102 protein-coding genes (2 of these 102 only partly in view) are annotated in these 113,060 nt (G+C 71.9%); 37 read left to right on the forward strand and 65 right to left on the reverse strand.

The genetic code is table 11. From position 1 onward, the window contains the following. From IEZ08_RS06435 to IEZ08_RS06445, 3 genes are all read right to left on the reverse strand, one after another. Positions 1-351 carry the 5' portion of a hypothetical protein gene (locus tag IEZ08_RS06435; protein ID WP_068924012.1) on the reverse strand. Its footprint begins 87 nt before the window's first position, so 351 of the gene's 438 nt are visible here — the first part of the coding sequence; its start codon is at positions 349-351; its stop codon lies off the left edge, out of view. A gap of 13 nt (positions 352-364) precedes the next feature. After that, on the reverse strand, positions 365-1,900 hold the full coding sequence (locus tag IEZ08_RS06440; RefSeq protein ID WP_068924013.1) for a hypothetical protein: 1,536 nt from the start codon (positions 1,898-1,900) through the stop codon (positions 365-367). A gap of 172 nt (positions 1,901-2,072) precedes the next feature. Next, the gene (locus IEZ08_RS06445; RefSeq protein ID WP_141704417.1) at positions 2,073-3,164 is read right to left on the reverse strand and encodes a site-2 protease family protein; all 1,092 of its coding nucleotides are present in this window, start codon (positions 3,162-3,164) and stop codon (positions 2,073-2,075) included. 217 nt (positions 3,165-3,381) lie between these two features. Between IEZ08_RS06445 and IEZ08_RS06450 the strand changes: the two genes are divergently transcribed. The 5 genes from IEZ08_RS06450 to IEZ08_RS06470 all read left to right on the forward strand — a co-directional run bounded on the left by IEZ08_RS06450 (position 3,382) and on the right by IEZ08_RS06470 (position 9,064). Then, the gene (locus IEZ08_RS06450) at positions 3,382-4,251 is read left to right on the forward strand and encodes a RecB family exonuclease (protein ID WP_068924015.1); all 870 of its coding nucleotides are present in this window, start codon (positions 3,382-3,384) and stop codon (positions 4,249-4,251) included. A 92-nt stretch (positions 4,252-4,343) separates the two neighbouring features. Continuing rightward, on the forward strand, positions 4,344-5,624 hold the full coding sequence (locus IEZ08_RS06455; RefSeq protein WP_084780216.1) for a sensor histidine kinase: 1,281 nt from the start codon (positions 4,344-4,346) through the stop codon (positions 5,622-5,624). A 4-nt stretch (positions 5,625-5,628) separates the two neighbouring features. Next, positions 5,629-6,312: a response regulator gene (locus IEZ08_RS06460; RefSeq protein WP_068924016.1), complete on the forward strand. Its 684-nt coding sequence runs from the start codon at positions 5,629-5,631 to the stop codon at positions 6,310-6,312. Between the two features lie 140 nt (positions 6,313-6,452). Continuing rightward, complete coding sequence (locus IEZ08_RS06465) at positions 6,453-7,274, forward strand: GNAT family N-acetyltransferase (protein ID WP_189241835.1); 822 nt, start codon at positions 6,453-6,455, stop codon at positions 7,272-7,274. A 233-nt stretch (positions 7,275-7,507) separates the two neighbouring features. Beyond that, positions 7,508-9,064 carry a GGDEF domain-containing protein gene (locus IEZ08_RS06470; protein WP_068924018.1) on the forward strand — a complete coding sequence of 519 codons (1,557 nt, stop codon included), beginning with the start codon at positions 7,508-7,510 and terminating at the stop codon, positions 9,062-9,064. A 126-nt stretch (positions 9,065-9,190) separates the two neighbouring features. On the opposite strand, the gene IEZ08_RS06475 is transcribed toward IEZ08_RS06470, so the two are convergent. From IEZ08_RS06475 to IEZ08_RS06535, 13 genes are all read right to left on the reverse strand, one after another. After that, positions 9,191-10,231, reverse strand: a complete 1,041-nt coding sequence (locus tag IEZ08_RS06475; protein WP_068928883.1) for an ABC transporter ATP-binding protein — start codon at positions 10,229-10,231, stop codon at positions 9,191-9,193. Positions 10,232-10,320: 89 nt separating this feature from the next. After that, positions 10,321-11,325: an ABC transporter ATP-binding protein gene (locus tag IEZ08_RS06480; RefSeq protein ID WP_068924019.1), complete on the reverse strand. Its 1,005-nt coding sequence runs from the start codon at positions 11,323-11,325 to the stop codon at positions 10,321-10,323. A gap of 12 nt (positions 11,326-11,337) precedes the next feature. Next, positions 11,338-12,240 carry an ABC transporter permease gene (locus IEZ08_RS06485; protein ID WP_068924020.1) on the reverse strand — a complete coding sequence of 301 codons (903 nt, stop codon included), beginning with the start codon at positions 12,238-12,240 and terminating at the stop codon, positions 11,338-11,340. A 49-nt stretch (positions 12,241-12,289) separates the two neighbouring features. Further along, on the reverse strand, positions 12,290-13,294 hold the full coding sequence (locus IEZ08_RS06490) for an ABC transporter permease (protein ID WP_068924021.1): 1,005 nt from the start codon (positions 13,292-13,294) through the stop codon (positions 12,290-12,292). 3 nt (positions 13,295-13,297) lie between these two features. Further along, positions 13,298-14,977, reverse strand: a complete 1,680-nt coding sequence (locus IEZ08_RS06495; protein ID WP_189241836.1) for an ABC transporter substrate-binding protein — start codon at positions 14,975-14,977, stop codon at positions 13,298-13,300. A 252-nt stretch (positions 14,978-15,229) separates the two neighbouring features. After that, on the reverse strand, positions 15,230-16,294 hold the full coding sequence (locus IEZ08_RS06500) for an ABC transporter ATP-binding protein (RefSeq protein WP_176728531.1): 1,065 nt from the start codon (positions 16,292-16,294) through the stop codon (positions 15,230-15,232). A 29-nt stretch (positions 16,295-16,323) separates the two neighbouring features. Further along, entirely contained in the window at positions 16,324-17,379 is a 1,056-nt protein-coding gene (locus tag IEZ08_RS06505; RefSeq protein ID WP_068924024.1) for an ABC transporter ATP-binding protein, read from the reverse strand. Then, positions 17,376-18,389, reverse strand: coding sequence for an ABC transporter permease (locus tag IEZ08_RS06510; protein ID WP_068924025.1), 1,014 nt, complete (start codon positions 18,387-18,389; stop codon positions 17,376-17,378). The genes IEZ08_RS06505 and IEZ08_RS06510 overlap by 4 nt, the downstream gene beginning before the upstream one ends. Positions 18,390-18,469: 80 nt before the next feature. Beyond that, positions 18,470-20,248 (reverse strand): ABC transporter substrate-binding protein, encoded by a 1,779-nt coding sequence (locus tag IEZ08_RS06515; protein ID WP_068924026.1) that lies wholly within the window; start codon positions 20,246-20,248, stop codon positions 18,470-18,472. Between the two features lie 59 nt (positions 20,249-20,307). Continuing rightward, entirely contained in the window at positions 20,308-21,318 is a 1,011-nt protein-coding gene (locus IEZ08_RS06520; protein ID WP_068924027.1) for an ABC transporter permease, read from the reverse strand. Positions 21,319-21,652: 334 nt separating this feature from the next. After that, the gene (locus IEZ08_RS06525) at positions 21,653-22,195 is read right to left on the reverse strand and encodes a cellulose synthase (RefSeq protein WP_189241837.1); all 543 of its coding nucleotides are present in this window, start codon (positions 22,193-22,195) and stop codon (positions 21,653-21,655) included. Positions 22,196-22,283: 88 nt separating this feature from the next. Further along, the gene (locus tag IEZ08_RS06530; protein WP_189241838.1) at positions 22,284-23,051 is read right to left on the reverse strand and encodes a response regulator; all 768 of its coding nucleotides are present in this window, start codon (positions 23,049-23,051) and stop codon (positions 22,284-22,286) included. A 28-nt stretch (positions 23,052-23,079) separates the two neighbouring features. Beyond that, positions 23,080-24,186: a sensor histidine kinase gene (locus tag IEZ08_RS06535; protein WP_229802955.1), complete on the reverse strand. Its 1,107-nt coding sequence runs from the start codon at positions 24,184-24,186 to the stop codon at positions 23,080-23,082. A gap of 110 nt (positions 24,187-24,296) precedes the next feature. On the opposite strand from IEZ08_RS06535, the gene IEZ08_RS06540 reads away from it, so the two are divergent. After that, the gene (locus IEZ08_RS06540; protein WP_189241839.1) at positions 24,297-25,391 is read left to right on the forward strand and encodes a DUF418 domain-containing protein; all 1,095 of its coding nucleotides are present in this window, start codon (positions 24,297-24,299) and stop codon (positions 25,389-25,391) included. A gap of 187 nt (positions 25,392-25,578) precedes the next feature. Here IEZ08_RS06540 and IEZ08_RS06545 read toward each other — a convergent pair whose 3' ends face one another. Both IEZ08_RS06545 and metH read right to left on the reverse strand, forming a co-directional pair. After that, positions 25,579-26,232: an HAD family hydrolase gene (locus IEZ08_RS06545; RefSeq protein WP_189241840.1), complete on the reverse strand. Its 654-nt coding sequence runs from the start codon at positions 26,230-26,232 to the stop codon at positions 25,579-25,581. 134 nt (positions 26,233-26,366) lie between these two features. Beyond that, the gene (gene metH, locus IEZ08_RS06550; RefSeq protein WP_189241841.1) at positions 26,367-29,831 is read right to left on the reverse strand and encodes a methionine synthase; all 3,465 of its coding nucleotides are present in this window, start codon (positions 29,829-29,831) and stop codon (positions 26,367-26,369) included. Between the two features lie 113 nt (positions 29,832-29,944). Between metH and IEZ08_RS06555 the strand changes: the two genes are divergently transcribed. The 3 genes from IEZ08_RS06555 (at position 29,945) to IEZ08_RS06565 (ending at position 32,198) form a co-directional block, all read left to right on the forward strand. Beyond that, positions 29,945-30,403 (forward strand): universal stress protein, encoded by a 459-nt coding sequence (locus IEZ08_RS06555; RefSeq protein WP_068924032.1) that lies wholly within the window; start codon positions 29,945-29,947, stop codon positions 30,401-30,403. 65 nt (positions 30,404-30,468) lie between these two features. Continuing rightward, positions 30,469-31,323, forward strand: coding sequence for a PAC2 family protein (locus IEZ08_RS06560; protein ID WP_068924033.1), 855 nt, complete (start codon positions 30,469-30,471; stop codon positions 31,321-31,323). Between the two features lie 257 nt (positions 31,324-31,580). Continuing rightward, positions 31,581-32,198 carry a hypothetical protein gene (locus IEZ08_RS06565; protein WP_141704095.1) on the forward strand — a complete coding sequence of 206 codons (618 nt, stop codon included), beginning with the start codon at positions 31,581-31,583 and terminating at the stop codon, positions 32,196-32,198. Here IEZ08_RS06565 and IEZ08_RS06570 read toward each other — a convergent pair. The 6 genes from IEZ08_RS06570 to IEZ08_RS06595 form a co-directional block, all read right to left on the reverse strand. Continuing rightward, on the reverse strand, positions 32,143-33,333 hold the full coding sequence (locus IEZ08_RS06570) for a uroporphyrinogen-III synthase (protein WP_229802956.1): 1,191 nt from the start codon (positions 33,331-33,333) through the stop codon (positions 32,143-32,145). The genes IEZ08_RS06565 and IEZ08_RS06570 overlap by 56 nt on opposite strands. A gap of 55 nt (positions 33,334-33,388) precedes the next feature. Continuing rightward, a complete protein-coding gene (gene nirD / locus IEZ08_RS06575; RefSeq protein WP_068924035.1) occupies positions 33,389-33,754 on the reverse strand; it encodes a nitrite reductase small subunit NirD in 366 nt (121 codons plus the stop codon). Between the two features lie 121 nt (positions 33,755-33,875). Further along, positions 33,876-36,323, reverse strand: coding sequence for a nitrite reductase large subunit NirB (gene nirB / locus IEZ08_RS06580; RefSeq protein WP_068924036.1), 2,448 nt, complete (start codon positions 36,321-36,323; stop codon positions 33,876-33,878). Between the two features lie 23 nt (positions 36,324-36,346). Next, a complete protein-coding gene (locus IEZ08_RS06585) occupies positions 36,347-37,759 on the reverse strand; it encodes an FAD-dependent oxidoreductase (protein ID WP_068924037.1) in 1,413 nt (470 codons plus the stop codon). After that, positions 37,756-39,930 carry a molybdopterin oxidoreductase family protein gene (locus IEZ08_RS06590; RefSeq protein ID WP_189241842.1) on the reverse strand — a complete coding sequence of 725 codons (2,175 nt, stop codon included), beginning with the start codon at positions 39,928-39,930 and terminating at the stop codon, positions 37,756-37,758. Before IEZ08_RS06590 ends, IEZ08_RS06585 begins: the two co-directional genes overlap by 4 nt. Before the next feature lie 117 nt (positions 39,931-40,047). Continuing rightward, positions 40,048-41,370 carry an MFS transporter gene (locus IEZ08_RS06595; RefSeq protein ID WP_068924039.1) on the reverse strand — a complete coding sequence of 441 codons (1,323 nt, stop codon included), beginning with the start codon at positions 41,368-41,370 and terminating at the stop codon, positions 40,048-40,050. Between the two features lie 232 nt (positions 41,371-41,602). On the opposite strand from IEZ08_RS06595, the gene IEZ08_RS06600 reads away from it, so the two are divergent. Next, positions 41,603-42,118 carry a peptide deformylase gene (locus tag IEZ08_RS06600; protein ID WP_068924040.1) on the forward strand — a complete coding sequence of 172 codons (516 nt, stop codon included), beginning with the start codon at positions 41,603-41,605 and terminating at the stop codon, positions 42,116-42,118. Between the two features lie 198 nt (positions 42,119-42,316). Next, on the forward strand, positions 42,317-42,520 hold the full coding sequence (locus IEZ08_RS06605; protein ID WP_068924041.1) for a cold-shock protein: 204 nt from the start codon (positions 42,317-42,319) through the stop codon (positions 42,518-42,520). A gap of 173 nt (positions 42,521-42,693) precedes the next feature. Here the strand turns inward: IEZ08_RS06605 and mshC are convergent, their stop codons facing one another. From mshC to IEZ08_RS06630, 5 genes are all read right to left on the reverse strand, one after another. Continuing rightward, positions 42,694-43,917: a cysteine--1-D-myo-inosityl 2-amino-2-deoxy-alpha-D-glucopyranoside ligase gene (gene mshC, locus IEZ08_RS06610; protein ID WP_068924042.1), complete on the reverse strand. Its 1,224-nt coding sequence runs from the start codon at positions 43,915-43,917 to the stop codon at positions 42,694-42,696. Positions 43,918-44,007: 90 nt separating this feature from the next. Continuing rightward, positions 44,008-44,730 (reverse strand): NRDE family protein, encoded by a 723-nt coding sequence (locus IEZ08_RS06615; RefSeq protein ID WP_068924043.1) that lies wholly within the window; start codon positions 44,728-44,730, stop codon positions 44,008-44,010. A gap of 131 nt (positions 44,731-44,861) precedes the next feature. Beyond that, positions 44,862-45,623, reverse strand: a complete 762-nt coding sequence (locus tag IEZ08_RS06620; protein ID WP_068924044.1) for an SCO1664 family protein — start codon at positions 45,621-45,623, stop codon at positions 44,862-44,864. Next, positions 45,620-46,189, reverse strand: coding sequence for a DUF3090 domain-containing protein (locus tag IEZ08_RS06625; RefSeq protein ID WP_068924045.1), 570 nt, complete (start codon positions 46,187-46,189; stop codon positions 45,620-45,622). The genes IEZ08_RS06620 and IEZ08_RS06625 overlap by 4 nt, the downstream gene beginning before the upstream one ends. Positions 46,190-46,198: 9 nt before the next feature. Further along, positions 46,199-46,897 (reverse strand): MSMEG_4193 family putative phosphomutase, encoded by a 699-nt coding sequence (locus IEZ08_RS06630; protein WP_068924046.1) that lies wholly within the window; start codon positions 46,895-46,897, stop codon positions 46,199-46,201. Positions 46,898-46,962: 65 nt separating this feature from the next. Between IEZ08_RS06630 and IEZ08_RS06635 the strand changes: the two genes are divergently transcribed. Further along, positions 46,963-47,907 carry an aldo/keto reductase gene (locus IEZ08_RS06635; protein WP_068924047.1) on the forward strand — a complete coding sequence of 315 codons (945 nt, stop codon included), beginning with the start codon at positions 46,963-46,965 and terminating at the stop codon, positions 47,905-47,907. Between the two features lie 236 nt (positions 47,908-48,143). After that, positions 48,144-49,025: a hypothetical protein gene (locus IEZ08_RS06640; RefSeq protein ID WP_141704096.1), complete on the forward strand. Its 882-nt coding sequence runs from the start codon at positions 48,144-48,146 to the stop codon at positions 49,023-49,025. A 101-nt stretch (positions 49,026-49,126) separates the two neighbouring features. On the opposite strand, the gene fabI is transcribed toward IEZ08_RS06640, so the two are convergent. Next, positions 49,127-49,891, reverse strand: coding sequence for an enoyl-ACP reductase FabI (gene fabI, locus IEZ08_RS06645; protein ID WP_068924049.1), 765 nt, complete (start codon positions 49,889-49,891; stop codon positions 49,127-49,129). Positions 49,892-49,952: 61 nt separating this feature from the next. Then, complete coding sequence (locus tag IEZ08_RS06650) at positions 49,953-50,657, reverse strand: beta-ketoacyl-ACP reductase (protein WP_068924050.1); 705 nt, start codon at positions 50,655-50,657, stop codon at positions 49,953-49,955. Between the two features lie 77 nt (positions 50,658-50,734). Here IEZ08_RS06650 and IEZ08_RS06655 point away from each other — a divergent pair, with 77 nt between their 5' ends. The 3 genes from IEZ08_RS06655 to eat all read left to right on the forward strand — a co-directional run bounded on the left by IEZ08_RS06655 (position 50,735) and on the right by eat (position 55,359). Beyond that, complete coding sequence (locus IEZ08_RS06655; protein WP_068924051.1) at positions 50,735-52,234, forward strand: TldD/PmbA family protein; 1,500 nt, start codon at positions 50,735-50,737, stop codon at positions 52,232-52,234. Between the two features lie 71 nt (positions 52,235-52,305). Continuing rightward, complete coding sequence (locus IEZ08_RS06660) at positions 52,306-53,673, forward strand: metallopeptidase TldD-related protein (RefSeq protein WP_068924052.1); 1,368 nt, start codon at positions 52,306-52,308, stop codon at positions 53,671-53,673. A 237-nt stretch (positions 53,674-53,910) separates the two neighbouring features. Next, positions 53,911-55,359 carry an ethanolamine permease gene (gene eat, locus IEZ08_RS06665; RefSeq protein WP_068928886.1) on the forward strand — a complete coding sequence of 483 codons (1,449 nt, stop codon included), beginning with the start codon at positions 53,911-53,913 and terminating at the stop codon, positions 55,357-55,359. A gap of 6 nt (positions 55,360-55,365) precedes the next feature. Here the strand turns inward: eat and IEZ08_RS06670 are convergent, their stop codons facing one another. After that, entirely contained in the window at positions 55,366-56,433 is a 1,068-nt protein-coding gene (locus IEZ08_RS06670; protein ID WP_068924053.1) for a linear amide C-N hydrolase, read from the reverse strand. Positions 56,434-56,511: 78 nt separating this feature from the next. Continuing rightward, the gene (locus IEZ08_RS06675; protein ID WP_068924054.1) at positions 56,512-56,727 is read right to left on the reverse strand and encodes a dodecin; all 216 of its coding nucleotides are present in this window, start codon (positions 56,725-56,727) and stop codon (positions 56,512-56,514) included. 74 nt (positions 56,728-56,801) lie between these two features. Between IEZ08_RS06675 and IEZ08_RS06680 the strand changes: the two genes are divergently transcribed. Next, positions 56,802-57,113 carry a DUF3099 domain-containing protein gene (locus tag IEZ08_RS06680; RefSeq protein ID WP_068924055.1) on the forward strand — a complete coding sequence of 104 codons (312 nt, stop codon included), beginning with the start codon at positions 56,802-56,804 and terminating at the stop codon, positions 57,111-57,113. A 224-nt stretch (positions 57,114-57,337) separates the two neighbouring features. Here the strand turns inward: IEZ08_RS06680 and IEZ08_RS06685 are convergent, their stop codons facing one another. The 3 genes from IEZ08_RS06685 to IEZ08_RS06695 are packed head-to-tail and all read right to left on the reverse strand — an operon-like array spanning position 57,338 to position 58,670. Next, positions 57,338-57,589 (reverse strand): DUF6457 domain-containing protein, encoded by a 252-nt coding sequence (locus IEZ08_RS06685; protein ID WP_307815320.1) that lies wholly within the window; start codon positions 57,587-57,589, stop codon positions 57,338-57,340. Positions 57,590-57,591: 2 nt separating this feature from the next. Then, positions 57,592-58,218 carry a molybdenum cofactor guanylyltransferase gene (gene mobA / locus IEZ08_RS06690; RefSeq protein ID WP_068924057.1) on the reverse strand — a complete coding sequence of 209 codons (627 nt, stop codon included), beginning with the start codon at positions 58,216-58,218 and terminating at the stop codon, positions 57,592-57,594. Positions 58,219-58,271: 53 nt separating this feature from the next. Then, positions 58,272-58,670 carry an STAS domain-containing protein gene (locus IEZ08_RS06695; protein ID WP_189241844.1) on the reverse strand — a complete coding sequence of 133 codons (399 nt, stop codon included), beginning with the start codon at positions 58,668-58,670 and terminating at the stop codon, positions 58,272-58,274. Between the two features lie 236 nt (positions 58,671-58,906). On the opposite strand from IEZ08_RS06695, the gene IEZ08_RS06700 reads away from it, so the two are divergent. After that, complete coding sequence (locus IEZ08_RS06700; protein WP_068924059.1) at positions 58,907-59,266, forward strand: helix-turn-helix transcriptional regulator; 360 nt, start codon at positions 58,907-58,909, stop codon at positions 59,264-59,266. Between the two features lie 57 nt (positions 59,267-59,323). Here IEZ08_RS06700 and moaA read toward each other — a convergent pair whose 3' ends face one another. The 10 genes from moaA to IEZ08_RS06750 form a co-directional block, all read right to left on the reverse strand. Further along, on the reverse strand, positions 59,324-60,313 hold the full coding sequence (gene moaA / locus IEZ08_RS06705) for a GTP 3',8-cyclase MoaA (protein ID WP_068924060.1): 990 nt from the start codon (positions 60,311-60,313) through the stop codon (positions 59,324-59,326). 190 nt (positions 60,314-60,503) lie between these two features. Next, positions 60,504-61,841 (reverse strand): lanthionine synthetase LanC family protein, encoded by a 1,338-nt coding sequence (locus tag IEZ08_RS06710; RefSeq protein ID WP_189241845.1) that lies wholly within the window; start codon positions 61,839-61,841, stop codon positions 60,504-60,506. A gap of 291 nt (positions 61,842-62,132) precedes the next feature. Then, the gene (locus IEZ08_RS06715; RefSeq protein ID WP_068924062.1) at positions 62,133-63,395 is read right to left on the reverse strand and encodes a glycosyltransferase family 4 protein; all 1,263 of its coding nucleotides are present in this window, start codon (positions 63,393-63,395) and stop codon (positions 62,133-62,135) included. Then, on the reverse strand, positions 63,392-64,660 hold the full coding sequence (locus IEZ08_RS06720) for a lipopolysaccharide biosynthesis protein (RefSeq protein WP_229802957.1): 1,269 nt from the start codon (positions 64,658-64,660) through the stop codon (positions 63,392-63,394). The genes IEZ08_RS06715 and IEZ08_RS06720 overlap by 4 nt, the downstream gene beginning before the upstream one ends. 35 nt (positions 64,661-64,695) lie before the next feature. Continuing rightward, positions 64,696-66,084 carry a glycosyltransferase family 4 protein gene (locus IEZ08_RS06725; RefSeq protein ID WP_068924064.1) on the reverse strand — a complete coding sequence of 463 codons (1,389 nt, stop codon included), beginning with the start codon at positions 66,082-66,084 and terminating at the stop codon, positions 64,696-64,698. Next, positions 66,072-66,854 carry an NTP transferase domain-containing protein gene (locus IEZ08_RS06730; RefSeq protein WP_068924065.1) on the reverse strand — a complete coding sequence of 261 codons (783 nt, stop codon included), beginning with the start codon at positions 66,852-66,854 and terminating at the stop codon, positions 66,072-66,074. Before IEZ08_RS06730 ends, IEZ08_RS06725 begins: the two co-directional genes overlap by 13 nt. Beyond that, positions 66,847-67,638, reverse strand: a complete 792-nt coding sequence (locus IEZ08_RS06735; protein ID WP_068924066.1) for an HAD family hydrolase — start codon at positions 67,636-67,638, stop codon at positions 66,847-66,849. The genes IEZ08_RS06730 and IEZ08_RS06735 overlap by 8 nt, the downstream gene beginning before the upstream one ends. Continuing rightward, complete coding sequence (locus IEZ08_RS06740; protein ID WP_189241846.1) at positions 67,635-68,879, reverse strand: 2-phospho-L-lactate transferase CofD family protein; 1,245 nt, start codon at positions 68,877-68,879, stop codon at positions 67,635-67,637. The genes IEZ08_RS06735 and IEZ08_RS06740 overlap by 4 nt, the downstream gene beginning before the upstream one ends. Next, positions 68,876-69,682 (reverse strand): glycosyltransferase family 2 protein, encoded by an 807-nt coding sequence (locus IEZ08_RS06745; protein ID WP_068924068.1) that lies wholly within the window; start codon positions 69,680-69,682, stop codon positions 68,876-68,878. The genes IEZ08_RS06740 and IEZ08_RS06745 overlap by 4 nt, the downstream gene beginning before the upstream one ends. Before the next feature lie 17 nt (positions 69,683-69,699). Beyond that, positions 69,700-70,446 (reverse strand): hypothetical protein, encoded by a 747-nt coding sequence (locus tag IEZ08_RS06750; protein ID WP_229802958.1) that lies wholly within the window; start codon positions 70,444-70,446, stop codon positions 69,700-69,702. Between the two features lie 494 nt (positions 70,447-70,940). Here IEZ08_RS06750 and IEZ08_RS06755 point away from each other — a divergent pair, with 494 nt between their 5' ends. Next, entirely contained in the window at positions 70,941-71,993 is a 1,053-nt protein-coding gene (locus IEZ08_RS06755; RefSeq protein ID WP_068924070.1) for a LacI family DNA-binding transcriptional regulator, read from the forward strand. Positions 71,994-72,096: 103 nt separating this feature from the next. Here the strand turns inward: IEZ08_RS06755 and IEZ08_RS06760 are convergent, their stop codons facing one another. Continuing rightward, positions 72,097-72,588: a nuclear transport factor 2 family protein gene (locus IEZ08_RS06760; protein WP_068924071.1), complete on the reverse strand. Its 492-nt coding sequence runs from the start codon at positions 72,586-72,588 to the stop codon at positions 72,097-72,099. A 68-nt stretch (positions 72,589-72,656) separates the two neighbouring features. Here IEZ08_RS06760 and IEZ08_RS06765 point away from each other — a divergent pair, with 68 nt between their 5' ends. Together IEZ08_RS06765 and IEZ08_RS06770 are read left to right on the forward strand one after the other, a co-directional pair. Then, the gene (locus tag IEZ08_RS06765; RefSeq protein ID WP_068924072.1) at positions 72,657-73,136 is read left to right on the forward strand and encodes a winged helix-turn-helix transcriptional regulator; all 480 of its coding nucleotides are present in this window, start codon (positions 72,657-72,659) and stop codon (positions 73,134-73,136) included. A gap of 341 nt (positions 73,137-73,477) precedes the next feature. Then, positions 73,478-74,839 carry an MFS transporter gene (locus IEZ08_RS06770; RefSeq protein WP_141704097.1) on the forward strand — a complete coding sequence of 454 codons (1,362 nt, stop codon included), beginning with the start codon at positions 73,478-73,480 and terminating at the stop codon, positions 74,837-74,839. 30 nt (positions 74,840-74,869) lie between these two features. Here the strand turns inward: IEZ08_RS06770 and IEZ08_RS06775 are convergent, their stop codons facing one another. Further along, the gene (locus IEZ08_RS06775; RefSeq protein WP_141704098.1) at positions 74,870-75,841 is read right to left on the reverse strand and encodes a phosphotransferase enzyme family protein; all 972 of its coding nucleotides are present in this window, start codon (positions 75,839-75,841) and stop codon (positions 74,870-74,872) included. 743 nt (positions 75,842-76,584) lie between these two features. Here IEZ08_RS06775 and IEZ08_RS06780 point away from each other — a divergent pair. After that, on the forward strand, positions 76,585-77,319 hold the full coding sequence (locus IEZ08_RS06780) for a DUF6193 family natural product biosynthesis protein (protein WP_189241847.1): 735 nt from the start codon (positions 76,585-76,587) through the stop codon (positions 77,317-77,319). A gap of 229 nt (positions 77,320-77,548) precedes the next feature. On the opposite strand, the gene IEZ08_RS06785 is transcribed toward IEZ08_RS06780, so the two are convergent. The 4 genes from IEZ08_RS06785 to IEZ08_RS06800 all read right to left on the reverse strand — a co-directional run bounded on the left by IEZ08_RS06785 (position 77,549) and on the right by IEZ08_RS06800 (position 82,319). Next, complete coding sequence (locus IEZ08_RS06785) at positions 77,549-78,736, reverse strand: RtcB family protein (RefSeq protein WP_068924076.1); 1,188 nt, start codon at positions 78,734-78,736, stop codon at positions 77,549-77,551. A 179-nt stretch (positions 78,737-78,915) separates the two neighbouring features. Continuing rightward, a complete protein-coding gene (locus IEZ08_RS06790; RefSeq protein WP_068924077.1) occupies positions 78,916-79,407 on the reverse strand; it encodes a GNAT family N-acetyltransferase in 492 nt (163 codons plus the stop codon). A gap of 197 nt (positions 79,408-79,604) precedes the next feature. Continuing rightward, positions 79,605-81,194 (reverse strand): FG-GAP repeat protein, encoded by a 1,590-nt coding sequence (locus IEZ08_RS06795; protein WP_189241848.1) that lies wholly within the window; start codon positions 81,192-81,194, stop codon positions 79,605-79,607. Between the two features lie 258 nt (positions 81,195-81,452). Beyond that, a complete protein-coding gene (locus tag IEZ08_RS06800) occupies positions 81,453-82,319 on the reverse strand; it encodes a UbiA family prenyltransferase (RefSeq protein ID WP_229802959.1) in 867 nt (288 codons plus the stop codon). 176 nt (positions 82,320-82,495) lie between these two features. On the opposite strand from IEZ08_RS06800, the gene IEZ08_RS06805 reads away from it, so the two are divergent. Genes IEZ08_RS06805 through IEZ08_RS06815 form a run of 3 tightly spaced genes read left to right on the forward strand, consistent with a single transcriptional unit; the run spans position 82,496 to position 85,227 of the window. Then, entirely contained in the window at positions 82,496-83,569 is a 1,074-nt protein-coding gene (locus tag IEZ08_RS06805) for a type III polyketide synthase (RefSeq protein ID WP_189241849.1), read from the forward strand. 9 nt (positions 83,570-83,578) lie between these two features. Beyond that, entirely contained in the window at positions 83,579-84,217 is a 639-nt protein-coding gene (locus IEZ08_RS06810; RefSeq protein ID WP_084780236.1) for an isoprenylcysteine carboxyl methyltransferase family protein, read from the forward strand. Next, complete coding sequence (locus IEZ08_RS06815; protein ID WP_189241850.1) at positions 84,214-85,227, forward strand: NAD(P)/FAD-dependent oxidoreductase; 1,014 nt, start codon at positions 84,214-84,216, stop codon at positions 85,225-85,227. The genes IEZ08_RS06810 and IEZ08_RS06815 overlap by 4 nt, the downstream gene beginning before the upstream one ends. Positions 85,228-85,333: 106 nt before the next feature. Here IEZ08_RS06815 and IEZ08_RS06820 read toward each other — a convergent pair whose 3' ends face one another. Both IEZ08_RS06820 and IEZ08_RS06825 read right to left on the reverse strand, forming a co-directional pair. Next, positions 85,334-86,473: a hypothetical protein gene (locus tag IEZ08_RS06820; RefSeq protein WP_141704099.1), complete on the reverse strand. Its 1,140-nt coding sequence runs from the start codon at positions 86,471-86,473 to the stop codon at positions 85,334-85,336. 142 nt (positions 86,474-86,615) lie between these two features. After that, positions 86,616-88,451 carry an AMP-dependent synthetase/ligase gene (locus IEZ08_RS06825; protein ID WP_068924083.1) on the reverse strand — a complete coding sequence of 612 codons (1,836 nt, stop codon included), beginning with the start codon at positions 88,449-88,451 and terminating at the stop codon, positions 86,616-86,618. 213 nt (positions 88,452-88,664) lie between these two features. Here IEZ08_RS06825 and IEZ08_RS06830 point away from each other — a divergent pair, with 213 nt between their 5' ends. Further along, positions 88,665-89,279 (forward strand): trimeric intracellular cation channel family protein, encoded by a 615-nt coding sequence (locus IEZ08_RS06830; RefSeq protein WP_068924084.1) that lies wholly within the window; start codon positions 88,665-88,667, stop codon positions 89,277-89,279. 31 nt (positions 89,280-89,310) lie between these two features. Here the strand turns inward: IEZ08_RS06830 and yczR are convergent, their stop codons facing one another. Next, complete coding sequence (gene yczR / locus IEZ08_RS06835; protein ID WP_189241851.1) at positions 89,311-90,747, reverse strand: MocR-like transcription factor YczR; 1,437 nt, start codon at positions 90,745-90,747, stop codon at positions 89,311-89,313. A gap of 74 nt (positions 90,748-90,821) precedes the next feature. On the opposite strand from yczR, the gene yczE reads away from it, so the two are divergent. Together yczE and IEZ08_RS06845 are read left to right on the forward strand one after the other, a co-directional pair. Next, on the forward strand, positions 90,822-91,472 hold the full coding sequence (yczE, locus tag IEZ08_RS06840; protein WP_068924085.1) for a membrane protein YczE: 651 nt from the start codon (positions 90,822-90,824) through the stop codon (positions 91,470-91,472). A 31-nt stretch (positions 91,473-91,503) separates the two neighbouring features. Continuing rightward, positions 91,504-93,264, forward strand: coding sequence for a glycoside hydrolase family 15 protein (locus IEZ08_RS06845; RefSeq protein ID WP_189241852.1), 1,761 nt, complete (start codon positions 91,504-91,506; stop codon positions 93,262-93,264). A gap of 69 nt (positions 93,265-93,333) precedes the next feature. Here the strand turns inward: IEZ08_RS06845 and IEZ08_RS06850 are convergent, their stop codons facing one another. Continuing rightward, a complete protein-coding gene (locus tag IEZ08_RS06850) occupies positions 93,334-93,471 on the reverse strand; it encodes a hypothetical protein (protein ID WP_176728532.1) in 138 nt (45 codons plus the stop codon). Positions 93,472-93,751: 280 nt separating this feature from the next. Between IEZ08_RS06850 and IEZ08_RS06855 the strand changes: the two genes are divergently transcribed. From IEZ08_RS06855 to grpE, 3 genes are all read left to right on the forward strand, one after another. Further along, positions 93,752-94,243: a DUF1579 family protein gene (locus IEZ08_RS06855; RefSeq protein ID WP_189241853.1), complete on the forward strand. Its 492-nt coding sequence runs from the start codon at positions 93,752-93,754 to the stop codon at positions 94,241-94,243. 139 nt (positions 94,244-94,382) lie between these two features. Then, positions 94,383-94,637: a hypothetical protein gene (locus IEZ08_RS06860; protein ID WP_068924087.1), complete on the forward strand. Its 255-nt coding sequence runs from the start codon at positions 94,383-94,385 to the stop codon at positions 94,635-94,637. 85 nt (positions 94,638-94,722) lie between these two features. Continuing rightward, positions 94,723-95,955: a nucleotide exchange factor GrpE gene (grpE, locus tag IEZ08_RS06865; RefSeq protein ID WP_189241854.1), complete on the forward strand. Its 1,233-nt coding sequence runs from the start codon at positions 94,723-94,725 to the stop codon at positions 95,953-95,955. 56 nt (positions 95,956-96,011) lie between these two features. Here grpE and IEZ08_RS06870 read toward each other — a convergent pair whose 3' ends face one another. Next, positions 96,012-96,569, reverse strand: coding sequence for an RNA polymerase sigma factor (locus IEZ08_RS06870; protein WP_068924089.1), 558 nt, complete (start codon positions 96,567-96,569; stop codon positions 96,012-96,014). A 201-nt stretch (positions 96,570-96,770) separates the two neighbouring features. Here IEZ08_RS06870 and IEZ08_RS06875 point away from each other — a divergent pair, with 201 nt between their 5' ends. The 3 genes from IEZ08_RS06875 (at position 96,771) to IEZ08_RS06885 (ending at position 100,894) form a co-directional block, all read left to right on the forward strand. After that, positions 96,771-97,070 (forward strand): hypothetical protein, encoded by a 300-nt coding sequence (locus IEZ08_RS06875; RefSeq protein ID WP_189241855.1) that lies wholly within the window; start codon positions 96,771-96,773, stop codon positions 97,068-97,070. Then, positions 97,067-98,914 (forward strand): dynamin family protein, encoded by a 1,848-nt coding sequence (locus IEZ08_RS06880; protein WP_189241856.1) that lies wholly within the window; start codon positions 97,067-97,069, stop codon positions 98,912-98,914. The genes IEZ08_RS06875 and IEZ08_RS06880 overlap by 4 nt, the downstream gene beginning before the upstream one ends. A 78-nt stretch (positions 98,915-98,992) precedes the next feature. After that, positions 98,993-100,894: a dynamin family protein gene (locus tag IEZ08_RS06885; protein ID WP_189241857.1), complete on the forward strand. Its 1,902-nt coding sequence runs from the start codon at positions 98,993-98,995 to the stop codon at positions 100,892-100,894. 126 nt (positions 100,895-101,020) lie between these two features. Here IEZ08_RS06885 and IEZ08_RS06890 read toward each other — a convergent pair whose 3' ends face one another. Further along, positions 101,021-101,524, reverse strand: a complete 504-nt coding sequence (locus tag IEZ08_RS06890; RefSeq protein WP_068924093.1) for a winged helix-turn-helix transcriptional regulator — start codon at positions 101,522-101,524, stop codon at positions 101,021-101,023. A gap of 76 nt (positions 101,525-101,600) precedes the next feature. On the opposite strand from IEZ08_RS06890, the gene IEZ08_RS06895 reads away from it, so the two are divergent. Further along, positions 101,601-102,197 carry a dihydrofolate reductase family protein gene (locus IEZ08_RS06895; RefSeq protein ID WP_068924094.1) on the forward strand — a complete coding sequence of 199 codons (597 nt, stop codon included), beginning with the start codon at positions 101,601-101,603 and terminating at the stop codon, positions 102,195-102,197. Beyond that, positions 102,191-103,024, forward strand: coding sequence for an MBL fold metallo-hydrolase (locus tag IEZ08_RS06900; RefSeq protein ID WP_189241858.1), 834 nt, complete (start codon positions 102,191-102,193; stop codon positions 103,022-103,024). Before IEZ08_RS06895 ends, IEZ08_RS06900 begins: the two co-directional genes overlap by 7 nt. A gap of 46 nt (positions 103,025-103,070) precedes the next feature. On the opposite strand, the gene IEZ08_RS06905 is transcribed toward IEZ08_RS06900, so the two are convergent. The 3 genes from IEZ08_RS06905 to IEZ08_RS06915 all read right to left on the reverse strand — a co-directional run bounded on the left by IEZ08_RS06905 (position 103,071) and on the right by IEZ08_RS06915 (position 107,661). Then, the gene (locus IEZ08_RS06905) at positions 103,071-105,569 is read right to left on the reverse strand and encodes an Hsp70 family protein (RefSeq protein ID WP_189241859.1); all 2,499 of its coding nucleotides are present in this window, start codon (positions 105,567-105,569) and stop codon (positions 103,071-103,073) included. A gap of 186 nt (positions 105,570-105,755) precedes the next feature. After that, a complete protein-coding gene (locus IEZ08_RS06910; RefSeq protein ID WP_068924097.1) occupies positions 105,756-106,688 on the reverse strand; it encodes a hypothetical protein in 933 nt (310 codons plus the stop codon). Positions 106,689-106,728: 40 nt separating this feature from the next. Further along, the gene (locus IEZ08_RS06915) at positions 106,729-107,661 is read right to left on the reverse strand and encodes a S66 peptidase family protein (protein ID WP_068924098.1); all 933 of its coding nucleotides are present in this window, start codon (positions 107,659-107,661) and stop codon (positions 106,729-106,731) included. A 31-nt stretch (positions 107,662-107,692) separates the two neighbouring features. On the opposite strand from IEZ08_RS06915, the gene IEZ08_RS06920 reads away from it, so the two are divergent. Further along, the gene (locus tag IEZ08_RS06920; RefSeq protein ID WP_068924099.1) at positions 107,693-108,574 is read left to right on the forward strand and encodes a sulfotransferase family protein; all 882 of its coding nucleotides are present in this window, start codon (positions 107,693-107,695) and stop codon (positions 108,572-108,574) included. Positions 108,575-108,626: 52 nt separating this feature from the next. Here the strand turns inward: IEZ08_RS06920 and IEZ08_RS06925 are convergent, their stop codons facing one another. From IEZ08_RS06925 to IEZ08_RS06940, 4 genes are all read right to left on the reverse strand, one after another. Beyond that, positions 108,627-110,501 (reverse strand): ABC transporter ATP-binding protein, encoded by a 1,875-nt coding sequence (locus IEZ08_RS06925; RefSeq protein WP_068924100.1) that lies wholly within the window; start codon positions 110,499-110,501, stop codon positions 108,627-108,629. A gap of 51 nt (positions 110,502-110,552) precedes the next feature. After that, positions 110,553-111,362 (reverse strand): enoyl-CoA hydratase/isomerase family protein, encoded by an 810-nt coding sequence (locus IEZ08_RS06930; protein ID WP_068924101.1) that lies wholly within the window; start codon positions 111,360-111,362, stop codon positions 110,553-110,555. Positions 111,363-111,487: 125 nt separating this feature from the next. Beyond that, the gene (locus IEZ08_RS06935) at positions 111,488-111,703 is read right to left on the reverse strand and encodes a helix-turn-helix domain-containing protein (protein WP_068924102.1); all 216 of its coding nucleotides are present in this window, start codon (positions 111,701-111,703) and stop codon (positions 111,488-111,490) included. A gap of 113 nt (positions 111,704-111,816) precedes the next feature. Then, positions 111,817-113,060, reverse strand: the 3' portion of a protein-coding gene (locus IEZ08_RS06940) for an ABC-F family ATP-binding cassette domain-containing protein (protein ID WP_068924103.1). Its footprint extends 355 nt past the window's final position; 1,244 of the gene's 1,599 nt are visible here — the last part of the coding sequence; its start codon lies beyond the right edge, outside the window — the gene reads right to left on this strand; its stop codon occupies positions 111,817-111,819.

The following is a 113,060-nucleotide window of genomic DNA, read 5'->3' on the forward strand; positions in this document are numbered from 1 at the left end:
GACGGTGAAGTGCGTCCAGAAAGTGGCCGGTGAGATCGGATCGATGAAATCAACCGCACCGGACCGTAGCAAAAAGTACAGCAGAAGGCCTTCAGGAACGAGCGTCAGCAAACCGAACGAAGTCGGCCAGTCCTTCTCCCACCGGAACTGCATGAGGAAGTGGTAGAGCAGCTCCCAGCCGATTCCCAGCGCCCCCACCGCCACCAGGACCAGCAGGCCGGTGACGTAGCGGTCGCCGAGGGGCGCGCCGGTTCCCGGCACGAGGGGCATGACCAGCAGGGTCATGACCACGCCGACGGTGGCGAGCAGGAACAGCCGCGTCTGGATACGCCCGATCAGGGTCGGAACCATGGGAACGAACTCCTTACACCGGCGAGTTGAAGGCCCACTTGAACCACTGCGCGGTCGAGCGCAGCGGCCCCATCTTCCGTACGAACCCGCGCCTGGCCAGGTCGTCGGCGATCTCCTGGGCCGCGATCTGCAGTCCGAGGAAGGTGTCGACGCCCGGGAAGTAGCCGCCCAGGGTGGCCGAGCCGGAGGCGTAGAGCGCGCCGTCGCCGCTGGCGGTGCCCTTCACCTCGAAGTGGCGCTCCACCTCCAGCCGGCCGACCGGGTTGCGGTAGGCTCCGCCGTGCTGGAGCAGGTCCGCGAAGACGCGGTGCTCGGCGATGTCCGCCTCCAGCCCCGTGCAGTCGATGATGTAGTCGGCGACCGGCTCCCGTACGATGCCGTCGTTGCTGCGCACGTAACTGACCAGCCGCCCGTCGGGAGTGGGCTCCACCCGGTCCACCGTGCCCTGGACGGCGTGGTAGTAGCCGCCCGCGCGCCCGGCGCGCATCTGCTCCTGCCAGCGCCGCCGCTTGGGGGTGTTGGTGCCCCCCATCTCCTTGTACTTGGCCGCCCGCTCGGCGCCCTCCAGCTTGCGCATCTCCGCCTTCAGCTGGCCGCCCCAGACCGACTTGGGGTAGTTGAAGCCCTGGTAGGCCCAGCCGTCGCCGCCCTTGCGCCGGGCCCAGATGTGGGGGCCGTGGGAGCCTGTCACGAAGGTCCGGAAGATGTGGATGATCTGCGTCTTCAGCCCGTACTTCTCCCGGTCGTCGAACAGGCGCTGCAGCACCCGGGAGGCCACGATGCCGCCGCCCCGGATGACCACCGTGCCGGGCCGGGTCTTGAGGAACTCGTAGACCTGCTCGTGCGGCTCGTAGGCGTTGACGACGTGCTGGTAGTCAGAGTATTTCGTACGGAACTCCTGCAGGTCGGGCAGGAACTTCAGGCCCGGGTAGCCGACCGCGATGTGCACGAACCGGGAGCGGAAGACGATGCGCTTGGTGGGCGCGGCGCCCTCCGGCGGGGTGACCACGGTGAAGTAGCCGCCGCCGTTCCTCTTGCGCACCATCCGGACCTGGCCCTTGACCAGCATGTCCCAGTAGCGGATGCGCTTGGCCTCGCGCTCCAGGTTCTCGAAGACCGTCCCGGCCCGCGGCGTCCAGTAGTCGTTCAGGATCGGCTCGGTGAACAGCTGCCACAGGTAGACGGGGTTCTTGTCCTTCCACGCCTCTTCGAGGGCGTAGGAGGGGAAGCCCCAGATGTTGTCGGGACGGGAGGAGGAGTCGGAGCGGATCCGTTCCGAGCGGGGGATCTGCGAGCACCGGGTGAGGAACTCGTAGGTCTGCCAGGGGTGGTCGATGTTGGAGACGACCTTCATCTGCTCGGTGGGGACCCCGTATATCCTCAGGTAGTCGAGGGTCACGAAGGATCCGATGCCCCCTCCCACGGTGAGGAAGGGCACGTCGTACATGGGGATCCCGGCTGCGGCGACCATCTGGTCCGTCCACTGCGGGGTCCCGAGGAGTTCGGGTGTGAGATCGCCGGTCTCGACCGGCTTTCGGGGGGCTGCCACTGTTGATGAGTCCCTAACTGCAGGGCCAACCGGTTCGGTTGACCAGAACACTAGTCTCAAGAACGCCCCGGAGACGAGGGGGCGGACCGCATGGCCTTCCCCCCGTGCACCGGCGCGTCCCCGTCACTTCCCGTGCACCCGTTGAGACGCCCGAGAGCCCCGCCTGGTTCGCTCACACTCCGGTGAACAGCCGGTTCACATCCGCGGTGGCGAGCACGCCGAAGATCTCCCCCCCGCGCTCGACGAGGAGGTACTCCCCGGCGGGGGCCTCGCGCATGGCGTCGATCAGCGGCTCCCCCCTCAGGTCGGCGGCGAGCACCAGGGACGGTTCGAGGCTGCGCGCCAGCGAGCCGACCGCCACCCAGGGACGGCGTCCCTCGGGGGTGGCCTCCACCGCGATCTCGTTGACGATCCCGGTCGGGCGGCCCTCGTGGTCCACCACGACCACGGCCCCCGCCTGCGCCTCGTCCTTCCGGCGCAGCGCCTCGGCCAGCGGCACGTCGGCGGTGACCACGATGGCCCTGCGTGCCAGGGCCCGCGCGTCCACCTGGGGGATGCGGGCCCGCACCCGGGCCACGCGCAACGCCTGCGTGGCGCCGAACCAGATGAACGAGGCCAGCAGCATCGACCAGATGAGCGTCTCCCAGCTCGGATCCTGCCCGCTCATCAGCGCCAGCACGAGGGGCCAGGCGACCAGCAGGACGGCCAGGCCGCGGCCCGTCCAAGCCGCCGCGACCGTCCCGGATCCGGGGTTGCGGGTGAGCTTCCACACACCGGCGCGGAGCATGCGCCCGCCGTCGAGCGGCAGGCCGGGCAGCAGGTTGAAGATCCCGACGATCAGGTTGGCCAGCCAGAGCTGGAGGGTCAGGACACCCACGATGGTGTACGGGTCCATGAGCTGGTAGACCCCGAAACCGGCGCCGGCCAGCCCGAGGGAGAGCAGCGGCCCGACGAAGGCCACCATGAACTCCCGGCCCGGCGTGTCCGGCTCGCGCTCGATCTCCGAGACGCCCCCGAGCAGGTAGAGCGTGATGCGGCGGACCGGCAGGCCGTACATCTTCGCGACCACGCAGTGGGCCAGCTCGTGCAGGAGCACCGAGGCGTACAGCAGCACGGCGAAGGCGAGCGCCACGAGATACGACAGCGGCACGCTCAGCCCGGGCAGCTGGGAGGCGACCACGCGCTGGAAGGTGAAGGTGATGAACGCCGCCACGATGAACCAGGTCGGCGAGACGTAGACCGGGATGCCGAACGGCCGCCCCATGCGCAGGCCCGGATTGTCCCGGCGCGGGCTCTCGCTGCTCACCGCTGGCTCACCACTCCTCGACATGCTCGGCTTACCGGCCTCCGGGCCCTGAAGTCCTTCAGATCCCGGATCTCCGTCTTCCCGATCCCGATGCTACGCGCCCCCGTACCGGCTCGGCTGCGTCGTGCGGCCACTCCGGGCGCGAACTGTCGCCGGGGTGACCTACAGTGCGGACATGTCACTGACCGAGCCCACGATCATCGGAGCGCTGTCGCCGTCCCGCGCCGGTGACTTCATGACGTGCCCGCTGCTCTACCGGTTCCGGGTGATCGACCGGCTCCCCGAGCCGCCGTCGCCCGCCGCCGTGCGCGGCACGGTGGTCCACTCGGTCCTGGAGCGCCTCTACGACCTGCCCGCCCCGGCGCGCACCGTGGCCGCGGCCCTCGACCTGCTGGAACCCCAGTGGAACCGGCTCCTGGAGGAGGAGCCGGCCTACCGCGACATGTTCACCGGGGAGGAGGACCAGGCCGCGTGGCTGGCCCAGGCCCGCGGCATGCTGGAGCGCTACTTCATGCTGGAGGACCCCAGCCGCCTGGAGCCCGCCGAACGGGAGCTGTACGTCGAGGCGGTGCTCGACAGCGGCCTGATGCTGCGGGGCTACATCGACCGGCTGGACGTCGCGCCCACCGGCGAGGTCCGCGTGGTCGACTACAAGACCGGCAGCGCGCCCGGGCCCTCGTTCGAGGCCAAGGCCCTGTTCCAGATGAAGTTCTACGCGCTCGTGCTGTGGCGGCTGCGCGGTACGGTGCCCCGCCTGCTCCAGCTGATGTACCTCGGCGGCGGCGGCGAGATCCTCCGCTACGCCCCCGACGAGGCGGACCTGCGCGCCACCGAGCGCAAGGTGCAGGCCCTGTGGCGGGCCATCGAGCGCGCGCTGGACACCGGTGAGTGGGTGGCCCGCCCCAGCCGCCTGTGCGACTGGTGCAACTACAAGGAGCTGTGCCCGGAGTTCGGCGGCACGCCCCCGCCGCTGCCGGAGCGGCAGCCGGGCGACACGGTGCGCAGCACCCGGCGCACCCCCCGGGCCGCCACCGACGAGATCTGAGCCCCGGTCCGCCGCGGGGTCATCCCCCGGGAGGAGGAGGATTTCCCCCTTCAGCAGGGTGGTGCCGAGTACCGGACGCCTAAATTGATTGTGTGCGCAACACCCTCGGCGGCCTGCGACCCCGGCTCCGCGACCGTCCCATGATCACGGACGCGGTCCTCGCGACGCTGCTGACGGCCGCCGCGGTCCTGTTCGCCCACGGATCCGCCCCCGCCGGGGCCCCGCCGGGGCCGGGCGGGCCCACCGGGACGGCCCTGGCCCTGATCACGGCCGGGTGCCTGGCGACGGCGCTGCGCCGCCTCCGCCCGTTCCTCGTCCTGTGCCTCGTCGTCCTCCTCGACGTGGCGCTGGCCGGCCTGTCGCACAGCGGCTCGCTCTGGCTCGCCACCCTGCCGCTGATCTACACGACCGCCGCCCACCGCGGCCTCGCCCTCAGTCTGTGCGCGCTCGCGGTGACCTTCTGCGGGCGGATCGTCTCCGCGATGGTCAGAGGCGACCTCGGCGACTGGACCGCCCACCTGCTCATGGCCGCGCTCACCGTGACGCTGTGGTCGATCGGCCGGAGCCTGCGCCTGCGCAGGGCCTACCTGTCGGAACTGCGCGACCGCGCCGAGCGCATGGACCGGGCCCGCGAGGCCGACACCCGCGCGGCCAGGGCCGAGGAGCGCTCCCGCATCGCCCGGGAACTGCACGACGTGGTCGCCCACCACGTGAGCGTGATGACCGTCCAGGCCGCCGCGGCCCGGCGGGTGCTGGCCAGCAACCCCGACGGGGCCCGCGAGGCGCTGTCGGCCATCGAGGAGACCGGCCGGGCCGCGATGGCCGAGATGCGCAACATCGTGGGCGTGCTCCGGACCGGCCCCGCCGTACCCGCCGAGCGGGGGCCGCAGCCCGGCCTGCGGGAGATCGCGTCGCTGGCCGAGCAGATGCGCGAGGCGGGCCTGCCCACGTGCCTGCGGTTCGAGGGCGGCGGGAGCGCCGAGGCGACCCCGGACGGGGTTCCGCCGCTCCCGCCGGGCGTGGACCTGGCCGTCTACCGGCTGGTCCAGGAGGCGCTCACCAACAGCCTGCGGCACGCCGGGGAGGGCGCCAGCGCCTGGGTGACCGTACGGCACGAGCCCGGCGAGCTGACCGTCCACATCGAGGACGACGGCCGGGGCCCCCGTGCGGCCCGGGCCGCGGCGGCCCGGAACGAGGCCGTCCAGGGCGAGGCCGGCGGCGCCGCCGACCGCGGCCGGGCCGCCGCCGAACGGATCGGTCACGGATTGGTCGGCATTCGCGAACGGGTCGCCCTCTATGGTGGAATCCTGAGGATCGGCCCGCGTCCCGAGGGCGGATTCGAGGTAAAGGCCCGGTTCCCTCTCAAGGACTGACGCGATGACGATCAGAGTGCTGCTGGTGGACGACCAGCCACTGCTGCGCACCGGTTTCCGCCTCATCCTGGAGGCCGAGCCGGATATCACCGTGGTCGGCGAGGCCGGTGACGGCAAGGCCGCGCAGGACCAGTCCCGGGCGCTCCTCCCCGACGTGGTGCTGATGGACATCCGGATGCCCGGGGTGGACGGCATCGAGGCGACCCGCCGGATCGCGCGCGAGGCCGCCGCCGGCGCCCACGTGCCCCGCGTGCTGGTCCTGACGACCTTCGATCTGGACGAGTACATCGTCGAGGCCCTCCGCGCCGGGGCCAGCGGCTTCCTGCTGAAGGACGTCCCGCCGGACGAGCTGGTCCAGGCCATCCGGGTGGTCGCCGCGGGGGACGCCATCGTCGCCCCGAGCGTCACCCGGCGGCTGCTGGACAGGTTCAGCACCCGCCTGCCCGCGGCCAGCCCGCAGTCCGCCCCCGCCCGCCTGGACCGGCTCACCGAGCGCGAGCTGGAGGTGCTGCGGCTGATCGCCCGCGGCATGTCCAATGCGGAGATCGCCGCCGAGCTGGTGGTGAGCGAGACGACGGTCAAGACCCACGTGGGCAACGTGCTCACCAAGCTGGGCCTGCGCGACCGCGTCCAGGCCGTGGTCCTCGCCTACGAGACCGGCCTGATCACCCCCGGCGCCATCCCGTGACCCCGTTCCGGCGCGCCTGCGGCGCGTCGGCGCCGGATCCGGCACGGGCGCAAACCGTTGGCGCGGGGAGCGGACGGTCATCGAGAATCTCCGCACGGCGGAACCGCCGGAACGCTGATGACCTTTGGAGAACCGCGACGATGACGATCCGTGAGCTGACCCTTGACGACCTGGACGCCTGCCTGGACCTGGCGGGCGGTCGCGGTTGGGGACGGGAGGAGCGCAAGTGGCGGTTCCTGCTGGAGGGCGGGGAGGGCTACGGGATCACCGATCCCGCGGGCGGGCTGGCGGCCACGGTGATCCTGACCCGGTACGGCTCCGGTGCGGCGGCCATCAGCATGGTGCTGGTGTCCGAGCGGTACGGCAGGCAGGGGCTGGGCGGGCGGATCGTGCAGCACGCGGTGGAGCGGGCCGGCGGGGCGACCGTGTTCCTGAACGCGACCTCGATGGGGCGCCCGCTCTACGAGCGGCTCGGTTTCCGGGTGACGGGCGCGGCGGCCATGCACCTGGGCGTCTTCACCGGGCGGGCGGCCGGGGCCTCCCGCGTGGCCGTACCCGGGGATCTGAAGGAGATCATCGCTCTCGACGCGGAGGTCACGGGCGCGGACCGGTCGGAGACCCTGGCGAGGTACGCGGACTTCGCCGCGGAGATCCGGGTGATCGGCGACGGCCGTGAGATCACCGGCTACGCCGGGATGTGGCACAACCTCACCAACACGGTCATCGGACCGGTGATCGCCCCGGACACCGCCGCGGCCCGGGCGCTGATCTCCGATCTCGCGTCCCAGGTGGACCGCCCGGTCCGGGTGGAGGTCGGGGAGGACCGCCCGGAACTGGCGGCGTGGCTGGACGGCCACGGCGTGACGGCGGGCATGCGGACCTCGGACATGGTCCTGGGCGGCGGGCCGCTCCCGGGTGACCGGGGCCGCTTCTTCGCCCCGATCATGTCGGCGCTGGGCTGAAGACTCACACGATCGGCACCGGCGCCGGGCCGATGCGCGTGCGATCACAGCGGTATCCGCCGCGCGCACGCGGTCGCGCCGGTGCCGGGCTGAGACATACCGGCCGCGGGCAACCGTTCCGCAACCGTTCCGCTACCGGCTGTGCCACCCGCGGGTGATCCCATGGACCTCCCGTCGTACGAGTGCCCCGGCCTTCACAGCCGGTGGTCGCGGCACCGCCTGGACACGAGGCCATGAACCCTTCACTCACCCCACCCGCGCCCGCGCCCGTACCCGCGCGGGCACGTGCGCGACGACGCCGGCCTCCCGCATGGGTCTCCTGGCTCCTCATCGGCTCCGCCCTGTCCGGGCTGCACTTCGCGCTGCCGGCGCTGGGCGCGTCCAGCGTGTCGCAGGCGGTGGTGTACTGCCTGGCCAGCGCGGGCGGCGGGATCGCCATAGCGATCGGGATCCGGCTGTGGAGACCCCAGGCGGCCTCCGCCTGGTGGTTGTTCGCGGCGAGCCAGGCGATGTTCACCGGCGGCGACGTCTCCTACTACACGCTCACGCTGCTCGGCGAGGAAGCCGACTACTCACTGCTGCCCAACGTCCTCTATCTCCTGCAGTACCCCCTGCTGGGACTGGCCCTGATGGTGTTCTCCAGAAGGCGCACCCCCGGGCGCGACATCCCCGCCGTGATCGACGCGTCGATCATCACGGTCAGCGCCACCCTGCTGTACTGGATGTTCCTGATCGGCCCCATGATGTCCACCTCGGACATGCTCCCGATGGAACGGCTCGCCACGGTGGCGTTCCCGGTGATGGACCTGCTGGTGCTGACGGTGGCGCTGCGCCTGATGTTCGGCGGGGGCTCGCGCGGCTGCTCGTACTATCTGCTGCTCGGCTTCCTCTGGCTGGTCCTGCTGGCCGACAGCTTCTACGGGATGCAGACGCTGGTCGGCGACTACATCCCCGGCAGCTGGGTGGACGCGATCTGGCTGGCGGGCTACATATTGCTCGGCGCCGCCGGCCTGCACCCGTCGATGGCGCGGCTGGGTGAGCGGCCGCAGCGGCACCGGCCGGCGGACGCCACCGGTTACCGGCTGGTCCTCCTGGCGAGCGCGACCCTCGTGGCCCCCATGGTCCTGGTCGTGCAGTACTTCCAGCGGGGCGATCTGAACCTGCTGGTGGTGGCCTGCGCCTCGGCCGTCCTGTTCCTGCTGGTGGTGGCCCGCATGGCGGGGCTGCTGGCCGCCCAGCGGCGGCTGGCCGCGACCGACGTGGTCACCGGCCTGAGCACACGGCGCTCGTTGCAGGAACGGATGACGCGCGAGGCGTCCCGGATGTGCCGCCGCGGCGCCGCGCTGGGACTCCTGCTCGTCGACGTGGATCACTTCAAGCGGGTCAACGACACCTACGGGCATCCGGCTGGTGACGAGGTCCTCGCCGAGACGGCCCGGCGCATCAGTGCCTCCTGCCGCTCCCAGGACCTGCCGGCCCGTTTCGGCGGCGAGGAGTTCGCGGTCCTGGTCCCGCAGATCACGACCGAGGAGCTGGCCCGGCTCGCCGAGCGCATCCGCGCCGCGGTGGCGGCCGAGCCGGTGACCGTCGAGGGAGCCCTCCACGTGTCCGTCACCGTCTCCGTGGGCGGCGCGACCATGCCGCTGCACGCCCGGACGGTGGAGGGTCTCGTCCAGACGGCGGACGGCGCGCTGTACGCGGCCAAGCACTCGGGCCGGAACCGGGTCCTGATCGGCCACGTCACCGGTGGGACCGGTTCCGCGGACCGCCGGTTCCATCCGGCGGCCTGAGCCGTCCCGAACCACCTGAACCGGCCCGAACCACCTGAACCGGCCCGAGCCATCCCGAACCACCTGAACCGGCCTGAAATCGCCGGGGTATCCGGGAGCCCCGGGGCGACGGGTCCTCGGGACAGGTCAGGACGAGGGGGTGCCCACCTCGGTGGCGGTGGGGTCGTGGGCGCTCGCGGCGGCCCGGATGGTGCCCGCCGCGATCTCCTCTGCCCAGTGGCAGGCGACCTTGCGGCCGGGCCGCATCTCCCGCAGGTCGGGCGACTCCTCGGCGCACCGGGTGGGCTGGCGGAACGGGCAGCGGGTGTGGAAGCGGCAGCCGGGCGGGACGTCGACCGGGGACGGCAGGTCGCCGGTGAGCAGGATCCGCCGTCTGCGCTCCTCCACCTCGGGGTCCGGGATGGGGATCGCGGACATCAGCGCGATCGTGTACGGGTGCAGCGGCTGGGCGTACAGCTCGTCGGAGGGGGCCTCCTCCACCAGCGCGCCCAGGTACATCACCCCGATGACGTCGCTGACGTGCCGGACGACGGCCAGGTCGTGGGCCACGACGACGTAGGTGAGGCCGAGCTGGTCCTGCAGGTCCTCCAGGAGGTTGACGATCTGCGCCTGGATCGAGACGTCCAGCGCGGAGACGGGCTCGTCGGCGATGATCAGTTCGGGGTTGAGGGCGATCGCCCTGGCGATGCCGACACGCTGGCGCTGCCCTCCGGAGAACTCGTGCGGGTAACGGGCGGCCGCCCCGGCGGGCAGCCCCACCAGGTCGAGCAGTTCCCGCACCCGCCGGGAGCGGTTCCCGGCGAAGCCGTGGGTGCGCAGCGGCTCGGAGAGCACCGACTCCACGCTCTGGCGGGGGTTGAGGCTGGCGAGCGGATCCTGGAAGATCATCTGCATGTGCCGCCGGAGACGGCGCATGCTCTCCGGACTCTGCCCGCCGACGTCGGCGCCGTTGAACCGGACGGTACCGGCGGTGGGCTCCACCAGGCGCAGCACGGCCTTGCCGAGCGTGCTCTTGCCGCAGCCCGACTCCCCCACCAGGCCGTAGGTCATGCCGCGTCCCACGTCGAGATCGACGCCGTCCACGGCGCGCACGTGGCCGATGACGCGCTGGAGCAGCACTCCCTTGCGGATCGGGAAGTGCACCTTGAGCCCGCGGACGGACAGCAGCGGCTCGCCGGAAACCCCGGACCCGTCCGGGAAGGCCCCGGCGGAGGCCGTCTTCGGGGAGTCCGCCACGGCAGGGTCGGTCGGAGTGCTCACCGGGGTACCGCCTTCGTTTCCGGCCGGTCGGATCGGAGCGGGTTGACGCAGCGCAGGCCGTGGCGGTCACCCAGGAGGTCGGGGGCGACGGGGGTGCACTCCTCGATCCGGTTGGGGCAGCGGGGGGCGAACGCGCAGCCCGACGTCCACGGGATGGTGTCGCGCGGTGATCCCTCGATGGGCTCCAGGCGCGCCCCGCGCGGCTGGTCCAGACGGGGCACCGAGGCGAGCAGGCCGCCGGTGTAGGGGTGGCGGGGGTCGGCGAAGAGCTCGTGCCGGGGTGCCCGCTCGACGATCCGGCCGGCGTACATGACGTGGACGGTGTCGCACATTCCGGCGACCACTCCCAGGTCGTGGGTGATCAGGATGAGGGCGGTCCCCGACTCCGCCACCAGGGTCTTGAGCAGTTCCAGGATCTGCGCCTGGATGGTGACGTCCAGTGCCGTGGTGGGCTCGTCGGCGATGAGCAGCCGGGGCCGGCAGGCCAGCGCGGTGGCGATGAGCGCGCGCTGGCGCATGCCTCCGGAGAGCTGGTGGGGGTACTCTCTCAGCCGCCGGGACGGGTCCGGGATGCCGACCCGGCGCAGCAGGTCCGCGGCCTCCTCGCGGGCCTCGCCGTTGCCCAGGCCCCGGTGGCGTGTCAGCACCTCGGTCACCTGCGTCCCGATGGGGACCACGGGGTTGAGCGAGGTCATCGGATCCTGGAAGACGATGGCCAGGTCCCGGCCGCGCAGCAGGCGCAGCTTGTCGGCGGGCAGGGCCGGCAGTTCCGTGCCGTCGAAGGTGATCCTGCCCTCCACCCGCACTCCGCGTTTCGGGAGCAGACCCATGATCGCCAGGGAGGTGACGGACTTGCCGCAGCCCGACTCCCCCACCAGGCCGATGGTCTCGCCGGGGGAGACGGAGAAGCTGACGCCGTCGACGGCGCGCACGTCGGCGCGGCCCCGTTGCCGGAAGACGACGCTCAGGTCCTCGACGTCGAGGAGGCTCTCCCTTGTCATGGGGTTCACTGGTCACCGCCGGTACTTGGGGTCGAGGGCCTCGCGCAGCGACTCGCCCAGCAGCGTGAAGCCGAGCGCGGCGATGACGATGGCCAGGCCGGGGAAGACCGCCAGCAGCGGCGCGCTGGACAGGTAGCGCTGGGTGTCGGCGAGCATCCGGCCCCACTCGGGGATGCTGGGGTCGTTGCTGGACAGGCCGAGGAAGGCCAGCCCCGCCGCGTCCACGATCGCGGTGGCCAGGGTGAGGGTGCCCTGCACGATGACCGGGGTCAGCGAGTTGGGCAGGATGTGGCCGAACACGATCCGCCGCCGCCGTACCCCCACCGAGGTGGCGGCCAGCACGTAGTCGGAGCGGCGCTGGGCCAGCATCTGGCCGCGGAGCAGCCGGGCGAAGATCGGCACGTTCACCACCGCGATGGCGATCATCACCGCGTCCAGACCGGAGCCGAGCATCGCGGCGATGCCGATGGCGAACAGCAGGCCGGGTACCGAGAGCACCATGTCGACCAGGCGCATCACGACGCTGTCCACCCAGCCGCCGAAGGCCCCGGCGAGCAGGCCCAGCAGGAATCCGCCGGCCATGCCGAGCAGGAGCGACACCACCCCGATGATCAGCGACCAGCGGGCCCCCCACAACACCCGGGTGAACTCGTCGCGGCCCAGGTCGTCCAGGCCGAACCAGTGCTCGGCCGACGGCCCGGGGATGGAGGTGGGGGTGACCTGGCCGACGGGCTTGTCCGGCGGGTACGGCGCCAGCCAGGGAGCCAGCAGCGCCAGCGCGACGAACAGGACGACCAGTATCGCGCCCGCGATCGCGACCGGGTTGCGGCGCAGCCGCCGCCACGCCTCCCTGCCGAGGCTTCCCCCGGTCTCCTCCGGGACGACCGCGACCGTCTCCGCCTGGGACAGGCTCATGCGCCGCTCCTTCCCCGGCGGTCCTCCCGGCGACCCCGCCGGCAGCCGCTCACGCCGTCCTCACCCTCGGGTCGATGAGCCCGTAGGCGATGTCCACCAGCAGGTTGACCAGTACGAAGATCACCGCGGTGAACAGGATGAAGCCCTGCAGCACCGCGTAGTCCCTGGCCATGATCGAGTCGGCCATGAACTTGCCGAAGCCGGGGAAGGCGAAGACGGTCTCGGTCAGCACCGCCCCGCCCAGCAGCAGGCCGACCTGGAGCCCGATGATCGTGACCACCGGGAGCAGGGCGTTGCGCAGCACGTGCCGCCCGCGGATCGTGGCCGGGCGCAGGCCCTTGGCCTCGGCGGTGCGCACGTAGTCCTCGTGGAGCACGTCCAGGACCGACGCCCGGGTGATGCGGACCACGATCGCCAGCGGGATCGTGCCCAGCGCGACCCCGGGCAGGACCAGGTGCGTCAGCGCGTCCCAGGCGGCCTCCGGATTCCCGGTCACCAGGCCGTCCAGCACGTAGAAGCCGGTGGGGTGCTCGGCGTCCATCAGCGGGTCCTGACGCCCGTCGGTGGGCAGGATCCCCAGTTTCTCGGCGAAGACGAACTTGAGCATGTAGCCCAGGAAGAAGACCGGGATCGTGATGCCGAACAGCGAGCCGGCGACCGAGAGGTGGTCGAGCCAGGTGCCGTGGCGGCGGGCCGCGAAGTAGCCGAGCGGCACGCCCACCCCCACCGCGAAGATCATCGCGGTGAGGGCGAGCTCCACCGTGGCGGGGAAGGTGCGCAGCAGCTCCTCCAGGACCGGGTGCTGCGTCCTGCTGGAGACCCCGAGGTCGCCCCGGAAGACGTTCCCCACCCAGGTGAGGTACTGCTCGTACCAGGGGCGGTCGAGGCCGTAGAGCCTCTTGACCCGCGCCACGGCCTCGGGGGTGGCCCGCTCCCCGAGCAGGGCCTCGGCGGGCCCGCCCGGCAGTGCCCTGACCCACAGGAACAGCAGGATGGACAGCCCCACCAGGATCGGTACGAGCAGCGCCAGCCGCCTGACGACGAACCTCAGCATCGATCAGTTCAGCGAGATCGAGGCGAACTTGTCGTTGAGCACCGGGCTCGGCACCCAGCCCTGGACGTTCTTGGCCGCGGCCGAGAACGACGGGCTCTGCGCGTACGGCACACCCGGCACGAAGTCGGCGATCAGGGCGTTGGCCTGCTTGTACAACGCCTCCCGCTTGGCCTGGTCCGGTTCCTTCTCCGCGTCGCTCAGCGTCTTGAAGATCTCTTCGTTCCGGAACGACCACTGGTTGGAGAAGGACTGGAAGAACGTGCCGAGGAAGTTGTCCGGGTCACCGAAGTCGCCGTTCCAGCCAAGCAGGAAGAGCGGGCAGTCACCGGCCTGGGCGGTGTTGAGGTAGTCCGGGCTCCACGGCGAGGTCTTCGGCGTGACCTTGAAGCCCGCCGCCTCCAGATCGGCCTTCATCAGCTGGAAGTTGCCCGCCGGGTCGACCATGTAGGCACGGCTGACGCCGCTGGGGTAGCAGAACTCCAGCGTCGGGTTCGACACGCCGGACTCGGCGATGAGCTGCTTGGCCTTCTCGACGTTGTAGTCGTACTTGGCGAAGTCCTCGCTGTAGCTCCACAGGCTGTCCGGCATGAACGCGTTGGCGACCTTGGCGCCCGTGGCGTACTTGGTCTTCACGACGTTCTCGCGGTTGATCGCGTGGGCGATCGCCTGGCGGATCTTCTGGTTCTTCATGATCTCGGTCCTCTGGCTGAAGCCGAGGTAGCCCATGTTGAACGGCGCCCGCTCCAGGATCTGCACCCCGGCGCTCCTGAGCGGCTCGAGGTCGGCCGGGTCGGCGTAGTCGAAGGCGTGGACGGTGCCGGCGCGCAGCGCCTGGGCACGGTCGGCGGCCTTCTCGATGGGCCGGAATATGATCTTGCTGAGCTTGGCCTTCTCGCCCCAGTAGTCGTCGTTGCGGACGAGTTCCAGCTTGTCGCCGCGCGTCCAGCTGCCGAACTTGAACGGCCCGGTGCCGATCGGGTGCTCGGTGCCGAAGGTCCCGGTGAACTGCGGCGACTCGGCGGTCCCGCTCACCTCGTCGGCCTTGTAGTCCTTGAGCGCCTTCGGGCTGGCGATGCTGAAGGAGGACAACGTCAGCGCCGACAGCACCACGGCGGACGAGTCGGTGAGCTTCAGCTCGACCGTGCTGTCGTCCTTGGCCGTGCAGCCGCCGTACAGGCTCTCGCCGAGGGTGTCGGCCTCGTTCTTGGCGAAGCCCCGGAAGACCGTCACCCAGTAGTAGGAGACCGAGTCGGCCTGCGCCAGGCCGGTGAAGTTGTACCAGCGCTCGAAGTTGGCGCACACGGCCGCCGCGTTGAACGGCTCTCCGTCGTGGAACCTCACCCCCCGGCGGAGCTTGAAGGTGTAGGTCTTGGCGTCCTCGCTGACCTCCCAGCTCTCCGCCAGGCCGGGGGCGACGCCGGTGCCGCCCTCCTCGGTGGCCACGAGCGTCTCGAAGATCTGGTTGGTCACCCGGGAGGACTCGCCGTCGCTGTGGAAGGCCGGGTCGAGGATGGCCGGGTCCGCCGAGGAGGCGAAGATGAAGGTCGAGTCTCTCGCCGCCTCCGTCCCGCCGCCGGTCCCCGGGCTCTCCTCGTCTCCGCCACAGGCCGCCGCGGACAGGAGCAGGACAAGGCCCGCCGTCACCGCCGCCGTCCTGCGCAGGGGCATACCGTATCGTCGCATGCTGCACCTCATCGCCGTCTTACGGCCGGGTCCCGGCCGCCGTGCGGACCCCCCGTGATCGCAGGATCTACGGGGACGGCAGCGCTGACCACCCCCGGCGTGAGGCTGTGGCGCAAATGTGACAGTCGGTTGACCAGAACGGTAAACAGGCGTTTCAGACCGGTACGGCGCGCGCCGGTGAACCGGCGCGCGCCGTCGGGAAGGCGCGGGGCCCGGCGGACGCGCGGGGCGCCCCGCCGGGGCGTCGGCCGATCAGGCGACCGGCTTCTTCGGGTGCAGGGCGTCCTCCACGTTCTGCGCGATCTTCGCCGCGGCCGGGGCCGTCACCTTGTCCGCGTTCTCCGGGAAGTGGCAGGCGACCTGGTGGCCGGGGGCCAGCTCCGCCAGCGGCGGCTCCTCCGTCTTGCAGATCGCCTGGGCCTTCCAGCACCGGGTGTGGAAGCGGCAGGCGGGCGGCGGGTTGAGCGGGCTGGGCACGTCGCCCTGGAGGCGGATGCGCTCGCGGTCCTTGCGCCGGGCCGGGTCCGGGATCGGCACGGCCGACATCAGCGCGTTGGTGTACGGGTGCATGGGCGACTCGTACAGGCCCTTCCGGTCCGCCAGCTCGACGATCTTGCCGAGGTACATGACCGCGACCCGGTCGCTGATGTGCCGGATGACCGACAGGTCGTGCGCGACGATGACGTAGGTCAGGCCGAGCTCGTTCTGCAGGTCCTCCAGGAGGTTGACCACCTGGGCCTGGATCGACACGTCGAGCGCGGAGACGGGCTCGTCCGCGATGATCATCTTCGGCTTGAGCGCGAGCGTGCGGGCGATGCCGATGCGCTGGCGCTGACCGCCGGAGAACTCGTGCGGGTAGCGGTTGTAGTGCTCGGGGTTGAGGCCGACCAGCTCCAGGAGCTCCTGGACCGCCTTCTTGGTCCCCTGCTCGGTCTGGACGCCCTGGATGCGGAAGGGCGCGCCGACGATGGCGCCGACCGTGTGGCGCGGGTTCAGCGACGAGTAGGGGTCCTGGAAGATCATCTGGATGTCGCGGCGCAGCGGCCTGATCTTCGACTGCGACATGTGGGTGATGTCGTGGCCCTCGAAGAAGATCTTCCCACCGGTCGGCTCCATCAGGCGGGTGACCAGGCGGCCCGTGGTGCTCTTGCCGCAGCCGGACTCGCCCACCAGGCCGAGCGTCTCGCCCTTGCGCACGTCGAAGCTGACCCCGTCGACCGCCCTGACCGCGCCGACCTGACGCTTGAGCAGGCCCTTGGTCACCGGGAAGTGCTTTTGCAGGTTCTGGACGGACAGCAGCGCCTCGGGGGCGCTCACGCCCGCTCCCCCCTCGTCAGCCCTGTGACTCACTGCCCCTCCATCATCGGCTTGATCTCGTTCTCCCAGATGGCCCGCCGCTCCTCGCGCGGCATGTGGCAGCGGACCAGATGCCCGCCCTCGGTCTCCAGGAGCTGCGGCACCTCGGTGGTGGCCTTGCCACCGGTACGGTCCCGGTAGGGGCACCGCGGGTTGAAGGCGCAACCGGACGGCACGTTGATCAGCGAGGGCGGGGTGCCCTTGATCGGCAGCAGCCGCTCGGTGGGCTCGCGGTCCAGGCGCGGCATCGATCCCAGTAGACCCCACGTGTAGGGGTGCTCGGGACGGTAGAAGATGTCGTCCGCCGAGCCGTACTCGATGCACTTGCCGCCGTACATCACCAGGATGTCGTCCGACAGCTCGGCGACCACGCCGAGGTCGTGGGTGATGACGATCAGCGCGGAGTTGAACTCGCGCTGCAGGTCCAGCATGAGGTCCAGGATCTGCGCCTGGACCGTCACGTCGAGCGCGGTGGTCGGCTCGTCGGCGATCAGCAGCTCGGGGTCGCACGACAGGGCCATGGCGATCATGGCGCGCTGGCGCATGCCGCCGGAGAACTCGTGCGGGTAGCTGTCGACGCGCTTGTCGGGTTGGGGGATGCCGACCCGGCCGAGCATGTCGATCGCGTGCTTGCGGGCGACCGCCTTGCTGACGTCGTGGTGGATCCGGTACGCCTCGACGATCTGGGCGCCGACCGTGTAGAACGGGTGCATCGACGAGAGCGGATCCTGGAAGATCATCGCCATCTTCTTGCCGCGCAGCGTCCGCACGTGGTCCGGGCTGGCGCCGACGAGTTCCTCGCCGTCCAGCCAGATCTCGCCGGAGATCTTCGCCCGGCCGCCCTTGTGCAGGCCCAGGATGCCGAGGCTGGTCACGCTCTTGCCGGAGCCCGACTCGCCCACGATGCCCAGGGTCTTGCCCCGGTCCAGTTTGAAGGAGAGACCGTCGACGGACTTGACCAGTCCGTCCTCGGTGGGGAAGTGGATGCGCAGGTCGCGCAGTTCCAGGAAGGAGCTGGGCGCAGGAGAAGCGGACCCAGTGGTCATGAGAGCCTCACCCTCGGGTCGACCACCGCGTACAGGATGTCCACGATGAGGTTGGCCAGGACGATGAAGAACGCCGCGAACAGGGTGACGCCCAGCACGACGGGCAGGTCGTTGCCCCGGATCGCGTCGATGACCAGCTTGCCGATGCCGGGGATGGAGAAGGTGCTCTCGGTGAGCACCGCGCCGCCCAGCAGCAGGCCGAGGTCGAGGCCGAAGATGGTGAGGATGGGGGTGAGCGTGGCGCGCAGGGCGTGCTTGGTGACGACCGTGCGCTCCTTGAGGCCCTTGGCGCGGGCCGTGCGGATGTAGTCCTCGCCCATGGTCTCCAGCATGCCCGCCCGGGTGAGCCGGGCGTACAGGGCGGCGTAGAGGAAGGCCAGGGTGATCCAGGGCAGCACCAGCGCCTGGAACCACATCACCGGGTTCGTGGTGATGGGTGTGTAGCTGCCGCCGCCCGGGAAGATGCCCAGCGTGTAGGCGAACAGGGCGAGCGAGACCAGGCCGGTGAAGTAGATCGGCAGCGAGACTCCGGCGAGCGCCACCGTCATCGCCGCCCGGTCGAGCGCGCTGCCGCGTTTCAGCGCGGAGATGACGCCGATGGAGACGCCGGCCACGACCCAGATGACCGCCGCGCCTATGGCCAGCGAGATGGTCGCGGGGAGCCGGTCGAGCAGGGTGGGCCAGACCGGCTGGTTGTTGTTGAAGGAGAAGCCGAAGCAGGGCGCCGGGCACTCGGCCTTCCGCGGCCCGAGCGAGTAGTCCTGGCCCGCCACGATGCCCTTGGCGAACCGCCCGTACTGCACGATGAGCGGGTCGTCCAGGTGGAGCCGCTTGACGGCGCCCTGGATCGCCTCCGGCGTGGCGTCCCGCCCGACGTAACGCGACGCCATGCCCTCGGGGGTCTGTCCCAGGGCGCGCGGGATGAGGAAGAAGATCGCGAAGGTCGCCACACTGACGATGACGAGCATCAGCACGGCGGCGATCACGCGGCGGACGATGAAAGCGACCACGATCGTTCGGCCGGGGCGCCCGGGAGGATCGCTCCCGGGCGCCCTAGGCCTTCACCTGCCTTTGGCTAGCTAGAGAAGGACTACTGCTGGACGCCGAGCCACGTGTAGTCGTACATGCCGTAGGCCGGGTGCACGTACACGTTGGTCAGGCTGGACGGACGGAAGATGAGAGTCTTCTCGTAGACGAACGGCAGGAACGCCGCCGACTCCATGACCTTCTTGTCGACCTCGGCCCAGATCTTGTTGCGCTCCGCGGGGTCGGTGGTCTGGATGCCCTTGTCGAGCAGGTCGTTCACCGCCGGGTCGTTGAGCTCCATCATGTTGTAGTTGCCGGAGGGCTTGATGAAGCGACCGTCGACGATCTGCGACAGGAAGCCGAAGCCCGAGGGCCAGTCGGCGCCCCAGCCGGCGATCATGATGCCCAGCTTGTTCTGGTGCACGAAGTCCGGCTTGCCGGCGTACTGCGCGCTCCAGTCACCCGAGGGGTACTTCTTGATCGTGGCCTTGATGCCGACCCGGTCCAGCGAGGCCTGCAGGGCCTCGGCGACCTGGACCTCCTTGACCCGGTCACCGCGGACCGCGATGTTGGTCTCGAAGCCGTTCGGCTGGCCGCAGGCCGCCAGGTGCTCCTTGGCCTTGGCCAGGTCGCCCTTGTTGTCGGCGCCGTTCGGGAACAGGTCGTACTGCTGGTAGCCGACCGTGGTCGGGGTCATCAGGGTGCTGCCGATGTCACCGCCGAGCGGGCCGCCCCACGGCGCCTGGGTGGCGACCTGGTCGGTGGCGTACTGCACGGCCTTGCGGCAGTCGATGTTGTCGAACGGGGCGACCTTGGTCGACATCATCGCGTAGCGGTTGAAGGGGGTGTACGGGTTGTCCGTCGAGTCCTTCAGCTTGGGGTCCGCGACGATCTTCGCGCGGGCGGCCGGCTGCACGCCGGTGCCGCCGAGGTCGACGTGGACCTGGCCGGCCAGCAGACGCTGGTCGATGTCCTCGCCGCTCTGCTTCATCTGGACCTCGATGCGGTCCGGCAGCTGCTTGCGCGTGGTGTCGGTGGCCGGGTCCCAGTTCTCGTTCTTCACGAGGTTGAACTGCTTGCCGACCTCGTAGCTCTCGATCTTGTAGGGACCGGTCGAGGCGACGGTCTTCTCGTACTCCAGGCCGGTGTCCTTGGCCTGCGGCACCGGGGCCGACTGCGGGTTGGCGACCAGGAAGTCGAACTCGGAGAACGGCTTCTTCAGCTTGAAGACGACGGTGTAGTCGTCCGGGGTCTCGACGCCCTTGAAGTTGTCGAGGTTCTTGTCCTTGTAGGGACCCTTGTAGTCACCGGCGTCGAGGTACTCGGCGAAGTACTTCGGACCGTCGGTGAGCTCCTCGGTGAAGTTGCTCCGGGCGATGGCGTACTTGACGTCCGCCGCCTTGACCTCGGTGCCGTCGTCGTACTTGATGCCCTTCTTGATCTTGTACGTCCAGGTGAGGCCGTCCTCGCTGGCCTCGCCGAGACCCTCCGCCAGGTCCGGGACCAGCTTCAGGCCCGCCTCGCCCGGGGCGGCGGCGTAGGTCAGCAGCGGCCGGGCGTACAGACGCGTGAAGTTCCAGTTGAACGCGTAGTAGGTGTTGCCCGGGTCCATCGAGTCGGGCTCGTCGGAGTAGGCGAACTTGAGCGTTCCGCCCTTGGCGTCGGAGGGGTTGACGACCTTGGTGTATCCGTCGTTGTGCTTGGCGGCGGAGGTCCCGGTACCAGCAGTGTTGCCCGCCCCGGTGTTGTTGCCGCCGCCACCGGCGGTGCCGCCGCAGGCGGCGAGACCCATGGTGAGCGCAGTGCCCAGCGCGGCGAGCGCGAGGGCTTTGGTCTTCCTCATCGTGGTTGTACACCCCTTGTCATGAGTGACGGTGATATCGAGGGACGGAAGCGTTGCCGCTAACGGGCCCGGGGGTCGAGGGCGTCCCGGAGCCCGTCGCCCAGCAGGTTGAAGGCCATCACGGTGATGAAGATCGCAAGGCCCGGGACGAGCATGAAGTGCGGTGCGATCTGGTAGTAGTCCACCGCGCGGGTGAGCATGCCTCCCCAGGACGCCTGCGGCTCCGCCACACCCACGCCGAGGAACGACAGCGCGGCCTCGAAGAGGATGTTCGTGGGGATGAGCAGCGTGGAGTAGACCAGGATCGGCGCCGCGAGGTTGGGGAAGACCTCGCGGAAGATGATGTAGCGGTTGCCCGCGCCCAGCGACTTGGCGGCGTCGACGAACTCGCGCTCGCGCAGCGACAGGGTCTGGCCGCGCACGATACGCGCGATGTACGGCCAGTTGAAGAACCCGATGATGAACACGATCACCGCGACCCGCAGCGCGTTGCCCTTGAGGCCGAGTGCCTCGTCGGGGACCGCGCCGACGATGGCGATCGCGAACAGCAGCAGCGGGAAGGCGAGGAAGACGTCCATCAGGCGGCTGATGAGCGTGTCGACCCAGCCGCCGAAGTAACCCGCGACCACTCCCATCAGGGAGCCGATCACCACCGAGAGCAGCGTGGCGAGGAAGGCCACCAGCAGCGAGATCTGCGCGCCGGACAGGATGCGGGCGAACAGGTCACGACCGTTGACCGGTTCGAGACCGAGGGGGTGCTCCAGGCTGATACCGCCCCACGCGCCGATCGGCGCGCTGGTCATGGGATCGACGAGGTCGTTGTTGGGCACGTTCGGCGAGTCGCCGAAGAGCGCGATCAGCCCGCCGAACGGACGCTCGGCGAAGATGGCGATCAGCGTCAGGAACAGCACGACATAGAAGCCGATAAAGGCGGCCTTGTCGCGTTTCAGCCTCATCCATGCGATCTGACCGAGCGAACGGCCTTCGATGGCCTTTCCGCCCGCCCCTTCAAGCACGGCCTCCGGCTGGGCCTCCATGGCCTGCCCGGAGACATCGAGCGGTGCGGTCATACAGAAGCCCCCTGGATCCCAGACGACGTTGTCCGATGGACGCGTCCCCGGGTGGGGTGGCGCGCCCTGAGTCTACGGCCCTGTTTTCTCAGTTCCGTTCCGCAGAATCTATGGGCTGAACTGCACTTACCAGACCTTTGAGACCTTATGTGGCTTAACTGTGATTCACGTGAAATTCATTCGTTTTGATCTTGATCAGAATGTACCCACCAGGTTCCGCTTCTGTCTTGATTTTGTGACACAACCGTCACAGCCCCGGAGATCGGTCCGGTCCCGGCGTGTTGAGGAGCTCGCAGGGCGGCCCGATCCCGCGGCGCGCCGACGACCCCGCAGGTCACCCGATCCCGCGGCGCTTGAGGATCGCCTCGATGTCGGAGAAGTCGTCGTCGTCCGCGGGCTTCCTGGCCCCCGGCTTGAGCGCCCCCGGCTTGGGCGCGGCCCCGGGCGTGCGCTGCGGCAGCGGCTGGGTGACCGTGGTGCCCGCGCCCTGTCCGGCGGCTCCCCGTGCCGCGGGAGCCGTGGGGGCCGCCGGGGCCGTCGGTGCCGCCGAGGTCACGGCCCGGGCCGACGCCAGACGGCGGGCCCGCAGCACCCCCGAGACCAGGAACAGCACCACCGACAGGCCGGCCACCGCCACACCCGCCCACACCTTCGGATTGAACACCAGACCGGCGACGAAACCGGTGACCGCCGTGCCGATGTCCCACAGTGTCGGCAGCGCGTCCGTCAGATAGGCCGCCGTCGGCAGCAGCGACCACGCCGCCATCCGCAGCCCGGCCGCGGCCCCCCGGCGTCGTAGCATCAGGAAGCTCAGGACCAGTCCCACCCCGGTCAAACCGGCGCAGAGCGCCAGCCACGGGATGTCGGCGAACGTCATGCTGGAAACCCCCTCGTATCGATTGCCTGTTCTCCATCCTGGCACGCCGATTCGCGGATGTTCCTCCTCCTTTGGGAGGGGCGACCCCCTAAGGGCTCCGGGAGGGAGTGGAGTTGCCCCGGTTCGGTAGACCCCTCGATGTAGGCGAACACCGCCCGCTCGGCTTCCGACCCGGTACGGAAGCGCCCGGCCCTGATGCCGCCGACCGTCTTCCCGAGTCCATCATGCGGCTCTCCCAAGCCCAGGCCACGATGCCGACCCGGTTGCGGACGCCCAGCTTGGTCATGACGCCCGACACATACCCCTTGACCGTGCTCAGTGAAAGGAACAGTTCATCGGAGATCTCCTGGTTGGTCCGTCCCCGGGCGACCGCCTGGACGATCTCTACCTCCCGCGCGGTCAGGGGCTGCGCGGGTCGTCCGGCCTCGGCCCGGCCACCGCGGTCGACGAGGCCGCGCAGCAACCGCAGCGTGATCGCCGGTGATATGAGCGCGTCTCCTGCGTACGCGGCCCGTACGGCCTCGACCAGCAGGTGCGGGCCCGCGTCCTTCAGCACGAATCCGGCCGCGCCGCAGCGCAGCGCGCCATGGACGTACTCGTCCAGGTCGAACGTGGTGACCATGACCACCCGGGGCGGGGCCGCGGCCAGCGCGCGGGCGACCTCGATCCCGTCGAGGCGGGGCATCTGGACATCCACCAGGCACACGTCCGGGTTCGTCCTGCGGGCCTGCTCGATCGCCTCGACACCGTCGCCCGCCTCGGCGACCACGGTGATGTCGGGCTGATCCTCGAGGATGATCCGCAGGCTGGTCCGGATCATCGCCTGGTCGTCGGCGAGCAGCACCCGGATGGTCATCGTCCCTCCCCGGCGGGCACAGGCGGCGTCATCGGTGCTCCCCGGTGGGGATGACGGCGCGGACGGACCAGCCGTAGCCGGGGCGGGGACCGGCGGTCAGGGTGCCGCCGAGGGTGTCGAGGCGTTCGCGCATCCCGGTCAGGCCGTACCCGGCGCGTCGGTGGTGGCGGACGGGTGTCCGCGGGGCGTCGTCCTCGACCTCGACCGTGACCGCCCTCTCGTCCTGGGTGATACCGACGGTGACCGCGCGGGCCTGCGGGGCGTGCCGGGAGACGTTGGTCAGCGCCTCCCGCACGACCCGGTACACGGTGCCGCTCACGTGAGGTGGCCAACCGGACGGCTCGGCGTCCAGCCGCAGGTGCGCTCGGCGGCCGTGGCTCTCGAAACCCTCGATGAGCTCGCCGAGCCGTTCGCAGCCTTCGGCGGCGGGGGCGGCGTCGCGCAGGAGGCCGACCACGCGGCGGGTGGCGGCCAGGGCCCGCGCGCCGGCGGTCTCGATGTCGGCGAGGGACCCGGCTGTCCGCTCCGGATGCCTGGCGGTGACGAGCTGGGCGGCCTGAGCCTGCAGCACGATGCTGGTGATGTGGTGGGCGACGACGTCGTGCAGTTCCCTGGCCAGTTCGAGTCGTTCGGCATGCCGTACCCGCTCGGCGGCGGCACGGCGGCGGGCGGCCAGCAGCCGGGAGCCGAACCCGAGGGACAGGCCGGCGAGCCAGGCCAGACCGCCCAGCACCGGCACGGCCGAGCCGGGGGCGGTGAGGAGGCCGCCCGCCACCACGGCGGGCCCCGAGGCGGCCACGGCGCAGGCCGTACGGGCGGGCAGCGTCCTGACCGCGGAGGCGGTGAGCACCGCCAGGCCCAGGGACGCGGCGGGGCTGGGTTCGGCGGGCAGGTGGAGGAAGCGGGCGGCGGGGATGGCGAGCGCGGTCACGGCCAGGCCCGCGACGGCGGTCCCCAGCGGAGCGCGGCGACGCGCCAGGGCGAGCAGGCAGATCGAGGCCGCGACCACCGCGCCGAACGGCCAGTGACCGGCGCCCCAGCTGACGGCCACCTGGTACGCCTGGAAGGCCACGGCCGCCGCGAGCATGGCGCCGAGCCCGGCCTCGGCTGCCTCGACCCGATCGGGAACACGCACGGCGTTCAGCCTAGGAGAGGGATCCCGTCGGCCTGCACCGGCCGAAAGTACGGTCCCTGCCCTGCTTTCAGTTGATATGGAAGCGGGCCGGGGTTCGCAGGATCAGACCCATGTCACATGAAACGCTTCCCCCGGTGCCGGAAGCCGCCGGACCGGGACGACCCGAGACGACCTCTTCCGGCCGCCCGCGTCTGGCCGCCCTCGACGTGCTGTGCGGGTTCGCCCTGTGCGGGATCCTGATCGCGAACGTCAAGCCGATCGCCCACCTGGGCGGCACCGCACCGGTCACGCAGTCGGTGGTGGCCGGTCATGACGACGCCTGGCTGGGGCTCCTCGTCGACCAGCGCTTCTTCCCGATCTTCTCCCTGCTGTTCGGCGTCGGTTTCTCACTGCTGCTGGACTCCGCGGGACGCCGGGTCCCCGGACCGCGGGTGCTGCTGCTGCGCCGGCTCCTGGTCCTGCTCGCCGTGGGCCTGGGGCACATGTTCCTGCTGTGGCGGGGTGACATCCTGACCATCTACGCCATCGTCGGCCTGCTGGTGCTACTGCCTTCGACCTGGCTGCCGCGCCGGGCCGTCGCGGGACTCGCCGCGGTCCTCATCGCGGCGCCGCTGATCCTCGGCGGCAACGGAGTGCCGCTGGTGCCCGGACTGTTCCTGCTGGGCTCGGCGCTGACCCGGTACGGCGTGGTCGACCGGCTGGAGCACTCCGTCCGCGTCCCCGCCGTACTGGGCCTGATCCTCACGGCGGGGGCGGTGCCCGCCCTCTGGCTGCAGACCGGGACGCGGATCGGAGAGGGGGCCTTCAATCTCTGGTTCGCTCTGGCGGGGCTGCTGATCGCGGGCAGCTACGTGTGCGCCCTGCTGCTCCTGCTCAAGACGCCGCTCCGGCCGGTGCTGCAGACGGTCTTCGCACCGCTGGGCCGGATGGCGCTGACCAACTACCTGTCCGCCACAGTCCTGGTCCTGATGGTTACCCGCCTCGTCGGCGGCTCACCGGACGGCTGGTCCTCAGCGACGGTGCTCCTGGTCGCCGGGGCCGTCCTCATCCCCCAGTGGTTGGTGTCCACGCTCTGGCTGCGTCGCTACCGCCAGGGCCCGCTGGAATGGCTCTGGCGCTGGGCCACCTGGGCCCACCGCCCACCCTTGCGCCGTACTCCCGACGCGGAAGCAGGGGGCCCCGCCCCCGATGTGCGGACACCTTGAGTACCGGATGATGGAGATCCGGAGACAAAAAGTCCCACGCTGCGACGACCGCCAAGGCTCACCGGAGCGACCCGACCCCCACCCGGCCGGCCACCGTTCTCGCACTTCGCACGTCAGGACCCGCGCTGGGCCTCACCCTGATCCGAACCTCGAACAGCTCCTAAGGGCCTCCCCGGGAGCGCGGCCCCTACAACTCCCGCGCCGACAGTTCCCGCAGCGTCTCGACGCCGACCTCGCGCAGGGAGGACACGACGAGGCGGCCGGGGGCGTGCGGGATCGGCAGCAGGCTCGGCACCGCCACCACCCGGCAGCCCGCCGCGGTGGCCGCCGTCACCCCGTTCGGGGAGTCCTCCAGCGCCACGCAGCGGGCCGGGTCCACACCCAGCAGGGCGGCGGCCGTCAGGTAGGGCTCCGGGTCGGGCTTGGTCCGCGCCACGTCGTCGCCGGTCACCACGTGGTCGAAGTTGTGCCGGCCGATGACCCCCGACAGGCACGCCTCGGCGATCTCGCGGACCGAGGAGGTGACCAGGGCGGTGGGCAGGCCCGCCTGCCGTACGGCCGCCAGCAGCTCGGCGGCGCCCGGCATCATCTCCACCCCGTCGGAGAGCCTGGCGATCATGCCCTCCAGCATCCAGGCCGTCACGTCGGCCGGATCGGCGGGCGCCCCGGAGACCCGGAGCATGTAGGCCACGGTGGCCGGCATGGAGCCGCCCACCAGGTGCTCCTGGTCCTGCGGGCCCCAGTCGCCGCCGAGCCGCTCCATCACCTCGGTCTCGACCTGGAACCAGATCTTCTCGCTGTCCACGAGCAGCCCGTCCATGTCGAAGAGGACCGCGTCCATCCCCCGGAGATCCTCTCCCGGTCACGCGCCGGAGCAGTCACCGGACGCCGCGCCGTATCAGCCGTACACGAAGTACACAAAGTAGACGAAACAGAGAAAGAAGGCGAAGCAGCGGCAGTCAGGCGGTGGAGGGCTCAGACGTTGAAGTACTTGGCCTCGGGGTGGTGGACGATCAGGGCGGAGGTCGACTGCTCGGGGTGGAGCTGGAACTCCTCCGACAGCTTCACGCCGATCCGCTCCGGGCCGAGCAGCCCCATCAGCTGGACCTGGTCCTCCAGGTTGGGGCAGGCGGGGTAGCCGAAGGAGTAGCGGCAGCCGGCGATGTTGACCTTGAGCATGTCCTCCAGCGACTCGTCGCCGCCGATCCCCAGCTCGGAGCGGACGCGGGCGTGCCAGTACTCGGCCAGCGCCTCGGTGAGCTGCACCGACAGGCCGTGCAGCTCCAGGTAGTCGCGGTAGGCGTCCTTGGCGAACAGCTCGGCCGCGGCCTCGGAGACCTTGTTGCCCATCGTGACGACCTGGAAGGCGACCACGTCGACCTCGCCGGAGTCCTTCGAGCGGAAGAAGTCGGACAGGCACAGGTGCCGGTCGCGACGCTGGCGCGGGAAGGTGAACCGGGTGCGCTCGCCGCCCGCCTCGTCGAGGATGATCAGCGAGTCGCCGTCGCTGACGCACGGGAAGTATCCGTAGGCGACGGCCGCCTCCAGCAGGCCCTCGGTCTGCATGCGCTCCAGCCACATGCGCAGCCGCGGGCGGCCCTCGGTCTCGACCAGTTCCTCGCAGGAGGGCCCCTCGCCGCGGCGCGCGGCCTTCAGGCCCCACTGGCCCATGAAGGTCGCCCGCTCGTCCAGGAAGGCGGCGTAGTCGGCGAGCGGGACGCCCTTGATCACACGGTCGCCGAGGAAGGGCGCCACCGGGACCGGGTTGTCGGCGGCGACGTCGGAGCGGGCGGGCAGGTCCTCCACGGCGGTGCGCTCCAGGACCGCGCCGGTCGTGACCCGGCGCCGGCGCAGCGGCGGCAGGGAGGCGCCCTCCTCGCCGCGCTTGACCGCCATGAACGCGTCCATCAGGCGCAGTCCCTCGAAGGCGTCGCGGGCGTAGCGGACCTCGCCCCGGAACAGCTCGGCGAGGTCCTGCTCGACGTAGGCGCGGGTCAGCGCGGCCCCGCCGAGCAGCACGGGGAACCGGTCGGCGACGCCCCGGGCGTTCATCTCCTCCAGGTTCTCCTTCATGATCACCGTGGACTTGACGAGCAGCCCGGACATGCCGATGACGTCGGCCCGGTGCTCCTCGGCGGCGTCCAGGATCGCCGAGACCGGCTGCTTGATGCCGAGGTTGACGACCTCGTAGCCGTTGTTGGACAGGATGATGTCCACCAGGTTCTTGCCGATGTCGTGCACGTCGCCCTTGACGGTCGCCAGCACGATGCGGCCCTTGGTCTCGCCCTCGACCCGCTCCATGTGCGGCTCCAGGTAGGCCACGGCGGCCTTCATCACCTCGGCCGACTGGAGCACGAACGGCAGCTGCATCTCGCCGGAGCCGAACAGCTCGCCGACGGTCTTCATGCCGTCCAGCAGCACGTCGTTGACGATCTCCAGGGCGGGGCGCCGGGCGAGCGCCTCGTCCAGGTCGGCCTCCAGCCCCTTGCGCTCGCCGTCGATGATGCGGCGCTTGAGCCGCTCCCACAGCGGCAGCGCGGCCAGTTCCTCGGCCCTGCCGGCCTTCATCGCAGCCGCGTCGACGCCCTCGAACAGCTCCATGAACCGCTGCAGCGGGTCGTAGCCCTCGCGCCGCCGGTCATAGACCATGTCCAGGGCGACCTGGCGCTGCTCGTCGGGGATGCGCGCCATCGGCAGGATCTTGGAGGCGTGCGCGATCGCCGAGTCCAGCCCCGCGTTGACGCACTCGTTGAGGAACACGCTGTTGAGCACCATGCGGGCGGCCGGGTTGAGGCCGAAGGAGATGTTGGACAGCCCGAGCGTGGTCTGCACCGCCGGGTAACGGCGCTTGATCTCGGCGATGGCCTCGATCGTCTCCAGTCCGTCGCGCCGGGTCTCCTCCTGGCCGGTGGCGATCGGGAAGGTCAGGCAGTCGACGACGATGTCCTCGACCCGCATCCCCCAGTTCCTGGTCAGGTCCTCGATGAGGCGGGTGGCGATGCGGACCTTGTGCTCGGCGGTGCGCGCCTGGCCCTCCTCGTCGATGGTCAGCGCGACCACGGCGGCGCCGTGCTCCCGGACCAGCTTCATGATCTTGGTGAAGCGGGAGTCGGGGCCGTCGCCGTCCTCGTAGTTGACCGAGTTGACGATCGCGCGACCGCCGATCATCTCCAGGCCGGCCTCCAGCACCGCGGGCTCGGTGGAGTCGAGCATGATCGGCAGCGTGGAGGCGGTGGCGAAGCGGAACGCCAGTTCCCGCATGTCGCCCGCGCCGTCCCGGCCGACGTAGTCGACGCACAGGTCGAGCATGTGGGCGCCGTCGCGGGCCTGGGCCCGGGCGATCTCCACGCACTCCTCCCAGTTCCCGGCGAGCATGGCCTCGCGGAACGCCTTGGAGCCGTTGGCGTTGGTCCGCTCGCCGATGGCGAGGTAGGAGGTGTCCTGGCGGAAGGGCACGTGCTGGTAGAGCGAGGCGGCCCCGGCCTCGGGGCGGGGCCGGCGCGCGGCGACCTCCTGGCCGCGGACGCGCTCGACGACCTCGCGCAGGTGCTCGGGGGTGGTGCCGCAGCAGCCGCCGACGATCGACAGGCCGTAGTCGCGGGCGAAGGTCTCGTGCGCGTCGGCCAGCTCGCCCGGGCCGAGCGGGTAGTAGGCGCCGTCGGAGGTCAGCACGGGCAGGCCGGCGTTGGGCATGCAGGACAGCCGGACCCGCGCGTGACGGGCCAGGTAGCGCAGGTGCTCGCTCATCTCGGCCGGGCCGGTGGCGCAGTTGAGCCCGATGACGTCGACGCCGAGCGGCTCGATCGCGGTGAGCGCCGCGCCGATCTCCGAGCCGAGCAGCATCGCGCCGTTGGTCTCGATGGTGACCTGGGCGATGATCGGCACGTCGCGGCCCGCGTCGGCGATCGCCCGGCGCGCGCCGACGACCGCGGCCTTGACCTGGAGCAGGTCCTGGCAGGTCTCGATGATCAGTGCGTCGGCGCCGCCGGAGATCAGCCCGGCCGCGTTGTCGTAGTAGGCGTCGCGCAGCTCGGCGTACGGCTTGTGCCCGAGGGTGGGCAGCTTGGTCCCGGGTCCCATGGAGCCCAGCACGAAGCGGGGCCGCTCGGGAGTGGCCCAGTGGTCGGCCGCCTCGCGGGCGACCCGGGCGCCGGCCTCGGAGTAGGCGAAGACGCGGTCGGAGATGTCGTACTCGCCGAGCGCCGCGAGGTTGGCGCCGAAGGTGTTGGTCTCCACGCAGTCGACGCCGACCTCGAAGTAGGCGTCGTGCACGGCCCGCACGATGTCGGGGCGGGTGACGTTGAGGACCTCGTTGCAGCCCTCGTGCCCCTCGAAGTCGTCGAGGCTGACGTCGTGGGCCTGGAGCATCGTCCCCATGGCCCCGTCGGCGACCAGAACGCGCTCGGCCAGGACGTCACGGAAAGACGGTGCGTTTGTCATGGGGGGAATCTTACTGGGAACGGCCCGGGCGCTATCGTTCATGGTGTTAATTGCACTCCGGGTCCAATTAGCCTCGCGAGTGCCCCGTGCCCGACTCCCCTGCGAGGTTCCCGATGGCGTCCTACCGCACCGTCCTCGTCGGCACCGACGGCTCCGCCTCCTCCTTCCGCGCGGTCACGGCCGCCGCCTCCCTCGCCGCGGCGACCGGCGCCACCCTGGTCCTCGCCTGCGCCTATCTCCCCATGCGTGAGCGCGACCGCAGCGCCGCCGCCGACGTCCTGGGCGAGCTGTCCTACAAGGTGAGCGGATCCACCCCGGCCGACGACGCGCTGCGCGCCGCCCGGGAGCACGCGGTCGCCGCGGGCGCCCGGAAGATCGAGCTGGCCGCCGCGGAGGGGGACGCGGTCGACGCGCTGGTCTCCCTGGCCGCCGAGCACGGCGCCGATCTGCTGGTCGTCGGCAACCGGGGGCTCAACAGCCTCGCCGGGCGGCTGCTCGGCTCGGTGCCGTCGGCCGTCTCCCATCGCGCGGGCTGCGACGTGCTGATCGTTCACACCACTTCCGGGAGGTGACGCGAGAGCCCTCCGAACGCATAGGCTTAGCCGAAGGCGGAGCGAGGCGAATAGGGAGGTTGCGCGTGATCGAACTCGAAGGTCTACCCGAGCTCGTCGACCCCGTGCTGATCGCCGCGTTCGAGGGGTGGAACGACGCAGGCGAGGCCTCGAGCGGCGTGATCGCGCACCTCGAAGCCGAGTGGAAGGCCACCGAACTGGCCTCCTTCGACCCCGAGGAGTACTACGACTTCCAGGTCACCCGGCCGATCATCGAGATGGGCGAGGGCCTGACCCGGTCGATCATCTGGCCCACCACGAGGCTCCTGGTGGCCCGGCCCCCGGGCGCCGGGCGCGATGTGGTCCTGCTGCGCGGCATCGAGCCCAACATGCGCTGGCGCTCGTTCTGCGCGGAGATCGTCGCGCTCTGCCGGAAGCTGGGCGTGGAGATGGCGGTGCTGCTGGGCGCGCTGCTCAACGACTCCCCCCACACCCGGCCGGTGCCGATCGTCGGCTCGGCGACCGACGAGAACCTCGCCCAGGCGATCAACCTGGAGCTGAGCCGCTACGAGGGCCAGACCGGCATCGTCGGCGTGCTGCAGCAGGCCTTCGCCGCGGCGGACATCCCGGCGGTCTCGCTGTGGGCGTCGGTGCCGCACTACGTGGCCCAGCCGCCCAGCCCCAAGGCGACGCTGGCCCTGCTGCGGCGGCTGGACGACCTGCTCAAGATCCACATGCCGCTGGGCGAGCTGGCCGAGGAGTCCAGGGCCTGGGAGCACGGCGTGGACGAGCTGGCCGCCCAGGACAGCGAGGTGGCCGACTACGTCAGGGAGCTGGAGGAGCGCAAGGACGCCACCGAGCTTCCGGAGGCGAGCGGCGACGCCATCGCCGCGGAGTTCGAGCGCTACCTGCGCCGCCGCGACCACGACGGGGACAACTGACCCACGGCGGGCGGGACGGCCGGGCCCGTCACGGAGACGGGCGAAACACACAGCGCATAGTTACCATCATTTACCCCATTTCTCCTGCGTTTCGGGTAATAATCGGTCTCTCACCCGTTCCGACCCGATCGCACCGAGTTGGAACCCCCGCTGGCAACAGTTCCATCATCAGGAGAAAAACGGCTCGGTAAACATCACTGAATGGCGCCATCACCACGCCGACCCTTGTCCATGTGACTGCGCACGTAAGGGCAACCATGGCGACTCCCCAGCTCGACCCGTACCAGAAAGCACAGGAGACGCGACGCCGCGTTCTTGAGATGGCCGTATTCATGAAACGTCAGGACGGCGAGGCCGTCCCCTATTCGGGCCTGCGGGGGCCGACGACCCCGGGACAGGCCGTCGACATGTTCCTCGCCCTGCTCCAGGACAGGCTCCCGCTCTGGCTGAAGATCCTGGACGACCTCATGCACCTGGTCGGCAAGGGCCGGGTCAGCGACAACCTGCTGCCCATCGCCCGGGCGGGCATCGACTACTACGCGGAGGTGCAGTCCGCGGCACTGCCGGCCTTCACCTCCCCCTCGGTCACGGTCCGCTTCCGCGAGGCCATGAAGGACACCGAGCTCGGCCCGACGTCGGAGGTCGTCCCGCTGACCGAGTACCTGGCGGCCGAGCAGCGGGAGGGACGCGTCTCCCCCCTGGTGGACCCGGTCGCCAGTGCCCGGCTGCTGCTCGCGGGGTGCTTCCGGCACGCCTACTACGAGCTGTTCGTCGGCACCGACTTCGTCCCCTCCCGGGACGAGAGCGCCGAGGAGATCGTCAGAGAGCTGCGGCTGGAACCTCCCGCTCGCACGCCAGGCGGTAGCCCCGTTTGACGACCGTCTCGACGATGCCCGCCGGCCCGAGGGCGCGGCGCAGCCGGGTGATCGCCATCTCGACCGCGTGCTCGGCCGGGTCGCGGGACGGGCCGCCGGGCAGGACGGTCCGCAGCTCGGAGCGGGCCACCACGTGGCCCGGCTTGTCGGCCAGGCGCTTGAGCACCGCCATCGGGGCGGGCGGCAGCGGCTTGAGCTCGCCGTCCACGACGGCGGCGTGCCCGCGGATCTCCAGCTCGTGGCCGCCCGCGACCAGGCGGGTGACGCCGTGGGCGGGCAGGTGCCGGGCGATGGTCCGGGCCAGTGCGCCGAGCCGGGAGCGTTCCGGCTGCACGACCGGCACGCCGCGCTCCTGAAGGGGCGCGGCGGTGACCGGGCCCACGCACGCCGCGACGACCGGGCCCGCGAAGGCCGCCAGCAACGCCTCCTCCAGGCCCTCCGCGCGGGCCGCGTTCAGCATCGCCAGGACCGCCGGGGCGCTGGTGAACGCCACCGCGTCCACACCCCCGGAGACCGCCTGGCTGATCAGGCGGCGCAGCGGCGAGGGATCGCGGTAGGGCAGCCACCGGTAGACCGGCACCTCGATGACCTCCGCGCCGGCCTCGCGCAGCGCGGCCACGAAGCCGGTCAGCGGCTCCCCGTGCAGCTGCACCGCGATCCGGCGGCCCCGCAGGTCCTGGGCGAGCAGGTACTGCTTGACCTCCTCGCACGACTCGGTCGCCGGGGTCCAGTGGTCGTTCAGCCCGGCCGCCCTGACCGCGCCTCGCGCCTTGGGGCCCCGGGTCAGCAGCCGGGCGGCGGTCAGGTGCCGCATCAGATCCGCGGACAGGCCCCACCCCTCGGCCGCTGCCACCCAGCCCCGGAAGCCCACCCCGGTGGTGACCACCACGTCGTCGACCGGGCCCGCCAGGGCCTCCCTGGTCGCGGCCAGCAGGTCGGCGTCCTCGGCCAGCGGCACCAGCCGGATCGCCGGGGCCCGCACCACCCGCGCGCCCCGCCGCTCCAGCAGGGCGCAGAACTCCTCACGCCGCCGGGTCGCGGTGACACCGATCGTGAACCCCGCCAGCGCGTCGGGCGCCGTCTCGGGGCTCTCCCGCAAGCCCGCAGGGAGAGCCCCGGAGGTGACAGAACTCACGCGCCCTCCTCCGCCGGCCGCGTCCAGCGCGCCGCCGCGTCCATGACCCGCCCGCTCACGCGAGGCTCACCTCCACCGCGCCGCCGGCGACGCGGACCCGGTAGGTCGGCACGGACACCCCGGGATCGTCCAGGCACACGCCGGTCACCAGCGAGAAGACCTCCTTGTGCATGGGCGAGGCCACGGTCGGCTCCTCTGCCCGAGTGCCCACGATACCCCGCGAGAGAACGTAGGCCCCGCTGAAGGGGTCGCGGTTGCCGATCGCGTACAGGCCGCCGTCGAAGGTGCGGAACACCGCGATCTGGTGCCCGTCCACCAGGGCGCAGACACCGCGCTCGGGCATCAGGTCGGCGTAGGCGCAGACCCGGGTCCAGCCGGTCTCCTCCAGTCCTGCGCTCAGGTCTTCGCTCAGCACTGTCATGGGGCAGAGCCCTCCTTTTCAGGTCGGATCGGATCGGTTACGTCAGATCGGGACGGGGCCGGTCGGGAGCCGCCGGGGCGGGGCGGCTCCGTCCGGGGCGGGGCGGCTCGGTCCGGGGCGGTCAGGACCGCACCGCCTCCAGCGGGATCAGGACCGGCTTGACCTGGTCGCGCTCGGGCTCGAAGGCGATCGACGGGTCCGGGGTGCCGGGGGCGTTGACGAAGGAGACGAAGCGCCGCAGCCGGTCCTGGTCCTCCAGGACCGCGCGCCACTCGTCGGCGTACCCGGCGACGTGCCGCTCCATCTGCGCCTCCAGCTCGGCGCAGATGCCCAGGGAGTCCTCCAGGACGACTTCCTTGACGTAGTCCAGGCCCTGGTTCTCCAGCCACACCGAGGTACGCTGGAGCCGGTCGGCCGTACGGATGTAGAACATCAGGAACCGGTCGATGGTCCGGATCAGCTCGTCGGTGGACAGGTCGGAGGCGAACAGGTCGGCGTGCCGGGGGGTGAAGCCTCCGTTGCCGCCCACGTAGAGGTTCCAGCCCTGCTCGGTGGCGATGATCCCGAAGTCCTTGCCGCGGGCCTCGGCGCACTCGCGGGCGCAGCCGGAGACGGCCGACTTCAGCTTGTGCGGCGAGCGCAGGCCCCGGTAGCGCAGCTCCAGCGCGACCGCCAGGCCCACCGAGTCCTGCACGCCGTAGCGGCACCAGGTCGAGCCGACACAGGACTTCACCGTGCGCAGCGCCTTGCCGTACGCGTGCCCGGACTCGAAGCCCGCGTCGACCAGGCGCTTCCAGATCAGCGGGAGCTGCTCCACCCGCGCCCCGAACAGGTCGATCCGCTGCCCGCCGGTGATCTTCGTGTAGAGGCCGAAGTCGCGGGCGACCTCGCCGATCACGATGAGCTTGTCGGGGGTGATCTCCCCGCCGGGGATGCGCGGGACCACCGAGTAGGTGCCGTTGCGCTGGATGTTGGCCAGGAAGTGGTCGTTGGTGTCCTGCAGGGCGGCCTGCTCGCCGTCCAGGATGTGGCCGTTGCCGAGGGAGGCCAGGATCGAGGCGACGGTGGGCTTGCACACGTCGCAGCCGCGCCCGGTGCCGTGCTCGGTGATGAGCTGGGAGAAGGTCGTGATGCCCCGGACCCGGACGATGTCGAACAGCTCGGCCCGGCTGTGGGCGAAGTGCTCGCACAGAGCCTTGGACACCTCGACGCCGGACTTGATCAGGATCTGCTTGAGCATCGGCACGCAGCTGCCGCAGGCGGTTCCCGCGCGGGTGCACGCCTTGATCCCCGCGACGTCGGTGAGGCCCTTGTCCGCGATGGCCGAGCAGATCTGGCCCTTGGTCACGTTGTTGCAGGAGCAGACCTGCGCGTCGTCGGGCAGTTCCATGTTCGACGGGCCGCCGGTGAACAGCAGCTCGCTCGGCGCGCCCGGCAGCTCGCGGCCGACGAAGGGCTTGAGCGTGTTGTACGGCGTGGCGTCGCCGACGCAGATCCCGCCGAGCAGCGTCCGGGCGTCGTCGCTGACGAACAGTTTCTGGTAGACGCCGGTGACCGGGTCCATGAAGGTCACGTCCAGGGCGCCGTCCATCGCGCCGAACTGCGCCACCTCCACGCCCAGCAGCTTGAGCTTGGTGGACATGTCCGCGCGGGCGAAGGCCCCCTCGCCGCCGAGGATGCGGTCGGCGGCGACCTCGGCCATGGTGAAGCACGGCCCGACGAGGCCGTACACCATGCCGTCGTGCAGGACGCACTCGCCGATCGCGTAGATCGCCGGGTCGCTGGTGCGCATGCCGTCGTCCACGACGATGCCGCCGCGCTCGCCGACCGCCAGCCCGCTGGACCTGGCCAGCTCGTCGCGGGGCCGCACGCCCGCGGAGAAGACGACGACCTGCGCCTCGATCGTCTCCCCGTCCGGCTTGACCAGGCCGGTCACCCGGCCCTGCGGCCCGGCGACGATCTCCTTGACCCCGGCGCCGGTGTGCACGCCCAGGCCCAGCGCCTCGATGTGGCCGCGCAGCACCGCTCCGCCGCCCTCGTCGACCTGCCGGGGCATGAGCCAGCCGCCCATCTCCACCACGTGCGTCTGCAGGCCGAGGCCGCGCAGCGCATCGGCCGCCTCCAGGCCGAGCAGCCCGCCGCCGATGACCACGCCGGCGGTGGCGCCCCGCGAGGCCTCCCGGATCGCGTCCAGGTCGTCGATGGTCCGGTAGACGAAGCATCCGTCGAGGTCCTTGCCCGGCACCGGCGGAACGAACGGGCTCGACCCGGTGGCCAGCACGAGGACGTCGTACGGCTCGGTGTGCCCGTCGGCCGTCGTGACGACCCTGCTCTCCCGGTCGATCCCGGTCACCCGGGCGTTCAGGCGCAGCGTGATGCCGTCGGGCACCGGATAGGTCAGGTCCTCGGCGCTCTTGCCGGTCAGGTAGGAGGTCAGCGCCACCCGGTCGTACGCGGCCCGGGGCTCCTCCCCCAGCACCGTGATGCTCCCGCCGAAGCCCCGGTCCACCAGGGTCTCGATCAGCCGGTAGGCCGTCGGCCCGTGCCCCACCACAACCAGCCGTGCCATAGTCGCGCCCACGTTTCCTTCACTCACGCCGAGACACCTTCCTGTTCGCAGAGCCAGCCGACGATGCCCTCGACCGCGTCGAGGCAGCCGCCGCAGCCGGTGGTGGCCCGGGTCGCCGCGGCCACGGCCGCCACGTCGCGGGCCCCGGACTCCCAGCAGGCCCGGATCTGCCCCTTGGTCACGTTGTTGCACTGGCAGACCTTCGCCGCGTCCGGCATCCGGACCGGGCTGTCGGCGACCGCCGCCCCGGCCAGGCCGGGGAAGAGCAGGCCCGCCCGGTCGCCGGGCACCGGCCCGCCGCGGTCGAACAGCTGGGTGACCGTGCCCACCGCCGCCGTCTCGCCGAGCAGGATGGCGCCGACCAGGCGGCCGTCGCGGATCACGAGCTTGCGGTAGGTCCCGCGGGCCCGGTGGCTGAAGCGCACCACCTCGGCCGAGGCGTCGGACGCCTCGTCCACGTGGGTCTCGCCCATCGCCGCCAGTTCCACGCTCTTGGCCTTCAACCGGGTCACCAGCCGCGACCCGTGGTAGCGCGCCTCCTTGTCGGCCCCGGTCAGCAGGTCGGCGACCACGGTGGCCTGCTCCCAGGCGGGGGCGACCAGGCCGTAGACGGTGCCCCGGTGCTCGGCGCACTCGCCGATCGCGTAGACGGCCGGGTCACTCGTGCGCATCTCGTCGTCGACGACGATCCCGCGCGCCACCTCCAGCCCCGTCTCGCGGGCCAGGCCGGTCACCGGGCGGACGCCGCAGGCGAGCACCACCAGGTCGGCCTCGACCGTCTCGCCGCCCGCCAGCCGTACCCCGCCGTCCGTGATCTCCTCGACCACGACGCCGGTCCGGGTCTGCACGCCCAGCCCCGCCAGGGTCTCCCCCAGCACCACGCCCGCCTCGGGATCGAGCTGGCGCTCCATCAGGTGACCGGCCAGGTGCAGCAGGGTCACCGGGAGCCCGCGTCCGGCCAGCCCGCGCGCCGCCTCGATGCCGAGCAGCCCGCCGCCGACCACCACCGCGCGCCGCGCCGTACCGGCCGCCTCCAGGATCGCCTGGCAGTCGTCCAGCGTCCGGAACGCGATGGCCCGCTCCGCGCCCGCCACCGGCGGCACGACGGCCTCGCTCCCGGTCGCCAGCACGAGCACGTCGTACGGCTCCCGCTCGCCGTCGGCCGTGACCACGGCCTGCGCCCGGCGGTCGATCGCCGTCACCGCGACGCCCGGCCTGGCCGTCACCCCGTGGTCGGCGTACCAGGAGGGGTCCAGCAACCGCACCTGGTCGGGCAGCATGGTCCCGGCCACCACGTTCGACAGGAGCACCCTGTTGTACGGCTGCCACGTCTCGGCGCCGAACACGGTGATCTCGATGTCCTTGTCACGGGCACGGACCTCGTTCACCAGGCGGGCGCCCGCCATACCGTTGCCCACCACAACCAGCCGGGTCATCCCACACGCTCCAGTCTCACGGCGCACACCTTGAACTCCGGCATCCTCGACACCGGATCGAGCTCGGGATTGGTCAGCAGGTTCGCCCCGGCCCAGTGGAACGGCATGAACACCGTGTCCGCCCGGATCGCCGGGTTGACCCTGGCCACGCCCTCGGTCCGGCCTCTGCGGCTGACCACCCGCAGCGTCTCCCCCGCCGACACCTCCAGCCGCTCGGCCAGGTCCGGATGGAGCTCCACGAAGGTCTCGGCGACCACCGCGTTGAGGGCGTCGATCCTGCGGGTCTGGGCACCGCTCTGGTAGTGGGCCAGGACCCGGCCGGTCGTCAGGTACAGCGGGTACTCCTCGTCGACGTCCTCGCCCGGCGGGCGGTGCTCGACGGGGACGAACCGGGCCCGGCCGTCGGGGGTGGCGAAGCGGTCCAGGAAGGGCCGGGGGGTGCCGGGGTGACCGGTGTCCGGGCAGGGCCAGAAGACGCCGGTCTCGGCGGCGATGCGCTCGTAGGTGATGCCCGCGTAGTCGGCGACGCCCCCGGCGCTCGCCCGGCGCAGCTCGTCGAAGACCTCGCGCGGCTCGGTGGGGAAGGCCCGCACCATGTCCGGCCCGCCGGGGGCGGTGCTCCCGGGGGCGGTGCTCCCGGGGGTGGCGCCGCCGTCCCCGGCGGGGGCCGGTTCGCGCAGCCGCACGGCCAGCGCCTGGAGGATCTCCAGATCGCTCCGGACCCCGGACGGCGGGGTCAGTGCCCGGCGGCGCAGCAGGACCCGGCCCTCGAGGTTGGTCATCGTGCCCTGCTCCTCGGCCCACTGGGTGGACGGGAGGACGACGTCGGCCAGGGCCGCGGTCTCCGAGAGCACGAAGTCGGAGACCACCAGCAGGTCCAGGGAGCGCAGCCGCTCGGCCACGTGGCCGGCGCGGGGCGCGGAGATCACCGGGTTGGAGCCGAACAGCAGCAGCCCGCGCGGCCCGGCGTCGGTGCCGAGGACGTCGAGCAGCTCGTAGGCCGAGCGCCCGGGACCCGGGATGTCGTCCGGGTCGATCCCCCAGACCCGCGCGACGTGCTCGCGCGCGGCGGGGTCGTCGATCTTCCGGTATCCCGGGAGCTGGTCGGCCTTCTGGCCGTGCTCGCGCCCGCCCTGACCGTTGCCCTGGCCGGTGATGCACCCGTAACCGGATCCCGGGCGGCCGGGCAGTCCCAGGGCGAGCGCCAGGTTGATGAACGCGGTCACCGTGTCGGTGCCCTTGGCGTGCTGCTCGACGCCGCGCCCGGTGAGGACCGCCGCCCGCCGCGCGTTGCCGAGGATCGCCACGGCCCGGCGCATCTGGGAGACCGGGACCCCGGTGATCCGCTCCACCCTCTCGGGCCACCAGGCCGCCACCGAGGTGCGGACCGCGTCGAAGCCGTTCGTGCGCCCGGCCACGTAGGCCTCGTCCACGTATCCCTCGGCGATGGCCAGGTGGAGCAGGCCGAGGGCGAGCGCCAGGTCCGTGCCGGGGGTCGGCTGCAGGTGCAGGTCGGCCTGGCGGGCGGTGGCGGTGAGGCGGGGGTCGGCGACGATGAGGCTGCCGCCGTTCTGGCGCATCGCGGTCAGGTGGCGGACGAAGGGGGGCATGGTCTCGGCCACGTTCCCGCCCGCCAGGAGCACCGCGTCCGCCGCGGCGAGGTCGGTGATCGGGAAGGGCAGGCCGCGGTCCATGCCGAAGGCCCGGTTGCTCGCGGCGGCGGCCGACGACATGCAGAACCGGCCGTTGTAGTCGATCTGGCTGGTCCGCAGGACCATCCGGGCGAACTTGCCCAGCAGGTAGGCCTTCTCGTTGGTGAGCCCGCCCCCACCGAACACGGCCACGCCGTCGGGGCCGTGTTCCGCCTGCAGGGCGCGGACCCGGGCCGCGACGAAGCCGAGTGCCTCGTCCCAGCTCGCGGGCTCACCGTGCAGAAGCGGGGTGGTGAGCCGGTGCCCGCCGGTGAGCAGCTCACCGGCGGTCCAGCCCTTCTGGCAGAGGCCGCCGGCGTTGGCCGGGACGTCCTCCCGCGGAGTGATCGTCACCATCCCGTCCGCGCCCTCCTCCGTGACCCCCGCGGCGACGTTCATGCCGCACTGCAGAGCGCAGTACGGGCAGTGCGTCGCCGCCGGCGCCTTCACAGGCGTGGGAGCGGAAAGTGAGATCGGCATGCGTCCGATGGTGCTTTCAAGCGGTTTCACCGCTGGGTCCCTTCTGTTACCGCTGTGCTACAAGCAGCCAACCGGGTTCACATTCGCCGTCAGACTGCGGTGAACCCGATGGCGGGCTCAGACCCGGGCGGCGGCCAGGCTCGGCGCCGAGCCGACCGTCCGCAGGTAGCAGGCCCAGGTCAGCACCGCGCACAGCGCGTAGAAGGCGCCGAAGGCGGCCAGCGCGGCGCCCGCTCCCCCGGTCGCCGCGATGGAGCTGCCGAACCCGCGGTTGATGAAGAACCCGCCGAAGGCACCGACCGCGGAGATGATCCCGACCGCGGCGGAGGCGTCGCGCTTGCCGACGGCCAGAGCCTGCTCGTAGGCCGGGGTGCCGGGGGCGATCCCGGCCGTGGCCTTGGCACGGAAGATCGCTGGGACCATCCGGTAGGTCGAGCCGTTGCCGATGCCGGTCGTGGCGATCAGCAGCATGTAGGCGCAGAAGAACAGGGCGAAGGAGTGCTGGGCCAGGCCCTGCCAGACCAGCGCCGCCGCGCCCGCCATCGCGCCGAAGTTGACGAGCGTCACCCGCGCCCCGCCGACCCGGTCGGCGAACCAGCCGCCGACCGGGCGGATCAGCGAGCCGACGAGCGGGCCGAGGAAGGCGAGGGTGACCAGCGACGCCTGCTCGGGGAACTGGCTCTTGATGAGCAGCGGGAAGGCGGTGGAGTAGCCGATGAAGGAGCCGAAGGTGCCGATGTACAGCACCGCCATGATCCAGGTCTGGGCCCGTCCGGCGATCTTCAGCTGCTCCCGGGGGTTGGCCCGGGCCACGGTCAGGTTGTCCATGAAGCAGTAGGCGCCGACGGCGGCGGCCAGGATGAACGGGATCCAGAACAGGCCGGCGGCGGCCAGCCCGAACGCGCCGATGACCAGCGGCATGACCAGCTGGACGGAGCTGACGCCGATGTTGCCGCCCGCGGCGTTGAGGCCGAGCGCGGAGCCCTGCTTGGCCTGCGGGTAGAAGTAGGTGATGTTGGCCATGCTGGAGGCGAAGTTCCCCCCGCCCAGGCCCGCGGTGGCCGCGATCACGAGGAACACCCAGTACGGCGTCGCCGGGTCGCTGACCGCCACCGCCAGCAGCACGGCCGGGACCAGCAGCATCAGGGCGCTGAACACCGTGAAGTTCCGGCCGCCGAACTTGGCCGGGCCGAACGTGTACGGAATGCGCAGGGCCGAGCCGATCAGGTTGGGCAGGGACACGATCCAGAAGAGCTGGTCGGTGGAGAACTTGTAGTCGCCCATCTTGACGGTCACGATGCTCCACACCGTCCAGAGCGTGAACCCGAGGTGCTCCGCGAAGATCGAGAAGATCAGGTTCCGCCGGGCGACCTTCCTGCCCTCGCTCTCCCAGAAGCCGGCGTCATCGGGTCGCCACTCGCTGATCCAGCGCTTCGCCATCGTTCCTCCTGCAACGGTTTCCGGGGGTCGTCCGGAAATCTAGGAGTCAGGCGTTACGCACGTTCACGCATAGTGATGGTGCGGGGTTACGTGGGCCTAACCGCTGTAATGAGCGCTGCACACGTCGCACAGGCGCAACATGACGGAAACATGACCGAATACCAAGGCGGGGTTGACGAGGGACGATAACGGGAATCATGCGCACACCATTACGTCACCTCGGGGAGTGCGCGTGACCGTGCAGACGATCCGCCCGTTCGACGATCCTTCGCTACGCACCGTAGCCGAGCCCGTGACCGCCTTCGACCGCGACCTGCGGAGGCTGGTCAAGTCGCTGCAGATCACGATGCGGGCCGGCATCGGCCGCGCGGGGCTCGCGGCCCCTCAGATCGGCGTCCCTCTGCGGGTCGTCGTCTACGAGTTCGACGGCAAGTCCGGCCACCTGGTCAACCCCCGGCTCGAACTGTCCGAGCGCAGGGTCGTGGCCGACGAGGCCTGCCTGTCCGCCCCGGGCCTGTGGTGGCCGCTGGAGCGTTCGTACATGGTGACCGCCCGGGGCCGCGACATGTTCGGCAAGCCCGTCACCGTCCGCGCCCTCGGCACCCTGGCCCGGATCCTGCAGCACGAGGCCGATCACCTCGACGGCGTGCTGCTCTCCGACCGCCTCCCCGAGGAGGAACGCGAGCGGTTCCTGCGGGAGGCCGCGCCAGAGGCACTGGATTCGCCATACCGCTCATACAGCGGGTAGGATGGTAGGGCTGCCGCTGCAGGGCCGGGAAAGACCTGAGCGTCTCCGTGATGCGGGACACCCGCGCCACGGGGCACCGCGGCAGCGGACGTTACGATTTTCTTCGGTTGGTTCCGCGGATGCGTAGTAGTGTCCGCAGTGCAGCCCCGCATCGCCGACCTGGCGGTGCGGTGAGGCTCCCAATGAGGAGAAAAAGTCTTGTCTGAAGGCACCGTCAAGTGGTTCAACGCCGAAAAGGGCTTCGGGTTCATCGCTCCGGATGACGGCAGTGCCGACGTGTTCGTGCACTTCTCGGCCATCAACTCCAGCGGCTACCGCAGCCTGGAGGAGAACCAGCGGGTCAGCTTCGTCACCACCCAGGGTCAGAAGGGTCCGCAGGCCGAGCAGGTCCAGCCCCTCTGACACCCCGTTAGAGGCGTCATCCGATAGAGGCGTCATCTGAGCCCGCACCGCTCCGGCGGTGCGGGCTCAGCCCTTTCCCGAGGTCCCCGGCTCTTTCCCGGGCGCGCCTCAGTTCCTCCCGATCCCCGGGCCGTTCCCGGAGCGCCCCGGGCCGTTCCGGGGCGCCCTTCCGGTCAGAGCCCGACGCCGAGCAGCGCGTCGGCGATGTCCTTGACCAGGGCGGGCGCCTGCGGATCGGTGCCGCCCGACGACAGCGCCCGCTCAGCCCAGGCGTCGACGACGGCCAGGGCCCCGGGGGCGTCCAGGTCGTCGGACATCCGGGCGCGGACCTCCCGCAGGACGGCCTCCGCGTCGGGGCCGGTCTGCAGGCCGGTCGCCGAGCGCCAGCGGGCCAGCCGTACCTCGGCGGAGGCCAGTTGGTCCGGGGTCCACTCCCAGTCGGTCCGGTAGTGGTGCGCGAGCAGGGCCAGCCGGATGGCCATGGGGTCGGCCTCCCGGCGGAGCCGGGAGACGAAGACCAGGTTGCCCTTGGACTTCGACATCTTCTCCCCGTCGAGGGCGACCATGCCGGCATGGACGTAGGCCTTCGCGAAGGGCCACTCACCGGTGGCGACGTGCCCCTCGTGGGCACCGCACTCGTGGTGCGGGAAGATCAGGTCGGAACCGCCGCCGGCGACGTCCAACCCGCTGCCGAGGTTGGCCAGCGCGATCGCGGTGCACTCGACGTGCCAGCCGGGCCGGCCCGATCCGAACGGCGAGGGCCAGGACGGCTCGCCGGGGCGCTCGGCGCGCCAGAGCAGCCAGTCGAGCGGGTGCTTCTTGCCCGCCCTGCCGGGGTCGCCGCCGCGCTCGCCGAACAGGGCGAGCATCCGCTCCTCGGGGTATCCGGAGACGGCGCCGAACTTGGGAGCGGCGGTGACGTCGAAGTAGACGTCGCCGTCGAGATCGTAGGTGGCGCCCTTGTCGCGCAGCCGCTCGATCAGCGCGGCGACCTGATCGACCACCTCGGTGACGCCGACGTACTCGCGCGGCGGGAGGATCCGCAACGCCTCCATGTCGGTACGGAAGAGCTCGATCTCGCGCTCGGCGAGTTCCCGCCAGTCCTGCCCGGTCTGCTCGGCCCGTTCCAGCAGCGGGTCGTCGACGTCCGTGGCGTTCTGCGTGAAGTGCACCTCGTGGCCGGCGTCCCGCCAGGCGCGGCCGACCAGGTCGAAGGCGAGGTAGGTGTTGGCGTGGCCCAGGTGGGTGGCGTCGTAGGGGGTGATGCCGCAGACGTACAGCCGCGCGGTGGGGCCGGGCTGGGTGGGGACGACCCCTCCGGCGGCGGTGTCGAACAGCCGCAGCGGAGTACCGGCACCGGGGAGCCGAGGGACCTTCGGCGCAGACCACGATCTCATGTGACGAGCCTATCCAGCAGACAGACCGCTCGGATCATCCCGGGGCGGTCGATAGAGGGGCATTCACCACAACCTCCGGGTCGGTCCCGGTCATTCCTGCGGGAGCGGGACGCGCTGGAACGCCTGCGGATCGCGGGGGTCGCCGGTGAAGTCGTAGCGGATCCCGGCCGGCGTCAGGGCGAGCAGGGTGACCGACAGGGAGGCGAAGACCCTGCCGTCGGGGAGTTCCCGGCGGATGACCATCGCCCGGGGATCCTCGGGCGGCAGGCCCGCGCCGGTGGCGAGGAAGGCCCACTCCCCCCAGGGTCCCTCGGTCGTCCGGGGGCGTGCGGCCTTGGCGAACAGGGGGCGGAAGAACGCCACCCGCTCGTTCTCCTCGCCTTCCTCCCAGCCGCTGTTGACCACCATGTGGGTGCCGGGCGGGAACTCCACCGTCCGCGGTTCGACGCCGTCCCAGCTCCACATGCGCGCTCCCCCGGGGTCGCCCAGGATGAGGTGGAAGGGGTCGTAGCGGCTCAGGTCCAGATCGGGCAGGCGCCCCTGGGACGCCGCCAGCAGCGGCAGGTCGCCCCGGGACCGGCGGCGTTCCTCCCCGGCGGGTACGCCGTGGCCGTTGAGCAGTGCCCCGGCCCGTCCGGAGGCCGGGTCGACCGCCAGCCAGGTCCCGCCCGCCCGCAGATCGCGCCCGCCGACCAGGCCGGGCCAGTGCTCGGCCGGGGGGACCCACGGGCGGCCGGTGAACTCGTCGCGGACTCCGACCATGATCAGGGGGATCGCGGCGTCCGGCTCGATGCTGAGGGCAACCGTGCACATGCCCGGCAGGGTACGCCCGGCCGGCGGGCGCGCCGGAGGAGGGGTCCCGGCAACGCGGGAGGACGGGGAGGGGGACGGCGGGAAGGAGGGGGCCGGGGAGCGGGCGGGGACGGGACCGGGCGGGGACGGGGTCAGATGGGGGGCCAGGGGATGGCGGGCCAGTCCTGGGAGGGACGGGGGTGCAGGCCGGTGTCGAGGAGCCGGCGGACCCGTGCCCAGGTCGCCTCGACCTCGGCCAGGGTGACGAGCTCCCGCAGGCGGCGGCCGAGGCGGCCGTTCTCGAGTTCGCGTTCGAGGCGGGCCAGGACGTTCATGGCCTCCCGGGGCAGGGGCTTGCCCCGCCACTGCCACAACACGGTGCGGAGCTTGTCCTCGGCGGAGAAGCAGACGCCGTGGTCCACCCCGTAGACGTGGCCGTCGGCGAGCGGGAGGAGGTGGCCGCCCTTGCGGTCGGCGTTGTTGACCACGGCGTCGAAGACGGCCATCCGCCGCAGCGCGGGCTGCCGGCTGCGGATCAGGGCCATCAGGTCGGCCTCGGGATCGGCCTCGACCCACAACTGGCACATCCCCGGGCCGAAGGGGCCGTCCCGGTAGACCGTCGGGGGGACGATCCGCCAGCCGGTCGCGACCGAGACCTCGAAGGCGGCCACCTCGCGGGCGGCGAGGGTGCCGTCGGGGAAGTCCCAGAGCGGGCGTTCCCCCCGTACCGGCTTGTAGACGCAGGCGGCCGCGAGCCCGCCCAGCCGGATCGAGCAGTAGAGGGTCATGTTCGTCGCCTCGACCAGCCGGCCCGCGACCTCGATGTGGCCCTCGCGGAGCAGACGCAGGGCAGTCTCGTCATCCAGTCCCACCGTGGGGACCGCACTCAGCGTCGGATCGCTTTCCGCGCTCATTCGCCTCCTTCAGCAGATGAAGCGCTTCTACCCCGGTAACCGTTGAGCCGCACACAGATATGCCCCTCGGCGTCGAGCGGTTGCCCGCACAGCGGGCACGGAGGGCGCCCGGCGGCGACGAGGGCCAGGGCACGCCTGCTGAAGGCCCTGGCCGCGGCGGGGCTGATGCGGACCCGCAGCACCGCGCGCTCGGTGAGGGGGGACGGGTCGAACACCTCGTCGTCCTCCGGAGCGATCTCCTCCGCCTCGATCACCACCTGGGCGGTGACGTCGTCCCAGGCGAGCGCCATCGTGCCGACCCGGAAGTCCTCGGTGATCGGCGTCTCGAGAGGAGCGGTATCGGCGGGCCCCACGGGGACGGCGGGAACCTCGGCGCCGCCGCTGCGCACCACCTCGTCGAGCAGGTCGTCGAGGCGGTCCGCGAGCGCGGCCACCTGGAACTTCTCCAGCCCGACGGTGGTGAGGCGGCCCTGTCCCCGTGCCTGCAGGAAGAAGGTCCGTGACCCCGGCTGCCCCACGGCACCGGCGACGAACCTCTCAGGTGGGTCGTAGTCGAACACCGGCATGTCCCGACCTTACGTGGTCCCGGATCCGCCGCCGACCGCGGCGTCGCTCCCGGTGATGTTTTCTCCCCCGTCCGTCCCGTCCGAACCCTCCGCAGGACTCAGACCGGTAACGTCTCCGCCCAGGTCGTTGAGCCTGAGGACGAAGGGGCGCATGGGGGTGTAGCGGATGACGGTGAGCGAGGCGGGGTCGGCCGCTATGCGCTGGAACTGGTCCAGATGGAGTCCCATGGCGTCGGCCACGAGCGCCTTGATGAGATCCCCGTGGGTGCAGACGAGATAGACGGCCCCGGGCCCCAGGCGGTCGTTCCACTCGCGGACGGCGGTCACCGCGCGGTGCTGCACCGCGGACAGGGACTCGCCCCCGGGGAAGGTCACCGCGCTCGGATGGTTCTGGACGATGGGCCAGAGCGGATCCTTCGCCAGGTCGGCGAGGGGGCGGCCGGTCCAGTCGCCGTAGCGGCACTCCCCGAAGCGGTCGTCGGTCAGCAGTTCCGTGGCGCGGCCGTCGGCGATCGCCCCGGCGGTCTCCCGGCAGCGTTCCAGGGGGCTGGAGATGATCGCGTCCAGCCTCAGGGGGGCCAGCCGCGCGGCGAGGGCCCTCGCCTGGGCCTGTCCCGCCTCGTTGAGGTGGACACCGGGGGTCCAGCCGGCGAGCACCGGGCCGGTGAGGGGGGTCAGACCATGTCGTGCCAGGAGGAGCGTTGTCACGGCACCAAGTCTTGCAGCAGTTGCTCCCTCATTTTTAACCCCCCTGACGGTAATCTGGCCGGATCATGGAGCATCGCTATGTCGGCCGGAGCGGCCTGTCGGTGTCCCGCCTGGGGCTGGGGACGATGACCTGGGGGCGGGACACCGGTGCCGAGGAGGCCGCGGCGCAGCTTCGCGCCTTCGCCGAGGCCGGGGGCACCCTGATCGACACCGCCGACGTCTACACGGCCGGGGAGGCCGAGCGGCTGCTGGGGCGGCTGATCCGCGACACGGTTCCGCGCTCGGAACTGGTGCTGTCGACCAAGGCCGTGCTCACCCCGGCCGGGCGGCGGCCGCGCGACGCCTCCAGGAAGCACCTGATCTCCGCCATCGACGCCTCCCTGTCCCGCCTCGGGGTCAACGAGGTGGACCTGTGGCAGCTGCACGCCTTCGACCCGGACGTCCCGCTTGAGGAGACCATGGCCGCGGTGGACGCGATCGTGTCGTCCGGGCGGGCGGCCTACGCCGGGGTCTGCGACTTCACCGGGTGGCAGCTCGCGGCGGCGGCCGTCGGACAGCTGACGGTCCCCGGCCGGACGCCGCTCGTCGCCGCCCAGGTCGAGTACTCCCTGCTGGCCCGGGAGCCCGAACGCGACCTGCTGCCCGCGGCCGAGCACGTCGGCGCCGGGGTGCTGGCCTGGTCGCCGCTGGGCCGGGGAGTGCTCACCGGCAAATACCGTACGGGCATCCCCGCCGACTCCCGGGCCGCGACCCCGCATTTCGCCGACTTCGTCACGCCCTACCTGGACGAGCGGTGCCGCCGGGTCGTGGAGTCGGTGACGACCGCGGCCGAGGGCCTCGGCGTCTCACCGCTGTCGGTGGCGCTGTCGTGGGTCCGGGACCAGCCGGGGGTGTCGGCGGCCATCGTGGGGGCGCGCACCCGTGCCCAGCTGTCCGGAATCCTCGAGGCCGAGGACCTGGCGCTGCCGGTGGCGATCCGGGAGGCGCTCGACGACGTGTCGGCGGACTGAGACGCGGGGCCGGCGGGCGGACACGCCGTCCGGCGGATGAGGGTGCAATTCATGGCGGGTGGGAATGGGCAACCGGACCGAAATGAATAAGAGTTTTTCTCACGTGTCACTAGTCGATACCGAATCGCAACTTTCTGTGGAAAAGCCTGGCCTTCACACAAAACTGTCATTCAGGTGACAGGAGGGGTCAGCCGGGTAACGGCGAGGTTCCGTCATTGATGTGCGGAGGGGGAAGGGTGCGATCTGCGATCTCAGCCGGCGCGCTGGCACTGGCCCTGGGGGGAGGTTCTCCCATGGTGGCCGCGGGTGTGCTCCAGCCGGACGACTGCCGGCAGGGGGACGGGCTGCTGGGCGGGCTCACCGGCGGGGTCTGCCAGGTCGTGGACGACGTCACCGATGTCGTGGACGGGCTGACCGGCGACTCCCTGAGCCCGGTGACGGAGAGCGTGGACGACACGGCGGACAGGACACTGGGAGGCGTCGGCGAGGTCCTGCCCACCAGGAAACCGGCGCCCGGCGCCACGACGCCCCCCTCCGCGACGGCCTCGCCCCGCTCCACCGCCACCCAGCGGCCCGGGAAGGGCGGCGGCCTGCTGCCCACCGTCCTCAGCACCTGCCTGCCCCTGGTGGCCTCACCGGAGTGCGGCGCCGAGGAGGACGCGTCGCCGGGCGACAGGCCGCGGCCGTTCGCCTCCCCCGGCCCTTCCCAGAGCGCCGGGTCCGCAAAGGGGAGGGAACGGTCCACGTCGGACAGGGACCGGCGGAGAGACGGGGTGGCGGTGGCGGTCTCGCCCGCCGAACCTCCGCACCGGCCGGAGACCCGGGTGCACACCACGGAGGTGAGCGACCCGGTGCTCCCCGAACCGGCCGTGGTCGACATCGAGGCGCCCCGGCTGGAACCGCTCTGGCCGGGAGCGCTCGTGGAGGAGCTCCAGCGGCGGATGCCGGGCAGGCAGACCGTCGCGGCGACCCGTCGTTCCGACCCGCTGGGCACCGCTCTCACCACCGCCCTGCTGGTGGCGGCGATCCTCGCGGTGCGCATGATGTACGGCAAGCGGGGCGCCGAGGAGTCGATCCCGCTCGAACCGGTCCGGGTGGGGCGGCACCGTACGGCATAGCGACCGGACGGCGCCGCACGACACCGCACGACACCGCACGACGTGGCGGCCGGACGGCGCCGTCCGGCATGGCGGCCCGGAGCACCCGGGCCGCCCCGGGGTCAGGCGCCGATGGCGTGCACGCCGCCGTCGACGTGCACGATCTCCCCGGTCGTGGCCGGGAACCAGTCCGACATCAGGGCGAGGCACGCCTTGGCCGCCGGCACGGTGTCGGCCAGGTCCCAGCCGAGCGGCGCCTTCTCCGGCCAGCTGTCCTCGAACTCCTGGAAGCCGGGGATGCTCTTGGCCGCCATCGTGCGCAGCGGCCCGGCCGCCACCAGGTTCACCCGGATGCCGTGCTTGCCGAGGTCGCGGGCGAGGTAGCGGGCGCAGGACTCCAGGCCCGCCTTGGCCACGCCCATCCAGTCGTAGACCGGCCAGGCCTTGGTCGCGTCGAAGTCGAGGCCGACGATCGCGCCGCCCTCCTTCATCAGGGGCAGGCAGGCGACGGCCAGCGACTTGAACGAGTAGGTCGAGACGTGCAGCGCGGTGGCGACGTCCTCCCACGGGGTGTTCAGGAAGTTGCCGCCGAGGCAGCTCTGCGGGGCGAAGCCGATGGAGTGCACCACGCCGTCGAGGCCGTCCAGGTGCTCGCCGACCCGGTCGGCCAGCGAGTCCAGGTGGGCGGTGTCCTGCACGTCCAGCTCGATCACCGGGGGCGGCTCGGGGAGCCGCCTGGCGATGCGCTCGACCAGGCTGAGCCGGCCGTAGCCGGTCAGCACGACCGTGGCGCCCTCCTCCTGGGCCAGCTTGGCCACCGAGAAGGCGATCGAGGCGTCGGTCAGGACACCGGTGACCAGGAGTCGCTTGCCTTCGAGAATTCCCATCGTTCTCCCTGGAGTGTGTCCACCGGGGCAATCGCCTCCCCGATGCGGTGCTTGCGTGCGGTCAGTGGCCCATGCCCAGGCCGCCGTCCACGGGGATCACGGCGCCGGTGATGTAGGCGGCGTCCGGGCCCGCCACGAACGCGACCACCTTCGCGATCTCCTCGGGGGTGGCCTGCCGTCCCAGCGGGATGTTCTTGCGGATCTGCTCCTGGTAGGCCTCGTCCAGCGCGGCCGTCATGTCGGTCTCCACGAAACCGGGGGCGACGACGTTGACGGTGATGCCGCGCGAGCCCAGCTCCCGGGCGGCCGAGCGGGCGAAGCCGATCATCCCGGCCTTGGAGGCGGCGTAGTTGGTCTGCCCGGCCGAGCCGAGCATCGCCACCACCGAGGAGATGAGCACGATCCGGCCGCGCTTGAGCCGCAGCATGCCGCGGGTGGCGCGCTTGGCCACCCGGTAGGCGCCGGTCAGGTTGGCGTCGATGACGTCGGTGAAGGTCTCCTCCTTCATCATCGGCAGCAGCGTGTCCTTGGTGATGCCGGCGTTGGCCACGAGCACCTCGACCGGGCCGTGCTCGGCCTCGACCTTCTCGAACGCGGCGTCGACGTCGGCCGTGCTGGTCACATCGCAGCGCACGCCGAACAGCCCCGCGGGGGGCTCTCCGGAGCGGTAGGTCACGGCGACGGCGTCACCGGCCTGGGCGAGTTCGCGGGCGATCGCGAGGCCGATGCCGCGATTGCCGCCGGTTACGAGAACAGAACGGGACATGGAGCCGACGCTATCGGCTACCCGGCGGTACACGTCTTGTCCGTGAGGGACAAGATCACAGGGTTAGGATCGTTGACATGCGCCAGATCGATTCCGACTTCCTCGCCCTGCCCATGAGGCGGATGGCGGACGCGGCCCTGCAGCGTGCCCGTGACCTCGGTGCCGAGCATGCCGACTTCCGGCTCGAACGCATCCGCGCGGAGACCCTGCGTCTGTCGGACGCCAAACTGGAGGGCTCCATCGACGCCGACGACCTCGGCTACGCCGTACGGGTCGTCAAGAACGGGACCTGGGGCTTCGCCGCGGGGATCGAGCTCACCCCCGAGGCCGCGGTCCGGGTGGCCGAGCAGGCGGTGGAGGTCGCCGTCGTCTCGGCGGCGGTCAACCGCGAGCCCATCGAACTGGCGCCCGAGCCGGTCCACTCCGACGTCACCTGGGTGTCGTCCTACGAGGTCGACCCGTTCGACGTGCCGCTGCCCGACAAGGTCGCGCTGCTGGCCGAGTGGTCGGCGGGCCTGCTGAAGGACCCGCGGGTCGACCACGTCCAGGCCTCGCTGATGCAGGTCAAGGAGCAGAAGTTCTACGCCGACACGGCCGGCACCTCGACCACCCAGCAGCGGGTGCGCCTGCACCCGGAGCTGGAGGCCATGCGGGTCGAGGGCGGGCTCTACGACTCGATGCGCACGATCGCCCCGCCGGTCGGCCGGGGGTACGAGTACCTCACCGGCACCGGCTGGGACTTCCCCGCCGAGCTCGCCGCCCTCCCCGAGCTGCTAGCCGAGAAGCTCAAGGCCCCCTCCGTCGAGGCGGGCGTCTACGACCTGGTCATCGACCCGTCCAACCTCTGGCTGACGATCCACGAGTCGATCGGGCACGCCACGGAGCTGGACCGCGCCCTCGGCTACGAGGCCGCCTACGCCGGGACCAGCTTCGCCACCTTCGACCAGCTGGGCGAGCTGGTGTACGGCTCGCCGGTGATGAACGTGACCGGCGACCGCACGGTCGAGCACGGCCTGTCCACCATCGGATACGACGACGAGGGCGTGGCCACCCGGCAGTTCGACATCGTCTCCGGCGGCATCCTGACCGGCTACCAGCTCGACCGGCGCATGGCCCTGATGAAGGGCCTGGGGGCGTCCAACGGCTGCGCCTTCGCCGACTCCCCCGGGCACATGCCGATCCAGCGCATGGCCAACGTCTCGCTCCAGCCCGCGCCGGACGGTCCCTCGACCGAGGAGCTCGTCTCCCGGGTCGAGCGCGGCGTCTACATCGTGGGCGACAAGAGCTGGTCCATCGACATGCAGCGCTACAACTTCCAGTTCACCGGGCAGCGGTTCTACCGCATCGAGAACGGCCGGCTGGCCGGGCAGCTGCGCGACGTCGCCTACCAGGCGACCACGACCGACTTCTGGCGTTCGATGGAGGCCGTCGGCGGCCCCCAGACCTACGTTCTGGGCGGCGCGTTCAACTGCGGCAAGGGCCAGCCGGGCCAGGTCGCGCCGGTCAGTCACGGCTGCCCGTCGGCGCTCTTCCGCGGCGTCCGCGTCCTCAACACCGTTCAGGAGGGTGGGAAGTGATGGGCGGCGAGCGAACCGATGAGCACGGCACCGCGGCGGGCGCCGCGACGAGCCACCGGACGGGGAGTGCAATGAGTCCTCAGGAGATGGTCGAGAAGGCGCTGGCGCTCTCGACGGCCGACGACACCATCGTCATCGTGGACGAGACGTCCAGCGCGAACCTGCGTTTCGCGGGCAACACCCTCACCACCAACGGTGTCGCCCGGTCGTCCCAGCTGACCGTGATCTCGATCGCCGGCCGGAGCGTGGGCGTGGTCTCGCGGGCCGCGGTCCGCCCCGACCAGCTGGCCGACGTCGTGGCCGCGGCCGACCGCGCCGCCGAGGACGCGCAGCCGTCCGAGGACGCCCGCCCGCTGGTCGACGGGGCGGTCTCGGCCGACTGGGACACCCCGGCCGAGCCCACCACGATCGGCGTCTTCGGCTCCTTCGCCCCCGCTCTGGGCGAGGCCTTCGCCGCCGCCGAGGCGGGCGGGCGCAAGCTGTACGGCTTCGCCGAGCACATCGTCACCACGACCTTCGTGGGCACCTCCGCCGGGGCGCGGCTCCGGCACACCCAGCCCACCGGGCGTCTGGAGCTCAACGCCAAGTCCCCCGACATGAAGCGCTCGGCGTGGACCGGCGTGGCCACGCGCGACTTCACGGACGTGGACGTGACGGCGCTGGACGCCTCGCTGGCCCGGCGGCTGGAGTGGGCCAAGAACCGGATCGACCTGCCCGCGGGCCGCTACGAGACGCTGCTCCCGCCGTCCGCGGTGGCCGACCTGATGATCTACATGTACTGGACGTCCGGCGCCCGGGACGCCCTGGACGGCCGTACGGTCTTCTCCAAGCCCGGCGGCGGCACCCGCGTCGGGGAGACCCTCTCCCCCGTCCCGCTCCGGCTCTACAGCGACCCGGCCCGCCCCGGCATCGAGACGACGCCGTTCGTGGTCGCGCACGCCTCCAGCCGGCAGAGCTCGGTGTTCGACAACGGCATGCCGCTGTCGTCCACCGACTGGATCGCCGACGGCACGCTGGCGCGTCTGCTCCAGACCCGGCACTCGGCCGAGCTGACGGCGATGCCCGTGACCCCGCCGATCGACAACCTGATCCTGGAGGGGCCGGCCGGCGGCAGGTCGCTGGAGGAGATGATCGCCTCCACCGAGCGGGGCCTGCTGCTCACCTGCCTGTGGTACATCCGCGAGGTCGACCCGCAGACCCTGCTGCTGACCGGCCTGACCAGGGACGGCGTCTACCTGGTGGAGAACGGCGAGGTGGTCGGGGAGGTCAACAACTTCCGCTTCAACGAGAGCCCGGTGGACCTGCTCGGCCGCATCGCCGAGGTCGGCGCGAGCGAGCAGACCCTGCCCCGCGAGTGGAACGACTACTTCACCCGCACGGTCATGCCCGCCCTGCGGGTGCCGGACTTCAACATGTCGACGGTCAGCCAGGCGAGCTGACGGCCCGCCGTACGGGGACGGCTCCCGTACGGGACCGCCGTACGGGAGCGGCCCGCGCCGGGAAGGCGCGGGCCGTTCGCGTGCGGGGCCGTCCCCCGCGGGACGGCGGTGAGCGGCCGGTTACCGGATCGTCACACCGGCGGGGTTGACGGAGCCGTGGGCGGGGCGAACCATCACGATCAAGTATTTATGGTCCGGCCGCAGACCATTGGCCGGCCCACGCCCGGAGGTGACAACGTGGCCGAGAACAGACGGCATGTCCGCGGAGCCGACTACGAGCGGGTGTCCACCGACTATCTGGCCAAGAGGCAGCTCCGGCGGGGCGCGGCCGGATGGGTCCTGCTCGCCGGCCTCGGCGTCGCCTACGTCATCTCCGGAGACTTCGCGGGCTGGAACTTCGGCCTCGCCGAGGGCGGCTGGGGAGGGCTGCTCATCGCCACGGCCCTGATGGCGATCATGTACACCTGCATGGTGTTCGGGCTCGCCGAGATGTCCTCCGGCATCCCGGTCGCCGGGGCGGGGTACGGCTTCGCCCGGCGCGCCCTGGGCCCGCTGGGCGGCTTCGCCACCGGCATGGCGATCCTGATCGAGTACGCCGTCGCCCCGGCCGCGATCGCCGTCTTCATCGGCGGTTACGTGGAGGCGCTGGGCCTGTTCGGGCTCACCGGCGGGTGGCCGGTGTTCCTCGTCGCCTACGCCGTCTTCGTCGGCCTGCACCTGTGGGGCGTCGGCGAGGCGCTCCGGGTGATGTTCGTGATCACCGGTATCGCGATGGTGGCCCTGGTCGCCTTCATCGTCGGGATGATCCCGCAGTTCGACGCGGGCAGGCTCCTCGACATCCCGGCCACCGACGCGTTCGGCGCCAGTTCCTTCCTGCCCTTCGGGATCTTCGGGGTCTGGAGCGCGCTGGTCTACGCGATCTGGTTCTTCCTGGCCATCGAGGGCGTGCCGCTCGCCGCGGAGGAGGCGCGGGACCCGAGGAAGGACCTGCCCAAGGGGATCATCGCCGGCATGATGGTCCTGCTGGTCACCGCCACGCTGATCCTGCTCACCGCTCCGGGCGGGGCGGGCTCACGGGCGATCATGGAATCGGACAACCCGCTGCCCGAGTCGCTCCGGCTGGCCTACGGCGGCGACACCTTCCTGGCCGACTTCGTCAACTACGTCGGCCTGGCCGGCCTGATCGCGAGCTTCTTCTCCATCATCTACGCCTACTCCCGGCAGTTGTTCGCCCTCTCCCGGGCCGGCTACCTGCCCCGCTGGCTCTCGGTGACCAACCGCCGGCACACGCCGCACCTCGCGCTGATCGTGCCCGGCACCGTCGGCTTCCTACTCGCCGCGTTCACCCAGGCCGGCGACCTGATGATCCAGATCGCGGTGTTCGGCGCGACCGTCTCGTACGTGCTGATGATGGTCTCGCACATCGTCCTGCGCCGGCGCGAGCCGGACATGGAGCGGCCCTACCGGACCCCCGGCGGCGTCGTGACCACCGGTGTGGCGCTGGTGCTCGCGCTCGCGGCGGTGGTGGCGACCTTCCTGGTGGACGTGACCGCGGCGCTCATCACCGCCGGGGTCTTCGTCGTGGCGCTGGCCTACTTCTGGTTCTACAGCCGCCACCGCCTGGTGGCCGACGCGCCGGAGGAGGAGTTCGAGGCGATCACCCGGGCGGAGTCGGAGCTCTCCTGACCGGCCTCACCCGCTCCCGGCGAGCGGGACGGTGTGCACCCGCTCCCAGCGTTTGCCCGTCGCCACCCGGGCGGTGCCGTCGGTCATGTCGTAGACGACCGACCAGCGGGTGTGCCCCTGGGCCACCCGCCGGAGCAGGTCCATCCCGTCCCGCCAGGTCCGCGCGCCGGGAAGCCCCTCGTCGAGCGCGCGGTAGCGGGCGTCGTCCGCGCGCTCCGCCTTCCCGGTCCCGCTCATGGCGAAGTTGGTCAACACGCGGTCCTCGATGACCTTCATCCCGTCCTCGGTGTACTCGACGACGGCCGATCTCCCGGTGGCGTCGGCGATCAGGTAGTGGAGCTGGGGGTCGGGGGCGAACTGGACGTCGTAGCGGCGCATGACCGCCACCGCCTCGTCCACGGTGGCGGCCCGGTCGAGCATCAGCCGGATGATCCGCACGCTCCCGACGTCCGGCCGGTCGGCCGCGGCCGGCGGGACCCCGACGTCGGGCATCTGGGCCATGCCGACGGCCAGCCCCTTCTCGTTGACCCCGTCGAAGGGCAGGAGCACGGCGTGGGCCATCCGGCGGCGGGTGGCCGGGTCGGCGGGGTCGGGCGGGGCCGCGCTGTCGAGCACGTAGAACAGGTCCGTCATGGAGACCGAGGCGTAGCCGCCGGGCGGGTCGGCGTGCACCACCATCGCCGGGTGGGGGCCCCAGTCGAAGTTCCGGCCGAACAGCGGCCGGTCTCCCGGCCGGGTCGCGGGCAGGAAGAACAGCGAGCACGCCCACTCGTCGACCCGGGAGGTGAGCGCCTCGTCGGTGAGCGGCGCCTCCGGATCGTAGGACCCGTGGAAGGTCATCTCGTACAGCGGGAGGTCGTCCAGGCGGCGCATGCTCCCGATCGTCCGCCGGATGTCGGCGGCGCTCTGCGTGAGGGGCGGCCGGTCCGGTGCGGAAGGACTCGCGGAGGGATTCCCGGCCGGTGCGGTCCGCGCGGGCGCGGCGTCACGCGCACCGGGCGCGGAGCAGCCGCCGGCCAGCAGTACGGCCACCGCCACGGGTACGACCCACGTCTTCCGCTGAGAACCGCCCATGCGGCCCAGTCTGCCCGCCGGGCGGCGCGCCGTACAGACCGAAGATCTTCTGCCGGCCGGGCGGCGCGCCGGTCCGGGTCAGGAATCGTCCTCCAAACGGAAGCCGACCTTCAGTCCGACCTGGAAGTGGGCCACCTCGCCGTCGACGATGTGGCCGCGGACCTCCGTCACCTCGAACCAGTCGAGATGGCGCAGGGTCTGGGAGGCACGCCGGATGCCGTTGCGGATGGCCGCCTCCAGGCCTTCCCCCGACGTGCCGACAATCTCTGTCACCCGATACGTTCGATCCGTCACCTCCCTCCCTTACCCGAAAGCCATGATCATATGACCGTTCGCACCCGGTCGATCCGAGGTCTACGGTGGGAAGAGTGAAGGGATGGCACAGGAGCCCGCAGGTCCATCAGGTCACCGACGCCCGGCCCTCGCTGAGCGAGGACATCGGGCGGCGGGAGAGGAACTACCTGATCAAGATGGGGATCAGGCTGATCTGCCTGGTCCTCGCCTTCACCGTGCCCGCTCCCATGCCCGTGAAGATCCTTCTCTTCGCCGGTGCCATCTTTTTGCCGTACGTTGCCGTGATCGGGGCCAACGCCCCGAGACCCACCCCTCCGGCCGGCTCGGACATGGCCGAACCGGGGCAGAACGAGATCCCACGGCACCGACGCGAGATCGGGTCGTGACTAAGTCTTGACGCATTTCAGGGGGAGGAGGTGTACGCTTTAGCCAAGTGCCCTGGTCCCCCGTCGGGGCACTGGTGCCGGCGTTCCGGGCCCCCGTCGGAACGCCGATGACGCGGCGCCGGGTGGTTTGCCCCCGTAACCACCCGGCGTCGCCCTTTTCCCGGGCCTTCCTCTCACCCGGCCCCTTCCCGGCTTTCCCCTCAGCGCCAAAGCCCTTACTCCCGTTACGCCTCGCCCATCGTCTCGACGCTCGCCCGCTCCCAGTCGCCGGCCATCCTGACCAGCCGCTCCACCGCGTCGGGCGGCGCCGTCCCCGCCCCCTGGGCCAGACCCAGCAGGTAGGCCGTCAGCGGCGCGGCCGGACGGGCCACGCCGTGCGCGACCTCCTTCGTCAGGTCGAGCAGCACGTCCCGGTCGACCCTCTCCGGATCGACGCCCAGTTCCGCGCAGACCAGCGCGGTCCACTCCGCCAGCACGTTCAACTCCCGCTCCTCACATGCTCCAGATCATCCAGCGTGTCGCAATCGAACCACGGTTCCCCGGCGAGGCGGACCTGGACCGGCTCCAGCGGGGCGAGGAGACCGCGCAGCGACCGCCCCTCGTAGGCGGCGAGCGCCTCGGCGAGCACCGCCGTACGCCAGACTCCGGCCAGCCACTGCCGCCGCCCCTCGTCGTCCACGAGCACCGCGCCGCCCGGCCCGTGATGTCCCGGCCCGAGCGCTCCGGCCGCGCCGTCCTCCGAACGGTCCGCACCGCCGCTCGTGCCGTCACCCGCTCCCGCCGCGCCGAACAGCGCCGAGACGTGCTCACCCGTCAGGAGTGGCAGGTCGGCGGCGAGCAGCGCCACCCACGGGGCGGTCACCTCCGTCAGCCCCGCCCGGAGCGCCGGGACCGGCCCGCCGCCCGGCGGGTCCTCCCGCCGGAAGATCGCCCGGCCGAGACCGGGGCGTGGCGGCCCCACCACGATGAGCCGGGACGCGTCGGCCACGGCCGTCGCGACCCGCTCGATCATCGGTATCCCACCGACCACCATGCCGGGTTTGTCCCTCCCGCCGAGCCGGGAGGCCCGCCCGCCGGCGAGGACCAGCGCGTCGTAGCCGTTCATGGTCCCGAGGCTAACCGACGCCGCACGCCGGGGCCGTACGGCGGCTACAGCGGCTACAGCGGCCCTGCGAACGTCTCCTCGGGGGTGCGGGACCAGCCCAGCACCGTCAGCAGGCGCTGCACGTAGGGGGGTGTGTTGCGCAGGTGCGTCCAGCACGGCGACGACTCCCTGGAGGTCACCAGGGCGCGCAGCCCGGAGACGTCGACGAAGGTCACCCGGCCGATGTCGACGACGGCGCCGTCTCCGTCCGCGCCGGCCAGGATCCGGGCCAGCGCGGCGCTGTTGGCCGCGTCGATCTGTCCGCTGACCTGCAGCATACGGCCGGCGGACTGGTCGCACCGGACGACCCGGAGCTGGTGGTCCTGGTAGAGGACCAGCTCCGCGGGCCTGGTGCCGCCGGATCCGGGCAACCTGCCGGCGGGGATCCCCGTCTCTCCGTCCACCGGTGTCACACCCGGTAGGATCCTGACGGGAAAACCGGCGACGGCACGGCGCGGAAGACAGTCGTCATGGCGGATGCGTCACCTCTGACTTCCTCGGTGTGGTGACCGAGCCACCACCCTCCCAACCGTAACCCCGAACCACATTACCTGAAATACTGTTCGCCAAAGATCTCTGAAAGCGTGAACATCACATGTGTTCCCGCTCACAGGATGAACCTTCGAGCAGTGGGCTTCGGGATGAGATCATGAGCAGTTCCGACAGCGGCCGGTCTCCCGCCCGGTGGACGTTCCTCACCAATCACGCCCGGGTGCTGCTGATGGTCGCCCGGGATCCGCAGGTGCGGCTGCGCGACGTGGCCGCCGGAATCGGGATCACCGAGCGGGCCGCCCAGGCGATCGTCTCCGACCTGGAGGAGGCCGGCTATCTCACGCGCACCCGCGTGGGGCGGCGCAACCGCTACAGCGTCGACCCCACCCGGCGGTTCCGGCATCCGGCCGAGGCCGGGGTGCGCATCGAGAGCCTGCTCGACATCTTCACCCACCGGGAGGACACGACGTCGGCCGATCCGGGCCGTGCCCAGCGGGAGCGGCCGGAACGGGCGTGATCCCGGCGGTACGGCGGCGCACGCGGTGCCGCCGGAGCCGTACCGCGGGGATCCGGATCAGCCTCCGATGGCGGACATCGGACGGGACGGCTGCAGGAACGAGGGGTCGTCGATGCCGTGCCCGGCCTTCTTCGTCCGCACCGCCGCCGTCCAGCGCTCGGCGAGCTCGTCGTCGGAGGCCCCCGAGCGCATCGCCGCCCGCAGGTCGGACTCCTCGGTGGCGAACAGGCAGTTGCGGATCTGGCCGTCGGCGGTGAGGCGCACCCGGTCGCACGCGCCGCAGAACGGCCGGGTGACCGAGCCGATCACGCCGACCCGGGCCGGGCCGCCGTCGACGAGGAACAGCTCGGCGGGGGCGCTGCCGCGCTCGACCGGGTCGTCCTCGGTGAGGTCGAAGGACTCCTTCAGCATCGCGAGGATCTCATCGGCTGTGATCATGTTCTCCCGGCGCCAGCCGTGCTGCGCGTCCAGGGGCATCTGCTCGATGAAGCGGAGCTCGTATCCCCGCTCCAGGCAGTAGCGGAGCAGCCCGGCGGCCTCGTGCTCGTTGATCCCGCGCATCAGCACCGCGTTGACCTTGACCGGCCGGAGCCCGGCGGCCTCGGCCGCGGCCAGTCCGGCGAGGACGTCGGCCAGCCGGTCGCGGTGGGCGAGCTTGACGAACGTCTCGCGGTCGAGGGTGTCGAGCGAGACGTTGACGCGGTGCAGGCCGGCCTCGGCGAGCGGGGCGGCCAGCCGGGCCAGCCCGATGCCGTTGGTGGTCAGCGAGACCTGGGGCGCGGGCGTGAGGGCGACCGTGCGGGCGACGATCTCGACGAGCTCGCGGCGGAGCAGCGGCTCGCCGCCGGTGTAGCGGACCTCGGTGATGCCCAGGCGCTCCACCCCGATGGTCACCAGCCGGACGATCTCCTCGGCGGTCAGCAGCTCCGGCTTGGGCAGCCAGTCGAGCCCCTCCGGAGGCATGCAGTACGAGCAGCGCAGATTGCACCGGTCGGTGAGGGACACCCGGAGGTCGGTCGCCACCCGTCCGAACGAGTCCTGCAACACGGGGCGTCGCCTCCATCCGTCACGGCCGAACAGGGAGACAGCCTAGAGCCGCCTCCCTGCCTTGCCCAAACATACGTTCCATCCGCTGACAACAGCCGCTCCGGGCGGATGATTCCTCGGAGGATCGTCCGAATCCGGGCCGTGGGACGTCACCGGACCACTCCGCGCCGGGACCGGCGGCGTGGTGCGGCTACTCCGGACGGCTGAGCGCGGCGGCCGGCACCGGGATGGCGGGGAAGGGGTTGTCCGGCAGCAGGATCACCCGGCGCGCCCGGTCCGGCTGCATGGCGGTGTCCAGGTGCAGCAGCGCCGCGCCGATGCCGGCCGCGCCGACCATGTAACCGGTGTCGGCCGAGACCTCGCCCGGCCGGAGCCGCCGGTAGGCCTGGTACCAGCGCAGCCCCCGGCCGTCGGGGTCGGTCGCGCCGCCGATCAGGTCCTCGGCGAGGGCGCGGGCGAACTCCCGGTACGGCTCCCGCCCGGTCGCCGCCCACAGCCCGACGAACAGCTCCAGCAGCCCGGCGGTACCGCAGCACTGGCAGGCCGTGTTCCAGAGCCCGGCCGTGCGCCGCCGCGGGGCGCCGCTGCGCACGATGCCGTGCGCCAGCCGCTCGGCCCAGTCCAGGTCGCCCGGGTCGCCGGCCACCCGGTACAGCTCGTAGAACATCCGCGCCACCCCGGCCGAGCCGGAGCAGAACCCCAGGTAGTGCAGGCTCCTGGCCTGCGGGACGTGGTGCGGGACGACCGCGCACCGGTCGGTGACGACGCTGACCCCCCGGACGAATCCGGCCCCACGGCGCGCGGCCGCCAGGAAGTGCGGTTCGCCGGTGACGCCGTACAGCCGGGCCAGCAGGAAGGCGGTGCCCGCCGTACCGGGCAGGAACCCCGGGGTGACCGCGTCGGCGGGCAGGTCGAGGCAGTCGCCGAAACGGTGGCCGGGCACGGCCAGCTCGGCGATGCGCTCACCGGCCTCCAGCGCGACCTGCTCGTAGGCGGGCACGCCGAACGCGGCGGCGGCCCGCAGCAGCCCGAGCACGATCCCGCCGTCACCGCGCTGCGCGGGATCCGCCGACCAGCCGAGGCCGCCGCCCACCGCGCGCGCGGAGCGGACGATCCGGTCGGCGGCGGCCAGCGCCTCCGCCTCGAACCTCTCCTCCCCCAGCGCCCATCCCGCCTCGGCGAGCGCGACGACCGTGCCGGTCAGACCGTGGTACAGGGACAGGTCGGCCTGGTCCCGCCAGGTCGCGGCGAGGTAGCGGGCCCCCGCGCGGGCGTCCTCCAGGTACGCCTCATGGCCGGTCGCCGCGGCGAGTTCCAGGAAGAACAGCACGATGCCCGCCGCCCCGGCGTAGAGCGAGGCGGGCTCCGGAGTCACCGCCGACCCGCCGCGGGGGTCGGGGTTGGCGCGCCAGTGCCGCCCGCGCTCGTCGTCGACGGCCGCAGAGCGGACCCAGCGGCCCGCGGCGACGGCGGCGGTCAGGGGCGTCTCAGCGCACTCACCCGGTGAGTGGATCCAGTCCAGGCCCATATCCGAAGTATCCCACACATCTAGTAGGAAAATAGGGTTTTCGCGGAACCGGCACCTCCTCCGAATCCTTCCGCACCGCGCGCCTCCCGGGAATCCGCGCGGTTCACAACAGAGCATGCCCGGCACACGCCCCGACCGGACATGGCCCCGGCGATAGACATCCGACCGGCCCAAGGTCCGCCCTCAACGGCATCTCACCAGTCATGAGGCGGTGGCGTCCCGCATGAGACGGTGACGCGCCACACCGCCGCGGCCCTCGCCCGTATCACCGCACCCCGCGCCCCACCGGCGCTACCGGCGGGTCCCCGTACGGTCCTCGTCCAGGACGCCCCGGTAGACGGCGAGCGTCTCCTCCACGGTCCGGTCCCAGCTCAGCTGTTTCCGGACGAACCGTTCCCCCTCGGCGGCGAGCGACTCCCGCGCCGCCGGATCCTCCATGAGCTCGATCACGGCCCTGGCGATGTCGTCCGAATCGTCTCCGCGGACGAAGCGCGCCGCGGGGCGGGCCGGGTCGCCCAGGAAGATCCGGGAGAAGCCGTGACCGAGGATCGTCGGCTTCCCCATCGCCATCGCCTCGGTCGCCACCAGTCCGAACGGTTCGAAGAGCGAGGGGAAGACGCAGGCGTCGGCCATCTCGTAGTACTCCAGCAGTTCCTCGCCTCCGACCCATCCACCGGAGGTGCGGACGTGCCCGGCCAGCCCCGCCCCGGTGACGATCCGCCACACCCCGTCCTCGTCGCCCTCGCCGACGATCACCAGGCGCAGGCCGGGCACCGCGGCGGTGATCTGCGGCATGGCCGCCAGCAGCGGGTAGATCCCCTTCTGCCTCTCGATCCTGCCGACGAACAGCAGAACCGTGTCACCGGGCCCGATGCCGAGCCGCGCGCGCAGACCGCCGGCCCGCGCCCGCAGCGCCTGTGTGTCCGGCCCGCCCGCGGCGAGCAGCCGCTCGAACGTGCCGCCCAGGCAGACCACCTCGATCGACGAACGGTCCCAGCCGGCGGCGGCGAGCTGGTCGCGCACCTCCGGGGTGGGGACCACGATCCGGCGGGCGACCCGGGCCAGCCACCGCTCGACGGCGGCGAGCAGGCCCTTCGCCCCCGCGGTGCCGTGGCGGCGGTTGACCCCGTACTCGGTGGTGTGCACGTGGAAGACGACGGGGAGCCGGAGCAGGTGGTGGCAGAGCAGCCCGGCGAGGAAGTTGGTCGAGTCGTGCACCGCCACCAGGTCGGGCCGTGCCTTGCGCCCGGTGGAGAGCAGGCGCAGGAAGTACCGCCAGTTGCTGGTCACGACGTTCAGCGTGAGCAGGGCGAAGTCGAGCCTGCGGGTGCGGTTGAGCCGCCGCCGGCGGCTGATCGCGGCGAATATCCGTCCCCGGGGACGGTGGACGGTCACGCCCCCGGCGCGTTCGACGGCCGGCAGGCGGCCGTCGTTGAGCGTGAAGACGCTCAGCCGGTGCCCCTCGGCCATGCGGGGGGCGATCTCCGCGATGTAGCGGCCCAGCCCGGCGGTGACGTTCGGCGGGAACTGGTTGATGATGTGAGCGATCTTCATCGCCGCACCTCCGGTCGGCGGACGCTCGGCGCCTCGGCCCCCGGCCGGTACACCCGGGCGGAGACGACGACCACGGCCGCGATGAGAACGAGATTGCACAGGATGAACGCCACCAGCCCGCCGACCAGGCCCTGCCAGGCGATGAGGGCGGCCTGGCAGGCGAGTACGAGCGGTGTCGCGGCGGCCTGGGCGGCGATGAGCGCCCTGGCTCCCCGCACCCCGTCCATCGACAGGGCCGCCGAGTAGAGGTTGAAGACCGTGTGGACGCCGATGCCCAGGGCCGCCAGGGCCATGAGGCCGAACGAGTACGGATACTCGTCCCGGAGGAGGAGGAAGAACACCGCGCTCGCCGCCAGCGACAGCAGGGCCGCCGCCGCGAAGACGGCCGGGGAGAGCCGCCCGATGCGGCGCAGCGCCGTGGAGGTGTCCGTGACGGCCAGCGTGGGCAGCAGCACCAGGCCGATGCCGTCGGCGAACACCACCCCCAGGAGCCGCTTGGGGAAGTTGTTGTAGATCGAGTAAACGCCGACCTCGGTCTGGCTCGCCCAGTGGTTGAGGAAGATCACATCCACGCCGAAGATCACGGCGCTGAGGCCGCCGAGGACGGTGAGGTAGGCGCCGTGCCGGTACAGCGAACGGGCGAGCGAGCGCGACCAGGAGCGCGGGTCGATCCGGAAGCCGACCGCGGAGACGAGGGCGAAGAGCAGGTTCGTGCCGATCAGCGCCAGCAGGTACCCGTCGACGTTCCTGATGTCCAGCACCAACAGGCAGTAGGCCGAGACGCCCAGGTAGACGAAGGCGATGACGATCTTGAGTCCGGAGGTGAGGCCGTACTTCCGCCGGCCTCGCAGGAAGCTCTCGGTGAGGTGGTTCACCGCCATCGACAGGGCGAGGGCCAGCGCGAGGCAGAGGGTGCGCGGGTCCACTCCGAGCAGCGCGGTCAGCAGGGGGGCGGCCAGCACCCCCGCCAGGGCCAGAGCCGTGCCCAGCACGAGGGTGGACAGCAGGGCCGTCGTGATCAGGGCCCGGTGCTCCTCCGGCCGGGATCGCGGGAGCTCCTGGTACATGACGAAGTGCAGGCTCATCACCATGCCGACGGTGACGATCAGCGCGATCGACAGGACCAGGGTGAAGCGCCCGAACTCGGCGGCGCTGACCCCCCAGGCCACCAGCAGCGTGGTCGAGGCCGAGACGCCGCTGGCGATCGCGTTGACGGCCATCGGGGTCGCGACGGCCCAGCGCCGCCCGCCGGGGCGGAGGGACACGCGGGAGGACGTCCCATCGCCCCGGCGCCGGAGGGTCACCGCGCCGCTCCGGCCCCGGGGGGCCGTCGCGCCGCCTCGGCGTAGGCGGCCAGGGTCTGCTCGGCCGTCCGGAACCAGCTGTAGCGCTCCCGCACGTACGCGGCGCCGCGGGCGGCGAGCCGCGCGGCCTCCGCGGGGTCGTCGAGGCAGCGCGACAACGCGGCGGACAGCTCCTCGGGGCAGTCGCGCGCGCACCGCAGCGCCCCGTCCCCCACGACCTCGGGAGAGTAGCCCGGACCGACGAGCACCGGCCGGGCCAGCGCCATGGCCTCCACCGCCACCAGCCCGAACGGCTCGTACACCGACGGGAAGACGCACACGTCGGCGGCGAGGAAGTGCGCGAAGAGCTCGGCCGGGTCGAGGAACCGGTACTCGGCGACGACGTGCCCGCCGACGCCGGCCTCCTCGATCAGCCGCGCGACGACCGCGTTGTCGTCGGTCTGCGGCAGCTGCGCGCCGATGATCACGACCCGCAGGTCGCCGTACCGCCTCACCAGCCGCGGCACCGCCCGGATCAGGGTGTGCACGCCCTTGTGCGGGGACAGGCGCCCGGCGAAGACCACCAGCCGGCCCTCACCGCCCGGCAGATAGCGGCTCCGTACCCGCGAGGCGACGTGTGCGCGCTCGTCGCCGGGCAGCGCGGCCAGGCGCAGCAGTTCCGGCTCCTCGAAGCCGTGCGGCAGGACCCGCAGCCGCTCCCCCGGCCACCCGCGGGCCGCGAGATCCTCGCGGACGCCCGCACTGGGCACGATGATCAGGTCCGCCAGGCGGGCCTGCGCCGTCTCCACCGCGTCGAGGCAGGCCGCGAGGAGGGAGCGGGCTCCGGACGGGGCGGCGTTGAGCTCCCGGGTGTGCACGTGGAAGACCACCGGCAGGCGGCCGAGCAGGCGGCACAGGATGCCCGCCGGGGCGCCCATCCAGTCGTGCACGGCGACGACCGCCCCGGACCGCCCGGTCCCGGACCTCCCAGCTCCGGACCGCCCGGCCCCGGACTGCTCAGTCCCCGACCGGCCGTGTCCGGACCGCGCCGCCCGGGACCGGCCCGCCTCGGCGCGGAGGATGCGGCCGGCGACGCGCACGTTGAAGGCGAGCAACCCGGCGATCTTGGCCGCCCGCCGGAGCACCTGCGGCGTGCGTGAGTTCCTCGCGTGGTCGCTGCTCGCCGTCGCCAGCCGGTGCAGCGTGACGTCGCCCCGGCGTTCGATCCGGGGCGAGCGGCCCCGGCGGGCCGTGCCGTACACCGTGACGGGGACTCCGCCGCCGCGCAGGGCGTCCATCATCCGCTCGGCGTACCGGCCGAGCCCGCCCACGACGTCGGGAGGGATCTCCGAGCAGACGACGTGGACCCGGCCGGGCAGCCCGGGACCGGGGATCAGCTCGTCCATCGCAGATACGCCCTCCGGGTGAACTCCAGATCGTCGGGGGTGTTGATGCCGCGGGCCTCGTCGGGGTCGGCGACCGGCACCACCGTGGTCCGCCAGCCGAGCTTCCGCGACAGGTACGGCAGGAACGGCAGGAAGTTGACCTCTCCGGTGACCGTCCCGGTGCGGGCCGCGGCCAGGTAGCGCGGCCAGGCCCGGGGCAGCCCGTCCACGCTGAGGCAGAAGACGCCGACGTCGCTGAGCCCGCCGGGGCGGCACTCCTCCCCCTCCCTGGACATGCGCACCCGCAGCAGGGTCGAGGAGTCCGCGTCGTATTCGTACTCGACGTAGGGATCGGCCATCGCGACCAGCGGGAGGGTGAGCCCCCGGCCGCCCCCGGCGACGCTCTCCCGGTGGGCCCGCACCACCTCGCCGACCGTCCGCGAGGACAGGTTCGCCTGGTCGCCCCAGACGACCAGGATCGCGTCGTGGCCCGCCCAGTACGGCACGGCGGCCCCGAAGACGGCGTCGCCCATGCCCGTCGGCTCCTCCTGGACGCTGACGGAGACCTCTCCCCGCCCGATCGCCTCGGCGGCCAGCCGCTGGAAGGGAGCCTTCCCCGCCGGAGAGAGCACCACGTGGACGTGCTCCACCCACGGCGCGAGGCGGCGGCGCAGCAGGTCCCACACCGTGACGCCGTCGGCTATCTCCAGCATGATCTTCGGGACGCCGAGGCCGAGCCTGGAGCCCTGTCCCGCCGCGGGGATCACCGCGCAGACACGTTCGTCACCCAACGGGGTTCCCCTCCATGTCCAGAGCCTCCGTGTCCAGAGCCTCCGTGTTCAGAGCCTTCACGCCCGGGGCCTTCACGCCCGGGGCCTCCGTGTCGTCCGGCCCGGCCGCCTCGTCGATCCCGCCGGCTTCGAGGAGGGAGACGATCTCTTCCAGATCCCGTACCGGCACCGCCCCGGCCGCCGGAGCACCCCCGTGCACCTGGAGCGTGAGCAGGCCCGCACCGACGGCGGAGGCCACCCCGTGGGAGGAGTCCTCCAGCACGACGGCGCGGGCGGGGTCGACGGCCCAGGTCCGGCACGCCTGCCGGTAGAAGCCCGGGTCGGGTTTGCTGCACGACACGTCGTCGGCGGTCAGCACGCCGCGGAAGTATCCGGTCAGCGCGCAGGCGTCCAGGACGCGGGTGACCGAGTCGCGGCTTCCACTGGTGACGAGGTAGGCCGCGCACCCCCGGTCGGCCAGGAGCGCCAGCAGCCGGTGCGCCCCGGGCAGGACCGCCACCGCCCCGCCCCGGACGTAGGCCCGGTACAGCTGCTGTTTGCGCCCGGCCACCCGCTCGACGAGAGCCGGGTCCACTCCCAGGTCCTCCACCACCTGCCGGGTGCTCGCCCCGGTGTGGGCGCCGTAGTCGAAGGAGCCGAGCGACCCGGGGGAGATCTCGGCGAGCGCGGCGCGGAAGGCGGCCTCGTGGGCGGGGGCGGAGTCGACGAGGGTGCCGTCCAGGTCGCACAACCAGGCACGCCGCCCGGCGAGCGCCGCGGCCGTGCGGCGGGTGAGCGGGCTCATCCGGCGCCCAGCAGGGAGGTCTCACCGACGATGCGGGCCAGCGCGGCCACCGTGCGGTCTCCGGAGTGCGCGCCGGGCCGCCGCGGATCCTCCAGGTCGGCCGTCACCCATCGCGCGCCCGTCCCGGAGCCGTCCCCGGGGTCCCCGGGGTCCCCGGGGTCTTCGGAATCCGCGGTCGCGACCGGTCCCGCCCCCGCGGGTCCGCCGTGGCACAGGACGTGGGTGACCGTGCGCCGCTCGTTGCGGGGGTCGCCGAGGTAGTGCAGGGTGCGGCCGACCAGGGCGCGGGCGTCGAGTCCCTGGACGTCGTGGTCGTCCTTGATGTTGACGACGAACACCTTGGCGACGGCGCGGGCGGCGGCGATCGCGTCGGCGACTCCGGGGGTGAGGTAGCTCGGCAGCAACGACGAGTGCGGCGTGCCGGGTCCGTACACGATCAGGTCGGCGTGCATGATGGCGTCCCTGGCCTCCGGGTTGAGGGAGATCTCGGCTCCGCCGCGGGCCAGTGCGCGCCGCCGGTGCTCGTCGGGGAGCGCTTCGAGTACGGCCCGCCGCTGCGGGGTGAGCGGCCTGTCGAGGAGGAACAGGTCGGAGATGGCGACCGCGTCCTGCGGGGCGACGATGTCGGCCTCGTCCGCCAGGATCCGGCCGTCCTTCTTGAGCGCCACCAGGAAGGCGTTCTCCCCGCCCGTCACGTTGACGAGCCGTACCGGTGACTCGAACACCTCGGCGCAGGAACGGACCGCGGCGTTGAAGTCCCGGCCCAACCGCAGGTACGCCCCCGCGAACACGAGGTTGCCGAGGGCGCAGTCCCCCAGTTCGAGCCCGGGCCGGGCGTCGAGCGCGCCCGTCAGGACGGAGAGGTCGCGCACCACCGCGGCCCTCGCACGGGGCGGCAGCATCCCGTACACCTTCCCGCGGGCCAGCCCGTCCACGAGGTCGTCGAGATCCCTCCGGGTGGCCCGGACGGGCAACCGGTGATCGAGCACGCCCTTCAGCGCCGCGTGACGCGGATCGTCTCCGTGCAGGTGCAGCAGGAGGTTCTTGCGGAAGTCCGAGGGGCCGAGCATTTCCGGCAGGTAGCGGCGGAGCGCCCCGGTGGACTGCCCGTTGTCGTATCCGTTGATCACCACGGACAGGTCGACGTCCGGCACGCGCAGGAGGCTGCGGGCGATGCCGGCCCCGCCTCGCCCCCCGCTGAACAGGACCACCGACGCCCGGCCGAGATGCGGCGTGGTCATCGGACCTCCAGAGGCGGGCGGGCGGGCTCGCCTGAGGCGGCGGGCGGGGCCGGGGACCGCAGCACACCCAGGCGGAGCAGCCAGCGCCGGTATCCGAGATACCCCACGAACAGGGCCCGGTCGCGCGCCCCTCGCAGGAACCGCCATCCCCGGCTGCCGCCGCCGCGCTCCCGGTGTTCGATCGGGATCTCGATCCAGTCGTGGCCGACCTCGACGACCCGGGCGGTGATCTCGGTCGAGCAGTTCATCCCGCCGGATTCCAGCGGCAGGGCGCGGAAGAGCGGGCCGTACACCACCTTGAAGATCGAGTTGAAGTCGCGGTACCGGGTGCGGTGGAGCAGGTTTCCGACGGCGCCGCTGAGCGCCGACCCCCATCGGTACGGCAGGCCGTCCGCCTTGCGGATCCTGGCCCCGGAGAAGGCCGGCCCCTCGCCGCCGCGGATGCGGTCGAGGAACCCGTCCAGATTGGCGATGGGGAACTGGCCGTCGGAGTCGAGCAGCACGACCCAGTCCAGGCGGGTGGCGGCGATCGCGGCGGCGATCGCGGCGCCCGCGCCGCGGTTGCGCTCGAAACCCACCACGACGAGCCCGGGACACTCCTGGCTCAGTTCCTCCAGGATCTCCCGGGTGGCGTCGGTGCTGCCGTCGTCGCAGACGACGATCTCCCACTCACCGATCGCCGGGTGCCCCTCCAGGTACTTCCGCCACTCCCCCACCGCCGCCGCGATGTTCTCGGCCTCGTTGAAGGCGGGCGCCGCGACCGAGAGAGCGACCGTCCGGGAGACGGCCGGGACTTCCGGCATGTGCTCGTCTCCCCCGGTCACTTCGGGCCGCCGACCGGTGCGACGCCGAGCAGACGATCGATCCAGCGATCTAATGGGAGCGCTCCCAAAGCGATGATGACGGGGATGTGCACCAGGGTGAACAGGACGGTCGCCCCGTAGGAGATCGGCCCGCCCGTGAAAATCGAGATGTGCGGCGCGTCGATGACCGCGGGCAGCTCGACCGGGTTGACCAGGAACCACATCAGGTCGAGGAAGCCGGAGAACACGATGACGATGCCGTTCACCGCGATCTTCAGGCAGCTGCCCGGGCTCCCTCCCCCCAGCCGGTAGGCGGCCGCGACGGTGAGCACGATCCCGGGGTAGAGGAGCAGGTAGACATGGGTGTAGAAGCTGTCGCCCTCGGCGCGCGCGACGTCCCCGTAGTAGAAGTAGCTGATCCGCGGGATCACATATCCGGTGAAGAAGACGAAGGGGACGTACAGCAGCCAGTGGAGACGCGGGAACGACCACGGGAAGAAGGCGATCGCCGCGCACAGGCAGGCGAACGCGACCAGCTTGACGCCGAGTTCCCACACCGCCTCTATCTCTCTGCCGTGCGGTGTGGCCAGCCAGACGAACGCGGCTCCGGCGCCGCCGACGGCCAGGGCGATCCACCACAGGTGCCGCGCCCACACCCGTTCCGATCTCAGGACGGGGCTCTCAGAACGCCGCGGATGTCCGGTGACCGGAGCGCCGTCGTCGAGGAGTCCGGAGGGTTCCGGAGTTCCCCTCACTACTTTCATGGCTTCAGCACCTTTCTTCCGCCGCCGACGCTCTGACACCCGTCCGGATCCGGCACGCGGGCACCTGCCGGGGCCCGATGGAAGACCATGTCCGTGGTTTCGGCGGCTGGGGTGCCGGGTGAGGCGGGGGCGGGGGATGTTCGGCGTCGGGCCCTCTCGGGAAGGGCCCAGGTGGGGAGTGGGATACGAGGGAGTACGGGACGATCACATGCCTCACCCGCACCCCCGCGAGAAAGTTGCCGCAAAGGATCATAGTACTTTCAGCAACTTTCAGAAAGGTCTATCAATCCACAATGCTGCTGGAATGTATCTTTCCGCAACTCCACAATGATGTCTGCTGATTTGGGGCGACTCCCCCAAATCAGGGTGACCCTCCCGGATGAGGGCGGAAGGATGCCGCGGCGGGACGCGGGCACCGCCCGGCGGCTTGCGGACCGTGCCGCGGGGTGAAGGGCCTGGACCGCTCCACAGGGGATCACGATAAGTTGACGGCCATGACAACGCGTATCGCTGACATCGCGGCCCACTCCGGGGTCAGCGAGGCAACCGTGAGCCGTGTCCTGAACGGTAAACCCGGTGTCTCGCCGGCCAGCCGCCAGGCCGTTCTCAGCGCCCTCGACGTGCTCGGCTACGAGCGCCCCGCCCGGCTCCGCCAGCAGCGGGCCGGGCTCGTCGGCCTGATCGTGCCCGAGCTCTCCAACCCCATCTTCCCGGCGTTCACGGGGATCATCGAGGGCGCGCTGGCGATGCGCGGTTACACCGCCGTGTTGTGCACCCAGGCACCCGGGGGCATGCGCGAAGACGACTACATCGAACTGCTGATGGAGCGGGGGGTGAGCGGGATCATCTTCGTCAGCGGCCTGCACGCCGACTCCACAGCCGACCGGACCCGCTACGTCCGGCTCCTCGAGAGCAGGCTGCCGATCGTCATGATCAACGGCTACCGCGCGGACATCGAGGCGCCGCACATCTCCAACGACGACGTGACGGCGATGGAGATGGCCGTCGACCACCTGGCGGCGCTGGGCCACCGGCGCATCGGTCTGGCCGTCGGCCAGGACCGCTTCGTGCCCTCGATCCGCAAGACGGAGGGGTTCCGCCGCGGCCTCTCCCGGCACTTCGGCGACGACGTCCCCGACGAGCTGATCGTGAACACGCTGTTCACGATCGAGGGAGGTCAGGCGGCGGCCCAGCTGCTGCTGGAGCAGGGATGCACCGCCATCTGCTGCGGCAGCGACGTCATGGCGATCGGCGTGATCCGGGCCGTCCGCCAGCGCGGGCTCCGCGTCCCCCAGGACATCTCCGTGGTCGGCTTCGACGACTCGTTGTTCACCGCGTACCTCGACCCGCCCCTCACCACGATCCGGCAGCCCGTACGCGAGATGAGCCTCGCCGCGGTCGGCGCCCTGCTGGACGAGATCGGCGGCACCCCGAGCCCCCGCACCGAACTGCTCCACCGTCCCGAGCTCGTCGTGCGCAGCAGCACGGCCCCGGCTCCGGCTCCGCCTCCGGCCCCGGCGTCCCTGCCCACGGTGGCCACGGCCTGACCGGGTCCGCGCGGCGCCCGTACGGCCGTCCGTACGGCATCCTGCGGCGTCCCCGGCCGGGCCGCGGCCGCATCCGCCGAGAGGCCCGACTCCCCGACGGGGGTCAGCCGTCTCCCGGGGTGACGAGGGGGACCATGGTGCGGTCGCCGAAGTCGGTCATGAAGGCGAGCGGTCTCACCGAGGCGCCGACGAACGCGGCCAGCGCCGGTCTGCCCGCGGCCCTGGCCAGACCGGGCCCCAGCGCGGCCATCATCGCGGTGAGCGCGGGCAGCGGCCGGATCCACACGGTGACCTCCTCGATCAGGCCGTCATCGCCGAGGCGGACCAGGGCGGACTCCTCCAGCTCGTGGCGGCCGAGGCGGGCGGTGGCGGCGAGCATGCGGGTGCGGTCGTCGCCGACGTCGGTGTGGTAGCGCAGGTCCCGCAGTGCGTCGAGGGCGACGCCGAAAAGCCGGCGGACCTGGGCGTGCCCGGCGAAGCCGGCCCTGGCGCTGAGCGGAGAGCGGAAGACGACCGCGGGGGCGAGCGTGGACATCAGCGCGTCGATGTCCTTCGTCTCGCCGGCCTCGCGGTAGCGCCGGGTGGTGGCGTTCATCGGGCCTCCAGTGAGTCCTGAAAGTGAACTTTATAGGGTTCACTTTATCAACTGACTATCCTGGGGTCATGAACAGGTTCGGGGAGATGCACTGCTCGATCGCGCAGGCCGTCGGCGTGGTCGCCGAGCCGTGGACGCCGCTGATCCTGCGGGATCTGTTCCTCGGGCTGCGCCGCTTCGACCAGCTGAGCGAGGATCTCGGGATCTCGCGGAACCTGCTCACCCAGCGCCTGGACCGCCTGCAGGCGGCGGGGGTGGTGGAGAAGGTGGCCTACCGGGAACGGCCGGTCCGCTACGAATACCACCTGACCGAGGCGGGACGTGACGTCGTACCCGCGCTGATCACGCTGATGGCCTGGGGCGACCGGTGGTCCACGCCGCCCGGCGGGCCGCCCGCCCTGCTGATCCACTCCTGCGGCGAGCAGTTCACTCCCGTGGTGACGTGCCCGCACTGCGGCGGCCCCGCCGACGCGGACACGATCACGATGGTCGGAGGCCCCGGCGCCGCCCAGGGGCCGGGGACGATGGTTCTGGCCAGACCCGGCTGACGCCCGCGCCGGGGCCGTACGCCATGACCCGGAGACCGGTCATCGCGCAGGGAAGGTCGCCCTGATCGGGGATGCCCGCCGCTTCGCTTGCCGTACTGGCAAATTATTTTGCCAGCGTTTCCGGCCGGCTGCATCGTGGACCAGTGCAAGGGAGTCCTCGGAAGAGGCGTACGACGTGATCGTGGTGCGCGGCCGGGGCCTCCACAGACCTGGTACGGCGCGAGCCGCTGCGGACGGAGTTCACGGTGAAGTCGATTATCGCCGGCGGAGATGGGCGAACAGCCGGAGAAGAGGTCCCGGCGTCTTCGGCCCGGTGGGCTCTCACCGGACTGTCGCTGTCCATGTTGTTGTCCTCACTCGGCACCAGCATCGCCAACGTCGCGCTGCCGACGCTGGCGCAGGCGTTCACCGCCTCCTTCCAGGAGGTCCAGTGGGTCGTCCTCGCCTATCTGCTCACCATCACCACCCTGATCGTCGGCGTCGGACGGCTCGGCGACGTCATCGGCCGCCGGCGACTGCTCCTGGCGGGCATCCTCCTGTTCACGGCAGCCTCGGTCCTGTGCGGCGTCGCGCCCGCGTTCTGGACGCTGATCGCCGCCCGCGCGGCGCAGGGGCTCGGAGCGGCCATCATGATGGCCCTCACCATGGCGTTCGTCGGCGAGATCGTTCCCAAGGCGAAAACCGGCACTGCCATGGGGCTGCTCGGAACGATGTCCGCGATCGGCACCGCTCTCGGCCCGTCGCTCGGCGGCATCCTGATCTCCGGACCCGGCTGGCGGGCGATCTTCCTCATCAACGTGCCGCTGGGCGTCCTGGCCCTCCTTCTCGCCCGCCGTCACCTGCCCGCCGACCGCCGGGCGACGGAGGCCGCCCGGCCCCGCTTCGACATCGCGGGCACGCTGCTGCTCGCGCTGACCCTCGCGGCCTACGCGCTCGCGATGACGATCGGACGCGGCGGCTTCGGCCCGCTCAACCTGGCCCTGCTGCTGGCCGCCGCCGTCGGGACCGGCCTCTTCGTCCTCACCGAGGCGAGAACGGCGTCACCGCTGGTGCGACTGGCGATGTTCCGCAGCCCGGCGCTGAGCGCGAGTCTCGTCATGAGTGCCCTCGTCTCGACGGTGATGATGGCGACGCTGGTCGTCGGGCCGTTCTATCTCTCCCGCACGCTCGGGCTCGGCGCGGCCCTCGTCGGGATCGCCATGTCGGCCGGTCCGATCGTCTCCGCGCTGACCGGCGTGCCGGCCGGTCGCGTCGTGGACCGTCTCGGCACACACTCCACGACCGTCGCCGGGCTCGCCGGTACGGCGGCCGGATCCCTCGCCCTCTCCATGATGCCCGCGGCGTCCGGCGTCGCCGGCTACGTCGTCCCCCTCGTCGTCACCACCGCCGGGTACGCGCTGTTCCAGGCGGCCAACAACACCGCCGTCATGAAAGACGTCCTCCCGGACCGGCGGGGCCTCGTCTCCGGCCTGCTCAACCTGTCGCGCAATCTGGGGCTCGTCACCGGCGCGTCCGTCATGGGCGCCGTGTTCGCGCTCGCGGCGGCGACGACCGACATGACCACGGCCTCCCCCGAGGCCGTCGCCACCGGCATGCGGACCACGTTCGCGGTCGCGGCGGCTCTGATCGTCGTCGCGCTCGCCGTCGCACTCGCCCTCGCGGCCGGAAACCGCGCCCTCGCCCGCCGTTCTCCGCAGACGTGACAGCACCGGGATCCGCGGCCGCACCGCCCGTCACCATGAGCCGAGTGCGCCGCCCCGGCCCGCCTTGCTCGCCAGCAACGGGGAGTGCTTCCGCAGCCGGGTGATCTGCCACCCCAGGTCCGGCGGTGCGCCGGTGCGGCCGGCGGCGCCGTAGTGGGCGGCGAGCAGGTCTTTGACCCCGATGAACAACCACGCCCAGAACACCGGTCGCACCAGGTGCCATTCGAGGTCGGACAGGGCGCGCACCTCGTCATAGCCCCGCAGGACGCCGTCCTGGTACCCGCGCCAGGACAGTGCGAAGTCGGCCACCTGGAAGGTGTGGTGCGTCGCCTCGAAGTCGAGCACGCCGGTCAGCCGCCCGTCGTCGAACAGCAGGTTCCAGGGGGCGAAGTCGCCGTGGATCACGCTGCGGGGGGCATCCGGGACGGGGTTGTCGGCGAACCATCCCACCGCCGCGTCACGGCAGGCCCGCAGCATCCGCCCCTCGGCCGGACAGGCCAGCTCGTGCGCCCGCAGCCAGTGCTCCAGCTCCGGGTCCGCCACCCGCTCCGCGGGACCGGTGAAACCACCCCGCTGGTCGGCGATGCCGGTGTCCGCCGCGGCCTCGTGGAACTCGGCGAGCAACCGGCCGCGGGCGTGCTCCTCGGCCGGCCTGTCCGCATCGGCCGGCCGTACGGACTCGCCGGGCAACCGGTGGAACAGCACCCACACGCCGTCAGGCCCGGCCAGCGGCTCCTCCACCGGTTCGGGAGTCGGCCAGCCCTGCGCCCGCAGCGCCGCCGCGACACGCAACGGGTAACGCCAGTCGGGAAAGGCCGCCGCGCCGAAGTACTTCACCACGCACGCCGCGCCGCCCCGCGTCGCCTCCCATGTGCCGGCCGCCCGGTCGCCCAGCACCCGGCCGGGCGTCAGCCGCCAGCGTGAGCACACCTCGGGATCGATCCCGCGCCCCACCGGCGTCCACGCCCCACCGGCCGCCCCGGCCTCCACCGCGTCAGTCACCCGTCACGCTCCCCGCTTACGGTTCCTCCCCGGTGGTCCCCCGCGGCCTCACCGCCCCTGCTCGGCCGGGACAAGGCCCCGATCATGCCGCAGGATCACAGGCCGATGCCGGAAAACATGCTCAAGCTTATGACCTGACCTCACACTGGCGCGGTGTCCCAAACCGAGCTCAGCGAGATCGAATTCTCCGCCACATCGAGCATCTGGCGCGCACGATCGTCGACACGGCAGCCGGTGAAGGATGGCTCACCCTCGCCGACGTCTCCCGTGAAACCAGCCCTCTTCAGCGAGCAGTGATCGAAACCGCCCGTCACAGGTCTACCCGGTCACTCCGCTGCCGGCCCAAGTGGTCTTGACCCGCCGGGGATGGCTCACCCCCATGACCCTGCCCCCCGCCAGTGCCCGGAGACTGGGGGCGACTCGACCCACCTACCAAACGCTCCCCAGGAATCCTGATGCCTCCGGCAGGAGCACTCCACCCGCGGAATGATCGAACGACTCCGGGCCGTCCCCGCCGAGTCCCTTGCTGGGATGATCCATGAAGAAGCTGCATGTCCCTTCGGAGAAGACGCCCATATGGATCACATGGAGATCACCATCGGTCGGAACGAGCAGTCCGATCATGTTCTGAACAGCCGGAACCCCGGCGAGCAGCAGAGCGAACGGCCCTGAACGAGCCTGGAGGCCGTTCGGGGGCCTACGGAGCGTCAGAAAGCCATGTCGTATGCGGCAGACTCGCCATTGTGACGACGTTCCCAGACCCGGCCGATCTCTATCCCGATGTGGCAGCTAAGGGAAGTCTGGCCGCAGCCCTTCAGGAAGTGGCTGAGGAGCATGGATTCGTACTCGGTGCTGCGGCGGCCGACGACACGCAGCCACTGCTCTATGCCAGCGTTCCCGGCGCGACGCCGCTTCGCGAAGACCTCGGTGTCAGTGCCGGCCGCATCAGTCGATATTGGCTGATCAATGGCTGGGGCCAAGGCACACCTTTGATCTCCGGCCAGACGTGGGAGCTGTCTGAGGTTGCCAAGGTCGCACGGGAGTGGCGAAACGGGACGCCACTACGCGATATTCAACAATCGGCATCCTTCGTCGAACTAACCTATCTGGCCGAGGCCGCCGAGCAGGGGCCGGCGCAACTGGTGTCGGCGCAGTGGGAGTGGGTGCGGCAGGATGCGGAAGAGGCACCATGGCCCGAATACCGCACGCTGGTCGAAGCTGCCTACGCCGAGCCCAGGCTACGGCAGTTGTTTCCGTACGTGAGCCACTGGTTACTGCGATTCTCGACGACCACGGGGGCACCGTTCTCACCCGACGTGGTGTGTCTGCACGTCGGCAAGGGCGGCTACGTCGTCAAGGCGTCTTCGTATGGACCGTCACTAGGGGAAACCGCCAGCCCTGAGGAGGCGGTAGCGCTGGCTGCCAGGCACCTGCCGGCCGACATCGGGCCAGCCGTGGCCGGAGCGTATGGGAAGTAGTGCGCCATTCCACGGCAAAGGTATCGATATCCGACGGTCACGGGTTCGGGCGCTGCGGGGAGTGCGATCACATGAGTTTCGTCCGGCCCCCATCACCTCGCAGAGCAAGACCAAGGCATGTTCAGGGCACATGGCGTCGTGGTCGCGTACGGGGTGGCGAGAAGCGCCGAGAGCCCGCGCCGCAGGTCAGCGGGGGTTCCGCTGCTGCGGCGCGGGCTCTCTGAGCGGATCAGCCCTTGATGCAGATGAGCTGGCGCAGGTGGGCGACGACCTCGACCAGGTCGGACTGGGCCGCCATGACCGACTCGATGTCCTTGTAGGCGGCGGGGATCTCGTCGATCACCCCGGTGTCCTTACGGCACTCGACACCCGCGGTCTGGGCCTTGAAGTCGTCCAGGCTGAAGGTCTTCCGCGCCTTGTTCCGGCTCATCCGGCGACCGGCACCGTGCGAGGCGGAGTTGAACGCCGCGGCGTTCCCCAGGCCCTTCACGATGTAGGTGCCGGTCGCCATCGAGCCGGGGATGATGCCGAACTCGCCGGAACCCGCGCGGATCGCGCCCTTGCGGGTGACGAGCACATCCACGTCGTCGTAGCGCTCCTCGGCCACGTAGTTGTGGTGGCAGGAGATCGGCTGCTCGAAGGTGATGTTCGGGAGGTGGCGCCGGAGCACGTCGCAGACCAGGGCCATCATGACGGCCCGGTTGCGGCGCGCGTAGTCCTGCGCCCAGAACAGGTCCCGCCGGTAGGCGTCCATCTGCGGCGTGCCCCCGAGGAACACCGCGAGGTCCCGGTCCGGCAGATCCTGGTTGTGCGGCAGGCCCCGTGCCACCTCGATGTGACGGTCGGCCAGTTCCTTGCCGATGTTGCGCGACCCGGAGTGCAGCACCACCCAGACCACGCCCTCGTCGTCGGCGCAGACCTCCAGGAAGTGGTTGCCGCCCCCGAGGGTGCCCATCTGCACCGCGGCCTTCTCCCGCTTGCCGTGTACGGACGGGTCCAGCGCGTCGAAGCCCTTCCAGAACTCCGTCCAGCCGGCGCTCTTGAGCCCGTGCAGCTTCGCCGGATCGACCGGCAGCTTGTGGTGCCCGAATCCGACCGGAACCGCCTGCTCCAGCTTGGAGCGCAGGTAGCGCAGGTTGTCGGGCAGGTTCTCGACCTTGTAGGAGGTCCTCACCGCGGTCATTCCGCAGCCGATGTCCACGCCCACCGCCGCCGGCGAGACCGCGTCCCGCATGGCGATGACCGAGCCGACCGTGGCGCCCTTGCCGTGGTGCACGTCCGGCATCACCGCGACGCCGTGCACCCACGGCATCCCGGCCACGTTGCGCAGCTGCTGCATGACGTTCGGCTCGACCTCGTCGGGGTCGGCCCACATGCGGATTGGCGCCCGGCCACCTGTCACCTCGTTGTACGTCATCCCTGCGTCGCCTCCCCTCCGGTCGATCAGTTGCGAACGCGCTCAATGACGCCAGAAACCCCACAGACCACGCAACCGAATTACGTACCCCCAGTTCAGGTGAACAGCCACGGCGCCGCGAACCTTCCCGTACGGCCGGCGTCCCCGTACGGCCGCACCGGGCCCGGCCGTACGGCCGTTCACCCTCCGGTTCGGGGGTCCGTCTGCAGCGACAGGGACATGGGAACGAATCCCCGTGCCCGGTAGAAACGGATGGCACCGGAATTCGCGGCGTATGCCGACACGACGGCCCGGTTCGCGCCCTTTTCCCTGGCCCAGTCGAGAAACCGGTCCGCGAGCCGCTCGCCCACTCCCCGGCCCCGCCATTCCTCCGCCACCCGCATGCTCACGAGATCGGCCACCACCGCCTCCGGGCGCACCGCGTCGGGCGCCCTCATCTGGCCGGTGAGATGGCCGATCAGAAGCCCGTCGGGCGTTCCGAGACGCGCCGTGAGCGCCAGGCGTCCGGGGTCGTCCACCATCATTGTGTAGTAATCCCGGCCGTCCCGTTCCGGCCATTCCACGTCCACGAACGGATCTCGCCTTCCACCGTCCTCCCGGAACAGCGCGCCAGCGGAAAGCATCAGGCCGGGAACGTCTTCTGCGGTCGCGGCCGAAATGAAGAACTCCATAAACCCGATGCTATTCTCCGCAATTAATCATGTAAATTTATTAATTAATCGGGGACCGATGAGGCCGGGATCCGGGAGGCGTTCCGCCCACGGACAATGCGGACGGCGTCCCGCCCACGTCGACGTGGGCGGGACGCCGTCCCGGCCCTCTCGGCTGCTCGGGCGCGGATCACGCAGATGCCGGCGCCCTTGGCCGTTCAGCGGAGAGGGGCTCCGAACTGCCCGGCCGCCTGCGGGGTGGCCGGGCGCTGGAGGGTCAGGTTGGAGTCGGGGTCGAGACCGCCGGGGCCGATGATCGGGTCCTTGCCGTAGACGACGTTGACCTGGCCGTGGTCGGCTCCGGTGGCGCCGCTGACGTTCTCCCCCGGCACCCCGGCCGCCAGGTCGGCCTCACCGTTGTCGTCGTAGTCACCGGCGGCGAGGGCGGCACCGAACCGGTCACCCTGCTCGGCGTTGGCTCCCAGGGAGATCTGAACGAAGAACTGCTGGCGGTCCACCCCGAGCGCGGGGTCGTCGGGAGAGTTCTGGCCGTCGTTCTCGCCGTACAGGACGTTGACTCCGCCGACGTCGGCACGGTTGTCCACCTCGCGGTCCTCTTCGGGCACGCCGATGGCCAGGTCGTCCTGGTTGTCGCTGTTGAAGTCCCCGGCCGCCAGCGCGGCGCCGAAGTGGTCGCCCGGATCGGACGCCTCCGAGACGCCGGGTGAGTTCTGGCTCCACAACTGGGTGCGGGCGATGTTCAGCCCGCCGGAGGTCCCGTAGAGGACGTGGACCACGCCCGAGCCGCCGTTCTCACCGGGGGCGCCGATGGCCAGGTCGTCGGGGCCGCCGTCGAAGTCGCCGACCGCCAGCGCGGTGCCGACGGCGTCCTCGGCCTCCCGCCCTCCGGGCAGCGTGCCCTGGGCCCACAGCTGGTCGTCGGCTCCGGTCAGCGGGATGGGGGTACCGCCGTAGAAGACGTTCACCTCACCACCGGGGTCGACGCTGCCCGGCTGGTCCGCCGGGGCTCCCACGGCCAGGTCGTCGAAGCTGTCGCCGTCGAAGTTGCCCGTCGCCACGGCGGTCCCGAAGCGGTCGAAGGCGGCCGCGGTGCCCTCGACCAGGCTCTCGTCCTGGTGCAGGCGGCGCGTGTTGTCCAGCACGCCGCCCTCGAAGTGGAGCACGTCGACCGCGCCCGCGTCGACCACGGTGAGGTCCTCCCCCGGGCCGCCCACCGCGAGGTCGGAGCCGGAGCGGCCGAATCGCCCGACCCCGAGCGCCGCACCCCACCGGTCCCCGGCCTCGACCTCGGCCAGTCCCAGCTGCGCGCCGACCGGGTCCAGGGTGATCGCGGCGTTGAGGTTGAGGAGGGTGCCCGTGCCGCCGATCAGGATGTGGACCATCCCGGAGTCGGCCTGGTCACCGGCGATCTCGTCGTCGTCCTCGAAGGGGACCCCGATCACCAGTTCCGATCCGGCCCCGGACAGGAAGTCCCCCACGGCCAGGGAGGCGCCGAAGCGGTCTCCCGCCTCGGCGGCGCTGCCGAGGTTCCCGGAGTTCTGGGTGATGGTCTGCACCCCGCCGGAGCCCGGACCGTCCGGGCCTCCGTAGAAGATCCGTACCACTCCGGCGTCCGGGACGCCCCCCAGGTCCTCCAGCGGGGAGGCCACGACGAGGTCGGCGAACCCGTCGAAGTCGAAGTCGCCGACACCGCGAACGGCGTCGGCGGCGGCTGGGCCGGGGACGGTGAGCGCGGATACCGCGAGGGATGCGGCCGCGAGCGCGGCCGTGCATCGGGCAGAGAACATGCGTACCTCCGATGGCAGATGTCCCGGGCCCCGCGCCATCCCACCAACCGGCCGGGCCCGCCTCCAGGTCCTTGTGCGCACACCGGGCGAGCGGAAATGCCTTGCGGAATCCCCCGCGGCCTCTCTCACGCCGGAAAACGCACATGTCGTACGGCACACGTGACGGACAGTGCACGTACTGGACACTCAACGTATACGAGTCGATACTCTCCGTATCAGAGGGGGTGTCCCATATCGGGGCGAACGTTCGGCGCGGTGTCAGGAGGCGGCGACGCCGGTGCCCTGGGCGAGCAGGAGGACGACGTCGAGCCCGGCCACGGCGACGGCGACGGCGAACGGGACCCGGGGCGAGCGGCGCCCCAGGGACAGGCCCGCGAGGGCGATCACGCAGGCGGCGGCCAGGGCGGCCCAGCCTCCTGCGGCGGGCGGGCCCGGAGGGGCGAGGACGAGCAGGCCGGTCGCCAGCAGGAGCGGGAGCGGGACCAGCGCGCGGACCCGGCCGGGGCCGAGCCGCTGCGGCCAGCCGCGTACTCCGGTGGCGAGGTCGTCGGAGATGTCGGGCAGCACGTTGGCCAGGTGCGCCCCGCAGCCGAGCAGCGCCCCGGCCAGGACGGCCCACCAGGCGGGCCAGGGCTGTCCGGGCAGGCCGAGCGCGACGAACGCGGGAAGCGAACCGAACCCCACCGCGTACGGGGCCCAGGACAGGGCGGTCGCCTTCAGGCCGAGGTCGTAGGCCCACGCGGCGGCGACGCCGACCAGGTGGACGGTCCCGGCCGCCGTGCCGGAGGCGAAGGAGAGCGGCACGCAGAGCACCAGGGCGACGACCGCGGCGGTCCACACCGTCCGCGCGCTCACCGCGCCACCGACGATCGGTTTGTCCGTCCGCTCGGCCGTACGGTCCCGCCCGGCGTCCACGGCGTCGTTGCACCAGCCGACGGAGAGCTGCCCGGTCAGCACGGCGGCGGCCACCAGGACGCACCCCGCCGCGTCACGCCCGCTCGCCACGGCCAGGGCGGTCGTCAGGACGGTGACCGCGGCGGTCGGCCCGGGGTGGCAGGCTCGCACCAGCCCGAGGATCGCCGTCGCTCCGGGAAGAGTACGGCGGGGAGACCCGCTCGTCGTCACAGAGCCGATCATAGAGCGCCGTACGGCGGCGCCGGAGAACCCCCGTGCGCCCCTCGCCGTACCGGCGCCGCCGGATGTGCGGCGAGGGGCGGAGAGGATGGGGGCGGGGAGGCATGAGGCCCGGCCGGAGGGGCACAGAGCGGGTGTTCCGTCGTCCGTGATCAGGGAGTGTCCAGATGAGCCGTATCGCCGCGGTCCGGGGGGCGCTCCCGCCCAACCGCCACACCCAGGAAGAGATCGCGGACGCGTTCGCCCGGATGTGCCTGCCCGAGGGGGCCGATCGGAGGCTGCTCGACCGGCTGTACGCGAGCGCGCAGGTCGGGTACCGGCACCTGAGCCTGCCACTCGACCGGTACGACAAGCTGGACGGCTTCGGAGCGGCCAACGACGCCTTCATCGAAGCAGGCGTCGAGCTGGGGGCGGAGGCCGTCACGAGCGCGCTGGAGGCGGCGGGGCTGGCGCCGCACGACGTGGACATGATCATGTGCACGTCCGTGACGGGCATCGCCGCGCCCTCGCTGGAGGCCCGGCTGGCCGGGCGGATCGGGCTGCGTCCCGATGTCAAGCGGGTGCCGGTGTTCGGGCTGGGATGCGTGGCGGGGGCCGCCGGGATCGCCCGGGTCCATGACTACCTGCGTGGCTGGCCGGACCACGTGGCCGTGCTGCTCTCGGTCGAGCTGTGCTCCCTGACCCTGCAGCGCGAGGACGCCTCCGTCGCCAACATGGTGGCGGGGGCGCTGTTCGGCGACGGTGCCGCCGCCGTGGTGCTCTGCGGCGAAGAGCGGCGCCCGCGGGAGCGGGGATTACCCGGCGCCCCGGGGCCGGTCGTGGTGGCGACCCGCAGTCACCTGTACCCCGGCTCCGGGCAGATGATGGGCTGGGAGGTGGGCGACACCGGCTTCCGGGTGGTGCTCGACGCGGGCGTCCCCGATGTCGTGCGCACCTATCTCGCCGACGACGTGCACGGTTTCCTCGCCGACCACGGCCTGACCGCCGCCGACGTCACGGCCTGGGTCTGCCACCCCGGCGGCCCGAAGGTGCTGGAGGCGGTCGCCGAGACGCTGGAGCTGCCGCCCGGCGCGCTGGACGTCACCTGGCGCTCGCTGGCCGAGGTGGGCAACCTCTCCTCCGCGTCGGTGCTGCACGTCCTGCGGGACACACTCGCCCTCCGGCCGCCGCCGGGGACACCGGGCCTGATCATCGCGATGGGCCCGGGCTTCTGCTCCGAACTCGTGCTGCTGCGCTGGTAGGGGGTCGCCATGCCGTGGTATCCGCTGCTCGTCCTCCTGATCGCCGTGGAGCGCCTGGCCGAGCTGGTCGTCTCCCGCCGCAACACGCGCTGGAGCCTGGCCCGCGGCGGTGTGGTCGCCGGGCGCGGGCACTACCCGTGGATGGTGGCCCTGCACACCGGGCTGCTCGCGGGCTGCCTGGCCGAGGTGTACCTGGCCGGACGGCCCTTCGTCCCGGCGCTGGGCTGGCCGATGCTCGTCCTCGTGGCCGCCTCGCAGGCGCTGCGCTGGTGGTGCATCACAACACTGGGACGGCAGTGGAACACCGAGGTGATCGTGGTTCCCGGTCTGCCGCGGGTGGAGGCGGGACCGTACCGGCTGCGCTGGCTCCGTCACCCGAACTACGTCGCGGTGGCCGTCGAGGGCGCGGCGCTGCCCCTGGTGCACAGCGCGTGGATCACCGCGGCGGTCTTCACGGTCTGCAACGCCGTGCTGATGGTGGTACGGATCCGGTGCGAGAACGCCGCGCTGGCCGAGCTCGCCCCACCGGCGGAGCGGCCGGACGGCCGGGCCGGGGATCCGGCGGCCGGGGACCGGTCCGGGCACGCGACCCGCAGGCGGACCGGGGCCGCGCCCGACGGCTCCGCCGGGAACCGGACCCCGGCGTGATCGACGTGCTGGTCGCCGGGGGCGGCCCGGCGGGGCTGGCCACGGCGATCCACGCGGCGGCGGCCGGGATGGAGGCGGTCGTGGTCGAGCCGCGGCCCGGGCCGGTGGACAAGGCGTGCGGCGAGGGCCTGATGCCCACCGGGGCCGCCGCGCTGCGGTCGATGGGCGTCGAGCCGGACGGCTGGCCGCTGCGCGGCATCCGCTACCTGGACGGCCGGCACGAGGCGCAGGCCGCCTTCCGCGACGGCCGCGGGCTCGGCGTTCGCCGTACCACGCTGCACGCCGCGCTGTCCCGGCGCGCGGCCGAGCTGGGGGTGCGGGTCGTCCCGGGCAAGGTCACGGAGGTACGGCAGGACTCCGGCGGCGTCGAGGCGGCCGGGTTCCGGGCCCGCTGGCTGGTGGCCGCCGACGGGCTGCACTCTCCGGTGCGGTCCATGCTCGGGCTCGACCTGCCCGTCCGCGGGCAGCGCCGGTACGGCCTGCGGCAGCACTACCCGGTCGCCCCCTGGACGGACTTCGTCGAGGTCCACTGGGCCCCCGACGGGGAGGCGTACGTGACGCCGGTGGCCCGGGACCTGGTGGGCGTGGCGGTGCTGACCTCCCGGCGCGGCGGCTACCCGGAGCGGCTGGCGGCGTTCCCCGCGCTCCTGGACCGGCTGAACGGGCCGCCCGTGACCCAGGTGCGCGGCGCCGGTCCGCTGCGCCAGCGGGTCCGCGCCCGGGTCGCGGGACGGGTGCTGCTGGTCGGCGACGCCGCCGGGTACGTCGACGCGCTCACCGGTGAGGGCGTCGCGCTGGCGCTGCTGTCGGCGGGCGCCCTGGTCCGCTGCCTGCGCGCGGGCGCCCCGCAGGACTACGAGACCGCCTGGCTCCGGCTGTCACGGCGCCACCGGTTGCTCACCGGGGCGCTCCTGTCGGCCCGGAGGAACCCGGCGTCGGCCCGGCTGATCGTTCCCGCGGCGCACCGTCTGCCCGCGGTGTTCGAGGCGGCGGTGCGTGCGCTCGCCTGACGCCGGGCCCTGGCACACCTCACCTGGTCTCACCGGCTTACCGGGCTTACCGGGCTCAGCGGGCCGCCCCCGGCCGCACCGGGTCGGCCGAGGACGGGTCCAGCCCTCAGTCGGCCCGGTGGACGGCGCTCAGCGAGGGGGCGTAGTGGCTCGTGCCGGGGAAACGCGCCCGCCACTGCCCACCCCGGTATCCCCGTATCTTCCGGGCGAAGCGCCCGTGGTCGTCCGTGACGGTGACCGCCACCGTCGTCCATTCCCGGCGGGTCCCGGACCGGTGCAGGATCTCCACGGACCGCTCGGCGAAGGGGGCGTAGTCCAGGAGTCCCCGCGGATCGACCCGGTTCAGCGCGCCGCTGACGCGCACCGCCCGTCCTCGCCTCTCCGCGTCGACGGCGCTGAACGTGGTCTCGCGCTTCAGCCAGAACTCGGCGTACCGGGTGGCCGTGGTCCCGCCGGCTCCCCGGGCGGTGGCGACGATGGTCCACAGACCGGCGGGATACCAGCGGTTCAGGCGCGTCTCGGGCAGGAACCGCCAGGTCTCCCAGTTCTGACCGGCACTGTCCTGGGCCGCGCCGTCCTGGGCCGCACCGTCCTGGGCCGCGCCGTCCCGGGATGCGCTCTCCTGGACCGTGCTCTCCCCGACTGCGCCATCCCGCCCGATCCGCTGTGAGGGCTCCATCTCGGCGGAGCCGGACGGCGACGAGCCCGTCGGCGGCACGTGCGGGGCGGGTGACGGGGCCGGGCCGGACGTCGGCTCGGCGGAGAGGGACGGGACCGGGGCCGGCGAGGGCCAGGCGGAGAAGGATGGAGCCGGGTCCGGCGGCGGCTCGGCGAGCGGTGCCGTGGACGGCGACACGGCCGGCGGCTCGGCGGACGGCGACACGGCCGGCGGTTCGGCCGGTGACGCGGTGGACGATGACGCGAACGACGACGGGGTGGGAGCGGGCGCCGGGGCGGTCACCGGCGGGGCGACCACGGGGGGCCTGGGAGCGGTCGGATCCTCGGACTCCGGCCGGGAGATCTCCCCGGGTTCGACCCGGATCGTCACGCCCTCGGACCCCGACACTCCGCGCGCCACCACGTCGATCACCAGGCGTACGGCGTTGTCCGGGCGGACCACCGGCGCCGCGGGGCGGATCGTGATCGAGCGGATCGCCGGGCCGCCGGCCGCGGGCTGCGCCGTGGCCGCTGCGGGCACCGCGCAGATCCCGGCCGCCACAGACGCGAGAAGAACTCTAACCCTCATGATCACGACGCTAGGAAGCGGTCGGTAATGGCCGTTGGACGACACCCGCCCGGTTGGGCAAAACACGTGGGCGCCCGCTCCCGGGCGGGGAACGGGCGCCCCACCAAACCTCAGGAAACTTCTGGAACCTCGCGCATCGGGCTCAGCTCTCGTACATCGCGGCGATGACCTCGGCGTACTTGGCGTGGATGACCCGGCGCTTGAGCTTCAGGCTCGGGGTGAGCTCCTCGGTCTCGGCCGTCCACTCCACCGGGAGCAGGCGCCAGCGCTTGACCTGCTGGACCCGGGCGAGCTTCTCGTTGGCCGCCCCGACCGCCGCCTCCACGGCCTTGAGGACGTCGGGGTGCTCGGCGAGTTCGGCGAGAGTGGTGAACGCGATGCCGTTGGCCTGGGCCCAGCCGGGGGCGACCTCTCCGTCGAGGGTGAGGATCGCCACCGGGTACGGCCTGCCGTCGCCGAAGGCGAGGGCCTGGCCGATGATGGGGTGCTCCTTGAGGTAGCTCTCGATGTTGGCCGGGGAGATGTTCTCACCGCCGGCGGTGATGATGATCTCCTTCTTCCGGTCGACGATCCTGACGAAGCCGTCCTCGTCGATGGAGCCCACGTCCCCGGTGTGCAGCCAGCCGTCGGCGTCCAGCAGCTCCTCGGTGGCCTCCGGCCGGTTCAGGTACCCCTTGGTGTTGAGCGGGCTGCGGGTGAGGATCTCGCCGTCCTCGGCGATGCGGACCTCGACGCCGGGCTCGGCCCGGCCGACGGTTCCGAGCTTGTAGTGCTCGGGCGTGTTGCCGGTGAAGGCGCCCGTCGTCTCGGTCATGCCGTACACGTCGAGGAGCTTCATGCCCAGGCCGGCGAAGAAGCGCTGAACCTCCAGCGGCATGGGCGCCGCCGCGGTGGCCAGCCAGCGGGCGTTGTCGAAGCCGATCATGGATCGGATGATCGACAGGAGCGCGGCGTCGGCCTGCTCGTAGGCCTGCTGGATCTCCGGGGTCACGGTCTGGCCGTACTGGCCGGCCTCGACGTAGGCGAGCCCGGCGGCCATGGCCTTGCGGACGTTCTCCTGCTGCTCCTCCGGCTGGGTCGCCAGCAGGGCCTGCAGGCGGGCCATCATCTTCTCCCACACGCGGGGGACGCCGAAGAACAGGACGGGCTTGACCTTGCCGAGCGTCGCGCCCAGGTTCGCCAGGTCGGTGCAGAAGTGCACGTGGGAGACCTTGAACAGCGGCAGGTACAGGCTGAGCACCCGCTCGGCGATGTGCGCGTAGGTGAGGTAGGAGATCTGGGTGCCGTGGGTGGGCAGCGAGGTCATCCGGTCGGTGGCGCCCACCTCGTAGAGCACGTTGGCGTGGGTGAGCGGCACTCCCTTGGGGTTGCCGGTGGTCCCGGAGGTGTACAGGACCGTCAGCACGTCGTCTGCCTTGACCGCCCGCCAGCGGGCCTCGACGGCGGCGGGGTCCTCGGCCAGGCGCTCACGCCCCAGGGCAAGGAAGTCGTCCCAGGAGATGAACCGGTCGTCCGCCGGGGCGCCCTCGAGCATCACGATCTTCGTGAGCCCGGTCAGCTCGCCGAGGATCGGTTCCCAGCGGGCCAGCTCGGCCGGGCCGCCCAGCACCGCCACCTTGGCGCCGACGTTGCTCGCGACGAAGGCGATCTGGTCCGGGGCGAAGGTGGAGTAGACCGAGCACGGCACGGCCCCGGCGTGCACGGCGCCGAGGTCGGCGAGCACGTGCTCGCTCCGGTTGACCATCATGAGGGCGACGGCGTTCCCCGGTCCGGCGCCGAGGGCGGCGAACCCCGCCGCGATCTCCAGGACGCGCCGCCGGGCCTCGGCGTAGGTCAGGGTGATCCAGCCCTCCCCGTCCGGATCGGAGTAGGCCGGCGCGTCGGGATCGCTCTCGGCTGTCTGTTCCAGCTGCTCGCATACCGTACGGCCCGCGATCGTCTCCTGGATCGACATGCGTTCCGCAAGGACATCGGCCATGACGCGCCTCCAGAAAGTGCTTACTTGCACGATGGGATGCATCGCACCACAACGGGTCATCACAGACAAGACCCACGGGGCAGGAATCGCTCCCGCCCGCTCGCTGGGACCACCGATATCCTGCTGTCCCCGCCCACGTGAGCGCCGGGGAGGGCGGCCCGGGAACAGGGGACGGCCGCTCCGATATAGGGCCCATCATGGGATGATTCTTCTGTGAACCAGGTGCTCGATCTCGTCGGGATCTTCGTCTTCGCGCTCTCCGGCGCCCTCGTCGGCGTCCGCAGGAAGCTGGACGTGGTCGGCATGGCCGTCCTGGCCGCGGTGACCGCCCTGGGCGGCGGGATCCTGCGGGACCTGATCCTCAACGTGCCGCCCGCGGCCTTCTTCAGCGTCGGCTACGTCGTCACCCCGCTGATCGCCGCGGCCATCGTGTTCTTCTGGCACCCGCAGGTGGAGCGGGTGATGCCCGTGGTGAACGTGTTCGACGCGGCCGGCCTGGGCCTGTTCTGCGCGGTCGGCACCGAGAAGGCGATGGACTACGGCCTGAGCCCGCTGCACGCGACCCTGCTCGGGGTGACCACGGCGGTCGGCGGCGGCGTGCTGCGCGACATGCTGGCCGGGCAGATCCCCGTGCTCCTCTACGACCGCCAGCTCTACGCGGTCCCCGCGCTGCTCGGCTCGGCGGTGATGGCCGTGCTCTACGTCCTCGACCTGCACGGCTGGCCCGCCACCCTCGCGGCGGCCGTCCTGACCTTCGCGCTGCGGATCGCGGCCGTGCGCTTCCGCTTCCAGGCGCCCCTCGCCCGGGGCGTCACCGCCGACGAGTGACCGCCCTCCGGCCTCCGCGCGGCCCCGCGCCTCACAGCGCCGGGGTGAGCGGCTCGGCCGGGCGGGCGCCGTACGGGCCCCTGGTCCTGGCGTCGAGGATGCGTTCCACCGCCTCCGTGACGACCTGGGGCGGCTGGGTGAACGGCAGCCGGAGGCGGCCCTCCAGCGTGCCGTCCACGCCGAACCAGGCGCCCGGCGCGAGCCGTACCCCGTGGCAGGCCGCGCTGTCGGCGAGGGAGGCCGCGACGGGCGCGTCCAGCTGGACCCAGAGCGATCCGCCGCCCCGGGGAACCGTGAACGTCCATTCGGGGACCCGCTCCCGCAACGCGGCCGCCAGGGCGTCCCTGGACGCTCCCAGAGCGCGCCGCCGCTCGGCCCTGGTCTCCTCGATGCCCTCGAACAGCCGGGTCACGACCAGCTGCTCGAACAGCGGGCTGGCGATGTCCACGGCCGCGCGGAGCACGGCCAGGCGGCGGACCGTGGCAGCGGTGGCGCGGATCCAGCCGATGCGCAGGCCGCCCCACCACAGCTTGGAGGCCGACCCGATGCTGATCACCCGGTTGTCGACGTCGAACGCGCCCAGCGGCGCGGTCCGGGGGACGTCCTCGTCGATCGCCAGCTCGCACCAGGTCTCGTCCACCACCAGCGTGGTGTCGTTCCTGCGGGCCGCGCCGACCAGCCCGGCCCGCGTGGAGTCGTCCATCAGGTGCCCGGTCGGGTTCTGGAAGTCGGGGATCACGTAGGCCAGGCGCGGGGCCGACTGGCGCATCGCGCTGGCGAGCAGGTCCAGGTCCCACCCCTCCTGCGGGACGCCGACCGGGACGAGCCTCGCCCCGCGCATCCTGGCCAGGTCGATCGCGTGCGGGTACGTCGGCGACTCGATCATCATCGCGTCGCCCGGCGAGAGCACCATCATGATCACCAGGTGGATCGCCTGCTGGGCGCCGGTGGTGACGAGGATCTGCTCGGGCAGGGTGGCCAGGCCCCGGGCGGTGTAGCGGGCCGCGATCGCCTCGCGCAGCGGCGCGATGCCGACCGGGTCGTAGCCCATGCCGAGCCCGTAGCGCGGGTAGTGCTCGCTCGCGTAGGCGATCGCCTCCGGGAGCGCGGCGGTGGCGTGCGGCGCGGCGCAGTGCAGCGGGAGCAGGCCGTCGTCACCCGCCGCGATCCACGGGTTCTCGGTTCCCAGCGCCCCGGGGTCGGGAAGCGCGGTCCAGCTCCCCGCGCCCTGCCTGCTCTCCAGGTAGCCCTGCTCGCGGAGGCGGTCGTAGGCGGCGGTCACGGTGGTACGGCTGACGCCCAGGGCCTCGGCGAGGTGGCGCTCGGCCGGCACGCGCACCCGGACGGGGAGCCGCCCGTCGAGGATCAGCGACCGCACGGCCCCGGCCAGCACCCGGTAGTACGGCCGCGCGCCGGGGTCGATCGCGACGAGGCGGGCCAGCTGGTGGCCACTCAGGTACCGATCCATACGGCACAGCATAAGGCCATTTATGTTGATTGGACCTTTTGTTCGCGCAACCCTCCCCCGAGGATGGACGCGTTATGAGCGAACTCTCCCTGCCCACCCTCGGCTCCCTCCCCAACCGCCTCGTCCGCCTCTACGCGGGCCTGCTGCTCTACGGCGTCGGCATCGGCCTGCAGATCGAGTCCCACCTCGGCAACGACCCCTGGGACGTGTTCCACCAGGGCCTGTCGGTCCGCTTCGGCCTGTCGATCGGGACCTGGATCATCATCGTGGGCGCCGCCGCGATGCTGCTGTGGGTCCCGCTGCGGCAGAAGCCCGGCGTCGGCACCCTCAGCAACGTCGTCTTCCTCGGGCTCTTCGCCGACGCGACCATCTGGCTGGCCCCCACACCGGACGCGCTCGCCCTCCGGTGGGCGTACCTGCTGTTCGCCGTCGTGGCCATCGCCGCGGCGACGGCGCTGTACATCGGCGCGGGCCTGGGCCCCGGCCCCCGGGACGGCATCATGACCGGCCTGGTCCGGCTGGGCCTGTCGATCCGCCTGGCCCGCACCCTCATCGAGGTGACCGTGCTGGCGGCCGGCTGGCTGCTCGGCGGCACCGTGGGCGTGGGCACCCTGGTCTTCGCCGTCGCCATCGGGCCGCTCACCCAGTTCTTCATGCCGCGGCTGCGCTTCGCCGGCGCGCCGCATCCGGTCGCGGGACCGGACGGCCACGAGCCGAAGGACTGACGGCCCGCTCCGCGGGTATTAGCTTCGGATCATGCGGATCGAGGATTACGCCCTCATTGGCGACATGCAATCGGCCGCCCTGGTCGGCCGGGACGGTTCCATCGACTGGCTCTGCCTTCCCCGGTTCGACTCCCCCTCGTGCTTCGGGGCGCTCCTCGGCGACGAGGAGCACGGGCAGTGGTGGCTCGGCCCGGCCGGCGCCGGCCGGCGCCCCGCCGACCGGCGGTGTTACCGGGGGGACACCCTGGTGCTGGAGAGCGAGTGGGACACCCCCGACGGCACCGTCCGGGTCATCGACTTCATGCCGCCCCGGCAGGACAACCCCGACCTGGTCAGGATCGTCGAAGGCGTGTCGGGGACGGTGGAGATGGCCACCGAGATCCACATCCGGTTCGACTACGGCCGCACCGTGCCCTGGGTGCGGCGCACCGGCGACCTGCTGCACGCCATCGGCGGCCCCGACTCGGTCTGGCTGCACTCCCCCGTGCCGCTGCACAGCGACGGGTTCTCGCACGAGGGCTCCTTCCGCGTCTCGGCGGGCGAGCGCGTGGCGTTCGTCTTCACCTGGCACCCGTCCCACGAGGAGCGGCCCGTCGAGATCGACCCCTTCGAGCAGCTGGACGAGACCGAGTCCCTGTGGCTGGAGTGGGTCGGGCAGTGCTCCTACAAGGGTCCGTGGCGGGACGCCGTGATCCGCTCCCTCATCACGCTCAAGGCGCTCACCTACTCCCCCACCGGCGGCATCGTCGCCGCCCCCACCACCTCCCTGCCCGAGGACCTGGGAGGGGTCCGCAACTGGGACTACCGCTTCTGCTGGCTGCGCGACGCCACCATGATCCTGGACGCCCTGCTCGGCGCGGGTTACCTGCAGGAGGCCCGCGACTGGCGCGCGTGGCTGCTGCGCGCCATCGCCGGCCGGGCCGAGGACCTGCAGATCATGTACGGCGTCGCCGGGGAACGCCGCCTGCCGGAGCTGGAGATCGGCTGGCTGCCCGGCTACGAGGGCTCCCGGCCGGTCCGGATCGGCAACGGCGCGGTCAACCAGCTCCAGCTCGACGTCTACGGCGAGGTGATCGGCTCGCTGTACCTGGCGCGCACCTCCGGGATGGAGGCCGACGACCGCGCCTGGACCATCCAGCGGCAGCTGATCGACTACGTCGAGGCCCACTGGGACGAGCCCGACGAGGGCCTGTGGGAGGTCCGCGGCCCCCGCCGCCACTTCACGCACTCCAAGGTGATGTGCTGGGTCGCCATGGACCGCGCGATCAAGTACGCGGAGGTCTTCGGCCGCGAAGGACCGGTGGAGCGCTGGCGGGAGGTGCGCGACCGGATCCACGCCGAGATCTGCGAGAAGGCCTATGACCCGGTGCGCAACACCTTCACCCAGTCGTACGGCTCCCACGAGCTGGACGCCGCCCTGCTGCTCATCCCGATCGTCGGTTTCCTCCCGCCGGACGACCCGCGCGTGGTCGGGACCGTCGAGGCGGTCCAGCGCGAGCTGATGGTGGACGGGTTCATGCTGCGCTACCCGGTGGCCAAGGACAACGACGTGGACGGCCTGCCCGGCGGCGAGGGCGCGTTCCTGGCGTGCAGCTTCTGGCTCGCCGAGGCCCTGGTGATGATCGGCCGCAGGGACGAGGCGACCGAGCTGTTCGAGCGCCTGCTGGCCCTGCGCAACGACGTCGGCCTGCTCTCCGAGGAGTTCGACCCGCGCTACGACCGCCTGGTCGGCAACTTCCCCCAGGCGTTCAGCCACGTCCCGCTGATCCACGCGGCCCGCGCGCTCGGCTGAGCCCGCCCTTGAGGCGGGGACGGCCGGTCAGCCGGGCGGGGCAACCGGTCGACCGGGCGGGACGGCCGTTCAGGGCTCCGCATCCGGCGGGATGCCCATGGCGGCCAGCCCGGCGCGGCCCGGCACCAGATCGGCGAAGACCACCCCGAACGGGAACGACGATGCGGCCGTCTCGGCGGTCACCGCGGCCGGGCGGCGGCGTGTCACCGGCCGCCGATCTGAGCGTTCGGCAGTCGCAGGCCCAGCAGGGCCAGGACCTCGGCCTCACGGGCCGACACCTCCACGGGACGCGTCTGATCCACCGCCTCATGATGACCCACTTCTGATCGTTTTCGCGGGGGTGTTCCGGGAGCCCGGCACGTGGTGACCCCGTAGTGGACACGTGGTCGCCACGGATGACCGCGCCCCCGTCACCGAGGCATGATCAATGCAGACAGACCGACACGGACCGGCGAGCCCCCGGCGGCCCCTGCGAAAGGACCGGAGCATGTCCGAGAACACCCAGAACACCGAATTCCAGATGCCGACCCCCGACCCCGCCCTCAAGGAGCTGGACTTCCTGGTCGGCAGGTGGGACCTGAAGGGTTCCACGGTGGAGGGCCCCATGGGCCCGGCCACCGAGATCACCGGATGGGAGACCTTCGAGTGGCTGCAGGGCGGCTTCTTCCTCGTCCACCGCTGGGAGAGCAACTTCACGGTCGAGGGTGTCGAGGTCGTCGACGCCGGTTACGAGTTCTTCGACTACGACCCGGAGGGCGGCCGGTACCGCACGCACTTCTTCAACAGCCTGGGCCCCTACGACCACGAGGGCAGCAAGTACCACGGCGGCTTCGAGGGCGAGGCCCTGGTGGTGACCGGCCCGGCCCGCATCACCCGCACCCCCCACCCCGGCGGCACCGTCATCGTCGACTCCGAGGTGCCGGCCGGGGACGACGAGTGGGCGCCGATCATGAAGTACACCCTCACCAGGACCCGGTGAGGATCCCGCCGGGGTCCGGTGCGGGCCCGCATCGGAACCCCGGGAGAGGTTTCAGAAAAATCTTGGAACCCGCTGTAACAATCCCCCGGGTTCGCCTCTCTTACCTAACGAAACCGGCACGAGAGGAACGGACCCCGATATGAGCGAGTTCGACGTCACCACCACCGACTACTACGACACCGACGGCGACGGCGGCACCGACGTGCAGCTCATCGACACCGACGGCGACTACGTGGCCGACGAGGAGCGCTACGACACCGACGGCGACGGCGTCACCGACGTCGTCTACCTCGACCACGACGGCGACGGCTACACCGACGAGATCCGCGTCGACCTCAACGGCGACGGCGTCTCCGACTACACCGAGTACCAGGGTCCGTTCCCGACCGCCTGACCACACCAACCGGCATGAGCCCGTGCGCCCCGGACAGGGGACCCCGGTCCCGGGGCGTGCGGGCCGCCGACGAGGAAGGCCACCGATGAGAGACCGACGCGCGCTCCTTTCCCTGCTGCTCCTGGGCTGTCTGGCCCTGGCCGCGTGCGGCCGGGCGGAGGGACTCGGCGGAGACGCGGCGGGTCCGGGCGGAGAGGCGGTCACCGCCGCTCCGCCGTCGGCGTCCGCCGGGAAGGGCGAGGACGTGCAGCGTCTGCGTCCCAGGGAGCAGGGGCAGGACCGGCCCGGCGCGGCGAGGACGCCGGGCGGGGCCGGGGCGGCCGGGGCCTCGGGAGGGTCCGGCACGGAGAACGGGCCCGGCGGGGGGGACGGGTCCGGCACGGGGGATGCGCCGGGCCTGTTCGGGCCGGTCCCCCTGACGCTCGCGCTGGTGGCGGGGGCCCTGCTCATGATCATGGCGGGAGTGCTGCTGTGGCTGCGCAACCGCCGGACGGTGTCCGCCCCGGCCACCCAGCCGGATGGTCCCGGCCCCGTGGGAGCGCCGGGCGGTCCCGGCCCCGTGGGAGCGCCCGGCCCGGTGGCCCCGCTCCCCGCCGCGTCACCGGCGGCATCGCCGGCCGCACCGACCTCACCGGCCTCACCGGCCGGCCCGTCGACCGGGCCGGTCTCGCACCGTGGACTGGAGGAGACGACCGTGCACGCAAGCGCCGTGCCGACCGGCCCCGCGGCGACACCCGCCGCTCCGTCCGGACCGGCCGTTCCGCCGTCCGCGCCGGTCGGGTCGTCCGGGCCGTTCCCGGTGCCCGCCGCACCGTCCGGACCCCCCGCGGCACCCGCCGTACCCTCCGGGCAGGCCGCGTCCGGCCCGCTGGAGGACGCTCTGGCCGAGGTCGCCGGGAGCGGGATCAGCCAGGCGCTCACCCAGCAGGTGGAGCGCCTCTTCGCCGGTGGCCGCCCGGGGCGGCAGGCCCTGGTCGAGGCGTGCATCGGCTACCGGGACCAGATCGCCGAACGGCATCCCCAGCTGGCCGGCACGCTGCTGGACGGGCTGCACCGGGCCGGGGTCCGGGAGATCGTCGCCGACGGGCGGCCCTTCGACCCGCGCCTGCACGAGGCGTTCGGCACCGAGCCGACCGACCGGCCGGAACTGCACGACATCGTCGCGGAGACCATCAAGCAGGGGTACACCGACGGGGACCACGTGATCCGTGTGCCGCAGGTCGCCGTCTACCGGTACGAACCGGCGGCCCCCGAACAGCCGGAGGCCCGCGGGCCGGCCGGAGGCCGCCAGCAGCCCGGGACCGGGGACGCGCCGTGAGCGGCTCCGTTCAGGGCGCGGTCCTGGTCTTGCCCGAGGGGGCCGGGGTCCGCGGGTCAGGCGAGGCCGGGCTCCGCGAGTTCGGTCTGGAGCTTCTTCCTGGCACGGTGGATCCAGACCTTCACCGTGTTGAGGGGCACCCCGATCGAGGCCGCCACCTGCTCGTAGGTCAGGCCGCCCGCCCACAGCAGGAGCGCCTCCCGATGGGAGCCGGGCAGGGTGGACATGGCCCGGCGCAGGTCGGTCAGCTCGGCGACGGTGTCCTCGAAGGGGTCGGTGACCACCGAGTCCTCCGTCATCTCGTCGAAGATCCCGCCCGCCGGGGAGCGGCGCCGTATCACCGCCAGGGCGGCGTTGCGCGCGATGGCCAGGACCCAGGCCCGGAAGGGGGCCTTGCCCTCGAAGGCGGCCAGGCCCTTCCAGGCCGCGAGCTGGGTGTCCTGCAGCGCGTCGAGCGCGTCCGCCCGGTTCTCGGTCAGGTGGTAGCAGACGCCGAAGGCCGGACGCTGCGCCGTGGCCCACAGCGCGGCGAAGGCGGTCTCGTCACCCGCCCTCGCTGCGACGACGAGCAGGCTCTCGTCGTCAACGGCACCGCTCAGGGACCCACTCGTCATCGGTCGCCATCCTCCCGAGGTGGAAAATCAGCCAATGACATCACGCCGCACGTTTCGCCCGGTATGAGGTAGCCACCCATGATATTGGACCGTAACAATACAGAGTTCGGCTCGGCCTCCGAGGAGGCAGACGACCTGGCTGAGCTGCGTCGACTTCTTTTCGACACGGTACCCGCGCCCACCGGGGAGGAGAGCGCGGACATGCTCGCGCAGACGTTCTCCTCGGACGACGCCGACCTCTCCCTGCTGCCGGACTCCGACGTCTTCTCCGGCGCCGGGCCGGACTCCTCGTCCTACGACGAGCCCGGCCCGTTCGACGCGGACGGCCCGTTCGGCACGGAGGACCACACCGGGGACCACACGGGGGACCACGCCGGTGACCGCTGGGACGCCCTGGGCTCCGATCCCGGTGATCCCGGTGACGCCGGCCACCACGAGGACCTCCACGCGGCGGACGACGCCCACGGCACCTGGGACCCGCTCTTCGGCGGTGACGTGTGACGGCCGTGGCGGCCGGGCCCGCGGAGCTGCTGCGCCGCCTGTGTGACGCCACGTCCGCCCGGCTGGCCGGGGCGGAACTGCGCGAGCGGGTGGCGCGGGTCCGCGCCGACCTCGACGCGCCGCTGCGGGTGGCGGTGGCCGGCGCGGTCAGCAGCGGGAAGTCCACTCTGGTGAACGCGCTGCTCGGGCTCCCGGTCGCCCCGGTGGACGCGGGCGAGTGCACCTTCGTGGTCACCCAGTATGAGTACGGCGAGGACGACGGCCGCATCACGATCGAGCTGACCGACGGCGGCGTGGTCCACTCCCGGCTGCTGCCCGGCCACCGGCTCCCGGACGAGCTCGGCGTGGAGGTGTCCCGGATCCGGCGGCTGCGCGTCGCGCTGAACCTGCCGGCGCTCCGTACGGTCACCATCATCGACACCCCCGGCATGAACACGGTGACGGCCGTCAACGAGCGGGCCGCCCGGAGCATGCTGTTCGGCTCGGGCGAGGAGGACGACCGCGCACAGGCCATGATCTACGTGCTGCGCTACGTCCAGAAATTCGACGACACCACCCTCGCCGAGTTCCGGGGCCTCACCGACGCGTGCGGCATGAGCTGCGTCAACACCCTGGCCGTGCTCGGCCAGATCGACCGGCGCGGCGACGAGGACGACCCCTGGCCGACCGCCCGGCGGCTGGCCGCCGGCGGCTACCAGGACCTGCGCACCTCGGTCTTCGACGTGGTCCCGGTGATCGGCCTGCTGGCCGAGACCGCCCGGGCCCGTCCGCTGGGCGACGACGAGGTCGCCGCCCTGGTCCGCCTGGCCGCGATGGACGAGGACGACCTGGAGGACTACCTCCTGGACCTGGAGGACTTCCGTACCGCCCCGGACCTCCCCGTCCCGGCGGAGGTACGGCACCGCCTGGTGGAGCGGCTGCACCGCTACGGCATCCGCGCCGCGGTGGAGGCGCTGCGCCGGGGTGAGGCGTCCGACGCCGTCTCGCTCGCCGACCACCTGCTCCGCTGCTCGGGGTACGCCTCGGCGGGCCGGGCCGTGACCGGCTCCGTGGCCGCGGGCCTGGCCCACTTCGCCCGCCGCGCCGACCAGCTGAAGGCGCTGGACGCCCTGACCCGGCTCCGCAAGCTCGCCCGTTCGCCCGCGCTGGGCTCGGACCGCGCCACCCTGGACGCGCTGGCGGCCCAGCTCGACGAGAACAAGCCGATCGCGACCGCCCTGGGCGGCCTGCGGATCTTCGCCGCGGCCGAGGCGCTCGGCCGCGGCACGCTGGTGCTGAACGAGGAGATGACCGCCGAGCTGCTGCGGCTGTCCCGCCACGACGACCCGGCCGAACAGCTCGGCCTGGTCGCGGGGGCGAGCCGGGAGGAGATCGCCGCCTCGGCCACGGCGGCCTCCACCCGCTGGCGCACGCTCGCCATGATGAACGAGGGCCGTACCGCCGGCCACCGGGCCAGGGACGTGCTGACCGTCCTGGAGGACATGGCCATCGCGGCCCTGGAGGAGCCCTCGCAATCGTCCCCGGGGGGCGGCCGGCCCCTTCCCCCGGTCCGGATCGACCCCGCCGCGATCGAGACGCTGCGCGCCGCCCCGATGGTGCCCGCCGGTGACAAGCGGGCGCTGGAGCTGCTGCTCGCCGGGACCGAGCTGGCGGCCCAGCTCGGCGCCCCGCCCGGGGCCCCGCGCGCCGAGATCGCCGGTTACGCCGCCGCCCTGAGCGCCCGGTTCCGCGTCCTGACCCACCGGCCGCTCTCGCTGCGGCAGCGGCGGGCGGCGGAGACCCTCTGCGACGCCTACGAGGCCATCTGGTCGCAGCACCACCAGGACGGCTCCCGCCCCCGGTGACCGGTCGCCCCGGCGCTCCACCCCGACATCCCGAATATCCCAGGCATCCCAGACATCCCGACAGGAGAGACGACGACCATGACGGCCCCTGACCCCAACGGCCCGGTGGCCCGGCTGCTGCGCTACGCCAACGAGGTCCACTCGCTGGCAGGCCGGTGCGGCAGGGCGGATCTGGCGGAAGTGCTGGCCGCCGCGGCGGCCCGGTGGAAGGACGAGTGCACCGACATCGTGGTCGCCGGGGCGCAGAAGCGCGGCAAGAGCCGGCTGATCAACACCCTGGTGGGCCACCCCGACCTGGTCCCCGTCGACGCCGACGTGGCGACCAACTGCTTCCTGTCCCTGCGCCGCGGCCCCAAGCTGGCCGCCGTCGTCCACCGGAGCACCGACGCCGGTCTGGTCCAGACGCCGATCACCGTCGAGTCGATCCCCGACTACGCCTCGATGCGCGGCGACGCCGGCAAGCGCCGCGACGTCGTCAGCGTGGACATCACCCTCGACAACCCCCTCCTCGACGGCCTGCGGCTGCTCGACACCCCCGGGGTGGACAGCCTGACCGTCGGGCACCGGCAGGTGACCGTGGCCATGCTCCAGCGGGCCGACGCCCTGCTGTTCACGCTCAGCGCGCAGGACCAGCCGGTGCTCCGGCACGAGCTGGAGTTCCTGGCCGAGGCCGCCGAACGGGTCCAGGCGATCGCGTTCGTGCTGACCAAGGTCGAGGACTCCGCCAACTGGCGGACCCTGATGGAGGAGAACCAGGCCCGCCTGAAGACCTTCGTCACCGAGGCCGTCGCGGAGAACCCGGCCCGGTCGGCGACGCTGACCCCGCTGCTGTCGGCGCCGTGGATCCCGGTGAGCTCCAAGCTCGCCGAGGCCGCCGAGGCCAAGCGCCGGGAGGGACGGCAGGAGCGCGCGGACGCCCTGCGCTCGCGCAGCGGCATGGACGTGCTGGAGCGGCATCTGCGGGGGTTCGCCGACGGCCGGGAGTTCGCGCGCGGCGCCACCGTGGTCAACGCCGCCCTGTCGGTCCTGGGCTCGCTGGGCACCGGGGCCAAGGACGACGTCGCCGCGGGCTCCGACGACGAGAACGACGTGGCCGCCCGGATGGCCCAGGTGGAGGCCGGGCTGGAGGAGCTGAACGAGCTGGCCGCCCGCCGCCGGGCGGGCGCGGTGGCCAACACCTTCCTCGGGCGCGAGGTGGCGGGCATCGTCGCGGCGCGGACGGCCGAGATCCGCCAGCCGTACGAGAACGCGATCGCCACGCTGAAGAAGCAGGACCAGATCGACCGGTACATGGCGGAGCTGCCGATGAGCGTGCAGCGCTCGCTGGAGGCCGCCTGGTCGCAGATCGTCTACGACGTGGAGATGCTGGCGCGGACCACTCTGGACGCCTTCGCCCGCGACCTCGGCCTGGACCCGGTGGACCTGGCCGCCGACCGGCGGATGATGCCGAACTTCTCTCAGGTCCAGGTCAGGAACGACTCCGGGCCCGAGGCCCCGGAGCAGGTGGACATGGTCCGGGACGTGCTGCCGTCGGCCTCGATCGGGCTCTCCCTGGGCGGCTTCGCCGCGACGCTGCTCGGCCCGGTGGGCTTCATCCTGGTCGCCCCGGCGATCGGCGCGGCCATCTTCATGGGACGCCGTTCGATGGAGAAGGTCCAGCGCAACCAGGCGGCGCTGCGCACCGCGCTCCGCGACCAGTTCTCGCTGGTCTCCCGGGAGATGACCCTGGACCTGGAGCGGATGGTCGCCACCTGGCGGGTGAACGTGGAGCAGGCCGCGGACGAGAGCCTGATGCGGCGGCGCAAGGAGCTGGAGACCCGGCGCGCCGAGCTGAAGGCCGCCTCCGCGCGCTCGGCCGAGGAGCGCAAGAAGGCCCGGCAGTCCGGCCAGGACCGGATGGCCTCGATCGACACCCTCACCGCCCGCGGCCTGGAGCTCCGCAAGGAGCTCGCCGCCGCGGTGGCCGCCCTGGGCCGCTGAGCCGCGGCTCGCGCAGCGCACGGGGTACGGCCGCGGGACGCGGCCGGGACCGGGGCCGGGACGCAGCCGGCGTCCCGGCCCCGGCCGGTTCGGGCCTCGGTTCGCGCGGTCCTGCCCGCCGTCCCGTCACCGTCGGTCGACGTGTTCTTCCTCGGCGGCCGCGGCGTAGGCGGCGTCGAGGCGCTCGAGCGGGCCTGGACCGTCGTGCGGCTTCGGCGGGGCGCCGAGGTGGCGGACGCGCAGCTCGTCCATGAGCTCCTCGATGAACGCCGGGCCCTCATCGCGCATGAGCTGCTGCCGGCTGCGGAGCTCGGCGCTGCCCTGGCACCAGTCGAGGCCCCAGTTGCCGAGGGCGTAGATGATCGGAAGAGTCTGGATGCCGGCCTCGGTGAGGCTGAAGCGCGCGCGCTGCCCGCGGGCCGCGGTGCCGCGGGTGAGGATCCCCGCGTCGATGAGCCGTTTGAGGCGGTCGGCGAGGATGTTCGAGGCGATGCCCTCGATCGACCCGGTGAGTAGCGCGCGGAAGTGGCGGCGGTCGCCGAAGATGACGTCGCGCAGCACCAGCAGCGACCAGCGATCTCCGAGCACCTCGACGGCGGCGTTGACCGGACACCCGGACCGTGGTTCCACGATTCCTCCTTGACAGGCATTTCGCCCCCCACAATAGTGATTGCAAAATGCAAGCACTAGAGGGGAAGGAGGACCGATGGGCCGCTTCGTCTATTCGATGCAGGTCTCCCTCGACCTGCGGATCGAGCAGGTCCCGGGGGACAACGGCGCAGGCGAGTGGCTGCGCATCGGCGAGGAACTGCACCGCGAGGCCAACGCGCGGACACAGGCGCTCGCGCTCATCGTCCACGGCCGGGTCTATTACGAGGTCATGGAGGAGTACTGGCCACGGGCGCGCGAGGACGCGTCGCTGCCGGATTTCATGCGTGAGTACGGCGAGATCTGGACCGCCAAGCCCAAGGTGCTCGTCTCCCGCACCCGCCGCAGCGCCGATCACAACACCCGGATCATCGGCGGAGACGACGCGATCGGGCAGCTCGCCGCCCTGCGGGCCGAAACCGACGGCACCATCGGGGTCGGCGGCGCGGCGCTCGCCACGCAGCTGCTCCGGGCCGGGCTCCTCGACGAGCTGCTGCTCTTCACCCACCCCGCGATCCTCGGCTTCGGCAGGCCGCTGTTCGACGACTACGACCTGCCGATCGACCTCGGCCTGCTGGAGCAGCGATCGTTCGAGCAGGGCGTCACGATGCACCGCTACGCCGTCCGGGACGCGAAGGGGGCGGGCTCATGCTGAGACAGGTCGCCGAGGGTGTGCTGGTCCACCAGAGCGAGTTCGTGCGGAGCAACGCCGTTGTCGTGCGGGGCCGGGCCGGTGTGCTGCTCATCGACCCCGGGGTGACCGGCTCCGAGATCGACTGCCTCGCGGACGACCTGTCCGATTTGGGGCAACCCGTCGTCGCGGGGTTCTCCACGCACCCGGACTGGGACCACCTGCTCTGGCACGCCCGGCTCGGCGAGGCGCCCCGTTACGGCACGGCGCGCTGCGCGGCCGCCGTCCGGGATCAGCTGTCGGACGCGGATGCGAAGGCCCGCATCGCCGAGCACCTGCTCGAGACGGAGATCGCCGGGCGGGTACCGCTGGACCTGCTCGGTCTCATCACCGGCCTGCCCGCCGAGGTGACGCGGATCCCCTGGGACGGCCCCGAGGTCCGGATCCTCGAGCACCAGGCGCACGCCCCGGGCCACGCTGCGCTGCTGATCGGGGAACACGGGGTCCTCGTCGCCGGCGACATGCTCTCCGACGTCCTGATCCCGATGCTCGACTGGGACGGCGCCGACCCGATCGAGGACTACCTCGCCGCGCTGCGGCTGCTGGAGGGCGTGGCGGGTGACGTCGACGCCGTCGTGCCGGGCCACGGTTCCGTCGGCGGAGCCGGCGAGGTGCAGGCCCGGATCGACCGGGATCGGGCGTACGTGCTCGCGTTGCGGGACGGCCGGGCCCCCGCCGATCCACGGATCGGCCCGTCGGCCGAGCCCGGCTGGGAGTGGGTGGGCGACGTGCATGAGGGACAGCTCCGCAGCCTCGTCCGGAGAAGCGGGCGCGACGGGACGCCCCGCTAGCGATCAGGTCGCGCCACCGGGTGGAGGCGTCGGCCCCTCCGCGCCGTCAGAGCGGTAGATGCACCAGGGTGGCGGGCTGGTCGCGGGCGGTCCCGGCCGCGTCGTCGGGGTGGTGCAGGCACAGCAGGCCCGTGGGGATCCGGGCGACCGGCTCGAACGTCCCCGGGGTGCGGTGCACCTCCCGCGCGCCCGCGGGGGTGACGTGCAGCAGCCGGCTCCTCCCGGCGTCCCGCATGGTCATCCACATGGAGTCGCCGTCAGCGATCATCCGCGGACGCTCCCAGCGGTGCCGGGAGGTGAGGTGGCCCGACAGGGCCGCCGACTGCTTGCCCATCAGGAAGTCCACCGCGTGGGTCCGCTCGTTGAAGACCCCGACCGACCAACCCCTGGCGGGGCTCACCTGGTCGGCGCTGATCGCGTAGATGTGGTTGCCCGCCGGGAACCAGCGCAGCGCGCCGCCACGCGGGCGCGGCATGACCAGGGTGGTCCGCCCGTCGGCGGTGTCGGCCTCCAGCCCCGCCGAGCTGGCCGTGAACCATCGCCCCTTGTGCAGGACCACCTGGTGGAGCCAGCTGCGTCCGGGCTCGCGCACGGTCGGGCGCACGATGCCGCCCGGATCGATCAGGCAGAGCACCTGCCACGGCCGGAAGCCCTCGTGGCGGTTGGCGAACAGCGGCTTGTTGCTGCCGAACTGGCCGAGCACCACGGTGCAGCCCGGCGCGCCCACCGAGGGCGCGGGCTCGGTGCCGCTGGGCCCCTCCTGGTCGATCAGGCGCCGCGTCCGGTTGTCCTCGTTGACGAACCACTGGGCGTAGGGGCCGAGGTCGCGGGGGACGGCCTCCGGGAAGAACCCGCCGCCCAGGTTGAGCTCGATCATCGCCAGGTGACCGGTCTCCCCCCAGGGCAGGCCCACCGTGCCGTCCACCGCGATGACCTGCCGGGGCTGGTAGAAGACCCACGCGACCGGGCCGTGGGCCAGGACCGTCGGGTTGCCCCACATCTGCAGCGGCTGCGTGGTCCGTACGGTCAGCTCCGGGGTGAGCGTGCGGACCAGCACCTGCGCCGGTCCCACCTGCTCCACCGTGGCCACGCCCTCGCCCGTGGCGGCCCACTCCACCAGCCTGCCGAAGGGGAGCTCCCGGTCGTAGCGCCCGCCCAGCCCGTCCAGCCTGCGCAGGAAGTGGCCGCCGGGGAACGCCTGGTGGACGAAGATCCGGCCGCCTTCGGCACGGGCCTCCAGCACCCCGTCCATCACCTTCTCGATCCCCTGGACCGCGGGGCCGTCCGCCCCGGCGGCCCGGGAGGCCGGGGCCGCGGCGTGACCGGCCGCCGGGGCGGGCAGGGGGTGGCCTCCGGTGTGCCCGCCGGCGGGGGCGGCCGGGAGCGGGTGCCCGCCCGTGTGCACGGGCAGGGGGTGACCTCCCGTGCTCGCGGGCAGGGAGTGGCCTCCGGTGGACCGGCTGGGGTCGACCTTGAGCTTCCAGGCGAGCTGGGCGGCGCCGTACGCGACGACGATCTTCGGGTCGTCATAGGTCCGCACCAGCTCACCGTGGCGCTCGCGCACCACGTGCTGGACCAGCGGCATCCGGCTGGCGCCCCCGGTCATGAACACCGCGCCCAGCTCGTGGGCGCCGATCCCGGCGCTGCGGATGGTGTCGTCCAGGATGTCGACCGTCTTGACGATCTCGTCCCCGATGAGCCGCTCCAGGTCGTCCCTGGTGATGTGCACGTCCTCGTTGATGCCGACGACGTAGTGGGAGGAGGTGTCGAACTTCGACAGGGCCTCCTTGGCCTCCCGGGCCATCTTGAACAGGTCGGCGGCATAGCTCGCGTAGCGGCGCTCCGGGTTGGTCGTCACCTGCGTCCACCACTCGGCGTCGAAGCGCTCGATCTGCTCTCCGAGGAAGGCGAACACCCGCTCGTCGAAGCCCTCGCCGCCGATCTCGTCGCTGCCGCCCGGCTCGCCGACGACCTTGAAGTCGCTCCCGTCCACGGTGAGCACGGCGGCGTCGAACGTGCCGCCGCCCAGGTCGTAGACGGCCAGGTGCGAGCCGGCCGCCACCCGCCCGGCGGAGGCGAAGTAGCGCGCCGAGGCCACGGGCTCGTCGATGAGGACGATCCGCACGCCGCGCACGACCTTCTTGGCCGCCGCCACCAGCACCGCCTTGCGCTCCTCGCTCCAGGCGACCGGGTGGGTCAGCGCGATGCAGTCCGGGGTCGCCCCGTCGAAGCGCCGCCGCCCCTCGCTCACGAACAGCTCCAGCAGCGCCGCCATGGCGTCGACGACGTCCACCGGGACCCCGCCGAGCAGCATCTTCCCGCGGCCGACGTACCGTTTGGGGTTGCGCTCGACGCGCTCGGGGCTGATCGCGATCCCCCGCTGGGCGATCCGGCCCGCCACGAGGTTCCCGCGCTCGTCAAGCATGACCGCGGAGGGGATGCGCCTCTCCCCCTCCACCTCCAGGATGTCGAAGCGCCCCTCGGCGGCTATCACCCCGGCGGAGAAACTCGTCCCGAGGTCGACACCGAGGCACCACTGCGCCATTTCTCACTCCTCGTCGATGCGAACCCGATCATCCCGCATCCACCGGCCGGGGCCCTTCGCGGGGGGGCGGGGACCCAGGGAACGGTCCAGGGTGTGCGAAAGGGGCATCGGAGTGGATCCGGAACAGCAACCATCTTCCTACGACCCACCGAGAGCTCAGGATGTTTCCGCTTTTGGCTGGTTTTTTCAGTCTCCGGTGGTTCCGCTGTCGGGGCGGGCGGCCAGAGCCGCCAGGACGCGGGCGAACTCCGGCGGCGGGGCCACCACCAGCCGGGTCTGCCCCTCCTGGCTGACCAGGTCGGCCCGGATCAGGGTCAACCGGCCGCCGTGCCACCAGTAGACGTACGGGCTGAGCGGGTCGTCGCCCCGCTCGAACTCCTGCAGGGCGAGCAGCCGCAGCCGCTCGATCGCCCGGACGACGCCGATGCCCTCGATCGGGTGCACGACCAGGGTCGCCGGGTCGGGCAGGACGACCAGCACACCGTCGGCCGGCACGGACAGGTAGTCGTCCAGGCGGCGCAGGTGGGCGGTGGCGCAGGCGGTGGGTCCGGTCAGCCGCCGGACCGGCACGCCGCCGAGGTCCTCCTCGGTCACCGTGAGCCGCTCGTCCTGGCGGGCGTTGTCCAGGGCCAGGTCCAGCGCCTGGGCGGCCGTCACCGGCCAGCAGCGGACCTCCTCCGGCCGGACGGGGCGTCCGCCGGTGCCGTACCCGACCGTCAGCACCTCGACCAGGTCGGCGGTGAGGTGGCGGCCGACCACCCGGGCCGAGGCCAGGTCGTCGTCGGGCTGGATGCGGGTCCGCAGCAACGGGCGGACCTGGGACAGGTCGCAGGCGTCCAGCGGCTCGTCCAGCGTGGCCAGGGTGTGCGCCAGGTGTTCGGAGACGAGCATCGGCCAGTCCTCGCGGGAGCGGCGGCCCGCCTCGGCGCGCAGTCCGGTCAGCCGTACCGTGATCTCGCGCGGGCCGGACAGGGTGAGCGTGCCGCCGTCGGGGGCGAAGGAGCAGCCGTAGCCGAGGGAGTCGGCGACCAGTCCCAGCAGGGAGTCGAGGTCGACGTCCTCGATCCGACGCGGGGGCGTCTCGGCCCTCCGGTCGCGACGCCGCCGGAACAGCCTCACGCGTCAATCCCCTCTGCCGGTTTCCTTCCGCCCGTATCTTCTAGCCTGCCCCCTCACGATTGCGGATCGACCAGGTCAGAGAGCACGATTCAGCATCAATAACACCAAGAGCCCCCATTGGCAGCGTGAACTGGGGCGTTCCATGCCCAACGGGTAGCCCGCCGATGACCGGGACCCCGAGCGGCCCGAGCCGTTCCTCCAGCACCGGATAGGGGTCGTCGCACTCCACCCACGAGCCCAGCGCGAACCCCGCCGCCCCGTCCAGCGCGCCCGCCTGGAGCAGCTGGGTGAGCATGCGGTCGATCCGGTAGGGCGCCTCGCAGACGTCCTCCAGCAGCACGATCCGCCCCCGGGCGTCCAGCTGGTACGGCGTGCCGCACAGCGCCGCCAGCAACGACAGGTTCCCTCCGGTGATGGGCGCCTCGACGGCGCCCGCGACGATCACCCTGTCGCCGGTGACGGGCGGGGCGTCGCCGAACAGGGCCGCGGTGAAGTGCGTGAAGGTGCGGGGCTCGGGTCCGTCCGGGTCGCTGATCGTGGCGCAGGCCGGCATGGGCCCGAACCAGGTCACGACGCCGAGCTCGACGTCGAACGCCCGGTGCAGGGCGGTGACGTCGCTGGACCCGGCCAGGATCTTCGGTCCCGCGGCCCGCATGGCGTCCCAGTCGATCAGGTCCAGGATCCGGGTGGCGCCGTAACCGCCCCGCGCGCACAGCACGGCCGCGACCGCGGGATCGCACCAGGCGTCCTGGAGGTCGGCCGCCCGCCCCGCGTCGGACCCGGCCAGGTAGCGGTCGCGCTCCAGCACGTGCGCGCCCGTGACGACCTTCAGGCCGAGATCGCGCAGCACCCGGACACCGCGCGCCAGCCGCACGGGGTCGGGCGGCCCGCACGGGGCGACCACCGCGACGGTGTCCCCGGAGCTCAGGGCGGCAGGAACGCTCGCCTGATTGGGCGTGGCCGGTTCGTTCATCCGGCAAACGGTGCCACACTGGGGGTCAGATATGCGACCTCCGACCCACATCCTCGTGGTCAACGGCATCAAGGTCCGCAGGCCGGTGTTCGTGCTCGCCGCCCCACACTCCGGCGCGGACCTGCTCGCCCGCGCCCTCAAGCGGTCTCCCGGCTTCCACCTCACCATGGGCCGCGCCGCGGTGGCCCACGTCGTCTACGCCTTCGCCCGCCGCCCCTCCATCACCCGCCGCGGACTGGGCGCCACCCGCGTGCTCCGCGACGCCATGGCCGAGGCCTGGCAGATCCTGCCGGGCGCGTGCCGGCAGTGCCCCGACCCCTGCCGCGAGGCGGGCGGCGTGACGGGAGCCGGCCCGTGCGCCGTCGCCGGGACCGTCGCCCGGTTCGGCGACGCCAGCCCGGACCTGCTCTACAGCGCCCCGGTGCTGCTCCAGGCCTTCCCCGACGCCCGCTTCGTCCAGCTCATCCGGGACGGCCGCGACGTGGCCGCCGACATGCTGGCCGACCCGGCGGCGCTGTCCTGGTTCAAGCCCGCGATGCTCACCGACGAAACCGAGTTCCCCAACCCCTTCCTCGGGATCAACTCCGGCAGGCACGCCGACCGGTGGAAGGCGATGCCCACGGCCGGCAAGTGCGCGCTGCGCTGGCGCGGAGCCGTCCGGCTCTCGGCCGCCCTCCGCCAGGAGTTCCCCCGCGAGCAGCTGCTGACCCTGCGCTACGAGGACGTGGTGGCCGCCCCCGGCGAGGCGGTGGAGCAGCTCTCCGAGTTCCTTGAGACCCGCGTGTCCAAGATCGCCCTGTACGGCGGGAACGCCCCCAGGGTCGGCGGCTGGCAGACCCGGCTCCGTCCCGAGGACGCCAAGCTGGTGGAGAAGGTCGCCCGCGAGGAGCTCTCCCGCCTGGGCTACCGCTGAGGGCCCGCCTGGGCTACCGTCGACAGCCCCCCCCCGGGCGAGGCGGATCCGGTCAGCGCTCCCGGCTGAACTGGGTCCGGTAGAGCTCGGCGTAGACGGCGCCCTTGGCCAGCAGCTCCTCGTGGCGGCCGCGCTCGACGATCCGGCCGTCGGAGACCACCAGGATCTGGTCGGCCTCGCGGATCGTGGACAGCCGGTGCGCGATGACCAGCGAGGTCCGCCCGGCCAGCGCGGTCTTCAGCGCCCGCTGGACAGCGGCCTCCGACTCCGAGTCCAGGTGGGCGGTGGCCTCGTCGAGCACCACCACCCGGGGCGCCTTGAGCAGCAGCCTGGCCAGGGCCAGGCGCTGCTTCTCGCCGCCGGACAGCCGGTACCCCCGGTCGCCCACCACCGTCTCCAGCCCCTCCGGCAGCGACTCGACCAGGTCGGCGATCTGCGCGGCCCGCAGGGCCTCCCAGATCTCCTCCTCGCCGGCGTCCGGCCGGGCGTAGCGCAGGTTGGCCCCGATGGTGTCGTGGAACAGGTGGGCGTCCTGCATGACCACGCCCACGGTCTCGCGGAGCGAGGCGAGGGTGGCCTCGCGCACGTCCAGGCCGTTGATCCGGACCGCGCCGTCGTTGACGTCGTACAGCCGCGAGACCAGCGAGGTGATGGTCGTCTTGCCCGCGCCCGAGGGGCCGACCAGCGCCACCAGCTCGCCGGGACGGGCGGTGAAGCCGACCCCGCGCAGCACCTCGTGGCTCTGCCCGGTGTCGGGCCTGGCCACCGACTCCAGCGAGGCCAGCGACACCTCCGAGGCGGCCGGGTAGCGGAAGACCACGTCGTCGAACTCCACCGTGGCGGGCCCCTCCGGGACGGGCTCCGCCCCGGGCTTCTCAGCGACCATCGGCTCCAGGTCGAGCACCTCGAAGACGCGGTCGAAGCTGACCAGCGCGGTCATCACGTCCACGTGCACGTTGGACAGGCTCGTCAGCGGGCCGTACAGGCGCATCAGGAGCGCGGCGAGGGCGACCAGGGTGCCGACCTCGAACGCGCCGTTCACGGCCAGCACGCCGCCCGCGCCGTAGACCAGGGCGGTGGCGAGCGCGGCCACCAGCCCCAGGGCGACGCGGAACACCGTCCCGTACATGGCGACGGTGACGCCGACGTCCCGGACCCGCCCGGCCCGGCCGCCGAAGACGGCCGCCTCCTCGTCGGGGCGGCCGTACAGCTTGGTGACCATGGCGCCGGCGACGTTGAAGCGCTCGGTCATCATCGAGCTCATCTCGGCGTCGAGCTCCATCTGCTCGCGGGTGAGCCCGGACATCTTCCTCCCGACCCACTTGGCCGGGAAGATGAAGATCGGCAGAAGGACCAGGGCGACCGCCGTGATCTGCCAGGACAGGGCCAGCATGGCGCCGAGCACCAGCACCAGCATGACCACGTTGGACACGACCGACGACAACGTGCTGGTCAGGGCCCGCTGGGCGCCGATCACGTCGGTGTTCAGCCGGGAGACCAGGGCGCCGGTCTGGGTCCGCATGAAGAACGCCACCGGCATGCGCTGCACGTGGTCGAAGACCTCGGTGCGCAGGTTGTAGATCAGGCCCTCGCCGACGCGGGCGGAGAACCAGCGCTGGGCCAGGCCGAGCCCGGCGTCCACGAGCGCGAGCGCGGCGATCGCCAGCGCGAGCCAGACGACGAGGGCGGCGTCCTTGCCGGCGATGCCCTCGTCGATGATCGCCTTCATCAGCAGCGGGTTGGCGATCACGATGACCGAGCCGAGCACCACCAGCGCGAGGAAGGCGGCGATGTGCCGGGAGAACGGCCGCGCGTACCGCGCGATCCGCTTCACCGTGCCCGGTGCGAGCCGCTCCTTCGTCACGGAGCTGTCACGTCGCAGCGAGCGCATCGCCTGAGGGCCGAAGCCCCCTCCCATCATCGCCATTCGATCTCCTCCCCCGGTGAGAGCACCGGGAGAGGCTACGCGATTCCCCCGTCAGCTCCGGGCGAACAGCGCCCGGATCCGGGCCATCTGTTCCTGGCGCTCGGCCGCGCACTGTTCCTCCAGTGTGCGCCCCGGGGCGCCCTGGAGCAGCCGCTTGGTCGCCGCCGCGGCGTCCCGGTTCGTCGCCAGCAACGCGGCCGACAGGTCCTGTACGGCCCGCGTCAGCTCGCCGGGGGCGACGACCAGCTCGGCAAGGCCGATCCTGGCCGCCTCCTCCGCCCCCACGAACCGCGCCGTCAGGCAGATCTCGACGGCGCGGGACACGCCGACGAGATCGACCAGCGGCTTGGTCCCGGTCAGGTCGGGAACCAGTCCGAGCGCGGGTTCCTTCATGCACAGCCTGGCGTCGTCCGCCAGGATGCGCAGGTCGCAGGCGAGCGCCAGCTGGAAGCCGGCGCCCACGGCGTGTCCCTGCACGGCCGCGATCGAGACGATGTCCGGCCGCCGCAACCACAGGAACCCCTGCTGCGCCTGTGCGATCCGCCCCTCGAACGTCGTGGCGTCGAGGGTCGCGGTGCTCGCGAAGGAACCCTGACCGGGCACCCCTTCGGGGGTGAACATCCGCAGGTCGATGCCTGCCGAGAAGGACGGCCCCTCACCACGGACCACGACGATTCTCACCTGCTGCGGCAGGTTCTCACCGATTCGAGCCAGCGCCGACCAGGTGGCGAACGTCTGTGCGTTCCGCTTCTCCGGCCGGTCCAGCGTGATCGTCGCGATCTCACCGTCCACCTCGTAGCGCAGACCGGCCTCCGCGTAGGAGGCCTGCTCCGCACTCCCCCCAGGTGCTGCTTCCGCCATCGCCCGTCCTTCCATGTGAGCCGTCCGTCCCGCCCGAGCCTATCGACTCTCCAGAATGAGGTTCTACAGACCCGGACGGGCAGCTGACTGGACGAGCGGCTGCGGTCGCACGTTCCGAGGCGGGGTCAGCGCTTGGACTTGCCTCGGGTAGCGCCGCCGCGCCCGCGCAGAGTCACGCCGGACTCGCTCAGGATGCGGTGGATGAACCCGTATGACCGGCCGGTCGAAGCGGCCAGAGCGCGGATGCTCTCACCCGAGCTGTAGCGCTTCTTGAGATCGGCGGCCAGTTTTTCACGGTCGGCCCCGGTCACCCGGGTGCCCTTCTTCAGAGTCTCGGCCACGAGTACCTCCTGTAGTGCCAGACTTCCGCAGCGTTACTCCGCCATGATCAGTCATTTCTGCGGGATCGGCTACCTACTCCTAGGGAAAAGATCCGTACCCGCTCAAATTAAGATCAGGCAAGTGCCACAAGATCGGAAAATTCGTCGCTCCACGCGTCTTCGACTCCGTCCGGTAGCAAGATCACCCTATCGGGCTGCAGGGCGTCCACAGCACCCTCATCGTGCGTAACAAGAACAATCGCCCCAGAATAGGATCTCAGTGCGGAAAGCACCTGCTCCCGGCTGGCCGGATCGAGGTTGTTCGTCGGCTCGTCGAGGAGCAGCACGTTGGCCGCCGAGAGCACCAGCGTGGCCAGGGCCAGACGCGTCTTCTCCCCGCCGGAGAGCACGCCCGCAGGCTTGTCCACGTCGTCGCCGGTGAACAGGAACGACCCCAGCACCTTGCGCAGCTCGACGTCGGGGAGCTCGCCCCCGGCCGAGCGCATGTTCTCCAGCACGGTGCGCTCCGGGTCGATCGTCTCGTGCTCCTGGGCATAGTAGCCCAGCTTGAGGCCGTGACCCGGCCTCACCTCGCCGGTGTCGGGCTTCTCGATGCCGGCCAGGATGCGCAGCAGGGTGGTCTTGCCCGCGCCGTTCAGGCCCAGGATGACGACCCTCGTCCCCCGGTCCACCGCGGCGTTGACGTCGGTGAAGACCTCCAGCGAACCGTACGACTTCGACAGCTCGGTCGCCGTGATCGGGGTGCGCCCGCACGGGGCGGGCTGCGGGAAGCGGAGCTTGGCGACCTTGTCGCCGCGCCGCTCCACCTCCAGGCCGGACAGCAGGCGCTCGGCACGGCGCTGCATGTCCTGCGCGGCCTTGGCCTTGGTGGCCTTGGCCCGCATCTTGTCCGCCTGCGACAGCAGCGCCGAGGCCTGCTTCTCGGCGTTGGCGCGCTCGCGCTTGCGGCGCTTCTCGTCGGTCTCCCGCTGGGCCAGGTAGGCCTTCCAGCCGACGTTGTAGGTGTCGATCACGGCGCGGTTGGCGTCCAGGTGCAGGACCCTGTTTACCGTCGCTTCAAGGAGGCCGACATCGTGACTGATAATGATCAAGCCACCTTGATGTGATCGTAAAAAATCACGGAGCCAGCTGATCGAGTCCGCGTCGAGGTGGTTTGTGGGCTCGTCGAGCAGGAGAGTCTCGGCCCCGCTGAACAGGATCCGGGCGAGCTCGACACGCCGCCGCTGGCCTCCGGAGAGGGTCTCCAGCGGCTGCGTCAGCACCCGGTCCGGCAGCCCGAGGCTGGAGGCGATCGACGCGGCCTCCGACTCGGCGGCGTATCCGCCCAGGACGTGCAGACGGTCCTCCAGCCGCCCGT

The sequence above is a fragment of the Planobispora rosea genome (assembly GCF_014648175.1).
GTDB lineage: Bacteria > Actinomycetota > Actinomycetes > Streptosporangiales > Streptosporangiaceae > Planobispora > Planobispora rosea.

Coding starts and splice junctions, on each gene's coding strand:
- IEZ08_RS06505 (WP_068924024.1), bottom strand. CDS start 17,379: ATGACCACTGGGTCCGCTTCTCCTGCGCCCAGCTCCTTCCTGGAACTG.
- IEZ08_RS06915 (WP_068924098.1), bottom strand. CDS start 107,661: ATGAACGAACCGGCCACGCCCAATCAGGCGAGCGTTCCTGCCGCCCTG.
- IEZ08_RS06540 (WP_189241839.1), top strand. CDS start 24,297: ATGTCACATGAAACGCTTCCCCCGGTGCCGGAAGCCGCCGGACCGGGA.
- IEZ08_RS06615 (WP_068924043.1), bottom strand. CDS start 44,730: ATGTGCACGGTTGCCCTCAGCATCGAGCCGGACGCCGCGATCCCCCTG.
- IEZ08_RS06460 (WP_068924016.1), top strand. CDS start 5,629: ATGACGATCAGAGTGCTGCTGGTGGACGACCAGCCACTGCTGCGCACC.
- IEZ08_RS06855 (WP_189241853.1), top strand. CDS start 93,752: ATGTCCGAGAACACCCAGAACACCGAATTCCAGATGCCGACCCCCGAC.
- IEZ08_RS06670 (WP_068924053.1), bottom strand. CDS start 56,433: ATGGGCGGTTCTCAGCGGAAGACGTGGGTCGTACCCGTGGCGGTGGCC.
- IEZ08_RS06760 (WP_068924071.1), bottom strand. CDS start 72,588: ATGAACGCCACCACCCGGCGCTACCGCGAGGCCGGCGAGACGAAGGAC.
- IEZ08_RS06870 (WP_068924089.1), bottom strand. CDS start 96,569: ATGACGAGTGGGTCCCTGAGCGGTGCCGTTGACGACGAGAGCCTGCTC.
- IEZ08_RS06625 (WP_068924045.1), bottom strand. CDS start 46,189: ATGCCGGTGTTCGACTACGACCCACCTGAGAGGTTCGTCGCCGGTGCC.
- mshC (WP_068924042.1), bottom strand. CDS start 43,917: ATGAGATCGTGGTCTGCGCCGAAGGTCCCTCGGCTCCCCGGTGCCGGT.
- IEZ08_RS06595 (WP_068924039.1), bottom strand. CDS start 41,370: ATGGCGAAGCGCTGGATCAGCGAGTGGCGACCCGATGACGCCGGCTTC.
- IEZ08_RS06875 (WP_189241855.1), top strand. CDS start 96,771: ATGCTCGCGCAGACGTTCTCCTCGGACGACGCCGACCTCTCCCTGCTG.
- IEZ08_RS06755 (WP_068924070.1), top strand. CDS start 70,941: ATGACAACGCGTATCGCTGACATCGCGGCCCACTCCGGGGTCAGCGAG.
- mobA (WP_068924057.1), bottom strand. CDS start 58,218: ATGAACGGCTACGACGCGCTGGTCCTCGCCGGCGGGCGGGCCTCCCGG.
- IEZ08_RS06515 (WP_068924026.1), bottom strand. CDS start 20,248: ATGAGGAAGACCAAAGCCCTCGCGCTCGCCGCGCTGGGCACTGCGCTC.
- IEZ08_RS06740 (WP_189241846.1), bottom strand. CDS start 68,879: ATGACCACGCCGCATCTCGGCCGGGCGTCGGTGGTCCTGTTCAGCGGG.
- fabI (WP_068924049.1), bottom strand. CDS start 49,891: ATGGGAATTCTCGAAGGCAAGCGACTCCTGGTCACCGGTGTCCTGACC.
- IEZ08_RS06725 (WP_068924064.1), bottom strand. CDS start 66,084: ATGGACGAGCTGATCCCCGGTCCCGGGCTGCCCGGCCGGGTCCACGTC.
- IEZ08_RS06655 (WP_068924051.1), top strand. CDS start 50,735: ATGCGCCAGATCGATTCCGACTTCCTCGCCCTGCCCATGAGGCGGATG.
- IEZ08_RS06900 (WP_189241858.1), top strand. CDS start 102,191: ATGCTGAGACAGGTCGCCGAGGGTGTGCTGGTCCACCAGAGCGAGTTC.
- IEZ08_RS06845 (WP_189241852.1), top strand. CDS start 91,504: ATGCGGATCGAGGATTACGCCCTCATTGGCGACATGCAATCGGCCGCC.
- yczE (WP_068924085.1), top strand. CDS start 90,822: ATGAGCGAACTCTCCCTGCCCACCCTCGGCTCCCTCCCCAACCGCCTC.
- IEZ08_RS06470 (WP_068924018.1), top strand. CDS start 7,508: ATGAACCCTTCACTCACCCCACCCGCGCCCGCGCCCGTACCCGCGCGG.
- IEZ08_RS06750 (WP_229802958.1), bottom strand. CDS start 70,446: ATGAAAGTAGTGAGGGGAACTCCGGAACCCTCCGGACTCCTCGACGAC.
- IEZ08_RS06820 (WP_141704099.1), bottom strand. CDS start 86,473: ATGAGGGTTAGAGTTCTTCTCGCGTCTGTGGCGGCCGGGATCTGCGCG.
- IEZ08_RS06650 (WP_068924050.1), bottom strand. CDS start 50,657: ATGTCCCGTTCTGTTCTCGTAACCGGCGGCAATCGCGGCATCGGCCTC.
- IEZ08_RS06555 (WP_068924032.1), top strand. CDS start 29,945: ATGGCGTCCTACCGCACCGTCCTCGTCGGCACCGACGGCTCCGCCTCC.
- IEZ08_RS06785 (WP_068924076.1), bottom strand. CDS start 78,736: ATGACGTACAACGAGGTGACAGGTGGCCGGGCGCCAATCCGCATGTGG.
- IEZ08_RS06495 (WP_189241836.1), bottom strand. CDS start 14,977: ATGCGACGATACGGTATGCCCCTGCGCAGGACGGCGGCGGTGACGGCG.
- IEZ08_RS06920 (WP_068924099.1), top strand. CDS start 107,693: ATGCGACCTCCGACCCACATCCTCGTGGTCAACGGCATCAAGGTCCGC.
- IEZ08_RS06805 (WP_189241849.1), top strand. CDS start 82,496: ATGAGCCGTATCGCCGCGGTCCGGGGGGCGCTCCCGCCCAACCGCCAC.
- IEZ08_RS06790 (WP_068924077.1), bottom strand. CDS start 79,407: ATGGAGTTCTTCATTTCGGCCGCGACCGCAGAAGACGTTCCCGGCCTG.
- yczR (WP_189241851.1), bottom strand. CDS start 90,747: ATGGATCGGTACCTGAGTGGCCACCAGCTGGCCCGCCTCGTCGCGATC.
- IEZ08_RS06545 (WP_189241840.1), bottom strand. CDS start 26,232: ATGGACGCGGTCCTCTTCGACATGGACGGGCTGCTCGTGGACAGCGAG.
- IEZ08_RS06825 (WP_068924083.1), bottom strand. CDS start 88,451: ATGGCCGATGTCCTTGCGGAACGCATGTCGATCCAGGAGACGATCGCG.
- nirD (WP_068924035.1), bottom strand. CDS start 33,754: ATGACAGTGCTGAGCGAAGACCTGAGCGCAGGACTGGAGGAGACCGGC.
- IEZ08_RS06465 (WP_189241835.1), top strand. CDS start 6,453: ATGACGATCCGTGAGCTGACCCTTGACGACCTGGACGCCTGCCTGGAC.
- IEZ08_RS06445 (WP_141704417.1), bottom strand. CDS start 3,164: ATGGGGCGGCCGTTCGGCATCCCGGTCTACGTCTCGCCGACCTGGTTC.
- IEZ08_RS06525 (WP_189241837.1), bottom strand. CDS start 22,195: ATGACGTTCGCCGACATCCCGTGGCTGGCGCTCTGCGCCGGTTTGACC.
- IEZ08_RS06480 (WP_068924019.1), bottom strand. CDS start 11,325: ATGACAAGGGAGAGCCTCCTCGACGTCGAGGACCTGAGCGTCGTCTTC.
- IEZ08_RS06450 (WP_068924015.1), top strand. CDS start 3,382: ATGTCACTGACCGAGCCCACGATCATCGGAGCGCTGTCGCCGTCCCGC.
- IEZ08_RS06895 (WP_068924094.1), top strand. CDS start 101,601: ATGGGCCGCTTCGTCTATTCGATGCAGGTCTCCCTCGACCTGCGGATC.
- IEZ08_RS06735 (WP_068924066.1), bottom strand. CDS start 67,638: ATGAGCCCGCTCACCCGCCGCACGGCCGCGGCGCTCGCCGGGCGGCGT.
- IEZ08_RS06930 (WP_068924101.1), bottom strand. CDS start 111,362: ATGGCGGAAGCAGCACCTGGGGGGAGTGCGGAGCAGGCCTCCTACGCG.
- IEZ08_RS06810 (WP_084780236.1), top strand. CDS start 83,579: ATGCCGTGGTATCCGCTGCTCGTCCTCCTGATCGCCGTGGAGCGCCTG.
- IEZ08_RS06795 (WP_189241848.1), bottom strand. CDS start 81,194: ATGTTCTCTGCCCGATGCACGGCCGCGCTCGCGGCCGCATCCCTCGCG.
- IEZ08_RS06860 (WP_068924087.1), top strand. CDS start 94,383: ATGAGCGAGTTCGACGTCACCACCACCGACTACTACGACACCGACGGC.
- IEZ08_RS06660 (WP_068924052.1), top strand. CDS start 52,306: ATGAGTCCTCAGGAGATGGTCGAGAAGGCGCTGGCGCTCTCGACGGCC.
- IEZ08_RS06925 (WP_068924100.1), bottom strand. CDS start 110,501: ATGGCGATGATGGGAGGGGGCTTCGGCCCTCAGGCGATGCGCTCGCTG.
- metH (WP_189241841.1), bottom strand. CDS start 29,831: ATGACAAACGCACCGTCTTTCCGTGACGTCCTGGCCGAGCGCGTTCTG.
- IEZ08_RS06715 (WP_068924062.1), bottom strand. CDS start 63,395: ATGAAGATCGCTCACATCATCAACCAGTTCCCGCCGAACGTCACCGCC.
- IEZ08_RS06620 (WP_068924044.1), bottom strand. CDS start 45,623: ATGAGCGCGGAAAGCGATCCGACGCTGAGTGCGGTCCCCACGGTGGGA.
- IEZ08_RS06635 (WP_068924047.1), top strand. CDS start 46,963: ATGGAGCATCGCTATGTCGGCCGGAGCGGCCTGTCGGTGTCCCGCCTG.
- IEZ08_RS06700 (WP_068924059.1), top strand. CDS start 58,907: ATGAGCAGTTCCGACAGCGGCCGGTCTCCCGCCCGGTGGACGTTCCTC.
- IEZ08_RS06710 (WP_189241845.1), bottom strand. CDS start 61,841: ATGGGCCTGGACTGGATCCACTCACCGGGTGAGTGCGCTGAGACGCCC.
- IEZ08_RS06905 (WP_189241859.1), bottom strand. CDS start 105,569: ATGGCGCAGTGGTGCCTCGGTGTCGACCTCGGGACGAGTTTCTCCGCC.
- IEZ08_RS06565 (WP_141704095.1), top strand. CDS start 31,581: ATGGCGACTCCCCAGCTCGACCCGTACCAGAAAGCACAGGAGACGCGA.
- IEZ08_RS06585 (WP_068924037.1), bottom strand. CDS start 37,759: ATGACCCGGCTGGTTGTGGTGGGCAACGGTATGGCGGGCGCCCGCCTG.
- IEZ08_RS06530 (WP_189241838.1), bottom strand. CDS start 23,051: ATGACCATCCGGGTGCTGCTCGCCGACGACCAGGCGATGATCCGGACC.
- IEZ08_RS06490 (WP_068924021.1), bottom strand. CDS start 13,294: ATGCTGAGGTTCGTCGTCAGGCGGCTGGCGCTGCTCGTACCGATCCTG.
- IEZ08_RS06590 (WP_189241842.1), bottom strand. CDS start 39,930: ATGCCGATCTCACTTTCCGCTCCCACGCCTGTGAAGGCGCCGGCGGCG.
- IEZ08_RS06520 (WP_068924027.1), bottom strand. CDS start 21,318: ATGACCGCACCGCTCGATGTCTCCGGGCAGGCCATGGAGGCCCAGCCG.
- nirB (WP_068924036.1), bottom strand. CDS start 36,323: ATGGCACGGCTGGTTGTGGTGGGGCACGGGCCGACGGCCTACCGGCTG.
- IEZ08_RS06770 (WP_141704097.1), top strand. CDS start 73,478: ATGTTGTTGTCCTCACTCGGCACCAGCATCGCCAACGTCGCGCTGCCG.
- IEZ08_RS06885 (WP_189241857.1), top strand. CDS start 98,993: ATGACGGCCCCTGACCCCAACGGCCCGGTGGCCCGGCTGCTGCGCTAC.
- IEZ08_RS06485 (WP_068924020.1), bottom strand. CDS start 12,240: ATGAGCCTGTCCCAGGCGGAGACGGTCGCGGTCGTCCCGGAGGAGACC.
- IEZ08_RS06745 (WP_068924068.1), bottom strand. CDS start 69,682: ATGCCGGAAGTCCCGGCCGTCTCCCGGACGGTCGCTCTCTCGGTCGCG.
- IEZ08_RS06765 (WP_068924072.1), top strand. CDS start 72,657: ATGAACAGGTTCGGGGAGATGCACTGCTCGATCGCGCAGGCCGTCGGC.
- grpE (WP_189241854.1), top strand. CDS start 94,723: ATGAGAGACCGACGCGCGCTCCTTTCCCTGCTGCTCCTGGGCTGTCTG.